This window comes from Marinoscillum sp. HNIBRBA16962, assembly GCF_057801515.1.
Genome location: NZ_CM173603.1, coordinates 1,350,344 through 1,465,686, shown reverse-complemented (window position 1 = coordinate 1,465,686; position 115,343 = coordinate 1,350,344). Strand labels below are relative to the sequence as shown.

At 44.0% G+C, this 115,343-nt stretch carries 106 protein-coding genes (2 of these 106 running past the window's edge); 52 read left to right on the top strand and 54 right to left on the bottom strand.

The window, feature by feature from the left end; all coding sequences use genetic code 11:
- The 17 genes from argC to AC3E9V_RS06125 all read right to left on the bottom strand — a co-directional run.
- Positions 1 to 543: the 5' portion of an N-acetyl-gamma-glutamyl-phosphate reductase gene (gene argC, locus AC3E9V_RS06205; protein WP_488752325.1), read on the bottom strand. The gene continues 429 nt to the left of window position 1, outside the view; 543 of the gene's 972 nt are visible here — the first part of the coding sequence; it begins with the start codon at positions 541 to 543; its stop codon lies off the left edge, out of view.
- A complete protein-coding gene (gene argG, locus AC3E9V_RS06200; RefSeq protein WP_488752324.1) occupies positions 536 to 1,729 on the bottom strand; it encodes an argininosuccinate synthase in 1,194 nt (397 codons plus the stop codon). The genes argC and argG overlap by 8 nt, the downstream gene beginning before the upstream one ends.
- Entirely contained in the window at positions 1,726 to 2,340 is a 615-nt protein-coding gene (locus tag AC3E9V_RS06195) for a GNAT family N-acetyltransferase (RefSeq protein WP_488752323.1), read from the bottom strand. The genes argG and AC3E9V_RS06195 overlap by 4 nt, the downstream gene beginning before the upstream one ends.
- Before the next feature lie 268 nt (positions 2,341 to 2,608).
- Positions 2,609 to 3,205 (bottom strand): DUF502 domain-containing protein, encoded by a 597-nt coding sequence (locus AC3E9V_RS06190; RefSeq protein ID WP_488752322.1) that lies wholly within the window; start codon positions 3,203 to 3,205, stop codon positions 2,609 to 2,611.
- A 150-nt stretch (positions 3,206 to 3,355) separates the two neighbouring features.
- Entirely contained in the window at positions 3,356 to 3,967 is a 612-nt protein-coding gene (nqrE, locus tag AC3E9V_RS06185; protein ID WP_488752321.1) for an NADH:ubiquinone reductase (Na(+)-transporting) subunit E, read from the bottom strand.
- 19 nt (positions 3,968 to 3,986) lie between these two features.
- Entirely contained in the window at positions 3,987 to 4,670 is a 684-nt protein-coding gene (locus AC3E9V_RS06180) for an NADH:ubiquinone reductase (Na(+)-transporting) subunit D (protein ID WP_488752320.1), read from the bottom strand.
- Between the two features lie 16 nt (positions 4,671 to 4,686).
- On the bottom strand, positions 4,687 to 5,451 hold the full coding sequence (gene nqrC / locus AC3E9V_RS06175; protein ID WP_488752319.1) for an NADH:ubiquinone reductase (Na(+)-transporting) subunit C: 765 nt from the start codon (positions 5,449 to 5,451) through the stop codon (positions 4,687 to 4,689).
- Positions 5,438 to 6,628: an NADH:ubiquinone reductase (Na(+)-transporting) subunit B gene (locus AC3E9V_RS06170; RefSeq protein WP_488752318.1), complete on the bottom strand. Its 1,191-nt coding sequence runs from the start codon at positions 6,626 to 6,628 to the stop codon at positions 5,438 to 5,440. Before AC3E9V_RS06170 ends, nqrC begins: the two co-directional genes overlap by 14 nt.
- Before the next feature lie 7 nt (positions 6,629 to 6,635).
- On the bottom strand, positions 6,636 to 8,000 hold the full coding sequence (locus AC3E9V_RS06165) for a Na(+)-translocating NADH-quinone reductase subunit A (RefSeq protein WP_488752317.1): 1,365 nt from the start codon (positions 7,998 to 8,000) through the stop codon (positions 6,636 to 6,638).
- A gap of 110 nt (positions 8,001 to 8,110) precedes the next feature.
- Positions 8,111 to 9,007, bottom strand: a complete 897-nt coding sequence (locus AC3E9V_RS06160) for a 4-hydroxy-3-methylbut-2-enyl diphosphate reductase (RefSeq protein ID WP_488752316.1) — start codon at positions 9,005 to 9,007, stop codon at positions 8,111 to 8,113.
- Entirely contained in the window at positions 8,997 to 9,662 is a 666-nt protein-coding gene (gene cmk, locus AC3E9V_RS06155; protein ID WP_488752315.1) for a (d)CMP kinase, read from the bottom strand. The genes AC3E9V_RS06160 and cmk overlap by 11 nt, the downstream gene beginning before the upstream one ends.
- Before the next feature lie 132 nt (positions 9,663 to 9,794).
- Positions 9,795 to 10,667, bottom strand: a complete 873-nt coding sequence (gene fabD, locus AC3E9V_RS06150) for an ACP S-malonyltransferase (RefSeq protein WP_488752314.1) — start codon at positions 10,665 to 10,667, stop codon at positions 9,795 to 9,797.
- Between the two features lie 46 nt (positions 10,668 to 10,713).
- Positions 10,714 to 11,136, bottom strand: a complete 423-nt coding sequence (locus tag AC3E9V_RS06145) for a thiol-disulfide oxidoreductase DCC family protein (RefSeq protein WP_488752313.1) — start codon at positions 11,134 to 11,136, stop codon at positions 10,714 to 10,716.
- Positions 11,115 to 13,946, bottom strand: a complete 2,832-nt coding sequence (locus tag AC3E9V_RS06140) for a T9SS type B sorting domain-containing protein (RefSeq protein WP_488752312.1) — start codon at positions 13,944 to 13,946, stop codon at positions 11,115 to 11,117. The genes AC3E9V_RS06145 and AC3E9V_RS06140 overlap by 22 nt, the downstream gene beginning before the upstream one ends.
- 29 nt (positions 13,947 to 13,975) lie before the next feature.
- Positions 13,976 to 16,822 carry a T9SS type B sorting domain-containing protein gene (locus AC3E9V_RS06135; RefSeq protein WP_488752311.1) on the bottom strand — a complete coding sequence of 949 codons (2,847 nt, stop codon included), beginning with the start codon at positions 16,820 to 16,822 and terminating at the stop codon, positions 13,976 to 13,978.
- A 3-nt stretch (positions 16,823 to 16,825) separates the two neighbouring features.
- Positions 16,826 to 17,470: a T9SS type A sorting domain-containing protein gene (locus tag AC3E9V_RS06130; protein ID WP_488752310.1), complete on the bottom strand. Its 645-nt coding sequence runs from the start codon at positions 17,468 to 17,470 to the stop codon at positions 16,826 to 16,828.
- On the bottom strand, positions 17,463 to 18,194 hold the full coding sequence (locus tag AC3E9V_RS06125) for a hypothetical protein (RefSeq protein ID WP_488752309.1): 732 nt from the start codon (positions 18,192 to 18,194) through the stop codon (positions 17,463 to 17,465). The genes AC3E9V_RS06130 and AC3E9V_RS06125 overlap by 8 nt, the downstream gene beginning before the upstream one ends.
- 206 nt (positions 18,195 to 18,400) lie before the next feature.
- Here AC3E9V_RS06125 and AC3E9V_RS06120 point away from each other — a divergent pair, with 206 nt between their 5' ends.
- The 4 genes from AC3E9V_RS06120 (at position 18,401) to AC3E9V_RS06105 (ending at position 24,678) form a co-directional block, all read left to right on the top strand.
- Positions 18,401 to 19,075 (top strand): succinate dehydrogenase cytochrome b subunit, encoded by a 675-nt coding sequence (locus AC3E9V_RS06120; RefSeq protein WP_488752308.1) that lies wholly within the window; start codon positions 18,401 to 18,403, stop codon positions 19,073 to 19,075.
- Positions 19,076 to 19,094: 19 nt separating this feature from the next.
- Positions 19,095 to 21,029 carry a fumarate reductase/succinate dehydrogenase flavoprotein subunit gene (locus tag AC3E9V_RS06115; protein ID WP_488752307.1) on the top strand — a complete coding sequence of 645 codons (1,935 nt, stop codon included), beginning with the start codon at positions 19,095 to 19,097 and terminating at the stop codon, positions 21,027 to 21,029.
- Between the two features lie 38 nt (positions 21,030 to 21,067).
- Positions 21,068 to 21,805 carry a succinate dehydrogenase/fumarate reductase iron-sulfur subunit gene (locus AC3E9V_RS06110; protein WP_488752306.1) on the top strand — a complete coding sequence of 246 codons (738 nt, stop codon included), beginning with the start codon at positions 21,068 to 21,070 and terminating at the stop codon, positions 21,803 to 21,805.
- Positions 21,806 to 21,966: 161 nt separating this feature from the next.
- Positions 21,967 to 24,678: a hypothetical protein gene (locus AC3E9V_RS06105; RefSeq protein ID WP_488752305.1), complete on the top strand. Its 2,712-nt coding sequence runs from the start codon at positions 21,967 to 21,969 to the stop codon at positions 24,676 to 24,678.
- Between the two features lie 23 nt (positions 24,679 to 24,701).
- Here AC3E9V_RS06105 and AC3E9V_RS06100 read toward each other — a convergent pair whose 3' ends face one another.
- Positions 24,702 to 26,108 (bottom strand): MATE family efflux transporter, encoded by a 1,407-nt coding sequence (locus tag AC3E9V_RS06100; RefSeq protein WP_488752304.1) that lies wholly within the window; start codon positions 26,106 to 26,108, stop codon positions 24,702 to 24,704.
- 225 nt (positions 26,109 to 26,333) lie between these two features.
- Here AC3E9V_RS06100 and AC3E9V_RS06095 point away from each other — a divergent pair, with 225 nt between their 5' ends.
- Both AC3E9V_RS06095 and AC3E9V_RS06090 read left to right on the top strand, forming a co-directional pair.
- Complete coding sequence (locus AC3E9V_RS06095; protein WP_488752303.1) at positions 26,334 to 26,741, top strand: hypothetical protein; 408 nt, start codon at positions 26,334 to 26,336, stop codon at positions 26,739 to 26,741.
- Between the two features lie 248 nt (positions 26,742 to 26,989).
- Positions 26,990 to 27,991: a hypothetical protein gene (locus AC3E9V_RS06090; protein ID WP_488752302.1), complete on the top strand. Its 1,002-nt coding sequence runs from the start codon at positions 26,990 to 26,992 to the stop codon at positions 27,989 to 27,991.
- Here the strand turns inward: AC3E9V_RS06090 and AC3E9V_RS06085 are convergent.
- Entirely contained in the window at positions 27,988 to 30,033 is a 2,046-nt protein-coding gene (locus AC3E9V_RS06085; protein WP_488752301.1) for a M3 family metallopeptidase, read from the bottom strand. The genes AC3E9V_RS06090 and AC3E9V_RS06085 overlap by 4 nt on opposite strands.
- 77 nt (positions 30,034 to 30,110) lie before the next feature.
- Here AC3E9V_RS06085 and AC3E9V_RS06080 point away from each other — a divergent pair, with 77 nt between their 5' ends.
- Together AC3E9V_RS06080 and AC3E9V_RS06075 are read left to right on the top strand one after the other, a co-directional pair.
- On the top strand, positions 30,111 to 31,712 hold the full coding sequence (locus AC3E9V_RS06080; RefSeq protein ID WP_488752300.1) for a mechanosensitive ion channel family protein: 1,602 nt from the start codon (positions 30,111 to 30,113) through the stop codon (positions 31,710 to 31,712).
- Positions 31,713 to 31,718: 6 nt separating this feature from the next.
- Positions 31,719 to 32,741, top strand: coding sequence for a quinone oxidoreductase family protein (locus AC3E9V_RS06075; protein ID WP_488752299.1), 1,023 nt, complete (start codon positions 31,719 to 31,721; stop codon positions 32,739 to 32,741).
- A 68-nt stretch (positions 32,742 to 32,809) separates the two neighbouring features.
- Here the strand turns inward: AC3E9V_RS06075 and AC3E9V_RS06070 are convergent, their stop codons facing one another.
- Entirely contained in the window at positions 32,810 to 33,262 is a 453-nt protein-coding gene (locus AC3E9V_RS06070; protein WP_488752298.1) for a hypothetical protein, read from the bottom strand.
- Positions 33,263 to 33,713: 451 nt separating this feature from the next.
- Here AC3E9V_RS06070 and AC3E9V_RS06065 point away from each other — a divergent pair, with 451 nt between their 5' ends.
- Together AC3E9V_RS06065 and AC3E9V_RS06060 are read left to right on the top strand one after the other, a co-directional pair.
- On the top strand, positions 33,714 to 34,076 hold the full coding sequence (locus AC3E9V_RS06065) for a BlaI/MecI/CopY family transcriptional regulator (RefSeq protein ID WP_488752297.1): 363 nt from the start codon (positions 33,714 to 33,716) through the stop codon (positions 34,074 to 34,076).
- Positions 34,073 to 35,896 carry a TonB family protein gene (locus AC3E9V_RS06060; RefSeq protein WP_488752296.1) on the top strand — a complete coding sequence of 608 codons (1,824 nt, stop codon included), beginning with the start codon at positions 34,073 to 34,075 and terminating at the stop codon, positions 35,894 to 35,896. Before AC3E9V_RS06065 ends, AC3E9V_RS06060 begins: the two co-directional genes overlap by 4 nt.
- A gap of 67 nt (positions 35,897 to 35,963) precedes the next feature.
- Here the strand turns inward: AC3E9V_RS06060 and AC3E9V_RS06055 are convergent, their stop codons facing one another.
- Entirely contained in the window at positions 35,964 to 36,344 is a 381-nt protein-coding gene (locus AC3E9V_RS06055; protein ID WP_488752295.1) for a MotA/TolQ/ExbB proton channel family protein, read from the bottom strand.
- 155 nt (positions 36,345 to 36,499) lie between these two features.
- Between AC3E9V_RS06055 and AC3E9V_RS06050 the strand changes: the two genes are divergently transcribed.
- Positions 36,500 to 37,276, top strand: coding sequence for a LytR/AlgR family response regulator transcription factor (locus AC3E9V_RS06050; RefSeq protein ID WP_488752294.1), 777 nt, complete (start codon positions 36,500 to 36,502; stop codon positions 37,274 to 37,276).
- Here AC3E9V_RS06050 and AC3E9V_RS06045 read toward each other — a convergent pair.
- A complete protein-coding gene (locus AC3E9V_RS06045) occupies positions 37,263 to 40,055 on the bottom strand; it encodes an ATP-binding protein (protein ID WP_488752293.1) in 2,793 nt (930 codons plus the stop codon). The two genes, AC3E9V_RS06050 and AC3E9V_RS06045, sit on opposite strands and share 14 nt — an antisense overlap.
- A gap of 153 nt (positions 40,056 to 40,208) precedes the next feature.
- On the opposite strand from AC3E9V_RS06045, the gene AC3E9V_RS06040 reads away from it, so the two are divergent.
- The 6 genes from AC3E9V_RS06040 to AC3E9V_RS06015 all read left to right on the top strand — a co-directional run bounded on the left by AC3E9V_RS06040 (position 40,209) and on the right by AC3E9V_RS06015 (position 43,643).
- A complete protein-coding gene (locus AC3E9V_RS06040; RefSeq protein WP_488752292.1) occupies positions 40,209 to 40,571 on the top strand; it encodes a DUF4260 domain-containing protein in 363 nt (120 codons plus the stop codon).
- Between the two features lie 359 nt (positions 40,572 to 40,930).
- Positions 40,931 to 41,323: a DUF3859 domain-containing protein gene (locus tag AC3E9V_RS06035; protein WP_488752291.1), complete on the top strand. Its 393-nt coding sequence runs from the start codon at positions 40,931 to 40,933 to the stop codon at positions 41,321 to 41,323.
- A 116-nt stretch (positions 41,324 to 41,439) separates the two neighbouring features.
- Entirely contained in the window at positions 41,440 to 41,874 is a 435-nt protein-coding gene (locus AC3E9V_RS06030) for an OsmC family protein (RefSeq protein WP_488752290.1), read from the top strand.
- A 107-nt stretch (positions 41,875 to 41,981) separates the two neighbouring features.
- Complete coding sequence (locus AC3E9V_RS06025; protein ID WP_488752289.1) at positions 41,982 to 42,566, top strand: Crp/Fnr family transcriptional regulator; 585 nt, start codon at positions 41,982 to 41,984, stop codon at positions 42,564 to 42,566.
- Between the two features lie 269 nt (positions 42,567 to 42,835).
- Positions 42,836 to 43,189 carry a SnoaL-like domain-containing protein gene (locus AC3E9V_RS06020; RefSeq protein ID WP_488752288.1) on the top strand — a complete coding sequence of 118 codons (354 nt, stop codon included), beginning with the start codon at positions 42,836 to 42,838 and terminating at the stop codon, positions 43,187 to 43,189.
- The gene (locus AC3E9V_RS06015) at positions 43,182 to 43,643 is read left to right on the top strand and encodes a DoxX family protein (protein ID WP_488752287.1); all 462 of its coding nucleotides are present in this window, start codon (positions 43,182 to 43,184) and stop codon (positions 43,641 to 43,643) included. Before AC3E9V_RS06020 ends, AC3E9V_RS06015 begins: the two co-directional genes overlap by 8 nt.
- Before the next feature lie 199 nt (positions 43,644 to 43,842).
- Here the strand turns inward: AC3E9V_RS06015 and AC3E9V_RS06010 are convergent, their stop codons facing one another.
- Positions 43,843 to 44,469 carry a hypothetical protein gene (locus AC3E9V_RS06010; RefSeq protein WP_488752286.1) on the bottom strand — a complete coding sequence of 209 codons (627 nt, stop codon included), beginning with the start codon at positions 44,467 to 44,469 and terminating at the stop codon, positions 43,843 to 43,845.
- A 182-nt stretch (positions 44,470 to 44,651) separates the two neighbouring features.
- Between AC3E9V_RS06010 and AC3E9V_RS06005 the strand changes: the two genes are divergently transcribed.
- The 10 genes from AC3E9V_RS06005 (at position 44,652) to AC3E9V_RS05960 (ending at position 54,774) form a co-directional block, all read left to right on the top strand.
- The gene (locus AC3E9V_RS06005) at positions 44,652 to 46,478 is read left to right on the top strand and encodes a family 43 glycosylhydrolase (RefSeq protein WP_488752285.1); all 1,827 of its coding nucleotides are present in this window, start codon (positions 44,652 to 44,654) and stop codon (positions 46,476 to 46,478) included.
- A gap of 141 nt (positions 46,479 to 46,619) precedes the next feature.
- A complete protein-coding gene (locus tag AC3E9V_RS06000) occupies positions 46,620 to 46,877 on the top strand; it encodes a hypothetical protein (protein ID WP_488752284.1) in 258 nt (85 codons plus the stop codon).
- 211 nt (positions 46,878 to 47,088) lie between these two features.
- A complete protein-coding gene (locus tag AC3E9V_RS05995) occupies positions 47,089 to 47,457 on the top strand; it encodes a hypothetical protein (protein WP_488752283.1) in 369 nt (122 codons plus the stop codon).
- A gap of 426 nt (positions 47,458 to 47,883) precedes the next feature.
- Positions 47,884 to 49,020, top strand: a complete 1,137-nt coding sequence (locus AC3E9V_RS05990) for a hypothetical protein (protein ID WP_488752282.1) — start codon at positions 47,884 to 47,886, stop codon at positions 49,018 to 49,020.
- A 159-nt stretch (positions 49,021 to 49,179) separates the two neighbouring features.
- Positions 49,180 to 50,526, top strand: coding sequence for a Gfo/Idh/MocA family protein (locus tag AC3E9V_RS05985; protein WP_488752281.1), 1,347 nt, complete (start codon positions 49,180 to 49,182; stop codon positions 50,524 to 50,526).
- A gap of 15 nt (positions 50,527 to 50,541) precedes the next feature.
- Positions 50,542 to 51,291 carry a 3-keto-disaccharide hydrolase gene (locus tag AC3E9V_RS05980; RefSeq protein ID WP_488752280.1) on the top strand — a complete coding sequence of 250 codons (750 nt, stop codon included), beginning with the start codon at positions 50,542 to 50,544 and terminating at the stop codon, positions 51,289 to 51,291.
- Positions 51,292 to 51,312: 21 nt separating this feature from the next.
- Positions 51,313 to 51,702 carry a DUF1801 domain-containing protein gene (locus AC3E9V_RS05975; RefSeq protein WP_488752279.1) on the top strand — a complete coding sequence of 130 codons (390 nt, stop codon included), beginning with the start codon at positions 51,313 to 51,315 and terminating at the stop codon, positions 51,700 to 51,702.
- A gap of 22 nt (positions 51,703 to 51,724) precedes the next feature.
- Positions 51,725 to 52,054, top strand: coding sequence for a hypothetical protein (locus AC3E9V_RS05970; protein ID WP_488752278.1), 330 nt, complete (start codon positions 51,725 to 51,727; stop codon positions 52,052 to 52,054).
- Positions 52,055 to 52,257: 203 nt separating this feature from the next.
- Positions 52,258 to 53,895: an IPT/TIG domain-containing protein gene (locus AC3E9V_RS05965; RefSeq protein ID WP_488752277.1), complete on the top strand. Its 1,638-nt coding sequence runs from the start codon at positions 52,258 to 52,260 to the stop codon at positions 53,893 to 53,895.
- Between the two features lie 90 nt (positions 53,896 to 53,985).
- Positions 53,986 to 54,774, top strand: coding sequence for an EF-hand domain-containing protein (locus AC3E9V_RS05960; RefSeq protein ID WP_488752276.1), 789 nt, complete (start codon positions 53,986 to 53,988; stop codon positions 54,772 to 54,774).
- A 28-nt stretch (positions 54,775 to 54,802) separates the two neighbouring features.
- On the opposite strand, the gene AC3E9V_RS05955 is transcribed toward AC3E9V_RS05960, so the two are convergent.
- Positions 54,803 to 55,525, bottom strand: coding sequence for a hypothetical protein (locus tag AC3E9V_RS05955; protein ID WP_488752275.1), 723 nt, complete (start codon positions 55,523 to 55,525; stop codon positions 54,803 to 54,805).
- A gap of 37 nt (positions 55,526 to 55,562) precedes the next feature.
- Positions 55,563 to 56,639: a family 20 glycosylhydrolase gene (locus tag AC3E9V_RS05950; RefSeq protein ID WP_488752274.1), complete on the bottom strand. Its 1,077-nt coding sequence runs from the start codon at positions 56,637 to 56,639 to the stop codon at positions 55,563 to 55,565.
- A gap of 635 nt (positions 56,640 to 57,274) precedes the next feature.
- On the opposite strand from AC3E9V_RS05950, the gene AC3E9V_RS05945 reads away from it, so the two are divergent.
- Positions 57,275 to 58,003, top strand: a complete 729-nt coding sequence (locus AC3E9V_RS05945; RefSeq protein ID WP_488752273.1) for an ankyrin repeat domain-containing protein — start codon at positions 57,275 to 57,277, stop codon at positions 58,001 to 58,003.
- Between the two features lie 2 nt (positions 58,004 to 58,005).
- On the opposite strand, the gene AC3E9V_RS05940 is transcribed toward AC3E9V_RS05945, so the two are convergent.
- The 6 genes from AC3E9V_RS05940 to AC3E9V_RS05915 all read right to left on the bottom strand — a co-directional run bounded on the left by AC3E9V_RS05940 (position 58,006) and on the right by AC3E9V_RS05915 (position 64,122).
- Positions 58,006 to 58,851, bottom strand: coding sequence for a prephenate dehydrogenase (locus AC3E9V_RS05940; protein ID WP_488752272.1), 846 nt, complete (start codon positions 58,849 to 58,851; stop codon positions 58,006 to 58,008).
- Between the two features lie 52 nt (positions 58,852 to 58,903).
- A complete protein-coding gene (locus AC3E9V_RS05935) occupies positions 58,904 to 60,049 on the bottom strand; it encodes a pyridoxal phosphate-dependent aminotransferase (protein WP_488752271.1) in 1,146 nt (381 codons plus the stop codon).
- Positions 60,050 to 60,145: 96 nt separating this feature from the next.
- Complete coding sequence (locus tag AC3E9V_RS05930; RefSeq protein ID WP_488752270.1) at positions 60,146 to 62,803, bottom strand: ABC transporter permease; 2,658 nt, start codon at positions 62,801 to 62,803, stop codon at positions 60,146 to 60,148.
- On the bottom strand, positions 62,800 to 63,135 hold the full coding sequence (locus AC3E9V_RS05925) for a PadR family transcriptional regulator (protein ID WP_488752269.1): 336 nt from the start codon (positions 63,133 to 63,135) through the stop codon (positions 62,800 to 62,802). Before AC3E9V_RS05925 ends, AC3E9V_RS05930 begins: the two co-directional genes overlap by 4 nt.
- 526 nt (positions 63,136 to 63,661) lie before the next feature.
- Complete coding sequence (locus AC3E9V_RS05920) at positions 63,662 to 63,814, bottom strand: hypothetical protein (protein ID WP_488752268.1); 153 nt, start codon at positions 63,812 to 63,814, stop codon at positions 63,662 to 63,664.
- Positions 63,811 to 64,122 (bottom strand): nucleotidyltransferase domain-containing protein, encoded by a 312-nt coding sequence (locus tag AC3E9V_RS05915; protein ID WP_488752267.1) that lies wholly within the window; start codon positions 64,120 to 64,122, stop codon positions 63,811 to 63,813. Before AC3E9V_RS05915 ends, AC3E9V_RS05920 begins: the two co-directional genes overlap by 4 nt.
- A 193-nt stretch (positions 64,123 to 64,315) precedes the next feature.
- On the opposite strand from AC3E9V_RS05915, the gene AC3E9V_RS05910 reads away from it, so the two are divergent.
- The 4 genes from AC3E9V_RS05910 (at position 64,316) to AC3E9V_RS05895 (ending at position 68,913) form a co-directional block, all read left to right on the top strand.
- The gene (locus AC3E9V_RS05910) at positions 64,316 to 65,734 is read left to right on the top strand and encodes an SLC13 family permease (RefSeq protein ID WP_488752266.1); all 1,419 of its coding nucleotides are present in this window, start codon (positions 64,316 to 64,318) and stop codon (positions 65,732 to 65,734) included.
- A gap of 83 nt (positions 65,735 to 65,817) precedes the next feature.
- Positions 65,818 to 67,167, top strand: a complete 1,350-nt coding sequence (locus AC3E9V_RS05905; protein WP_488752265.1) for an ATP-binding protein — start codon at positions 65,818 to 65,820, stop codon at positions 67,165 to 67,167.
- Positions 67,168 to 67,169: 2 nt separating this feature from the next.
- Positions 67,170 to 67,652 carry a response regulator gene (locus AC3E9V_RS05900; protein WP_488752264.1) on the top strand — a complete coding sequence of 161 codons (483 nt, stop codon included), beginning with the start codon at positions 67,170 to 67,172 and terminating at the stop codon, positions 67,650 to 67,652.
- A gap of 28 nt (positions 67,653 to 67,680) precedes the next feature.
- Positions 67,681 to 68,913 carry a porin gene (locus tag AC3E9V_RS05895; protein WP_488752263.1) on the top strand — a complete coding sequence of 411 codons (1,233 nt, stop codon included), beginning with the start codon at positions 67,681 to 67,683 and terminating at the stop codon, positions 68,911 to 68,913.
- A gap of 58 nt (positions 68,914 to 68,971) precedes the next feature.
- Here AC3E9V_RS05895 and AC3E9V_RS05890 read toward each other — a convergent pair whose 3' ends face one another.
- Positions 68,972 to 69,946, bottom strand: coding sequence for a DUF4382 domain-containing protein (locus AC3E9V_RS05890; protein WP_488752262.1), 975 nt, complete (start codon positions 69,944 to 69,946; stop codon positions 68,972 to 68,974).
- Between the two features lie 190 nt (positions 69,947 to 70,136).
- Complete coding sequence (locus AC3E9V_RS05885; protein WP_488752261.1) at positions 70,137 to 70,358, bottom strand: hypothetical protein; 222 nt, start codon at positions 70,356 to 70,358, stop codon at positions 70,137 to 70,139.
- A 336-nt stretch (positions 70,359 to 70,694) separates the two neighbouring features.
- On the opposite strand from AC3E9V_RS05885, the gene AC3E9V_RS05880 reads away from it, so the two are divergent.
- The gene (locus AC3E9V_RS05880) at positions 70,695 to 71,582 is read left to right on the top strand and encodes an ABC transporter ATP-binding protein (protein WP_488752260.1); all 888 of its coding nucleotides are present in this window, start codon (positions 70,695 to 70,697) and stop codon (positions 71,580 to 71,582) included.
- A gap of 14 nt (positions 71,583 to 71,596) precedes the next feature.
- Positions 71,597 to 75,217, top strand: coding sequence for a M1 family aminopeptidase (locus AC3E9V_RS05875; protein ID WP_488752259.1), 3,621 nt, complete (start codon positions 71,597 to 71,599; stop codon positions 75,215 to 75,217).
- Between the two features lie 42 nt (positions 75,218 to 75,259).
- Here AC3E9V_RS05875 and AC3E9V_RS05870 read toward each other — a convergent pair whose 3' ends face one another.
- The 6 genes from AC3E9V_RS05870 to AC3E9V_RS05845 form a co-directional block, all read right to left on the bottom strand.
- Positions 75,260 to 76,231 (bottom strand): HipA domain-containing protein, encoded by a 972-nt coding sequence (locus AC3E9V_RS05870; protein WP_488752258.1) that lies wholly within the window; start codon positions 76,229 to 76,231, stop codon positions 75,260 to 75,262.
- Position 76,232: 1 nt separating this feature from the next.
- A complete protein-coding gene (locus AC3E9V_RS05865) occupies positions 76,233 to 76,553 on the bottom strand; it encodes a HipA N-terminal domain-containing protein (RefSeq protein ID WP_488752257.1) in 321 nt (106 codons plus the stop codon).
- Entirely contained in the window at positions 76,540 to 76,758 is a 219-nt protein-coding gene (locus tag AC3E9V_RS05860) for a helix-turn-helix transcriptional regulator (protein ID WP_488752256.1), read from the bottom strand. Before AC3E9V_RS05860 ends, AC3E9V_RS05865 begins: the two co-directional genes overlap by 14 nt.
- A gap of 153 nt (positions 76,759 to 76,911) precedes the next feature.
- Positions 76,912 to 78,144, bottom strand: coding sequence for a type II toxin-antitoxin system HipA family toxin (locus tag AC3E9V_RS05855; protein WP_488752255.1), 1,233 nt, complete (start codon positions 78,142 to 78,144; stop codon positions 76,912 to 76,914).
- On the bottom strand, positions 78,141 to 78,422 hold the full coding sequence (locus AC3E9V_RS05850) for a helix-turn-helix domain-containing protein (RefSeq protein ID WP_488752254.1): 282 nt from the start codon (positions 78,420 to 78,422) through the stop codon (positions 78,141 to 78,143). Before AC3E9V_RS05850 ends, AC3E9V_RS05855 begins: the two co-directional genes overlap by 4 nt.
- 441 nt (positions 78,423 to 78,863) lie before the next feature.
- On the bottom strand, positions 78,864 to 79,571 hold the full coding sequence (locus tag AC3E9V_RS05845) for a DUF547 domain-containing protein (protein WP_488752253.1): 708 nt from the start codon (positions 79,569 to 79,571) through the stop codon (positions 78,864 to 78,866).
- Between the two features lie 148 nt (positions 79,572 to 79,719).
- On the opposite strand from AC3E9V_RS05845, the gene AC3E9V_RS05840 reads away from it, so the two are divergent.
- From AC3E9V_RS05840 to AC3E9V_RS05825, 4 genes are all read left to right on the top strand, one after another.
- Positions 79,720 to 81,054 carry an NAD(P)/FAD-dependent oxidoreductase gene (locus AC3E9V_RS05840; protein ID WP_488752252.1) on the top strand — a complete coding sequence of 445 codons (1,335 nt, stop codon included), beginning with the start codon at positions 79,720 to 79,722 and terminating at the stop codon, positions 81,052 to 81,054.
- A gap of 1 nt (position 81,055) precedes the next feature.
- The gene (locus AC3E9V_RS05835; protein WP_488752251.1) at positions 81,056 to 82,870 is read left to right on the top strand and encodes a 4Fe-4S binding protein; all 1,815 of its coding nucleotides are present in this window, start codon (positions 81,056 to 81,058) and stop codon (positions 82,868 to 82,870) included.
- A 2-nt stretch (positions 82,871 to 82,872) separates the two neighbouring features.
- The gene (locus tag AC3E9V_RS05830; protein ID WP_488752250.1) at positions 82,873 to 83,364 is read left to right on the top strand and encodes a tetratricopeptide repeat protein; all 492 of its coding nucleotides are present in this window, start codon (positions 82,873 to 82,875) and stop codon (positions 83,362 to 83,364) included.
- 77 nt (positions 83,365 to 83,441) lie between these two features.
- Complete coding sequence (locus tag AC3E9V_RS05825) at positions 83,442 to 83,831, top strand: tellurite resistance TerB family protein (protein WP_488752249.1); 390 nt, start codon at positions 83,442 to 83,444, stop codon at positions 83,829 to 83,831.
- 162 nt (positions 83,832 to 83,993) lie between these two features.
- Here AC3E9V_RS05825 and mltB read toward each other — a convergent pair whose 3' ends face one another.
- Positions 83,994 to 84,965, bottom strand: a complete 972-nt coding sequence (gene mltB, locus AC3E9V_RS05820) for a lytic murein transglycosylase B (protein ID WP_488752248.1) — start codon at positions 84,963 to 84,965, stop codon at positions 83,994 to 83,996.
- A 307-nt stretch (positions 84,966 to 85,272) separates the two neighbouring features.
- Between mltB and AC3E9V_RS05815 the strand changes: the two genes are divergently transcribed.
- Positions 85,273 to 86,013 (top strand): VOC family protein, encoded by a 741-nt coding sequence (locus tag AC3E9V_RS05815; protein WP_488752247.1) that lies wholly within the window; start codon positions 85,273 to 85,275, stop codon positions 86,011 to 86,013.
- Here the strand turns inward: AC3E9V_RS05815 and AC3E9V_RS05810 are convergent.
- From AC3E9V_RS05810 to AC3E9V_RS05795, 4 genes are all read right to left on the bottom strand, one after another.
- Positions 86,010 to 87,518, bottom strand: coding sequence for an FMN-binding glutamate synthase family protein (locus tag AC3E9V_RS05810; RefSeq protein WP_488752246.1), 1,509 nt, complete (start codon positions 87,516 to 87,518; stop codon positions 86,010 to 86,012). The genes AC3E9V_RS05815 and AC3E9V_RS05810 overlap by 4 nt on opposite strands.
- 126 nt (positions 87,519 to 87,644) lie before the next feature.
- Positions 87,645 to 87,992 (bottom strand): arsenate reductase family protein, encoded by a 348-nt coding sequence (locus tag AC3E9V_RS05805; RefSeq protein WP_488752245.1) that lies wholly within the window; start codon positions 87,990 to 87,992, stop codon positions 87,645 to 87,647.
- A 101-nt stretch (positions 87,993 to 88,093) separates the two neighbouring features.
- Entirely contained in the window at positions 88,094 to 89,200 is a 1,107-nt protein-coding gene (locus AC3E9V_RS05800) for a PQQ-dependent sugar dehydrogenase (RefSeq protein WP_488752244.1), read from the bottom strand.
- A 75-nt stretch (positions 89,201 to 89,275) separates the two neighbouring features.
- A complete protein-coding gene (locus AC3E9V_RS05795; protein WP_488752243.1) occupies positions 89,276 to 90,991 on the bottom strand; it encodes a Na/Pi cotransporter family protein in 1,716 nt (571 codons plus the stop codon).
- Between the two features lie 179 nt (positions 90,992 to 91,170).
- Between AC3E9V_RS05795 and AC3E9V_RS05790 the strand changes: the two genes are divergently transcribed.
- From AC3E9V_RS05790 to AC3E9V_RS05760, 7 genes are all read left to right on the top strand, one after another.
- Positions 91,171 to 92,328: a porin gene (locus AC3E9V_RS05790; protein WP_488752242.1), complete on the top strand. Its 1,158-nt coding sequence runs from the start codon at positions 91,171 to 91,173 to the stop codon at positions 92,326 to 92,328.
- Positions 92,329 to 92,496: 168 nt separating this feature from the next.
- The gene (locus tag AC3E9V_RS05785) at positions 92,497 to 93,189 is read left to right on the top strand and encodes a glycosyltransferase family 2 protein (RefSeq protein WP_488752241.1); all 693 of its coding nucleotides are present in this window, start codon (positions 92,497 to 92,499) and stop codon (positions 93,187 to 93,189) included.
- Complete coding sequence (locus AC3E9V_RS05780; protein ID WP_488752240.1) at positions 93,186 to 94,655, top strand: cellulose synthase family protein; 1,470 nt, start codon at positions 93,186 to 93,188, stop codon at positions 94,653 to 94,655. The genes AC3E9V_RS05785 and AC3E9V_RS05780 overlap by 4 nt, the downstream gene beginning before the upstream one ends.
- On the top strand, positions 94,636 to 95,997 hold the full coding sequence (locus tag AC3E9V_RS05775) for an MptA/MptB family glycosyltransferase (RefSeq protein WP_488752239.1): 1,362 nt from the start codon (positions 94,636 to 94,638) through the stop codon (positions 95,995 to 95,997). Before AC3E9V_RS05780 ends, AC3E9V_RS05775 begins: the two co-directional genes overlap by 20 nt.
- Positions 95,998 to 96,031: 34 nt before the next feature.
- Positions 96,032 to 96,538, top strand: coding sequence for a rhodanese-like domain-containing protein (locus AC3E9V_RS05770; RefSeq protein WP_488752238.1), 507 nt, complete (start codon positions 96,032 to 96,034; stop codon positions 96,536 to 96,538).
- Positions 96,531 to 97,166 (top strand): TIGR04282 family arsenosugar biosynthesis glycosyltransferase, encoded by a 636-nt coding sequence (locus AC3E9V_RS05765; protein ID WP_488752237.1) that lies wholly within the window; start codon positions 96,531 to 96,533, stop codon positions 97,164 to 97,166. The genes AC3E9V_RS05770 and AC3E9V_RS05765 overlap by 8 nt, the downstream gene beginning before the upstream one ends.
- On the top strand, positions 97,153 to 98,025 hold the full coding sequence (locus tag AC3E9V_RS05760) for a hypothetical protein (protein ID WP_488752236.1): 873 nt from the start codon (positions 97,153 to 97,155) through the stop codon (positions 98,023 to 98,025). Before AC3E9V_RS05765 ends, AC3E9V_RS05760 begins: the two co-directional genes overlap by 14 nt.
- 2 nt (positions 98,026 to 98,027) lie before the next feature.
- On the opposite strand, the gene AC3E9V_RS05755 is transcribed toward AC3E9V_RS05760, so the two are convergent.
- The 3 genes from AC3E9V_RS05755 to AC3E9V_RS05745 all read right to left on the bottom strand — a co-directional run bounded on the left by AC3E9V_RS05755 (position 98,028) and on the right by AC3E9V_RS05745 (position 100,777).
- On the bottom strand, positions 98,028 to 98,738 hold the full coding sequence (locus AC3E9V_RS05755; protein ID WP_488752235.1) for a porin family protein: 711 nt from the start codon (positions 98,736 to 98,738) through the stop codon (positions 98,028 to 98,030).
- Between the two features lie 94 nt (positions 98,739 to 98,832).
- Positions 98,833 to 99,648 carry a hypothetical protein gene (locus tag AC3E9V_RS05750; protein ID WP_488752234.1) on the bottom strand — a complete coding sequence of 272 codons (816 nt, stop codon included), beginning with the start codon at positions 99,646 to 99,648 and terminating at the stop codon, positions 98,833 to 98,835.
- 448 nt (positions 99,649 to 100,096) lie between these two features.
- Positions 100,097 to 100,777, bottom strand: coding sequence for a Crp/Fnr family transcriptional regulator (locus tag AC3E9V_RS05745; protein ID WP_488752233.1), 681 nt, complete (start codon positions 100,775 to 100,777; stop codon positions 100,097 to 100,099).
- Between the two features lie 120 nt (positions 100,778 to 100,897).
- Here AC3E9V_RS05745 and AC3E9V_RS05740 point away from each other — a divergent pair, with 120 nt between their 5' ends.
- Genes AC3E9V_RS05740 through AC3E9V_RS05730 form a run of 3 tightly spaced genes read left to right on the top strand, consistent with a single transcriptional unit; the run spans position 100,898 to position 102,586 of the window.
- A complete protein-coding gene (locus AC3E9V_RS05740; RefSeq protein WP_488752232.1) occupies positions 100,898 to 101,434 on the top strand; it encodes a CopD family protein in 537 nt (178 codons plus the stop codon).
- Positions 101,431 to 102,126: an SCO family protein gene (locus AC3E9V_RS05735; protein WP_488752231.1), complete on the top strand. Its 696-nt coding sequence runs from the start codon at positions 101,431 to 101,433 to the stop codon at positions 102,124 to 102,126. The genes AC3E9V_RS05740 and AC3E9V_RS05735 overlap by 4 nt, the downstream gene beginning before the upstream one ends.
- Positions 102,110 to 102,586: a c-type cytochrome gene (locus tag AC3E9V_RS05730; protein WP_488752230.1), complete on the top strand. Its 477-nt coding sequence runs from the start codon at positions 102,110 to 102,112 to the stop codon at positions 102,584 to 102,586. The genes AC3E9V_RS05735 and AC3E9V_RS05730 overlap by 17 nt, the downstream gene beginning before the upstream one ends.
- A 173-nt stretch (positions 102,587 to 102,759) precedes the next feature.
- Here the strand turns inward: AC3E9V_RS05730 and AC3E9V_RS05725 are convergent, their stop codons facing one another.
- The 5 genes from AC3E9V_RS05725 to AC3E9V_RS05705 all read right to left on the bottom strand — a co-directional run bounded on the left by AC3E9V_RS05725 (position 102,760) and on the right by AC3E9V_RS05705 (position 106,867).
- The gene (locus AC3E9V_RS05725; RefSeq protein ID WP_488752229.1) at positions 102,760 to 103,803 is read right to left on the bottom strand and encodes a hypothetical protein; all 1,044 of its coding nucleotides are present in this window, start codon (positions 103,801 to 103,803) and stop codon (positions 102,760 to 102,762) included.
- 4 nt (positions 103,804 to 103,807) lie between these two features.
- On the bottom strand, positions 103,808 to 104,242 hold the full coding sequence (locus AC3E9V_RS05720) for a hypothetical protein (protein WP_488752228.1): 435 nt from the start codon (positions 104,240 to 104,242) through the stop codon (positions 103,808 to 103,810).
- A gap of 4 nt (positions 104,243 to 104,246) precedes the next feature.
- Positions 104,247 to 105,488: an ABC transporter permease gene (locus AC3E9V_RS05715; protein WP_488752227.1), complete on the bottom strand. Its 1,242-nt coding sequence runs from the start codon at positions 105,486 to 105,488 to the stop codon at positions 104,247 to 104,249.
- Entirely contained in the window at positions 105,485 to 106,111 is a 627-nt protein-coding gene (locus tag AC3E9V_RS05710; RefSeq protein WP_488752226.1) for an ABC transporter ATP-binding protein, read from the bottom strand. The genes AC3E9V_RS05715 and AC3E9V_RS05710 overlap by 4 nt, the downstream gene beginning before the upstream one ends.
- Before the next feature lie 225 nt (positions 106,112 to 106,336).
- Positions 106,337 to 106,867 (bottom strand): DinB family protein, encoded by a 531-nt coding sequence (locus tag AC3E9V_RS05705; protein ID WP_488752225.1) that lies wholly within the window; start codon positions 106,865 to 106,867, stop codon positions 106,337 to 106,339.
- A gap of 247 nt (positions 106,868 to 107,114) precedes the next feature.
- On the opposite strand from AC3E9V_RS05705, the gene AC3E9V_RS05700 reads away from it, so the two are divergent.
- From AC3E9V_RS05700 to AC3E9V_RS05690, 3 genes are read left to right on the top strand one after another with little or no spacing between them, the layout of a single operon-like run.
- Positions 107,115 to 108,389: a cation:proton antiporter gene (locus tag AC3E9V_RS05700; RefSeq protein ID WP_488752224.1), complete on the top strand. Its 1,275-nt coding sequence runs from the start codon at positions 107,115 to 107,117 to the stop codon at positions 108,387 to 108,389.
- Between the two features lie 43 nt (positions 108,390 to 108,432).
- Positions 108,433 to 109,500 carry a glutaminyl-peptide cyclotransferase gene (locus tag AC3E9V_RS05695; protein WP_488752223.1) on the top strand — a complete coding sequence of 356 codons (1,068 nt, stop codon included), beginning with the start codon at positions 108,433 to 108,435 and terminating at the stop codon, positions 109,498 to 109,500.
- Between the two features lie 23 nt (positions 109,501 to 109,523).
- Complete coding sequence (locus AC3E9V_RS05690) at positions 109,524 to 109,820, top strand: SCP2 sterol-binding domain-containing protein (protein ID WP_488752222.1); 297 nt, start codon at positions 109,524 to 109,526, stop codon at positions 109,818 to 109,820.
- A gap of 30 nt (positions 109,821 to 109,850) precedes the next feature.
- Here AC3E9V_RS05690 and porU2 read toward each other — a convergent pair whose 3' ends face one another.
- Positions 109,851 to 114,884, bottom strand: a complete 5,034-nt coding sequence (gene porU2, locus AC3E9V_RS05685) for a putative type IX secretion system sortase PorU2 (protein ID WP_488752221.1) — start codon at positions 114,882 to 114,884, stop codon at positions 109,851 to 109,853.
- Positions 114,871 to 115,343: the final stretch of a putative type IX sorting system protein PorV2 gene (locus AC3E9V_RS05680; protein WP_488752220.1), read on the bottom strand. The gene runs 622 nt beyond the window's last position; the window shows 473 of its 1,095 coding nt (coding positions 623–1,095); the start codon falls outside the window, past its right edge — the gene reads right to left on this strand; it ends in the stop codon at positions 114,871 to 114,873. The genes porU2 and AC3E9V_RS05680 overlap by 14 nt, the downstream gene beginning before the upstream one ends.

Sequence of the window (115,343 nt, the reverse complement as noted above, 5' to 3'; positions counted from 1 at the left end):
ATTTCTCCATGAAAAATGAGAAGTAGCAGAAAGAGATTGCCCTGCTCCGGTAGATCCTGTGATACCTGTAGTGTGAACCTCCGACAGGATCATTCCATGAGCTGCTGCAGGAAGTAGTCCCAGCTGAATGCATGTAGCAAAACAGCCCGGATTAGCTATTCTTTGAGCTTTCAGGATTTCAGAACGATTGATTTCAGGCAATCCGTACACAAAATCATTCCCGGTAGCTTTCAGCCTGAAATCATGACTAAGGTCCACAATTTTCAGATGATCAGGGAGACTGACTTCCTGTAGGAATGTTTTAGATTCTCCATGACCTTTACACATAAACAACACATCCAGTCGCTCAAGGTCGAGGTGAGCCTCAAAAATCAGATCCGTTTCGCCTACCAGATCCGTATGAATAGCAGTAACTGGTTTCCCCGCCTGACTGCCACTTTGTGCACAGGTAATTTCTACCTCCGGGTGATTGACCAATATCCGTATTAACTCCCCCGCAGTATAGCCCGCGGCTCCATAGATCCCCGCTTTTATTTTAGTCATCCTGATGTACTTTGTGATAAATCATATTTTGATTTCCAAAGATCTTCGCAAATCCTTTCACATCTTCACCTGACCAGGTATTATTCATCTCTCCGTACTTCCCAAAACTGGACTGCATAAGGTCATGCGCAGACTCGATACCTATTACATAAAACCGATAGGGAGCCAGGTGAATTTTCACCTCCCCGGTCACATACTGCTGTGTACTCTCAAAAAACTGTTCAATATCTCTCATCACCGGATCCAGATAATGACCTTCATGGAGAAGGTTGCCATAAGTCAGGGCCAGCTGATCCTTGATGAGCAGTTGGTTTTTGGTAAGTACGTGTTTCTCCAACGCATGGTGTCCTTTAATCAGAATAAGAGGTGCAGCAGCTTCAAAACCTACTCGCCCTTTAATACCGATGATCGTATCTCCCACATGAATATCCCTGCCTATCGCATACTTTCGAGCTTCATTATTTAATGCTTCGATAACCGATACAGCGCTCATTTTCTTTCCTTCAAAACCTGCAGGTTCTCCCTTTTCGAAGGTGATCGTCACCGATTTCTCAGCCTGTTCCTTTAGTTGACTTGGGAAAGCCTCTTCATTCAGGTACTGATTGGACGTAAGCGTTTCTTTGCCGCCCACAGAGGTGCCCCAAAGTCCCTGGTTGACAGAGTAGAGCGCCTTTTCCCAATTTCCCTCCACTCCATGATCTACTAAAAACCGGATTTCTTCTTCACGAGAGAGCTTGTGGTCCCGGATAGGCGTGATGATTTCAACTTCCGGACAAATGATATTGAAAATCATGTCAAAACGTACCTGATCATTACCTGCTCCGGTGCTACCATGAGCAATAGCTGCAGCTCCTGTTTTCAAAGCTTGTTTGGCAATGGCAGTGGCCTGAAATACCCGCTCCGCACTCACTGACAAGGGATAAGTATTGTTCTTCAGCACATTGCCTGCTATCAGATACTTTATCGATTTCCGGTAAAATTCCTCCGTTGCATCGATGTTCAAATGACTGGAAGCTCCCAGTGAATTTGACTTATTCTCAATCTCATTTAATTCATCAGTAGTAAAACCTCCGGTGTTTACGGTTACCGTATGTACATCATATCCCTTTTCTTTCAGGTAGATCGCACAATAAGTGGTATCCAGACCCCCACTGAAGGCCAGCACTACTTTCTTTTTTTCGCTCATTTTGTTTTTACTTTTTGCTTCCAAAACATAATTTTCTCCTGAACTTTTTCGCTCTTGTTCTTCCATTTGCGCTTCTTCTCCTCAGGGTCATACAGCATACCCGTACAAAGGCACATCTGGTGATTTTTACTTTTTAAAATATCGTAGTTTACACAGCTGCTACAGCCTTTCCAGAAGGACTCATCATCAGTAAGCTCAGAAAAAGCTACCGGCCGGTAACCCAGGTCTGAGTTGATTTTCATCACAGCCATGCTGGTAGTGAGCCCGAATAGCTTAGCCTTTGGATAACGCTCTCTGGATAGCTTAAACGCTCTTGCCTTAATCGCCTGCGCTAACCCATTATTGCGATAGTCAGGGTGAACAATCAAGCCGGAGTTTGCTACGTACTTTTCGTGACCCCAGGTCTCGATATAGCAGAAACCCGCCAGATTTCCTTTTCTTGTCAGTGCAATTATGGCTTTGCGGTCCCTCATTTTCGTTGCTATGTACTCGGGAGATCGCCTTGCAATCCCGGTACCCCGCTTTTCAGCGCTATCAGCCATTAATTCGCATATAGCCTCTGCAAAGTGTTCATGTGATGTATCAGCAACGGATACAATGAATTTGTCCATTTTTAATGAAGAAATAAATTGAAAGAATAACGAAAAAAAAGCTTGAGAGTTGGGGTACGGCGTAAGCTTCTACACTAGTACCCTGGAAATACATATCAGGCTTAGCGCCTGGGGAATCTGGGCCTTAGGAAAGGAATTGCTGATATGTTTGTTGTCTTACTCAACTTTATTGTTTGAAATTCAATACAAAATTAAACATCATTATTATCGAATACCAAAGATAAAATGATTTATTTTTCACAAAACCTCAGAATAATCATCTGAATCACTAGGCGTGAGGATTATTCAAGGTATCAGGTTTGTCTTCTTTTGTCTTCATATATCCGGAAACACCACCTGACACGATGTATTTCATGATTTCGGTATTACGTCCGGCTAGTGGAATCAGTTTTGACTTATCGACGATAAATACATTCCCGGAAAAATTGTACGAATGAGGGAGGTAAACAGTCACCTTTCCGGGTAAACCAATCTCTTCCAGGTCTTTATGAGTAATAAATCCAGGCTTAAAAAGAACTCCATGACTATCAAAAGGAACGAGGACCGGCGCATCAAACTTCTTTTTGTCTCCCACAAAAGCCGTTACCAGATCGTTTATTGAAGTGTAAATAAAATTGACCAGAGGTACTTTTTTGAGCATACTGCCTACCACATCAAAAAAAGGTCTTGCTATGATGGTATTGGCCAGGTAGCCGACCAGTGATGTGACAAGGAAAACGGTCAATAACCCAGCTCCGGGTATTTTGATCGGAATGAGGTTATCCGCCCATTGAACCATAATAACTATGATGTAAATCGTTAAACCCACCGGGGCAACGAGCAGAAGACCCCGCAAAAAATACTTAAATAATGCCTGTACGTTCATATGAGCAAATTAACAAAACCTTTTACGAATTATAGAAAACGGAGTTTTGGATTTGTTAAACTCGATAAGGATTTGAGGGATTCATATACTACAAAAAAGACTTTACATTACTGCAAAGCCCCTTAATACTCTTTAAGTGAAATTAATCTATTATATAGAAATACCTATAAAAGATTTGAATGCTATTCCCATCAGACCGGTAATGAGCATTGTAATGCCAAGACCTTTTAGTCCGTCAGGAACTGCTGAATACTTAAGTTTTTCTCTTATTGCTGCGAGAGCTATGATAGCTAAAAACCAACCAAGTCCTGAGCCAAAACCATAAGCTGTAGCCTGGGCTATTGAATAATCCCTTTGTACCATAAACAATGACCCTCCAAGAATAGAGCAGTTTACAGCGATCAGTGGAAGGAAAATTCCCAATGAACCGTAAAGTGCAGGGGAAAATTTCTCAATGATCATCTCTACCAGCTGCACCATAGAAGCAATTACCGCAATGAACATGATAAACTGCAGGAAGGTGAGATCTATGGTTGCAAATTCCTTACCCATCCAGGCAAGCGCTCCTTCTTTAAGTACATATTCCTGCAGCAGCCAGTTGATCGGTACAGTGATCGTCAAAACGAAAATCACAGCCAGTCCCAATCCAAAGGCTGTGGATACCTTCTTTGATACTGCAAGAAACGAACACATGCCCAGAAAGTAGGCAAAGATCATGTTATCAATAAAGGTTGCTTTTATTACTATATTAAATAGGTCCATTTCTTTCTCGGTTTAACTTTTAGTTTTCTACGTATCCTGTTTTGTGTCGCTGAATCCATATCAGAATTCCCAAAACCATAAAGGCTCCGATAGAATCCACCATCAATCCATTCGTTGGGAAGTTTTCCCAGCCTAATGCTGCAAAAACTTTAAAATCAAATACAGACCCGGATCCAAAAATTTCTCTGAAAAAAGCTACAACTAAAATGATCCAGGCGTAACCAAAACCACTTCCCAGACCGTCCAAAATTGAATCATACGGTTTGTTAGCCATAGCGAAAGCCTCCAGTCGGCCCATTACGATACAGTTTGTAATGATCAGTCCCACAAATGCTCCCAAAACCTTATACATATCAAAGTAGTAAGCTTTCAAAACCTCACTTACCAGGGTTACCAGGGTAGCAATGACTGCCAACTGTACAATAATCCGCACACGACCCGGTATAAGGTTTCGCATTACGGAAATGATAAGATTGGAGAAGACAATTACAAAAACCACCGCGATGGACATAACCAATGTGGGTTCCATCTTGATGGTAATCGCCAGAGCTGAACATATCCCGAGTACCTGTACGGTAATTGGGTTATCTTCATTCAAAGGATCTTTTACTATTCTTTTTCGTCTCTTCGAAAGGAGTCCCTCAGAAGCCTGTTTTACATCTTCTTTAACTTCCGGTGATTCTACTGTCGTTTCAGTGCTCATAAGTTCCTTCTATTTATTAATTGAGCGCTAGCTTATTATCTGCGTCTGATTTAATTTTTGAAATATATGCCTGGTAGCATTCAAGGTATTGCTCTATCATACTGTTTACACCTTTAGCGGTCATTGTGGCTCCGGACATTCCATCTACTTCATGGTCCGAAAGACCAGAGTTTCCTTCACCTTTAACCATCGTTACAGAAACAAGCTCTCCCTGCTCATTGTATATTTCTTTGCCTACATAGCGATCCTGAATGACACTGGTCGTAATTCTCGCGCCAAGTCCGGGAGTTTCCTGCTTATGGTCAAATGCCACTCCTCTTACTGTATTCAGGTCTTTATCAATAGCCATATATCCTGAGATCCAATCCCATAGTCCACTTCCAAACATAGGAAAGATAAATGCCTCCACCTGATCAGGGTCATCGTCACTCATAAATTTGAAGACAGGGTACAATCGCTCCTCCCTTGGCAACCGATAATTTTTTTGGATGTTGACTTTTTCAGCCACTACCGGATTCCCTTTCTGATCCGTTTCTACGGGGTCCCCATTGATATCCACTACTACAGACTCTACTTTTTTGTCATATAGTGCAAGTATTTCATTTGGATCTTTTATGGTAGAAATATCCATTACCGCCCCAAGGATCTTTTTCTTGGTGTCCAGTTCAATCTGCTTTTGCTGTGCAGGTTTCAAGCCTACAGAAGCAAGTGAGAGCATGCCACCCAGCACTACCGTGAGAGCAATTGAAAATAATATGATGTAAGTGTTAGACCGTTGCACGTTTTAATCTTCTTTTTTTGTTAGCATCTACTACATAGTAATCAATAAGCGGGGCAAAAACGTTCATAAACAGAATTGCCAGCATGATTCCTTCCGGATAAGCAGGGTTAACTACTCGTATCAAAACGGTTAGTATTCCAATCAGGAAACCATAGATCCATTTACCTGTTTCCGTCTGAGCTGCTGAAACCGGATCTGTAGCCATAAACACAGCACCGAATGCCAGACCGCCAGCTACCAGATGAAAGTGGGATGGCATTTCCATGAAGCTATTATCACCGGCAAGGTTAAAAACAAGTCCCATTCCATACGCTCCGGCAAAAACACTAAAAATTATTTTCCAGCTTCCTACTCCTGTCGCGATCAAAATAGCTGCTCCTATCAGGCACATCAAAGTAGACGTTTCCCCGATACTTCCTGGAATAACGCCGATAAACATATTCCAGAAGGTGAACATACCGTCATACCAGTGACCTGCCATATCTGTCATCATATCTGTTCCGTTAGCAACTGCTGTAGCCCCATACGCTAAAACCGTAGCTCCACTGAACCCATCTACAGGTTGCTTATCACCAAAATAGGTCCATACATCTCCCGATATTTGCGAAGGGTATGCAAAGTACAGAAACGCTCTGGCCGTAAGTGCTACATTGAGGATATTCATTCCCGTTCCGCCAAAGGCTTCCTTACCAATTACCACAGCGAAGACCGTAGCAATAGCTACCTGCCAAAGTGGTATAGTGGCAGGCACCACCAGGGCTATCAACATCCCTGTCACCAAATATCCTTCACTGATAGGGTGGTTACGAATAACACAAAAAATAAACTCAGTTAACAGACCTACTGCATAAGACACAATTAAGATCGGAACTACTTTCAATGCCCCGATCCAGAACGTATCCAACAGCGTAGCTTCTACACCTGTAGCAATAAAATGCTGATGGCCTACATTCCACATTCCGAAAATCAAACATGGGACCATGGCAATCACTACAGTGATCATTACGCGCTTCAGGTCTACTGCATCCTTGATCTGCGTTCCTGTTTTACTAGTGGTAAGATCAGGTGCAAATGCAATGGTTCGGTGACCTTCGTATAAGGTGTAAAACTTCTCCCATTTTCCTCCCTTTTCGAAGTTGGGCTTAAGCTTATCAAACAGATTTTGTAACGGCTTCATTAACTCTCTAGCTTTCTTGTATTAACTCTAATCCTTCTCTCAATATCTTTTGAAGGTCATTCTTTGATGGATCTATAAATTCACAAATGGCCACATCTTCTTCGATCAATTCGAAAATACCCAGCGCTTCCATTTCATCATAATCGTTGGATAAGATCGCCTTAAACAGGTATGTAGGCAAAATGTCCATCGGAAGTACCTTTTCGAATGCTCCTGTAACCACGAAAGCTCTCTGCTCTCCATGAGTATTGGTATCCACCTTAAATTCTTTGGACCCATTCAGGAATGAAAGCAAGCCAATCGCTTTGTGGAAACTTAATTTTTTTGTCGTTGGTTTCAGCCAGCCCAAAAATTCCTCATAATCTCCCTCAGGGATGACAGTTACCTGGTTATGATAGTACCCCAGGTATCCTCCTTTTCCTACGTTTTCACCCACCAGTACATTTCCGGAGATATAACGGATGTTTCCTTCAGACACTCCACCTTCTACCAGTTTCCCAACCATAGCGCCTGAGTGAGCCTTAACATAAGAAGGATTTGTAACCTCCGAACCCGTGATGGCAACTATCCTGGATGCATCGTATTTACCTTCCAGAAACAATTGTCCTATCTGAGCAACACCGTACGGCGAAAGGGTCCAGACAAGGTCCCCCTTATTGACCGGATCGATATGATGGATCTGTACACCTACATTTCCTGCAGGATGTTTTCCTGAAATTTTATTTAGCTCTACTCCTTTGGCCTGAGAAAAAATCTGATCTACTTCTGCCTTACCATCTATATTGAGGTGAACAGCACCTGAAGTAAGTTTTTTTAATATGTCAATACCTGCCTGAAAAAATTGCGCCTTATCCTGCAATGTAAATGCCAGGTCCGGAGCTAAAGGATTGGAATCAAAGGCCGATATGAATATAGCTTTTGGCGTGTCTTCATGGTTAGCTACCAATCCAAATGGTCGCTGGATGACTTGCGGCCATACTCCACCATCGAGCATCTGCTCCACTATAGCTTCTCTACTTAATCCCGCAATATCTGAAACCGAATGACTCTTAAATTTCTCGTAGCTTATTTCTTTATCAGCGAGGACTTTTATTTCAAGCAGCTTACGCTTTTCTCCTCTTTTTATTTCTACTACTTCCCCGCTTACAGGAGAGCAGTACTTCACCTTGTCTGAGAGTTTATCATATAGCATCGGAGTACCGGCCTTCACAGTATCCCCTTCTTTCACCAACAATTTTGGCCGCTTCATGCCTATAAAATCGGTTGGTTTTAATGCGTAAGTTTCTGAGGTGATTGTTCTTGAGACTTTTTTCTCCGGCTTACCAACAAGATTGATATCAAAGCCTCTCTTTAGCTTAATCGTTTTCGACATTTTGTATAGTTGCGACTACTTGAAAATCGGGACAAAAATACAAAAAAATTGTTCAAATGAAATGTTTAAGAGAATCAATAAAAAAGTGTTTTCACCCCATTTTCCGGGTGTTACACTGATGCCGACACTTCTTCCTGTGCAGTCAGGTAATCGGCTACTTTTTCCATCAACCAACGGGGAGTAGAAGTAGCGCCACAAATGCCTACACTATCTCCCTGATGGAACCACTGCATATCAATCTCCGATTCGTTTTCCACAAAGTAACTTCGGGGATTTTGACTTAAGCATACATTATATAACGCCCGGCCATTTGAGCTCTTCTTACCAGCAACAAAAACAATGACATCATTACGATTTGAAAACTCGATCATCTTGGGTTCACGATTGGATACCTGCCGACAAATACTGTCATTAGCGGAAAAATCCTCAACATTCACCGTTCCTTTGGCCTCTCTGATCCGCTTTTCGATGAGCTCTTTCATTTTATAAAAGCCAGCAGTGCTCTTCGTAGTCTGGCTAAAAAGGGTCACAGGCCTGGTGAAATCTATCTGATCCAGATCCTTTTCCTGTGTAATTATAATAGCATCATCATTGGTCTGGCCTGTAAGCCCTATTACCTCAGCATGACCAGGTTTGCCATAGATCACTACCTGCCCTTTCACTTCACTTGCTTTATCATATGCATGTTTGACCCGGTTTTGTAATTTCAGGACTACCGGACAGGAGGCATCGATGAGTTCAATATTGTTTTTGAGAGCAACCTCATAGGTCTCAGGGGGCTCTCCATGGGCACGTATCAGTACTTTGCAATCATGGACCTGATTGAGCTCTTCGCGATCAATAGTCCTTAACCCCTTTTTGTAGAGCCGCTCTACTTCCATAGCATTATGGACTATATCTCCGAGGCAATAGAGTTCCTTACTTTCCTTCAGTTCATCTTCAGCCATTTGTATGGCAAACTCAACTCCAAAACAATAGCCTGAATTTTGGTCTATTTCAATTTTCATAAATCTTTTGCTTTGCTAACTCTACAATGTGCTGAACTTGTTCCTGAAACGTCATGTCAGAGGTATCCACCTCTACTGCACCTTCCGCTTTTTTTAATGGCGACTCTTTTCTCGTTGAGTCAATTTTATCTCTCTCTAGTAAATTACTCTCTATTGTATTAAGTTCCTCAAAAACACCTTTTTCCTGAAGCTCAAGCTGCCGTCTGCGTGCCCGCACTTTTGCATTAGCTGTCATGAAGACCTTAAGCTCAGCTTTTGGAAAAACTACCGTGCCAATATCCCGCCCATCCATAACGATGGCTTTCTTATTTCCCATCCGCTGTTGCTGGCTTACCATCTCACTTCTTACAGGAGAAATAGCACTAACTATACTTACATGCTCATTTACTTTCATGGATCTGATCTGGTTGGTCACATCCCGGTTATTAAGTAGTACCTTTTCTCCTCTAAAAGTAATCTGCAGATCCCTCAATGCTTTATTTATCGAGTCGGGGTCCTGCATATTTACGCCATTCTCCAAAAAATAAAGGGTGGTTGCCCGATACATAGCTCCACTGTCAATGTACGTATAACCCAGCACTTTTGCAACTTCACGAGCCGTGGAACTTTTCCCCGTTCCGGAATACCCATCCAGAGCTATGATGATCTTTCTCATTAGCAATCCTTGACCGGACAAGGCATTGGTTTACCTTTTTGCTGCTGACGAGATTTGGAGGGGCCTTTTTTGCACCCTCCAAATACCAACAATATCATCACTAAAATACTTATTACCTTAATCTTCATTTCTTTACAAACTACTTACATCAACAGACGGCTCTATTTTCTTTACCAAACCCTGAAGCACTTTACCCGGTCCGCACTCTACAAATGTAGTAGCTCCTGCTGTCACCATAGCCTGTACACTTTGTGTCCAACGTACAGGAGCTGTAAGTTGAGCTACCAGGTTTTCCTTAATTTCCGCTACATCTACATGCCCTTTTGCATCCACATTCTGATAAATGGGGCATTTTGGATCCGCAAACTGAGTCTGCTCGATCGCAGCAGCCAGTTCTTCCCTGGCAGGCTCCATAAAAGGCGAATGAAATGCTCCACCAACTGGCAGAATAAGCGCCCTTTTTGCTCCTGCTTCCTTCAGCTTCTCACAAGCTATTTCAACTCCTTTTACCGATCCTGAAATAACCAATTGCCCCGGACAGTTATAATTTGCAGCAACTACCACCTCATCTATTGTGGCACAAATTTCTTCTACTTTTTCATCTGGCAAGGCCAACACTGCTGCCATGGTGGACTCCTGCTGTTCGCATGCCTTTTGCATGGCCATAGCCCGTTTGGAGACCAGGCTCAATCCATCTTCAAACTTCAGGGCACCATTAGCTACTAAAGCGGAAAACTCCCCCAACGAATGGCCTGCGACCATGTCCGGGTTGAAATTATCCGAAACAATAGCAGTAACAACACTGTGCAAGAAAATTGCCGGTTGAGTGACTTTTGTCTGCTTCAGCTCTTCAGCCGTACCGCTAAACATGGTGTCTGAAAGCTTAAAGCCTAATATGTCATCGGCTTGCTGGAATAACTCTTTTGCTTTTGGGTTAGTTTCATATAGATCTTTCCCCATTCCGGGAAACTGCGACCCCTGACCGGGGAATACAAATGCCTGCATATTTTTTGGTTTGAATTTTTTAGGTGGGTAAAATTAGAAAACATCTCTAAGAATCCAGAAATCTTTCCCGAAGATCAGGTGTAGGCAACCTGCAGCTGTCTCGCTTCCCAAACCAGCGATACCGGTTTTTTGCTATCCACCCGTAAATTTTGTTTCTAAAAACTCCCGGAATAACCTTGAAAGCGTAAAGCAATGACCAGCCACCACCAAGCTCCCTGGCAATCTCCAACACCGCGTCACTCTTTCGGAGGATTTTCTGACCCTTCAGGTAGACAATGCCCTCAAGCTGGCCTGGATCAACCTCTGTTTTATCAAACATTCGCTCTGCATATTCAGACTGTAATGAAGCAAAAGTGAACTGCTTTTTTTTGTCGTGATCTATTAAAAAGTTTACAGAGCTATTACATAGGTTACACACCCCATCGAAGAAAATCGTCTTTTGAGTATCTACTTGAGTACCTGAACCCATCCTTTCAACGTTTCGCGTTCATCCTTTGGGTTTAGCCGGTTAAACTCCACATCGGCTGTATAATAATAAACCCCTGCCGGAAGCTCATCTCCCACTTTGTTCGTGCCATCCCAGTTTATGAAGATGCCGTTCGGGTTCTCAAACGAATCATACCTGTACACCTCATTGCCCGACCGGTCAAATACCGTGAAAACAACCGAACGCACAAATCGCGGACACAGAGAATTATCAAACCCCTGAATATTCAGCCCATTATTATGCCTCGGACCAAATACATCGTTCTTCCCATCATTATTCGGTGTAAATACATTCGGAAGTATATATACCGGACAGTTGTCATTACAGATCGTTTCGGTAAATGCACTCTCATTCCCTGACCGGTCTACTGCCGTAACCTGGTAGCAGCCTTTCAGGGAGGTAAGGTTGGCATGGGTATACTCCGTATCAAACGAGGTGTCGATCACCTCAAAGCTTCCTTCTTCTCCTGTGGCTGAATAGTAGATATTGTAAAACACTATGTCGTCATCACAGTCAGCATCCTCACTCACCCCCCAGCTCAGTGTATTTGAATAGATGTTCGTGCCACACGACAGGTTGGCCACTATCTCTTCACAGCTCAGGTTATTGACCAGCACCAGCTCCGGGGGCCTGCACGGCGCTATCGTATCATTGGGCTGAGCGCAGCTGATCTGTGACCTGTTGATAAGGGGTTCGGTTATCAGCTCATTGTCATAGCTCCCGTAGGTGGTCACATAATAACAGTACTCCACCTCTTCATCCAGCGGGGTTTCATTATGATCTCCGTTATCCAGGTAAATGAACCCATTCCCGTTTACATTCACTGAATCAATCAAAACAAGCTGGGAGGGGTCACCTTCCAGTACCTGATCCCTCCATATATAATGGTACGGATAGTCCTGATCTCTTAGTGACCAGGGTACGTTCGCTGACCAGTTCACTTCTATGGCTTTCAGTAAAGGGGTCAGCTCCAGGCGAACAGAGGATGCTGTCGCTGATGAATCAATCAGTATCCCTCCACTGTCATAAAAGCGCACAAAGTAATTGTAGTCAAGGTTGGCTGTGTTCAGTCCGGTATCGGTATATACCGTATCCGAAATCCCACCTTCAACCAGTTCGTACTCATCACTCGGACCTTCGCCTTCTCCACGGAAAAGATCATAGGTATATGCCGGTGGCGCTGCTACCGGGTCCACCTGGTAAGGAGGTACCCACCGCACCAATATCTCTCCGTTGGTCTCACTGGTAGTCTCTACATCCACGTTTGTGATGGCAGGTGCATCCAGGATCAGGCTATCGCAGGCTTCTTCTGATACATAGCTGAGGGCATCTCCACTGAGCGCTGAAAATTTCGCCACCAGCCGGTAGCAGTAGTTAGCTCCCGGGGCCAGCCCCTGCCCATCATTATTATCCAGGTAAGAGGTCTGTTCTATGGGGATCTGATCGATGAGCTCATAACCCGTATTGGCAGGCATGCCTATCGTACAGTCATCCAGCATGACCTCATAGCTCCCTACCCTCCGCCATACCTGCATGCTGTCTGCATTCGGACAGCTATACCCATCCCAGCTTAGCTGCATGGACCGTCCCGGCTCCACGGTAGTGGTCAGTCCTGTAGGAGCCGGTCCCACTACGGTGATCTCAAAGGTCTCAAAATTGACCAGGCTCGGGCCAGTCTCAGGATCATCTGTGACTTTAAACTGTACCTCATATGGCCTCAGTCTAATATGGCCACACACCGTATTCCACTCAAAGTCCAAAAAGGCAGGCTGGTCCTGGAAGGTTGCCGGATCAGGTGAATAGGTCGCCGGTGAGGATATCTCAAAGGGTCCGCCAAAGGCTTCCAGCTTTACCGGGTGACCATCAGGATCGGTGCCCTGAATGACCTCTTCTACCCGTGTGCCTGCTTCCACACATATATCATCCGGAACCTCCAGCTCCGGTCGCTCATTATCCGTTTCTTCCACGATGATCTGCATGTCCCGGGTCACATAGCTGATCAAAAACCACTCCCCCTCACGCTCGCGCCATTCCTCTACGATAAAGGCCACATTGTATTCCCGCACACCTCCCTGGATAGCATCTCCGGGAGCATTCCAGACCAGATCACCCGTCAGGGCATTCAGGGTAAGCTTTGGAGGAGTCTGCTCCTCGGAACCCTGGTTATAATTGATATCTACGTAAAACTCCTCGGCATTCAATGGACGGTAATTGTTTACAACCATATTACGCCCCTGCTTGGGGGTAACAAACTTATAAGCAAGGCTGTCACCGTCTGCATCCGTAGCGCCGGGGTTATGGATAAACAATGCCCCTATTGCAGCAAAATCAATCGGGGGCACAGTCAGCACCGGGTAATCATTCTCTCCCAGAAACGGATCAATCTCAAAGTAGGTCTCCACATAAAAGGTAGTGTTGACCGAGTTATCCATGTTGAGAATGTCCGCATTGCGATTTTTCTCCTCATAGCTCACGATGTAAGGACCAGGGCCTTCATATGAGTGGGTAACAATAAAGTCGACCCTTTCCACCTGATCGTTTATTGGGGTCTTTACAATCTGATAATCAGGGCCGATATATAATTCTTCTCCATCACCAAACCTGAAGATCCCGTCTCCAAATTCAATAGACGATCCCCTGTCTCTTATTCCGGTGAAAGTAAATACATAAGCTAAAGGATCCGCTGGGTCCGCTTTGATGGTAATCTCTCCTGCCCGGATATGGGTGGCTTTCAGATCTACAGAGGAGACCAGAAGTAGCAGCAAAGAAATGATTCCTACCCTTTTGAGCATAAGAAGACTATTAGCAGGGCTCGGATTAACTATTTTAATATCTGAACCCATCCTTTCAACGTTTCGCGTTCATCCTTTGGGTTTAGCCGGTTAAACTCCACATCGGCTGTATAATAATAAACCCCTGCCGGAAGCTCATCTCCCACTTTGTTCGTGCCATCCCAGTTTATGAAGATGCCGTTCGGGTTCTCAAACGAATCATACCTGTACACCTCATTGCCCGACCGGTCAAATACCGTGAAAACAACCGAACGCACAAATCGCGGACACAGAGAATTATCAAACCCCTGAATATTCAGCCCATTATTATGCCTCGGACCAAATACATCGTTCTTCCCATCATTATTCGGTGTAAATACATTCGGAAGTATATATACCGGACAGTTGTCATTACAGATCGTTTCGGTAAATGCACTCTCATTCCCTGACCGGTCTACTGCCGTAACCTGGTAGCAGCCTTTCAGGGAGGTAAGGTTGGCATGGGTATACTCCGTATCAAACGAGGTGTCGATCACCTCAAAGCTTCCTTCTTCTCCTGTGGCTGAATAGTAGATATTGTAAAACACTATGTCGTCATCACAGTCAGCATCCTCACTCACCCCCCAGCTCAGTGTATTTGAATAGATGTTCGTGCCACACGACAGGTTGGCCACTATCTCTTCACAGCTCAGGTTATTGACCAGCACCAGCTCCGGGGGCCTGCACGGCGCTATCGTATCATTGGGCTGAGCGCAGCTGATCTGTGACCTGTTGATAAGGGGTTCGGTTATCAGCTCATTGTCATAGCTCCCGTAGGTGGTCACATAATAACAGTACTCCACCTCTTCATCCAGCGGGGTTTCATTATGATCTCCGTTATCCAGGTAAATGAACCCATTCCCGTTTACATTCACTGAATCAATCAAAACAAGCTGGGAGGGGTCACCTTCCAGTACCTGATCCCTCCATATATAATGGTACGGATAGTCCTGATCTCTTAGTGACCAGGGTACGTTCGCTGACCAGTTCACTTCTATGGCTTTCAGTAAAGGGGTCAGCTCCAGGCGAACAGAGGATGCTGTCGCTGATGAATCAATCAGTATCCCTCCACTGTCATAAAAGCGCACAAAGTAATTGTAGTCAAGGTTGGCTGTGTTCAGTCCGGTATCGGTATATACCGTATCCGAAATCCCACCTTCAACCAGTTCGTACTCATCACTCGGACCTTCGCCTTCTCCACGGAAAAGATCATAGGTATATGCCGGTGGCGCTGCTACCGGGTCCACCTGGTAAGGAGGTACCCACCGCACCAATATCTCTCCGTTGGTCTCACTGGTAGTCTCTACATCCACGTTTGTGATGGCAGGTGCATCCAGGATCAGGCTATCGCAGGCTTCTTCTGATACATAGCTGAGGGCATCTCCACTGAGCGCTGAAAATTTCGCCACCAGCCGGTAGCAGTAGTTAGCTCCCGGGGCCAGCCCCTGCCCATCATTATTATCCAGGTAAGAGGTCTGTTCTATGGGGATCTGATCGATGAGCTCATAACCCGTATTGGCAGGCATGCCTATCGTACAGTCATCCAGCATGACCTCATAGCTCCCTACCCTCCGCCATACCTGCATGCTGTCTGCATTCGGACAGCTATACCCATCCCAGCTTAGCTGCATGGACCGTCCCGGCTCCACGGTAGTGGTCAGTCCTGTAGGAGCCGGTCCCACTACGGTGATCTCAAAGGTCTCAAAATTGACCAGGCTCGGGCCAGTCTCAGGATCATCTGTGACTTTAAACTGTACCTCATATGGCCTCAGTCTAATATGGCCACACACCGTATTCCACTCAAAGTCCAAAAAGGCAGGCTGGTCCTGGAAGGTTGCCGGATCAGGTGAATAGGTCGCCGGTGAGGATATCTCAAAGGGTCCGCCAAAGGCTTCCAGCTTTACCGGGTGACCATCAGGATCGGTGCCCTGAATGACCTCTTCTACCCGTGTGCCTGCTTCCACACATATATCATCCGGAACCTCCAGCTCCGGTCGCTCATTATCCGTTTCTTCCACGATGATCTGCATGTCCCGGGTCACATAGCTGATCAAAAACCACTCCCCCTCACGCTCGCGCCATTCCTCTACGATAAAGGCCACATTGTATTCCCGCACACCTCCCTGGATAGCATCTCCGGGAGCATTCCAGACCAGATCACCCGTCAGGGCATTCAGGGTAAGCTTTGGAGGAGTCTGCTCCTCGGAACCCTGGTTATAATTGATATCTACGTAAAACTCCTCGGCATTCAATGGACGGTAATTGTTTACAACCATATTACGCCCCTGCTTGGGGGTAACAAACTTATAAGCAAGGCTGTCACCGTCTGCATCCGTAGCGCCGGGGTTATGGATAAACAATGCCCCTATTGCAGCAAAATCAATCGGGGGCACAGTCAGCACCGGGTAATCATTCTCTCCCAGAAACGGATCAATCTCAAAGTAGGTCTCCACATAAAAGGTAGTGTTGACCGAGTTATCCATGTTGAGAATGTCCGCATTGCGATATTCTTCTTTATAGCTCACTATATAAGGACCAGGAGCCTGATAGGAATGAGATACGACAAATTGTACCTTTTCTACTTCATCAGAGACAGGAGTCCTCTGAATCTCAAAATCCCGTTCTATAGAATTTCCATCTCCAAACTCAAACACTCCTCCACCAAACTCAATACTGGAACCTCTATCCCGATATCCGGTAAATACAAATGCGTATAGAAGAGGATCATTTGGATCTGCTTTAATGGTAATTTCACCGGCTCGTATATGGGTTGCCTCAGCCTGACCAATTATGATCAAAGCAAAGACCACTAAAAGGATGGTCGCCTTAGTTGCAATTTTATTTTTGGTCGTAATCATTTATCACTTAACAATTAACAAGCGGTGGACTCCCAGGAAACGTCCTCTCTCATCAAAAAATTGAGTGAGATAGGCTCCGTTTTTCAATAGAACAGACTGCCCTAAAGATACGGAATCATTTTGGAGTTCCCCTTCCAAAATTATCTCACCTCCAACAGTAACTATTTTAAAGGAATAAAGATTCTTTTCGGTATGTATTTTGAAATTCCCATTATTAGGATTTGGATAAATGGTGACGTCATTCCTGAAAAGGTTAATACCTCCTGTAACTAACTGGATCGCTTCTGTATACTCATTACAATCCGTAGTGTAAAAGACATTGAAGCTTTGATTAACATCAAAAAAAGGGTCATTCCTTCTTTCAAATCGAAGGTATCCTAAATTATAGGGCTTTCCTGATTCCGAATTGGCTTCAAACTCAATTATGGTGTCACCGGCGATCCAAAGGCTATCTAACTCATTAAGGGAATTACCTTCTGATGTCTTCAAAAATGGAGCTTCCACTCTCATCAAAACACCGGGGTTATCAACTAACTCCAGATTATAGGGCTCCTCGTTTTCACAAAGATTCTGCGGGACTTTCACAACGGGTTTGAGTACTTTTATTTCTTCTACAATGAACTGGAAATCCATTGTCATTCTACTCATTCAGAAACCAGTCAGACCCTACCTTTTTCATTTCCGTGACTTTCAGAGCTAAGGTATATTCTCTTACACCCCCTTGAATAGCATCACCAGGAGCATCCCAGATAAGATTTCCGGAAAATGGATCTACTTCAAAAACAGGAGGGCCGTCACTGGCTTGATTTCCACTCTTGTAGTCAGTGTAAAACTCCTCACTGTTAAATTCACGATAATTATTCACAATCAAATGACGACCCTGCATTGGAGTAGTAATCCTGAAGGTAATTAAATCATTATCCGGATCTACCACATTAGGTGCCCAGGTGAATTTCTCGCCAACCAAGGCCACAAAATCATCAAATACACTAACCCTGGGAAACTGATTGCTTATAAAAGGATCAATGGTAAAGGTCGTTTCAACATAGAAATTGGTATTAACTGAATTTTCCATATTTAAAACATCCGCATTTCGATATTCTTCCGCATAGCTGACCGTATATTGTCCTGGACCTGGATACGTATGGGTTACTGTAAACACAACCCTCTCCACCTCATCATTCAGTGGAATACGGGTTATTTCAAAATCTCTTTCTATAAACTCGCCATCCCCGAACTCAAACACTCCACCACCAATCTCAATGCTTGATCCACGATCCCTCAATCCAATAAATTCGAAAGTGACAGTTTTATCAACTACCTCAACAATTTGAACAAACCCTCCTCGAATATGAGTTGCCTGGCTGCTCACAGAAATCAAAATCAGAATGCTAAAAAAGAATTTTGCAAGATTAGAATACACAGGTCATACAATTGATCATATTGCAAATGAAGCAAAAATCTTACCTAACACAACGGCTCTGCTTATTTAGAAAGATTCAAAATAAGTTTTAGGATTGTTTGATCAACAATCGAGAAGTACCTTTGGCGGCAAACTATTGAAATACTGAGAAATATATGAACTGGTTTATCCGAACACTGTCCAGCACGATTGGCAGAAAGATCTTAATGGCCCTGACCGGGTTATTCCTTATCTTATTTTTAGTAATACACTTAATTGGAAACCTTCAACTCATCACTGATTCTTCAGGCAAAACTTTCAACCTTTATGCTGAATTTATGGGCAGCAATCCATTGATTCAGACCATTTCCATTGGAAACTTCTTCTTTATTCTTCTCCATGTGGCTGTCTCAATTATTCTGACCAGAACAAACAAAAAAGCCCGCGGAGTAGGATACTCAAAAGTGGGTAAAAGCAGTACCTGGAGTTCACGAAACATGGGCATTCTCGGAACGATCATTTTCATCTTCCTTGTGGTTCATTTAAAAGGTTTCTGGTTTGAAAGTAAGTTTGGAGATATGCCTGAAGCAACTTATGATGGAAAGACTGTGGGGGATCTCCATGCTGTAGTAAGTGCAGCATACACACAATGGTGGTATGTTGCATTCTACGTGGTTTGTATGGGCATTCTTGCTTTCCATTTATTTCATGGTTTCCAGAGCGCTTTTCAAACACTTGGGTTAAACAACAAGAAATATACACCAGCAATCAAGGCCATCGGGGTGGCTTACTCCATTATTATCCCAGCTTTGTTTGCGCTGATTCCTCTTTGGATGTTCTTTATGGGATAGTTTATCGAAAAGACTGATTATGAAATTAGAATCAAAAATACCAGAAGGTCCTGTAGCTGAAAAATGGACCCGACACAAATTCGGAATGAAGCTGGTCAACCCGGCTAATAAAAGAAAGTATGACGTAATTGTAGTGGGTACCGGACTTGCCGGTGCTTCTGCAGCTGCCTCTCTTGCCGAACTCGGCTATAATGTGAAGTCTTTTTGTTTTCAGGACAGTCCGAGAAGGGCACACAGTATAGCCGCTCAGGGAGGAATAAATGCTGCCAAGAACTATCAAAATGACGGGGATAGCGTTTACAGGCTCTTTTATGATACTGTGAAAGGTGGGGACTATCGTTCCCGTGAAGGAAATGTATACCGCCTGGCTGAGGTCAGTGTAAATATTATCGACCAGTGTGTAGCTCAGGGGGTGCCATTTGCGCGGGAATACGGAGGCCAGCTGGCAAACCGCTCGTTTGGAGGGGCACAGGTTTCCAGGACTTTTTATGCAAAAGGCCAAACCGGGCAACAATTACTTCTTGGTGCATACAGCGCCTTAAGCAGGCAGGTTGCAAATGGGAAAGTCCAGCTCTTTCCGCGTACTGAAATGCTGGATGTGGTCATGGTAGATGGAAAAGCACGAGGGATTGTGACCCGAAACCTGATTACCGGAAAGATAGAGTCACATTCAGCTCATGCCGTACTGCTATGCACCGGAGGTTACGGAAATGTATTCTACTTATCTACCAATGCCATGGGATCTAATGCAACAGCAGCATGGCGAGTACATAAGAAAGGCGCTCTTTTTGCAAATCCCTGCTACACGCAAATCCACCCTACGTGCATTCCCGTTTCCGGTGAGCACCAGTCAAAACTGACCCTGATGTCAGAGTCTTTGAGAAACGATGGAAGGGTATGGGTACCTAAGAAGAAAGAAGATGCTGAGAAAATCCAGAAAGGTGAGCTGAAAGCCATGGATATTGCTGAAGAAGACAGGGACTATTACCTGGAACGCAGGTACCCGTCTTTTGGCAATCTCGTACCCCGGGATGTAGCATCCCGAAACGCAAAATATGTGTGTGACGAGGGGCGTGGTGTCGGGCCTACAGGATTGGCAGTATACCTGGATTTTAAAGACGCTATAAAAAGAGATGGTATAGAGACCATCGAATCAAAGTACGGAAACCTGTTTGATATCTACGAAAAAATCACTGGTGAGAATCCGTACGAAGTGCCAATGAAGATCTACCCTGCAGTGCACTATACCATGGGCGGCCTCTGGGTAGATTACAACCTGAGCACTAACATTCCAGGGCTCTATGCGCTTGGGGAAGCTAACTTCTCAGACCATGGAGCTAACCGTCTCGGAGCAAGCGCATTGATGCAGGGTCTTGCTGATGGATATTTTGTTATCCCTTACACTTTGGGTGATTACCTGGCTACTATGCCTTATGACAAAATACCTACAGATCATGAAGCTTTCCGGGAAGCTGAGAATGGTGTAAATGAGAGTATTAAAAAGCTTCTGAGCATTAAAGGAAGCAAGCCGGTGGATTATTTCCACAAGAAGCTGGGCAAGATTATGTGGGATTACTGTGGTATGTCACGAAATGCAGATGGACTTAAAAAAGCCAAAAAGCTGGTTCAGGAGGTAAGAGAGGAATTTTGGAACGACCTGAAAGTGACCGGTGGCGATGATGAGCTCAATCAAAGCCTGGAAAAAGCCAGCAGAGTGGCTGATTTCATGGAGCTTGGAGAATTAATGATCGATGACGCGCTTCATAGAAACGAATCATGCGGAGGACACTTTCGCGAAGAGTACCAGACGGAAGAAGGTGAAGCTAAACGTGACGATGAGAACTTTTCGTATGTCGCTGCCTGGGAATATAAAGGAGAAAATAAACCGGAAGCTTTACATAAAGAGGATCTTGCCTTCGAAAACGTGAAACTAACGCAGAGAAGCTATAAGTAATAAAAACCCTTAAGACACAAGACTTAAGAAATAAGATTATGAAATTGACATTAAAAATATGGCGGCAAAAAAACGCCAACACAAAAGGAGAGTTTAAAGCATACGAACTGGATAATGTATCCCAGGATAGCTCTTTTCTTGAAATGCTGGACCAGCTCAACGTAGAGCTGGAGGAGAAGGGAGAAGAACCTGTGCACTTTGATCACGATTGCCGGGAAGGTATCTGTGGGATGTGTAGCCTGTATATCAATGGCAAGCCCCACGGACCTAAACAAACTACTACCTGTCAGCTTCATATGCGAAGCTTTAAAGATGGGGATACCATTACCATTGAGCCATGGAGAGCCCAGGCATTTCCTATAGTCAAAGACCTGGTAACTGACCGGACTTCATTTGATCGCATCATACAGGCCGGTGGATATATCTCTGTCAATACCGGAGGAGCTCCGGACGCAAACGAAATCCCGATATCAAAAGAAGTAGCTAATGAAGCAATGGATGCGGCTACCTGTATTGGTTGCGGGGCTTGCGTGGCAGCTTGTAAGAATGCATCGGCTATGCTGTTTGTATCTGCTAAAGTGGCTCACCTTGGCAAATTGCCTCAGGGAAAAGTAGAAGCTAAAGACCGGGTAGCCAAAATGGTGGCTCAGATGGATGAGGAAGGTTTCGGAGCATGTACAAATACCGGAGCATGTTCTGCTGAATGCCCTAAAGAAATAAGCCTGACTAATATAGCAATGCTCAACAGGGAATATATTTCTTCCAGCTTTAGCTAATCACGGAGGAAGACAGAATAAAACCTTACATTACCTCCTGGTTTCTCAGGAGGTTTTTTTGTTGATTTCATTTAAGCACTGCTTCTTATTATCTTGCAGCAAGCTTGGACTCTCCCGATTACTTAAGAGTCTTTTTTTCATTGCATCTGATAACTTTGGGGTTGAAGCGTTTTCTAATATTTCTGGCGGTTATTCTACTTGTGGGGACAGGCTACTTTACCTATGACAAATGGGTAAAGGATGCAAACCTCACTGTGTGGTCATTTGTGCCAGGAAATGCCGTCATGGTGTACGAAACTGAAGCTCCGCTACAAACCCTCCGGCAAATCCAGGAGACAACCATTTGGGAAAACCTGTCGCTGATCGATAAGGTGGGTAGTATTCCTAAAAACGTACACATTTTGGATACTTTAGCCGGTAAGGGAAATTTCGAAACCCTCTTTGAAAAAAACACAGCACTGATCTCTATGAATGTGACCTCCAGTACCGCATTCGACTTCCTGTTTATTGTCGAGATCAAAAGCTTATCCCAGCAAACTTACATCAGCAAAGCACTGGCATATTTCAGAGATCTCGGCTATAAAAAAAGGACAAGAGAATACCTCGACTTTACCATTACGGAAGTATCCAACCCAAAAGAAAACACGAGCTTTACATACATCTATTACAAAAACTATTTCATAGGAAGTTTTACCGCATTTCTTGTAGAGGATGCCATCCGGACAATAGCAGATAATGAAAATCCGGGTTTTAATAAGAAAAACCCAGAACTTCAGCAACTGGCAAAGCTGGAAAAAGATCAGGGCAATGTGTACCTCAACCTCAATAGGCTTGGTTCTTTCTTTGACATTTTCACCAAAACTCCTTACAATATCAATCTGGCCAAGTCCGCATTTCTGGACCTGAAAGTAGACAATGAGGTGATTACAATGAATGGTTTTTCCTATGCAGATGAGCCGAGTCATTTCTTAACAAACTTCCAAAATAGCGGTGGCGGAACGTTTGATATGGCGGAGATCATTCCCAACGAAACCTCCTGGATGTATCACCTAACCGCGGCTGACCCGGTAGCACTGGGCAAGTCTTTTAATGCCTACTTTCAGATTACCTCTCCCGAAGTACTTGATAAGCAAAAGGAGCTACTCCGGGAAATAGACTTTGATGTGAACTACACCTACTCACTCCTGGATCAGGAAATCGCCGTTATTACCCTTGAGTCAGCAGTCACAGGACAGCAAAACCAGCTGCTTATTTTGGAGATCAATGATATCGGCGAAGCGCTAAGTTATTTTAACTCTGTGGGTGAACGAATTGCAACCAAAGAGCAGGACACGGTTTACACTGAAGTATTCGGTGATTATCAAATACGAAAATTACCCGCTCCTGAATTTCCGTATGCCATGCTGGGTGAAATAGCCAAAGGTTTTCAGGAGATCTACTACCTGCAGTTCAGAAACTACCTGGTATTTAGCAACCACCTTCAGCAGCTTAAAAATTTCACGATCAGTATTGAAAATGAAAACACATGGAGTAAGTCCCTGCGGATCAACAGGTTCCTGGAACAGACCAATAAAGAAGCCAATTTCAGTGTTTTTGTTAATACCCCCAGAGCATGGAACCAATTCAACAGCATATTGACGGGCTCCTGGGAAATCCACTTTGATAATCACAGGTTTACTTACAAAAACCTGGAGTTTCTGGCCTTTCAGTTTAGTACGGTGGACGAAAAATTTTATACAAATGTGACCGTTTATCAGCCAGACCTGCCTCAAACGAACATTCCCGAGCGAATTAATACACAAAAGTCACTTACGATCCCTAATGCCATCACTACAAAACCCTGGCTCGTAACTAACCACAACAACCGTGAGAAAGAGGTATTTATTCAGGACTCTCTCAATAATATCTATCTTGTCTCTAATGGTTTTGAAGTACTCTGGAGCAAGCGGCTCGAAGAAAAAATCAACAGTGACATCTATCAGCTTGACTATTACAAAAACGGCAAACTGCAGATGGTCTTCACCACTCCATCCGCAGTGCATATCATTGACAGGACCGGAGAGTACATCCCTGAGTTTCCCAGAGGGCTGCCTGAAGGCAAAATCTCACACTTCTCATTGATCGACTATAATAATACCAGGGATTACCGGTTTGGCCTGGCAGATCGAAATGGCAATGTATACCTAACAGATAAAAATGTGCGTCCTCTTGGTGAGTGGGACCCAATGACTTTTGAATCCCCGCCGGTTCAGGCACCAACTCACGTTCGGATCAATGGAAAAGACGTCATTATGGTCCTATTGGAAAACGGAGACCTTAACCTCCTGAGCCGCAGTGGAAATCACTATCCTGGTTTTCCTAAAAAGATTGATAAAGCCATCAGGGAAAAAGCTTTTATCAAAAATGAGAACACTTTTGATCATTCAACCATAACAGTAATCACCACAGATGGGGAACTTATCGAAATGAACTTTGAGGGTACACTGATAAGACGCGAACAGCTCTACAAGCCGGCCACTACTACCCGTTTTATCCTCATGAAAGACGTAACCGGAGACACGTATCTGGTACTACGCCATACGGAAAATAAATATGAGATCCTGGACCCTGAAGGTAATGTCCTTTTCCAAAAAGACTACCTGACAACCAATCAACTTTTCCATCAGTACTACCAGCTTGGCGGTGGGACTGAGTTTATCATCTTCGTAGATCCGGGAGGAACTTATCTCTATACTTATGACCGGCAGGGCAACCTGGTAACCGGACGTCCGCTTACATCCAGCCAGCCGGTATCTATTATGATATACGATAATAAGTTCCAGGTTTACAAGGCTGTAGACCAAAACCTGGAACTCATATCAATAGATTTTTAACCCGGACAACCCGGAAGTATTACTTAGACTGCTATGGTTTTCCATTTTCCTCTTCTGAAAAGGAAAATAGAGATCACTGCCTGCAAAGAATGGCACACCGCTATTGTAAAAAACACCCCGTTTGCCTGCCAGTCCAACATAACCGACAACCAGTAGGCAAGCGGTATCTGAATAAGCCAAAAGACCACAAAGTTTACAGCCAGAGGTGTGCGGGTATCTCCGGCTCCATTAAAAGCCTGGCTGATAACCATACCATAAGCAAAAAACACATAACCCAGGCATACAATACGCAATGCCGACACGGCAATTTCAACGACCGCATCTTCTGTAGAAAACAGTTGGATTATAGGTTGTGCAGCTACAAAAAATATCACTGAAACCACTCCCAGGAAGATCATATTATACAGGGCTGTTCTCCACACAGAGATCTCCGCTCTATCGGGTGATTTAGCCCCAAGGTTCTGTCCTACAAGGGTGGCTGCAGCATTTGACATGCCCCAGGATGGTAAGATCGTAAACACGATAACCCTGAAAGCGATGGTATATCCTGCCAAAGCTTCAGCGCCAAATAGTGACATTACCCTAACCAAAAAGATCCAGCTGGCAGACTCAATAAGAAACTGGCCCATTCCTCCTAGTGAGATCCGAATCAACTCAAAAATGGTTTTGAGCCTGAATACCACGTTTTTGGCTCCCATTACGATCAGTGAGCGACCATTCACCAGATAAAATACCTGGTAAAGTACGCCCGTTGACCGGCCTATGGTAGTTGCTATGGCAGCACCCTGGACGCCCATTTCAGGTATTGGGCCCCAACCAAAAATCAAAATAGGATCCAGAATGATGTTCAGTCCATTAGCTATCCACAGGGATCGCATCGCAATGGAAGCATCACCTGCTCCGCGAAAGATCCCGTTAATCAGGAAAAGTAAAATAATGCTGATATTTCCCGCAAACATTACTTTAGTGTAGCCCGCACCCTCAGCAATAAGGTCTGGATCCGCTCCCATAAGACGAAGCACCTCCTCAGCACCGAAAAATCCGGCTACCCCAAGTAACGCAGACAAAATAGTGGCTAAAAGGATAGACTGAAAACCAGCGTCGGCTGCCCTTTTAAACTTCTTTTCACCCACTCGCCGCGACACGATGGCTGTAGTAGCCATACTCAAGCCGATGGCTATGGAGTAGATGATCATCAGTATAGACTCTGTAAGCCCTACTGTAGCTACCGCATTTACACTGACCTGTGAAACAAAAAATACGTCAGCCACAGCAAAAAGCGACTCCATGATCATTTCACCGATCATAGGAATTGACAACAGAAAAATCGCCCGGTCAATATTGCCCTTGGTGAACTCTTTCTCTGACCCTTTTAATGCCAGAATAAAAAACTTATATATACGTTGAATGTATTTGAAAGCTTGTAACATGATAGAAAATGAAAAATGTGGGAAATAAAAAAGGTGAATATAGCCGTGCCTGCTAGTGGTTTCTTAGCAGATCGAATTGGGGACTATATCGGCTACAAGCTTCATGATGGAGCAAAATAAATGTTTTTTTATGAATTAGCCAGCAAGGTTATTTAAATATTTTAAGACCAACCAACCAAAAATGTCCCTGAGGAGTCTTTTATGAAAGGTTTAAAAACTAAAAAAATGAAGATAATAGTAAAACTCATCTATTTCGCCCTGCTGTTCATGTTGTTTTCCTGTGGAAAGGATTCCATAAAACCGGAAGAAGAGTTTACCCTGAAACCTGGAGAAACAAAGAGCTTTGGGACACACTCGATAACTTTTACTAAACTGAAGTCTGACTCCAGGTGCCCGGAAATGGCCACTTGTATCCGGGCAGGACAGGCTCAGGTTTCTGTTCGGCTTGCACACGGTGACAGCCTTGCCCATTTTGACCTGGTTTCCGGAGAAGTAATGAAAGGTCAGCAAACCACAGTAAACTGGTATGATTACACTGTAGAACTACTTGACGTAAACCCTTATCCGAAAGTCAATGAAACCTACCAGGAAGACGATTACTCACTTCAACTTATCTTCTACCCGGCCAACTAAAGCCCTACAGAAAACCCGCAACTCGAAAATCTGTCAACCATTAACACCGATTATGCTATTGTATATCCGGGTTAATGGGTTTTAGTTGTATTTAAGAAAGATTCCGGAAAACCATTCAGTCCGACACGTGTTCTTGAAATTTTACAATAAAAGTATTCAATAGCATTCCAAGTTGCATTATATTCATAAATAATTTATAATTTCACCCAATATTCTTATTTTGCTTAGAATCACGGCCGAAAAAATTTATGATTAAGGACTATGGCATTTTGCTAGAGAACCTTCTCGGTAGAAGGTATGATGAGGCGCTCCGGGAGTCTATTGTTTCTGATGCTTTTGAGGAATATGAATACGCAGATAGTGTAAGGTATGCCTTGGAATCTATGGAAGAAATAGAACCTTCCTACGCTTATAAGACATTTCATTTAGCAAAAAGGATCCAGGACAAGATTGCAAAAGAATTTGAGAAAAGAGGGCTTCATGTAGATTTTCGGTATCAGGGACCTATTCAGACGGAAACACACGTGGTATTATATGGAGGTGTGGAGCTGATAGTCCTCACCAATCCCGGTCCCAATCAAAAGCCATGGAAAGTGGTTTACCAGACCGCCCAGGAGCTGATGGACGTCCTTACTAAAGAGGGTGGCTATAAAGAAGTAAACTACAGCAGTAAACACAAGATAAGATTAACCACTCTAAAGCCTACCTGCGAGGTAAGTATACTACCGGCAGTCTGGCTGGATAATGCTAAATTCAGGGCAAGCAAAAGAGAGATCGACCGTGGGATCTGCGAATACAACCTGGGGCAAAAAACCCGGCGAAGATACCTCCCCTTCCTGAACATTGCCCGGATCAATGCGCGGGACAGTAAATGCAACGGTGGTCTGAAACGTATGGCCAGACTACTTCGGACTTTGCAACGGGATGCTCATGAAACCATCGATCTGAACAACTACGAGATCTGTGCAATGCTGTATGGCGTACCGGAAAAGCAGCTGCAGTTTAACAGTAAGAAATCACTTAGTTTACTGGGTGTGGTTTCAGCCCAACTCAACAGAATTGTCACTGACAAAAAGTACCGGGAAGAGCTTATCTCCCCCAGTGAGAAAGAGCTTGTATTTGGTAAAAAAGGATTCAAGGCGCATGAAGTAGAAAAGCTCAAAACCGAGCTGGACGACCTCACCGCAGACCTACTGGAAGACCTTAAGCAGGAAGATCAGAACCTGTACAGTGAGATTGAGTATTACTAAACCAACCCGGCCCTTTTCAACAGCGCCTCTGGCTCAGGCTCCTTACCCCTGAATTTTTTGTAAAGCTTCATAGGGTGCTCCGTACCTCCTCTGCTAAGGATATTTTCTTTAAAGGACCTGGCCGTCTCCGGGTCAAATACGCCACGCTCCTGAAATACTGAGAAGGCATCCGCATCCAGTACCTCCGCCCACTTATAACTATAATAACCTGCTGCATAGCCTCCGCCAAATATATGACCGAACTGAACGCTCATATTGGTATCCGGCACGGTGGGAAAAAGCTCAGTCGGGGCAAAGGCCTCCTGCTCCACTGCTTTCACATCTTCTACAGTGCCGGCTTTTTCCAGCGGCATGTGGTGCCAGTTCATATCGAGCAGCCCAAAGCTAAGCTGTCGCAAAGTCGCATAAGCCTCATGAAAAATAGCGCTCTCTTTTAGTCTTTCCACATATTCTGCCGGTATCAGCTCACCCGTTTGGTAGTGTTTTGCAAACAGGTCCAGGCACTCCTTTTCATAGCACCAGTTTTCCAGGATCTGGGAGGGCAGCTCTACAAAATCCCAGTAAACATGAGTGCCTGACAGGCTGCCATACTTTGTATCTGCCAGCATACCATGAAGGGCATGTCCAAACTCATGGAAAAGCGTTTTTACTTCATCAAACTTCAAAAGGGACGGACTATCTTCAGATGAGGGCGTGAAATTACATACTATACTAACATGCGGAATGATCTTTTTTCCATTCACTTTCTTCTGATCCCGGTAAGAGGTCATCCATGCGCCTCCCCTTTTCCCATCCCGTGGAAAAAAATCAGCAAAGAAGACAGCGCTGACTTCCCCCTTATCCTTGTCAATCACCTCATAAGTCTCCACATCCGGATGATAGACCGGGATATCCGTCCTCCTTTTGAAAGAAACCCCATAAAGTCTTTCAGCTGTTTTGAAAACTCCGTCTATCACATTTTCTAACTTAAAGTAGGGCTTAGTCAGCTCATCATCAAGGTCATATTTCTGCTTGCGGAGTTTTTCCGAATAGTAGGCCCAGTCCCATCGCTGCAACTCATGGTCTACTCCCAGGGATTGCATAAACTCCTTAAGCTCCTCCACCTCTTCTTTAGCTTTGGGCAAAGCTTTCTCCAGAAGGTCATTCAGGAAGCCTGTAACCTTATCCGGACTCTCCGCCATACGCTCCTCCAGCACATAAGCCGCATAGGTAGGGTAACCTAATAGCTGAGCCTTTTCGGCGCGCAGTTTCACCAGTTGCTTGATGATTTCCTGGTTATCGTATTTGTCTCCCTTCAGCGCTTTGCCCATGTAGGCTTTATACAAGGTCTCCCGTAAGGCACGATTATCAGCATGCTCCATGAAGGGCACATAGCTTGGAGCCTGAAGTGTAAATACCCATTTCCCCTCTTTACCTTTTTGCTTTGCAGTAGCAGCAGCCCTGCTAATTACATCCTTTGGGAGGCCTTTCAGGTCCTTTTTATCCTCGATCACCAGCTGGTATGCATTGGTTTCAGCCAGCACATTCTCACCAAACTGCAGAGATAACTTTGAGAGCTCCATTGTCACCTCCTTGTACCGCTCCTTTTTTTCTCCCTGCAGATCTGCACCACTTCGCACAAATCCCTTATACGTTTTTTCAAGAAGCATTTTCTGCTCATGATCAAGCTGAAAAACAGCTCTCTTTTCATAAACTGACTTGATCCGCTTCCAAAGCTGCTGGTTTTGCTTGATCTCATTATCAAAGGCAGAAAGCACAGGCGAGGCATCTCTGGCTACTTCCTGGAGAGGCTCACTTGTTTCTGCAGAGTTCAGGTTAAACAACACGTTAGCCACCCGGTCCAGCAGTTCTCCGCAGCGCTCCAGCTCTTCTATGGTATTTTCAAAAGTAGGCTCATCCGGGTTTTCTGCGACTTGCTTGATCTCTTTCCTCGCTTCCTCTATGCCTTTCTCCAAAGCAGGCATATAATGGGATACTTCTATTTGATCAAATGGCGGTACCCCGTAAGGAGTATCATACTGTTGCAGAAATGGGTTATTCATATAGCTATCAAAAATTTAAAGGACCAAAGTTAAGTTGAATAAAACTTACCTTTGCCCCCAAATAATACTTTAATACGATGAAGCGACCGGTTTTTGTTCTTCTTTGTTCCTTATCTTTTTCGGCGCTATGCCAGGACTCTCTGTATGTGGACCTGTCCAGCCCGTACGGCACTGTTAAAACACACCTCTATTACCTGCAGGAAGAGCAGTATCAACCTGCCCTGGCCGCAATCCCTTTTAAACGTGAAGGCGTGTCACAGACGGCTGCAGAAAGCTATGCGATCAAGCTCAAGCAGATCCTGGATGGAGAAGGTACCTATATAGACATGGAGCTGATCCCTAAGAAGCCGGATTATTTTGACTCACTAAAAAAGCAACACGAGTACCTGCTCACCGAAAAGCATCCACAGATCTACCTGGATCGTGTAGGTGGAAAATGGTACTACTCCCGACGGACCATAGCCGCCATAGAAGACCTACATGCAGAAGTTTACCGGTTCGGTACCGACAAGCTGCTGGACCTGCTCCCAAAAATGGGCACTCAAAAGATCATGGGGCTCCATCTCTACCAGTACATAGGTATCCTCATCCTGGCGCTCCTCAGTGTGATCATTCACAAACTGCTCACCTTCCTTTTTGAGAGGTTTATTTTGAAAATGCTGCTCAAAGCAGGCTATGAAAACCTGGCTGACAATTTTCTGGTCCCTGTGGCCAAACCCATCAGCATTTTTGTGATCCTCCTGCTGCTGGTCATTTTCTTACCCACGATACAGCTTCCCCCTGATATGTCGCAGTATATCATCATGGGGTTAAAAGCCTTGCTTCCACTCTTTGGTACCATCGTCTTTTACCGTATAGTAGACATCCTGGCAAAGTACCTGCAGCGCCTGGCCATAAAGACTGAAAGCACCCTGGATGACCAGCTGGTACCCTTACTCCGCAAAACTTTAAAGACTTTTGTGGTAGCGATAGGCTCATTGTTTGTCTTACAAAGCCTGCATATCCCGATCATTCCTTTACTGACCGGACTGTCCATTGGGGGTTTAGCCTTTGCCCTGGCTGCCCAGGATACCATCAAAAACTTCTTCGGATCACTCATGATCTTCATTGACAAACCTTTTCAGATCGGTGACTGGATCACATCCGGTGAAATAGATGGTTCGGTGGAAGAAGTGGGTTTTCGGTCTTCCCGGATCCGCTCCTTCAGAAACTCCCTCATGTACGTCCCCAACAGCCAGCTTGCTGACAGCACCATAGATAACCACGGCATGCGGAAATACCGAAGGTTCTATACACAGATAGCCGTAACTTATGACACGCCTCCGGAGGTTATCGAAGCCTTTGTGCAGGGCCTCAGAAAGATCGTGGAAAAGCACCCGGATACCCGGAAAGACTATTACAATATATACTTCAATGACATGGCGAGCTTTTCGCTCAATATCATGTTTTACATCTTTTTTGAAGTGCCCGACTGGTCAGCAGAGCTTAAAGCACGACATGAGATCCTCCTGGAGATCATTAAGCTGTCCAGGCAGCTGGGAGTAAATTTCGCATTCCCTACTCAAACGCTGCACATGGAAAACTTCCCGGGTCAGCCTTCATTATCTCCGACTTATGCAGATAAGAGCGAACTGGAAAAACAATTGGACCAATATTTTAGCCAACCTTCAAAGAACTAACTATATATGAAAGCCTACACACTGGTCAAAAACGGAAAACCGGAAACCGCATTTGAGCTACGAGAAACCCCCACCCCAAAACCAGGCCCGGGAGAAGTGCTTGTAGCCTCGGAAGGTTTTGGGCTCAACTTCGCTGATGTCATGGCCCGCCTGGGCATCTACCAGGACTGTCCGCCGTTACCTACAGTGATCGGTTATGAAAACGTAGGTCGTATCAAAGAGACAGGTGATGGTGTAACCGGTCTGAAAGTAGGTGATCGTGTGCTGGCATTTACACGATTTGGCGGATATGCTGATCATATTGTTTCTCCGGCTATAGGAGTTGCAAAGATTTCGGAAGGTCTCAGCCTCGGAGAAGCCACGGCCCTGGCTACGCAATATGTGACTGCCTACTTTGCAGCGGAGAAAACCGTCACTCTTCTCAAAGGAGATCATGTATTGATCCACGCTGCAGCTGGAGGGGTAGGAACCGCCCTCATCCAATTCCTGAAAGCAAAAGGCTGCATCATCTTTGGGACCGCCGGGTCCACGGCAAAAATGGAATACCTGAAAAAGCAGGGAGTTGATTATCCGATCAACTACCGGGAAGTTGACTATCAGCAGGAAATTGAAAGGCTGGGTTTTGGAAAAAAATTAGACGCCACTTTTAACCCTATAGGTGGAAACTATGTGAAGAAGGATTTTAAGCTGCTCAATGCAGGCGGACGACTGGTACTGTACGGAGCCTCTAAACTGACAGAGGCCCGTGGCAATATTTTTAAAATGCTGGGATTGGTGTTTGGTTTTGGCTGGTGGAGCCCTATCCGTTTTGTATCAAAATCCCAATCCCTCATTGGTATCAATATGCTGAGAATTGCTGACCACAAGCCTGAAGCCTTTCAGCAATGCTTGCGGGAAGTAATAGCGCTAGCTGAAAAGGGCAAGATCAAGCCCGTGGTAGGAAAAGAATTTCCTGCTGAACAGCTGGCAGAAGCACATAGCTTCCTTGAATCGAGAAAATCTACTGGGAAGTTAGCCGTGAGGTGGTAAAAACAAAAAGGTGATGCAAAAATGCATCACCTTAAGGCGGCGAGGAAAAACCCATTTAACATCTTGATTCAATGCCCTTTTGAAAGCCTGAACATTTTGATAGCTAATAGATCGGCTTCCGAGGCATCAGAAAATATTTCCTCCACAGCCATAAAAGAACCGTGCCCTTTTTCATTTTCATACCCCATAAGGATATAGTCCTCTTCTATCCCGTCAATCAAAATTTTGAATTCATACACCGTCACAATCTCCTTGCCAGCGCCGAACTTCCTAATGAAGAAATCCGCCTTATCACCTGAAATCATTTTCGCCGAAGCTTCCCATAGCTCGGAGTGACCACCATACGCTTTCACGGAAAGGTCGCCATGATACTTATCCACTTCATTGTGGTGGTGTTTTACTTTCAATACATCAAACTCAAAGATCCTGGGCTCGCTATGGTATTTGCCGGAAAAAAACTGCGCTGAAGCAGATCCGGTAATGAACACTACTCCTATAGCGAGCAGTAAAATATTTTTCATGTTTATTGTTTTAGGCGCAAAACAAAGATTAACAAACACTGGAATAAGTCAATTTTCTATTCGATAAACACTATTTTATCAGGCATAAGTAACATTTTTTGAAGGTTAATTCTCTCAGGAAGATGTCTGTTATGAACTAAAACCCTGAAAATGAGCAAAAACGAGTAGAGGACAGTTTTGCATTCCTGAATGTTCCCAACAATTTTCACACAAAAACAGACTTGCTTATAAACATTCCCCCACACCCTTTTTCTTCCCGAAGCTTGGGGAGGGGAATATTGGTGTTTTTGTTTGAAAACTTCTTATAACGCCGGGGTCATTTTTTTTTGCAAACTGTCGTCCACCCGCAAAACTCCACCCTTAAAACTAAAAAATTAGTTGATAAATTTTGATGCTACCAACTAAAGAATTAGTTTTGAACTAATCATTTAGTTATAACCGGTAATCAGCGATGAAAGAATTAACCAAAGCAGAAGAAGAAATCATGCAAGTACTCTGGGAGCTGGAGAGCGCTTTTGTAAAAGAAGTCATTGAAAAGCTACCTGAACCCAAACCTGCATATAATACGGTATCCACCATCGTTCGGATCCTTGAACAAAAGGGATTCGTAGGACATGAAGCTCACGGAAAGTCACATAAGTACCATCCGTTGATCTCGAAGGAAAACTATACCAGGTCTTTTATGAAAGGTTTTGTAAAGAAATATTTCAGTGGTTCCTACAGGCAGATGGTTTCCTTTTTTACCAAAGAGGATAATCTGAGCCTTAATGAACTGGAACAGTTGTTAAACGAACTAAAAAAGAACAAGTCATGATCCGCTACCTGATAGAATTCGTCATTATCCATTCACTACTGATATTGGGCTACTGGATGTTTCTGAAGAATGAGACTCAGTATGCAAAAATGCGGACATACCTTATTGGTAGTACCCTCCTTGCATTGATCATACCCCTGCTCACCTTACCATCCATTCAGTCTTTTCTTTTCCCTCCGGAAAAAGAAGCAGGTTTTGCGCTCCAGCTCAACCCGGTAAGTTACATTCCCATCAGTGAGCCTTCAGAATCCGAATCAGGACCCAGTGCTTTAGTATGGCTTTACATCCTCATCAGCTGCTGGTTTTTATATAAAATAATGCTGGGCCTCATCTATCTGGTAAAACTTCGGTTTAGCAGTGAGCGAAGAACCATCTATGGTATTGACATTCGGAGGGTCCCAAGCCTGAAAGGCAGCTTTTCATTTTTTGAATGGATCTTCGTCAGCAATCGCATCGAAGAAGAACAGGAGTCCTTTCTACCTATCCTAAAACACGAGTATGCCCACGTGAGACTCGGCCACAGTTATGATCTGCTGTTTTTCCAGATTTTCCGCGTGATTTTCTGGTGGCTGCCATCGGCGTGGTATATCAATAAAGAAATTAAAAAAATCCATGAGTACCAGGCTGATGCCTATGCGCTAAAGTCGTATAGCCTCGACCAATACTCATCGATACTGATCAGTTCTACTTTGAAATCAAATGGACTGAGCCTGGCCAGCTCCTTCCATGATGGTTTAATCTTAAAACGAATAAAAGCAATGAAACAAACTGTAAAAAAGATCAATCCCTGGAAGCTAGGTGCATTAGGGATACTTTGTACGCTTCTGGTTATCACATTTGCGTGCAATGAAGAGCTGGATGCTGAAATCAAAAAGATGGGGGAATCCGGCAATGCAATCTCCTTTGACCAGCTTCCTGCGGATATGCAAGAGAACCTGGCCGAGATTAAAGGAGACCTTTCATTTATGAAGGTGGAAGTAGGTGAGAATGACAAGCTATCCGATTCGGAAGAATTGAAATCCCTTGACCCGAAGCTCATCCACTCAATCAACGTAGACAAAATTGCCCGGACGATCTACATCGCATTAAAAAAAGATGGAGCAAACTTTGATTATGTAGCTAACCAGTCAAAAATGGAGGGTGAGGTATTTACCATAGTGGAAGAACAGCCGGAGTACCCCGGTGGCATTGAGAAGTTTTACCAATACGTTGGTGAAGAGATCAAATACCCTCAATCAGCACGAGAAGCAGGCATTTCGGGCAGAGTGTATGTTCAATTTATCGTGAATAAAGACGGCAGCCTCTCAGACATTAAACCCGTAAAAGGCATTGGCGGAGGCTGTGACGATGAAGCGGTCAGAGTAATCGCAAACTCCCCTCAATGGAATCCCGGGAAACAGCGGGGAAAAGCCGTAAAAGTCAGAATGGTGATGCCTGTTGTCTTCGCGCTAAATGGTAAAGCTCCAGCCTCCTCCACCATGTCAACAAATGGAGAGACAATGGATGAAACTGTAGTGGTAGGATATGTCGATAATGATGATGTAATTGAAATTTCCGGAAATGAAACCGGCGGAACAGCCAATTTCGTAAAGCATGAGAAGTTTACTGTAGAAGCCATGTACGAGGACGGTGCATGGACAGGAACTGTCATAGATACGGAAACAAGAAAACCACTTCCCGGTGCTAATATCGTAGTGGCAGGAACCAGTAAAGGGACGGTTTCTGACCTGAAGGGAAACTATAAAATTGAAGCTTCAGAAGATGCTGAGCTGGTGGTAAGCTTTGTAGGCTATGAATCTGTCCGGGTTAGAAACAAGTGAGTAATAATCGATAATTTTATTCAGGAATTGCCATTAATCGGCAATTCCTGAAACTAACCAACTACACCTATGTGTCGGCCTTTTTCATCACTCCACTCAGTACCAGCCAGATCGCCAGTGCTAATGCATATACAATCAGCCCATAAAGAGTGGTGATCGAAGAAACCTTAAGTCCGCCCGCAAGCATGGCCGGAGAAACGCTCCCCACCTGCTCAATGGCTTTAAAAGCTGAAAACAAACCGATCATCTGTCCAAGTACTCCACAGACTGCGGCGAAAAGCCCCGCGGATTTGATAAGTTTCAGCTGGTCTTTAACATAATCTGCCGCATGCTCTTCGGAACCAAATACCAGCATGGACCCCCTCACGGCGGTAACTAAAACCAGTATCAATCCTATTGTCACGACACTCATAAACAATGGGCCACCCATTACAAATAAATCAAACATAATTCTCCATATTTAGTGAAACAATCATGGGTCCAAAGCTATGGGGACACCCGGTCGTGACGCAAGGCAATATACCTTCGCAAACCTGTATTTCATCGACAAAAGCTTTCTCTTTCATCAAAAATGCCGAATTTCGGACTAAACCAGTCGATCAAATGCGCACAGGAAGGCATATTCTTTTTTGGGTGATAGTCACCGCTTTTCTTACGTTTACGTTTGGACAGCCAGACCGGGATTACGTCAAATCTTTTCTTTTTGTCACATTCCTATTGCCAGCTGCAATGGGTACATCCTACTTCTTTAATTACTACCTCGTCCCAAAGTATCTGCTGACCAAAAGGTACTTCAAATTTGGCCTGTACCTGACGTATACCCTGATCTTCTCCCTGTACCTGGAAATGATTGCGCTGCTATTGGCTCTCATCCTCCTCGCCAACTATAAATACCAGAACCTGAACCCATACACCACCAACCTGATGGTTCTGACCATCACCCTCTACCTGATTGTTTTCATCAATGGATTCATACTCCTGATCAAGCGTTATCAAAAAAATGAAAAACAGATCACCAGCCTACGTGAGGAGCAAAAGAAAGAGCAGCAGGAGCAGATCATCATACGTGCTGACCGAAAAAATCACCCGCTTTTATTGCAAGACATTCTTTACCTGGAAAGCCTTGCTGATTATGTGAAAGTCCACACATCCGATAACTCGATCATTACCAAAGAAAAAATCAGCAGCTTTGCTGACCTGCTTCCCAAATCCTTCATCAGGGTCCACAGGTCATTCATCGTTAATAAGCTCCATGTAGAGTCTTTTAACATGGAAACAGTGCAGGTAGGCAACGAACGTATACCCATAAGCAGGACCTACAAAAAAGAAGCATTGAAGGTATTGAAAGAAGGAGAAGTACTTCCTGCTAAGACTTCATGAGAGATGTGGGCTTGCGGCCAAAGCGCTTCTCAAACACAGTGGAAAAGTAAGCCGGTTGCTGAAAACCTACAGCCGATGAAAGCTGAGTTACATTATGAAAAATTTTCTGATGGATCATTTCCATGGCTTTGGTCAGCTTGATCTCCTGTATAAACTGGTGTGGAGTCAGTCCGGTATGTTTTTTAAGGAACCGGTAGATCTGGCGTTCACTCATAGCAGCACAATCTGCCAGCCTCCAGACATTGAAGTTGCTATCGTCCAGATTTACGAGAACTTCCTCTCTAAGCTTATTCACAATTTTAGTGTCTGATGAAATAACCACCTCTTCCTCTTCAGCTTCCTCGCCCATTCGGTTGAGATAGTTGCGATAAAGGTTTCGCACACGTACTACCAGCTCCTCAGGATCAAACGGCTTATGCAGGTAGTCATCTATACCTATTTGAAAAGAGTCTTTCCGAATGCCCGGGTCGTTTAAGGCTGATAAATGAACAAATGGCAGGTTCTTCCACCGTTCACTGGACTTTACTACTTTCAAAAATGAGGTGCCGTCCATCTCGGGCATCATCACATCAGAAAGGATAATATTTACGTCCTGTGTCTCCAGCTGCTCCAGTCCTTCTATACCATTCTTAGCTTCATGTATGGTAAAATCCTCACCTAACAGTGACCTGACAAACTTTCGCATGTCCTGATTGTCTTCCACCATGAGAAGTGTTGGTTTTTCAGCTAGCTGGTCAGCCAAAGGAGTTAGCTTCTTATCTGGGCCTGAGTTGGCACTTTTCATCCTGGTGACAGGCGATGCAGCAATCAATTCTGCTGGTAATTTTACTTTAAATGTACTCCCCTTCCCTTCCAGACTTTCTACTTCAATCCGCCCATCATGCATCTCCACGATCTCTTTGGACAGCGCCAGACCAATCCCCGTCCCTCCTTTTGCACCTCCATCTGTGTTTTCACTTTGAAAAAACCGGTCAAAAATAAACGGCAAGTCTTCCTTTCTAATACCGCTACCCGTATCTGAAAAAGCTATTTCCACTTCATCCCGAACACACATGTATACCTTGATCAGACCTCCTCTTGGCGTATGCTTAAGGGCATTTGAAATGAGGTTGATAAACAGCTTCGAGAGCTTATCAGCATCAACATTCATATAAAGCTGCTGCGACACCTCATTGCTCAGCAAAACCCCCAGGTTCTCAGCTGTAGGCTCAAACGATCCCACTGCCTGTGCTATCAACTCACGAACATTGGTTACACGCTTTTTCAAAGGCATCTGCCCCTCCTCCATTTTCGAGAGATCCAGTATTTCATTGACGATAGTAACCAGGCGATCCGTATTGCGATTGACTATGTCCAGGTCCTGCTTTACATCATCAGCAAGGTCTTTTCTATTTCTGATCCGTTTTATCGGTCCCTTGATTAAAGTCAGCGGTGTCCTCAGCTCATGAGCCACATTGACAAACCACCTGCTCTTGGTATCATGGAGCGCTCTGATCTGCTGATTGTGTGCCTCTACTTCTACATTTCTGGCTCTGAGCATCTTATTTCTTTTTCTACGTAACGTATAAGCTCGATAGAGCAGAAACGTAATGAGCAGCATAGATATTAAAATAACGATAAGGCCCACCTGATAAAATGACTTCTGACTCAGGTTGTATTCTGCTTCAGCCAGTAAGAGATTCTTCTCAGCAAGTTCCCGTTCGTTACGTTCACTCTGATACTTAGACTTGATCGACTCGATCAAACGGGTATTCTGTAAGTTGTAAAGGGAGTCATTTCCTGCAGTAAGCTCTTTGAAATAATCATATGCCTGCTGATAGCGTCCGGTCTTATAGTACACTTCCTGCAAAACCTCCAGGGCATTGTAGTAAAGCTGAGCGCTGTTGATCTGCTCTGCTATCTTTTTGGTACGATTCATATAGCTCTCAGCTGAATCAAGTTCTCCCAGGTCCAAATGGAAAAATCCAAAGCTCTGTAAAGCGAATCCTTCCAGCCGAACATCTGCATGATCCAACGCGACCTTCAGACATGCCAGCAGATTTTTTCGCGCCTCCTCATATAGCTCCACATCCTGGTACACAATGCCCAGGCCCTGGTAGATATTGAAGAGCGAATTATGACTGCCTGAGGCCTGAGCAATGGGCAGAGCCTGCTCATACACCTTTATGGATTTTTCATAGTCTCCCTCTTCACAATATACACCGGCTATGTTACCATATACCCTGGAAAGCAACACATCGTCATCCAGAGCCCTGGCCATCTCCACACATTGCTCATAATACTCCAGAGCGATTTTATGATCCCCCAGATAATCGTAATTATTTCCCAGCATGCGCAAGGTGACCAACATATTGGATGAGTCCTGCATCTTTTCGAATCGCCTGTACAGCCCATCCAGCAGTTTGATTGCTCCTGCCCGATCATCCTCATCCATCATCAATCGGGCAATCATCAGGTGGTTAGCCATAATGAGAAGCGTATCCTGATTTTGGCTGGCATACCGATTGGATCGTTTTATGTATGTCCGGGCTTCTTCGAAGTAATTATTATCAAAAAAATTTTTTGCAAATGCATTGTACGCTCTGGATGCTGAATCAATTTGGATTTTACCTTCCAGGATACCATCTTCAAGCTGGCGAATCTCACGAAAAATTTTGGCAGTGTCCGATTGTTGATACAGTTGTAAACTAAAAGACACAGTCTTAAATGGCACAATAAGGACTACTAAGCTGAAGAGGCTAAGTATCAGCTCACCCCAAAATTTCTTTGGCAGGTTCATATTTAACATTAGGCAGTGGTGAATCTGAAATATATGACTTGATGAAACAAAAGGCAACAATGTACCTACATTTATTCGTCAAAACCTGCTTTAAAACAGATTATCTTTAAAAATGGCAGAACTGTTTTCCCTCACCTTTCATAACTTCCGGTCATGAAAAACTTACTAAAAATTGAAGAAGCCGGTATGTGGGCTTTGTCCATAGTTCTCTTTTCTCAAACCGACTTTGCCTGGTGGTGGTACCTGGTATTGCTCCTTGCTCCGGATATCGGCATGGTCGGGTACCTGTTTGGGAATAAGGCCGGTGCAATCCTCTACAATATTTTTCATCACAAAGGAATAGCTGTCGTTATTTATGCAGCAGGTATCTATTCAGGCTCGGCCTGGACTGAACTGGCCGGCATCATCCTTTTCGGACATGCAAGCATGGATCGTGTCTTTGGGTACGGGCTCAAATATGCTGACAGTTTTTTGCACACGCACCTGGGCTGGATCAGGCCGGAGACTGGAAAGTAACAAGTTGTAACTTCTCCTCCCAATCCTATCAGGTCACAAATCTTTCACTGTCCGGTCGTCCATTTTGCAGCTTATGACGGAGTACCGTGGTGCTTACGCAAGGACACAATAAGTGTAACGATCGCTCCAATGATAACAAGAACTGCAAATGCCGGCATTAACAAAAATGCCATGGGCGTAACCACGACCATCAGAAAGATGAAAAGCAACGACTCCCCATTAAAGTGTTTCATCACCTCAACCATTTGATTATGGTATATAAGTTAAATTATAACCTACCATATTCCTATGATCTCAATCAGTCGAAAAGCCAACATTTATACGAATGAAAGGTCATATTTCATACTTTTGCGAGGCAAATGAAAAAGAAGAATAATCGTCCCGTTGAGATAGAGATCCTTAACTACGGTTTATACAGCGAGTGGGATCGTGAAAGCAGTGCTCTGCCTCATTTTGAAGAGCTTACCACCGAAGTAGAGGCCAGGATCGGCGTGGAGTTTGGGATGATCGTGGAAATCCGAAAGGCTAAAGGCAGATACCTTGATTTTTTAATTGAACATCCACCGTTCACAGATTCTGAGGGAAATGTGGAGCCCCCTTTCCATGGAACCTTTCGGGTTAAACACAACCCCTTTCATTTTTTCCTGGGTGACACGGTGTGGGAACCTGTGAGCGACAAAAAAGGCGACTGGCACCTCTCACTCTTACTGGATGATAATGTGCTTATCAAAAAAACCATTCGGCTTACATAACCTAAAGAAGTTTAGCAAAAGCAAACAACTGTCCCCCCTTATAATGTTATGATACTTAGCTGATCACAGGTATTAGCAGTATTTTTACTAATAGAAACCTAAAACCCTAATATTATATGAAACGTAAAGCCGAAGCCTCATGGAAAGGCGGAAAATCAGGAAAAGGAATACTCACTACGCCAAGCACGGTCTTAAATAAGACTCCATACACGCTGAAAGAGCGATTTAAAGATGAAGATGGTAAGGCAGGAACCAATCCGGAAGAGCTGATCGGTGCTGCTCATGCCGGGTGTTTCAGCATGGCGCTAAGTGTAGAGCTGGAGAAAGCCGGATATACTGCTGAGAGCCTGGACACTACAGCCACTGTATCCATCGATCCGGTGGATGGAGGTTTTGAGATCACCGGGATCAAGCTGGACCTCACCGGAAAAGTCCCGGGCATTACCGAGGATAAGTTTAAGGAGATTGCCAATGCAGCAAAAGTTGGTTGCCCGGTATCCAAAGCTTTGAAAGCAGTTCCGGTAGAACTGGATATTACTTTTAAATCCTAAAAACCTGATCACCTCGAAAAGTTGACTTTCGGGGTGATTTATTACTTTTTCAACCCAACCCCTTCAAAAAACGTAGTTTTAGTCATCAGTATCATTTTTTCAACACTTTGAAAGGGCAACCACTACTTACATATATCAGTCAATACGTATCGCTCACTACAGAAGAAGAGCAATTACTGCTGGAAAATATTTCGCACCGCAAATACCTCAAAGGCCAGTATGTAGTCCAGCAAGGAGACGTATGCCGATATGAAAGCTTTGTGGCAAGCGGATGTCTGAAGACTTTTTACCTTGACCAGGAGGGCCAGGAACATATCGTTATGTTTGCTGTAGAAAACTGGTGGACCGCAGACCTGGGGAGCTTTCTTTCGCAAACTCCCGCTGACTATAACGTGCAGTGCCTGGAAGATACGGAAGTCATCCAGTTTACCTACGATAAGCTGAACGAACTCTATCTCAGGATCCCTAAACTTGAGCGATTTTTTCGGATTATTATTCAGAAAGCCTATGTCGCTTCTGAAAAAAGGATCATCCGCAACTTTAGCCTTCCGGCCAAAGAAAGGTACCTGCAGTTTCGGGCACAGTATCCACAGATAGAGCAACGGGTACCTCAATATATGATCGCTTCTTACCTGGGTATCACCAAAGAGTTTCTGAGCAAGATCAGGAGCCAGCTGATTATGGAGCAATAGGCGGTAAGAAGTAAGCAGCAGGTAGTGACAGTGGGTAGTGGCAGTGGCAGTAGGTAGTGGCAGTGGCAGTGGTAGTAGGTAGTGGCAGTGGCAGTAGACAGTAGACAGTAGGCAGTGGCAATAGGCAATCTGTCAAAAAGACAACGGCTAATGATCAATAGCCAACAACAGTAAGTTAATCTGGTTTAACCTCCTTTATTAATCTGGTTTGTCGCATAGCTTCTTAGCCTCGCAGAACTTTGCCTAAACGAATTTAAAAGAGACACGTTATGGCAAGTTTATTAGAAAGGATCAGCGACCTGAATGACCTGGTACTTCAGGGAAAAGCCATGGAGGCTTTTGAGAAGTATTATCATGAGGATGTGATCATGCAGGAAAACGACAACCCTCCGACCGTAGGTAAGGCAGCCAACCGGGAAAGAGAGGAAGCGTTTTTCTCAAAGATCACTGAGTTTCGCGGAGCTAAAGCTCTGAAAGTAACCGTAGGCGAAGGAGTATCCATGGTAGAATGGCAGTATGACTATACTCATAGCGAATGGGGTGTTCGCAATTACACACAGATATCTGTGCAGGAATGGAAAGATGGTTTGATCGTCAACGAGAAATTTTACTACAATGCTTAATCGAAAAGAGATGAAAGAGAGGCTATTTCAGACAGACAACTCAGTCACAGCCCTCATCCTGAGGGTCATGTTGGGTGTAGTGGTATTTCCGCATGGAGCGCAAAAGCTTTTCGGATGGTTTGGCGGATATGGATTTACAGGTACGATGAATTATTTCACAGACACAGTAGGTCTTCTGGGAGTTACCGGTTTCCTGGTCATTGTGCTGGAATCTATCGGCGCAGTTGCGCTTATCGCAGGCTTTGGGACACGAGTTTTAGCTATTGCTTATACGGTACTTGCTGTGGGAATAGCCATGACCTCCCACATGCAGCATGGATTTTTTATGAACTGGTATGGCAACCAGGCTGGCGAAGGCTTTGAGTATTTTCTGCTATGGATCGCTATGTCACTGTCCCTGTTTGTTTTGGGTGGTGGCCGGTTTTCCATTGACCGGAAACTGATCAAAGCTTAAACCGGTACGGTGAAACGGTTAATTAGGTTAGATGGGGGGGGCGTGTGAGGAATCACGCGTCCTTTTTTTAAAATACTCAAAAACTACCAGATGTCCACTTTATCATAGAATGCTCTCAAAATCACCATGAATGTAGAAGACTTCAAAAAGTCAAATTACCGGAATAGGATGATGACCTGAAAGCTTATGGCACAAAAAACTAATTCCCGACAACAAGGTGGTCCATCTCCAGGATAAGGTGATCTATTTTAGCCAGGATAACCTCCGGAGGCAAGCTTTCAGACTGGATAAGCGAATCAATCTCCGCATATACATGTCTTTCATATTCCTGATGGGATAAACTACCATATTCCGCTGCATTCTTCAGGTGCAGACAGGCATATTTCAGAGCCACCCGGGCCAGGTCCGAATTATTGCTTTCAGCATAGCGTTCAGACACCCTCAGTTCTGCCACCGCTAAGGCATTCAGGGTATACTCAAACGCCTCATTCATATCATCAGTGATCAATGAATCGCTCAATATTTCATGATAAATTTTAGTCAGCCTTGTGATGGCACCTTCTACCTGTTGCTGACTTTCTGTGTCAAAGTCTACTTCTACGTTGCGAATACTATTAATGGCATTTTCCAGGTGATATAAGCTTCGGTTGACCATCCTTTCTTTCAAATAATGCCGCACATTCCCCAGGTATATTTCGGGTTCTTCGGCAGCCTCGTTGAGTGCCGGATGATGCGACTTATAGGTAACCCCTAAATGAGACATGACGTACATCCCACCGATAAGCACTGTAAGGGTCAGCAAGTATTCAAAAAGGCGATTTTTCATTTTCTATTGATCTTGATACTTTTAAGTTACGCTTTCTAAAACCAAGAACTAACCTGTAACATGGTGATTTTTGTCAGGTAAGGTAGCCGCAAAGACTGTAGAAATTCTGGAAAGTATGGAAATAAGTGGTTCCAAACACAATTTATTACCTTCACATAGAAATCAGCTAAACAATATGCCCCATGAAACGGATCTGGTTTTTTATACTCGCAATCCTCCTCATTTCCTGTACAACTTCTGATCAACCGGCAACAGAAGAACCCACCGCCAAAAAGGAAAAGAATTTCGAAACCTACTGCAACCCGATCGACATTGACTACTCCTACATGTCGCACTACCGGGCGAGAAATGACGTTTCTTATCGATCAGGAGCAGATCCGGCTATTGTCAATTACAATGGGCAGTATTACCTGTTCGTCACCCGATCACACGGCTACTGGATTTCTGACGATATGAGCAACTGGGAGTTTATCCGCCCTCAGAGCTGGTACTTCAATGGCTGTAATGCCCCGGCTGCAGCGGTTTACAAAGACAGGGTCATTGTCCTCGGCGATCCTTCCGGACGGGGAGCGGTTATCGAAACGGATAACCCTAAACTCGGCGACTGGAAAACGAACTTTGCTGTGATTAATGTACCACGAGGTGTGCAGGACCCATGCCTTTTTGTGGATGACGATGGCAAAGTATACCTGTACGAAGAGTCTTCCAACAAATGGCCTATCCATGGAGTAGAGCTGGATGCGGACAACTATTTTGTACCTGTAGGAGAGCAAACCGAACTGTTTAACCTCGATCCGGATAAGCACGGCTGGGAACGTTTTGGCCAGGACCACCGCTCGGACATCAAGCCTTTTATTGAAGGACCGTGGATGGTAAAACACAACGATACCTACTACCTGGAGTATGGAGCTCCCGGCACTCAGTGGAATGTATATGCCGATGGCGTGTACACCAGCGACAACCCACTTGGACCATTCGAATATGCACCGTATAACCCCATCTCTTATAAGCCCGGTGGTTTTCTCAAAGGTTCGGGACATGGCAGCACTGTTCGGGACAACAATGGCAACTACTGGCACTACGCCACCATGGCCATCTCTGTCAATTATAAGTTTGAGCGGCGGATCGGGATGTACCCGGCAGGCTTTGAGACGGATGGTCAGATGTACGTGAATACCGCTTATGGCGATTACCCACACTACCTGCCGGACACGAAAGTAGACAACCATAAAAACCGCTTCACCGGATGGATGCTCCTCTCCTATCAAAAGCCCGTGAAGACCAACTCCGCACTGGTGGAAGAAGATGTCAACGTGGTGGACGAAAGTGAAGGCGGCTACATGCAGGAGCAGATAAAAGGATTTGAGATCGAAAAGATCAACGATGAGGAGATCCGTTCCTACTGGGTATCTTCAGCAAACAATGATAGCATTTACGTAGAAGTGGACCTGGAAAAACCGATGGACGTAAAGGCAATCCAGATCAATTTTCAGGACTTCCGTAGCAAGATCTTTGGGCGGCCGGACACCCTCAGACAGCAATTTGTGATCAGTGGTTCTCCGGATGGTGAAACCTGGGAAGTGATTGCCGATTACTCTAAAAATCAACAAGACATGCCCCATGGATACATTGAGCTTCAGGAATCGGTAGAGGCACGTTATATACGTTATGATCATGTGTACTGCACTAATAACTACCTGGCAATATCCGAGTTACGGGTGTTTGGGAAAGGGAAAGAGGCTCCTCCCGTCACTCCGGCCAGCTTCCAGGTCACCCGCCAGGATGACCGCCGAAATGCGGACCTCACATGGGAGCCGGTCCCCGATGCTACGGGCTATGTGATCTACTGGGGTATTGCAGAAGATAAGCTGAACCTATCGGCGCTGATGTACGACGAACCTGACTATGAGCTAAGAGCTCTAAACACCGATGCAGGCTATTACTACCAGGTAGAAGCTTTTAATGAAAACGGCATCTCCGAGCGGAGTGAGGTCCTGTATACCGAGTAAGGTTTTCTTTGACTCGTATAGTGGATTCTGTTATTTTTGGTGCGCAAGGCATTTTTAGCAAGCATTGATGGTCGTTATTTCGCTTGTATGCGGAATGTTCATTATGTAATGGTTGTCCGGATGCCCTCAGTGATACGAAACATGTTTGGAGTAAAACTCACATATTATCAAAAAAAGGATTGGAAACGATTCGTCAATACGATTGATGACAGAGAAAGCATGCATGACACCTGGCATGATTGGCATAGAGCTTATAAAAAAACCAGACTAGGTTTGATTGAGCAAGGATTTAAGGTTGTTGATGTTGTAGTGGATTTGGATGAGTTAGAAGAATATTGCAAACTTCGCAGTATAAAAAATGACGGGAGGGCACGCTCTCGGTTTGTACAAGCTAAATAGAATATGGGATTTGAAAGAATATCCATTGATAAATACATTAAACTTCACCTGAAAAGTAATCCTACATCTTTGTAGATCAAAAAGATGCGAAAAAAGCACTGGAGGTATTGGAATCCGGATAAGGGTACATTGGCCTTGCCAGGAACCACCAGTAACACTTGAATCTGACCTGTAAATCCGTTACTTTTAGAATAACAAATCGAAAAAAGTCATGATAAAGAAAATTCTGATCGGATTTAGTGCCCTGATGTTCCTTGCAGTGATACTTATTTGCAGGCCTGTCCCAAGAGTTACAGAAGATAAAGCGCTGGCAGAAAAAGGGACCGTTTCAGCTATTCATGAAGCGGGAGAAAAGGATGTAGTCTTTCATTTAGCAAACACCAATCATGTGTTTTACATAAACAGAGGGCTGGAGAGTGGCCTTGAATTAGATGAATTAAGGGAGAAACTAATCGGCAAAGAAGTCACATTCAAATACCCTAAATACTGGACTCCTTTAGATTGGAATGGTCAAACCAAACATGTATCTAAAGTGGAAATAAACGGAGAAGTGATCTTTAATGAGTTGAAAAAGTCATAGCCGCTGACAGTAAAGCAAGCCAACCGCTAACTTCAAAGCTTGCAGATCACTATTACAAAAGCTAGCGAGCTTCGTTATACTGCTGTAGGTCAGGGCAACACTACTAACCTAAAGCGGTGTTTAGAAAAATCCCTTGGTGTTTTTCTCCAGCAACCTAAAGGTTGTATTCCAGCTTGTCTTCACGAATTTCAAGAGACCCCTTCCCCATTTTTCAGAACATTACTTGCAAAAAAATCAATGGAGCTTAAGTAGATTGGTGAGGAAAATGTTAAGTGGAAAAGCTTGACTTTATTCTGTTAATAACTTACGTTTTTTTTCTTAAACTACTCCCAACCGAAGAAACGGTGAAAAAAAAGATGCGACTCCTAAGTATGATCCTGTAAGGCATATTTGCAACTATAAAGCATGAATCTGATAAATAACCGAATGAGATTGCCCAAATTTTTATTCTTTCTAATCATACTCCACCTGATTGCTTTTCAGACTCATGCCCAATCTGACTTTAGAGACGCTTTTATTATCACAAACAGTAATGACACAGTCCAAGGCCTAATAAACTATCGAGGCAATAGTTCCAATGCCAAACGGTGTGTATTTAAAAAAGACAGCACCAGTAGTAGTAGGGTATTTGCACCTACAGACATTAATGGGTATAGGTTTATCAATGGAAAATATTACATATCTAAGACCATAAAATCTGAAAACTCAGAGGAAATGTTATTTCTGGAGTACCTTGTAAATGGCGAGATAGATATTTATTACTACCGTGATCAAGATGGAGAATACTATTTTGTAGATACTGGCAATGGAAAGCTAAATGAGCTAAAAATTGAGGAAGAGGTTATCTACAGAAATAATAAACGATACGTAGAAAAGTTAAAAAAATACATTGGGGTCTTGAAATACGCCTTCCAGGCCAGTCCTACCGCCTTTCGGAAAGCGGAAAATGTCAAGCTCAACCATAAATCACTCATAAAAATCACAGAAGACTACCATCAGGAAGTCTGTCCGGATAAGGAATGTATCATTTATCAAAAGGCATTACCCTCCCGAATTAATCGGCTTGGATTCCTGACCGGTGTAACTGTATTGACTTCATTTGAGATTAACGGCACATCCGATGAGTACCAATATCTTAACAATTATCAATCGGAAACCTCTATCTATCCAAGTCTCGGATTATTCTACAAGATGAATCTTCCGTTCGTCAATGAAAGGTTATACCTGCAATATGAACTTAGCTATAAACGAATCAGGAGCAAAGCAACCAGCAACTACACAGAAGCCTATCTTGGGGTTAGATATGATCACCATTACAGCATCACTCGACAGACCATTAACAATTCAGCTTACTTACGATATGAAGGACCAACCGGAAAGCTTCGTCCAACGTTTCATATCGGAGCTTTTTTAAACTATTCTATCCATAACGATTACCAGGAGCGACTAGAGGCCACCTTTGTCTCCGGCAACCCCTATTTCACTGAAGAATCAACTGATAATCCATTCTCTAAAATAGATTATGGTCCAGGTATAGGTTTCGGACTATCTGCTTTTGTATAACCATTCTCAGTCCAAAGCCATTACTCCCCCTGCTGTTGTTTTCACCAAAAGGGCTCCCCCACGAGCCCGGAAACATGGGATGCATATCGCCTGTGAAATCTTGAATTTTTTTCTTAGATTAAAAGTCAAACCAACATTTTCAAGCCCAACCTATACCTCATGAAAAAAGATAACAGAAGAATTTTCATAAAAAAGCTGGGTCTGACCGGAGCAGCTGCCATCACCGGTACCGGGCTACTGGGGGGTGACCCAAAAGCATTTACCTATCTCCGCCGCACTGAAAATTCTGTAAACGGAGATGTCATTAACTATGGTCTCATTGGTGCCGGTGGCATGGGTATGGAGAATATTCGCACGTTACTTCAGCATGACGATGTGCAGGTAACGGCCGTATGTGATCTCTACCAGGGCCGTCTACAGGCTGCTAAAGAATTTCTGGACACGGATGTATTCACCACGAATGACCATAAGGAAGTCCTCAAAAGGAAAGATATTGATGCCGTGATCATTGCCACACCAGATCATTGGCACCTGCAGATAGCTATTGATGCTCTCAATGCCGGCAAACACGTTTATTGTGAAAAACCTATGGTCCATTCCGTGCAGCAGGGGCATGAACTCATCTCCGCCTGGAAAAAATCCGGGAAGCTCTTTATGGTCGGAAGCCAGGGCTTGTCGTCACTTGGCAATGAAAAAGCCCGTGAACTTCTGGCAGAAGGGGCTATAGGAGACATCAACTATGCAGAAGGCTTCTGGGCCCGCCATTCGCCTATTGGTGCCTGGCAGTACCGGATCCCTGAGGATGCCAGCGAAAAGACTGTGGCCTGGGACCGGTTCATTGCTAATACAACCAAACGTCCCTTCGATCCGCTTCGTTTTTTCCGGTGGAGAAATTACCTGGATTACGGCACAGGCATGTCAGGTGACCTGTTTGTACACCTGTTCTCAAGTCTGCATTTCATTACGAACTCAATCGGTCCAAAGATGGTCAGCGCCATGGGTGGATTACGCTATTGGAAAGACGGACGGGAAGTGCCGGATGTCCTGCTGGGCATGTTTCAATATCCGGAATCGGAGGCACATCCGGGCTTTAACCTTTCCCTCCGCTGCAACTTTGTGGACGGGACCAGCGGCACCACTTACCTTCGCATTGTAGGCAGTAAAGGCTCCATGGATGTGACATGGAATGATGTGACCCTGAAGCGAAACGAATGGTCTACGGATGATCCCTTTGCAAAGGCCAAGCAGGCCGAAAGCGGTGAAGCGCTCACTGACCGTAAGCAGATCTTGCCTCCCCGGGAAATGGTGTATCGTGTGGAGGAAGGTTACAAAGGAGCCCACTATGACCACCATGGCAATCTCCTCAACGCCATCCGAAACGGTGGTCAGGTAGTCGAAGACCCTGTATTTGGCTTTAGAGCTGCGGCACCAGCCCTGCTTTGTAATGAAAGCTACTTTAAAAACCGCTTCATCTCCTGGGACCCTGTAAAAATGAAAATTGTCTAATAACTTCCATATCTCATGACGACTAAACTTGGAAAATTAATCGGAATCTGTGTGATCCTGGCCGGATGCAATAGTCAGGGGAATAAATCCACAGAAAACTCAACTGCAACAGCCATGGAAGACTCAACTGCAGTCACAGAGCAGTGGATCTACCTGTTTGACGGTGAAAGCCTGGATGGATGGCGAGCTTTTAATGGTGACAGTCTTCCGGATAACTGGGTGATCGAAGACGGTACTTTGAAATCCCTCGGTCAGGGTGGTGACCTTGGAGGAGATATTGTATACGGGGACCGGGAGTTTGGCGAGTTTGAACTGACGCTCGAATGGAAGATCAGCGAAGGAGGTAACAGTGGGGTCTTCTACCATGTGCAGGAAGGCAAACAATATGCGGCTCCCTACGAAAATGCTCCCGAATACCAGGTGATTGATGATATCGGATTCCCCGAAAAGCTGGAAGAGTGGCAGCAGGTGGGAGCGGACTATGGCATGTACTCACCGGACCCTGAAAGGAAGAAAGGCCTGGTAAAAAAAGCCGGAGAATGGAATACCACCAGAATCAAATTTACAGCAGACAATACCGAATATTGGCTAAATGGTGAAAAGCTTTTGGAGTTTGATCCCTGGTCAGAAGACTGGAACGAACACAAGAAAAACGGCAAATGGAAAGACTACCCCGACTATGGCCAGGCTAAAACCGGTCTGATCGGCCTGCAGGACCATGGCAGCTTCATCTGGTTCAGGAAGATCAGGATAAGGGAGTTATAATACACGTTCATTAAGCTCCGGATGAATAAAGATATTAAAGCATATAACGATTCTCAGTCCACAGGGGACAAAGCCATTTGCAATGTATTGGTTCAGGAAATCAGCAAAAACCTACCTGAGGCAGAAAATAAGATCTGGCACCGACATCCTGTCTGGTTTCTGGATGGAAACCCAATCGTTGGTTACAGCAAGTTAAAAGATTGCATTCGGTTGCTGTTTTGGAGTGGTCAGTCTTTTGATGAGTCCGGTTTACAGCCTGAAGGCAAGTTTAAAGCAGCCGAGGTTCGTTTTACCAACGCAGATCAGGTCAACACCTCTGACCTAAAGCAGTGGTTAGAAAAAGCCCGTGAGATTCAATGGGATTATAAAAACATCGTAAAACGTAAGGGAAGGTTGGAAAGACTAAGGTGATGAAAGCTGGTAACTTGCATTTATGACCCTTCTGCGATGCTGTCCGGAGCCAGTGTTTTTTGGAGTCACACCTATAGAAGCCATAACTCTGATAGGCATAAGTGTTATGCTTGTGATCGTATATTTTATCCTGAGAAGAAAAAGAAAGCCCCACGAGGAAAAGCCCCCATCTATACCCGTTCATCAAAAGGACATGCTCATGCAGGACAAACCTACAGGTCCGGATAGAATGTATAAAGAAACAGGCCTTCCATTCACCAATTTCAAAATCCCGGAAATCATCCAATGGGCTGTTTTTATAATGGGACTCCTTATCATTTTAATGATATTACTAATAGTGTTAAATTCTTGATTTTTCCGGCTTTCGCAAACCCTATAAATCCCAAACTCCTCTCACAGGGCACAAGTACGGATTAACCTGATAAATCACATGTCTCTGCACTAAAACCTAACGAGATCATTGCATACAAGCGATTTATTTATTTTTTTTAAATAAATCTTAGCAAAATACCATGACGATCTAATTCAATTCTTTCAACCATAAATTCCAAAACAGTGAAAAAAGTCATTTCAACCAGCTTTTTCAGCATTGTGCTGACTACCCTATTACTCTTTTCCATCTCATGTGGTGATTCTGATAACAATTCGCCGCTGGGCCCTGTACCTGAGATCACACGATTTGAACCTGCAACGGGCCAGGTAGGGACACAGATACAAATCATAGGGCATAACCTCGGAAGTGCAAATACATCAGAGGTCTTTTTTACCGGTTCTAACAGCACGCAGGTTTCAGCATCTGTTAATGGAACCGGGCATTCCAGTGAAGAGGAATGGCTCTGGGTAAACGTCCCGGAGGGGGCCACAACAGGTCCGGTAACAGTCATCAACAATGATGTCCCCGGCAAAAGCAGCTCTTCCTTTGAAGTACTGATCCCTGAAGAAAGCCTTAGCGCTCACCCTGGAGCCGGTGCATTAGGAACTTCGATCATCCTGACAGGTATTGATTTTACCGGAGACAAAAGCGACTATTCGGTCACTTTTAAAACCCAAAGCGGCCGATTTACAGGCCATGTAGCAAGAGTGGAACCGGAAGGCGGTTTTGCGTTAGTATACCCTCCTAATTCTTCGGTCACGGGTAAAATCCATCTTGAACATGATGGCAAGCTATATGCTACCATTGAGGATTATGAAATCCTGGAATGCAATGTAACAACCTTTGCCGGTGGTGCAGATGGTCACATGGACGGCACTGGCACCGACGCTAAATTTAACAGTCCTTCCGGGATGGTAGCAGCAGGAAGCATGATCTATATTGCGGACACCAACAACGAAATGATTCGTGCTATGGATACAGAAACCGGTGAAGTAACTACCCTGACGGGAGAGGGCTACGGCTATGTAGATGGGACATTGGCTGAAGCCAAATTTAACTCCCCTTATGACATTACCATGGGTACGGACGGGCATTTGTATGTGGCTGATGGATGGAATCACTGCATCCGACAGATCAACTTATCTACCAACATGGTAACCACAGTAGCCGGAACGGGGACTACCGGACAACAGGACGGCATTGGTACTGATGCCATCCTCAGAATACCTTACGGGATCACTACAGGATCAGATGGGATGATCTATTTCACTGAGGGAAGTGATTCACATCGGGTCAAGCGATTCAACCCTGAAACGCAGGAAGTCACTACCATAGCAGGCACAGGAAATGCAGGATATAACGACGGGGCAGGTGCATCCGCTGAATTCGGTCATCCTACCGACCTGGTAGAGGTCGATGGAGTTCTTTACATCACAGACAGTGGAAATGGACTGATACGAACACTCAACCTTACGGATTTTACTGTCGGCACATTGGTCGGTGGCGGTTCATATGACTATTCCTCTGCAGATGGTGTTGGGGCCTATTGCTCATTCAATGACCCCTCAGGGATCGATTTTGATGGAGAAAGTCTGATTGTGGCTGATGTCAACCTCGTCCGTCGGATTGATATTGCCACTGGCGCTGTGACAAGGGTAGCCGGGTTCAACACCATCTCGTTTGAACCCGTAAACGGGAGCTGTTCAGATGCCGAATTTGAGAACTTGATAGGGATCACAGTAACAAGTGCCGGTGATATTTTCGTTGGCGAGATAACAGGATTTTCTGTGGAGAAAAGTCTTATCAGAAGAATTCAATAAATCTTCATGCTGCCTGTGGGTGCCAGGGGTACCTACAGGCAGTTTTAATTACTTGAAAAAAGCAGATACCAATCTCTATCAGAGTAGCATATGAAAAAACTAACCAAGCTGATCCCATTTATTGTATCTCTTAGTTTTTTGACCGCTTGCACAGGCAACAGGTTGGAGGAAAAAGGATTCTCAGTGAGTACTCCTCCTACGGACGCTGAAAAGGAAACGATTGACGGTATAGCCAGCGACTCGCTGACCCTGGAAACAAAACCGAGCAATGTTCTCTTAACAGGTTTGCAACAGTATCGGCTTACAACTATTTATAAGGTAAACTACGACAAAAGGGATAAGACACCCTTCATCGGCTCCAATCAATACCACACCAACTATTCACATCTGGGCACAACCAATGGAAATCAATGGCACTACAACTTCATGCCCGGTCTGGAAGCCGTCTATGGGTATAATATGGTCAATATAAGCCATTACGATATAGGTAGACAACAAAGAAAAACCTTCTTTAAAGAACCAGTCCTGATAAAGACCCTCTACTATCCCTCTTACTCTCGGGATACACTCAACTACCAGCCTGTCAACCGTAACTATTTTATGGTTTCGGTCTATGACCAGGATACCAATGGTGACGGATTTATCAATGTCAAAGACCTGAGGAGATTTTATCATTTTGACATTCAGGCTGAAAATTCCAGGCCACTGGTCCCTAAAAATTATTCTGTGATCAAATCCGAATATGACCCTGCGAATGACTTTATGTATGTTTTTGCTCAGCTGGATGAAAATAATGATGGTAAAAAGGACCCCGAAGAAGCCACTCACATCTTTTGGGTTGATCTGAAAAATCCTGAAAATACAGGCAGACAGTATTGATACACAGCAACTGTTTTGCCCTAAAAAATCAATCAGAAAAGCGCATGGCCTCTGCCAGTTCCTCATCAGTCATATAGTACTTATCCATAAAACCCTTTCCCTGCTCATAGAATGCAACGCATGAGGAATCTCTCCTTACGAAGTATGCATACTGATAGATCTGACTGCCAAGTCCGTGATACACCGGCATGAGGTCAGTCGTTCGCTCATGGATAGCTCTGTATTCACTATCAGAGGCGTACTTTAGCCCCCATTTGGCTATTTGCAGAAGGTTTAGGTCGTGATAATAAACCACATGCCCCAGCTCATGTGCCAGGATACCTACCTGAGCATCAAAGGGTAACGATCGGAGCAAAATGGGCTCGAAATAGGTTTCCTCCGCGTCATTGAGGTAGATCACATACTGACGGTTTTTTCGGGGGCCAAAAAATGTCCACACGTTAAAATTGGATTCCATAGGAGCCCCTCCGGGGACGAGCTTCATATCAACCTTTACATCCTTTAGCTGCGGATAAGCGGAATAAGCAATGGCAGCCGCCACCTCAAAACCTTCCGGCAACCCCTTATTTTCACCAATAATGGCTTTCAGACTATCCAGGTCATAATCCCTGCCAGCCAGGGTATCTGAAAATTGATGGACCTTTACCTTGGGGGATTTTTGCTCCGGAGGAACATTTTGCAGAAGTACTAAACCGGCCAAAAGCCCGGTGCCAAGAATGAAACCTAGCAGAACCTTCATAATTCGTTTCATGTCATAGCAAGATAGCATAAAACTAAATTTTTGATAGCTACTTATCAGATGTCCCCCAATCAATCATAGCCTCAAAACTAGCCACCTGAGCGTTTGCCCCCTCATTATCGGACTCACCATAATAAGCATCCAGAAAAGTACCGGCAGGGCTCCACACCGTCTGCATAGTACCCATAAGCCTGGATTTCATAGGTTGAGGGCTATTCTCCCTCATCAGATCCATCAACTCCATATGAGCAGTGGCAACTTCCGGTTTATTCCAAAAACAAGAAATTACCTGGAATCCTTTTGCCGCAAAGTAAGCCGGAGTTGGTGCGGCATTTTCATAGTGCCAATCACAGATCACCACATCTTTGGGAATGCGGTCAATTGCCGCATAGGTGCTGTTTTCACTAGCTTCCCACATACCCAGGCCGGTGGTCTTCCCATCAATTAAGCGGTCTCCCCAGATCCAGAGTTCCTGGCCATTCCGAGAAAGGTGGTCCCGAATTCTCCTTACTTCATCCGCAAACAGTTTTGCTCTACTTTTACCCGCACAACGCGGACATTTTTCATTTGCCAAATAAAAAACCTCATCCATGCCAGCATGAAAAGCTTTGGCCTCAAAAACACCCATAAGCTCATCCACCAGAGCAAACACTACCTGATGCACCTCCGGATGGAGTGGGCAGTAGCTTTTACAGTAAAGGCTATCGGGGTTTGGCCATTTGTATTCTTCCGGAAGCTGAATGTGGGGAGTTTCGTCAAATTCAGGATATTCTTCCAGCAGCCTTGAAGCTTTTGATGCCCAGGATTGATGGCCCAGAAGGTTGATCTGTGGGATGAGTCGGATGCCTTCTTCCTTAGCTGTTTTCACCAGGAGCCTAACATCCTTTTTAGAAAGCGGGTTCTCATCGCGGAGATTCGGGTAACTGGTATAGCTGTAGTTATAATCCACTCGCAGAACCAATGTATTGATGTTGTTTGGCCCCAGCTCTTCCTTCATGAATTTTACAAACTCATCTACACGGTCGGGCTTTGGAGCTGCAATGCTAAAACCCCTGACAACTGTAGAATCTTGTGCTGCAGACACTAAACCAGCACATAACAGGATGATAGTTAATTTCAGTTTCATCCACTAAAAATAGCCCCGAAGATGCGCTCCGCCTAAAAAAATAGCTGTATGGAGCCCGCGGATCGCTTAATGGAATACCTTTCCTCCAAAGAGGCCTTTATTGTGTTAAGATCTGAGAAGGGGCTGAGTTTTCCATTACCTTTATCTTTAAGAGTATCTAATGGAATATAAAACCAAAAAATGACACATTTACTAGTCATGAAATGAGCATGACCAGAGCAATAGGCAATAGGCAAAAAGACAAGAGATTCTAGACAAAAGATAATAGGCAGTACGCAATACAATCCCGAAGGGATGAAAGAATTATAGCTCTTGACATAAATGCAAAACAACCCCGTAGGGGTGATATAAAAGGAAATTTCGGGATGGTCCAGAAAGGCCTCAATACCACTGTGTATCGCAGGCAACAAGACAATTCATGGAAAATATGGAGATCTATGTGGACAGACCTATACGATGATACAAAATAATATCGACCTTACTAGTCCTGCTTTGTTAGTCCTTTGTCAACAATACCGTCGCTAAATAGCATTTGAATGACAAAAAAGCCTTTATAATCGGCTTGGCGATAGTGTTAACTTTTTAATTCGTAAATTTCTTAATCCGACTTACGACTTAGCCAAACCGTGCCCCCCATGGAAATACAAAAACTACTACAGCTCATCAGCGGAGGAAGAACAGATTTCATTTTTCAATTTATGAAACATCAAAACTGGAAAGAGCTTTTACATGAAGGACCTGTAAAACCATTGCAATGGCTGGTGTATTATAATGACACCACCGGGTTACGAGCTGTTATTGAAAATGGTGGAAGCCTTGACAGCATCAACATTAATGATGAATTAGGTAATGCCGCATTTTTCGGACACTGGAAGGTATGTGACTTCCTGATCAATCAGGGAGCTGATGTGAATTATCACGTTGACAAAACACAGGAAACACCACTGCACAATGCATTGGCAAAAGCCGGCAGGCCTTACTACCTGTATACTGTAAGGCTATTGGTGGAGAAAGGTGCGGATGTGAATGCCAAAACCATCCCCGGTATAGAAACCGGTGCTTTTATGCGTGACGTTCGTACTAAGGGTGAAACACCCCTTCACAGAGCCGCCGCTTACGCCGATGAGGAAACCATCCGTTTTTTAATTGATCATGGCGCTAAAAAAGAGATCAAAGATGCTCATGGAGATACACCACTAAGCTGGGCAAGTATGCATTTACGGCCTGGCAAAATACTGGCTCTCCTTAGCTATGGAAAACACAAAATTGGAGAAGCGCACAAGGTCAAAAACATCAGTGACCATGGACATGGCTGGGGCAATGGAATGGACTGGAACCTGATAGGTGATTACCTGCCTGAGTGATACTATTTGATCACTTTTTTGATCTTTCTCCCCTCCTCCAAAAACCTGGTCATCCCATCCCTATCATCTGCATCCAGAAGCCTTTTAAAAGCCTCTATCTGGTCAGAAAATTTCTCCACGGCCTCCTTTACCTTTTTCTTATTTTCAAAGAAGATGGGCACCCACATTTCCGGGGAGCTTTTAGCTAAACGAACCGTAGATTCAAAACCGGACCCGGCCAGCTCTAAAACAACGTCCCCGTCTTTCTCTTTCTCAAGGACTGCGTTGCTCAGCGCAAAGGAGGTCACATGGCTCAGGTGAGAAATGTAAGCCAGGTGAGTATCATGATCTTTGGAAATCATCTGTTCCAGATGCATGCCCAGCTCTTTACACACTTCCTGAAAGACATGAAGGAGTTCAGGGCTTGTTTGCTCCTCATCGCAAATGATCATCAGCTTATTTTCGAATAAAGTAGAAAATGCTGCCTCAGGTCCGGAGTACTCCGTACCGGCAATCGGATGGGCGGCTATGAACTGAGCGCGATTTGGATGATCCCTTACTATGTCACATATCTTCTCCTTGGTAGACCCAAAATCTATCACAGCCTGGTCTGGCCTAAGCTGGTCTAAAATGCCGGGAAGCATTTTGAAGATCGCGTCAACAGGGATAGATAAAATGATCCAGTCGGCCCATGCCACGCCTTCTTCCATGGTATTAAATTTCCGATCAATAATGCCAAGGTCCCGGGATCTATCCAGGTTAGTGGGGTTTCGGCTATATCCGCCAGCCTCTTCCAGCAAGCCTTTTTCTTTCATAGCCAGTGAAAATGAGCCACCAATTAAGCCCGTTCCGACAAATAAAATTTTCATAGCGTAAGTTTACCTAAAAGGGTATAGGTACGGAAAAAAACCTGTTATTTCTTTAACTACTTACTCGCTGATACACCTCCTCGAGCAGATCTTCGGAAGCACAGAGAGAAACCCGGATAAAAGATTTTCCGGCATCACCAAAAATAAATCCCGGGGTAATGAAAATATCCTTTTCCTGAAGCAGATTATCCGAAAAAGCCTCACCATGCTCATTTGGCGTTTTAGCCCAGACAAACATCCCTGCCTGGTCTTTGTGGTAAGTGCACCCCAGTGCATCGAGGATCCGATACACGATCTCTCTCCGTCGATGGTAAACTTCATTTAGTCGTACATACCAGTTATCATCCAGGCCCAACGCCTCAGCAGCTGCAAGCTGAATGGGTTTAAACATGCCTGAGTCCATATTGCTTTTGATCTGCAACACCGGATCTATCAGCTCCTTTTTTCCGAGCATCCATCCTACCCGCCAGCCGGCCATGTTAAAGGTTTTACTCAGGGAATTCAGCTCAATAGCCACATTCTCTGCCCCGGCAACCGAGAAAATACTTAACGGTTTTTCATTCAATAGAAAGCTGTAGGGATTGTCATGGCACAAAAGCAGGTTCTTTCGTCTGGCAAAATCCACAAACCGTTCAAAAAGCGCTTTAGAAACTTTAGACCCTGTAGGCATGTGGGGGTAGTTCAGCCACATCAGCCTGGTATTGGCAACATTGACCTTTTCTAAAAAGTCCCAGTCCGGCTCCCAGTTGTTCTCTTCCAAAAGCGGGTAATAGACGGGTTCTGCCTCCACCATTTTAGTAACCGACGTATAGGTTGGGTATCCCAAAGCAGGTACCAGCACGTGATCACCGGGATTGAGATAGGCCAGAGAGATATGGGTGATCCCTTCTTTGGAACCCATCAGTGGCAAAATACTCTGTTCATCCAGGTGAACTCCATATCGCTTTTGGTAGAACTCACCTATGGCATTTACCAGTTGTGGGAGGCCCTGGTAAGGTTGGTAACCATGATTCTCCTTACCCTTCGCTGCTGCACTTAATGCTTCCACAACGGAAGGATCCGGAACCTGGTCAGGGCTACCAATGCCCAGGTTAATAATCGGTTTTCCATCAGCCTGAAGCTGACGAATTTGCTTCAGCTTGGCCGAAAAATAGTATTCTTTTACCTGAGAAAGTCGATTGGCAGTGCGTATGCTCATGATCTTTGATTAATCCTGCTAATAGAATTAATCTCCGGGTTTTTTCCCAGTATGAAGGGATAAAGTTTAGCCAACCGCAAGCCGGGAAGCCTTTAATTATTCATCCCTCAGCATATCCGCAGGATTGGTTCGTGCAGCTTTAGAGGTCTGCCAGCCAATGGTCAAAAAGCCAATACCAAAAATCAGGATCACGCCGGAAAAAAGCTCTACAAATCCTATACTGGCCTTGTAAGCCACATCCGCCAGGATCATGTTCTCAAACAACAGATAGGTAACCGGGACGGCAATGGCTGAAGCTATTATGAGCATTACCACAAATCCTTTCGAAAGAATATAGATCAGGTTTTGTTCCGTTGCTCCGAGCACTTTTCTTATACTGATTTCCTTAAGACGCGTTTCCGTGGTAAAGACTGCCATACCCAAAAGCCCCATCGTAGCAATGGATATGGCCAGGAATGCAAGAAACCCGATCACTTTAAAGTAGGCCTTAAACTCAGAATACGCTTTTTCGATCTGATCATCGTAAAATTCAGCCTGAAAAGGATGAACAGGATCTATTTCCTTCCAGATAGCTTCCAGCTCCCCTATAAATTCCACCATATTGGGAGAAACCACCTGGAGGTTCAGGATATTTTGATGGTCCTTATCCATCTGCAAAAAAGCAAATGGCTCCAGCTCATTGGATATCTTCAGATGATGAAAATCCCTTACAACTCCTACAATTTCCAGCTTTTGCTTGCCATTATCTATGGTCAAAAACTCCCCGATTGCTTCTGAGGGCTCCATAAAGGCAAATCGTGTTAGCAGCTTTTCATTGATAATGATGAAGCCTGGCTTCTCCTCCCCTTTGATATCCCGAGGAAAAGGACCACCTGCTAAAAATTCAAATTCATGCAGGTCGAAGTACTTTTTATCTACATAATTGATATGGATATTGGCACTATCCAGCGGGTCTTTGTACTTGGCCTCCTCACCCCACACCTCTCCCGTACTTGGGATCATCGCAGACCGTGAGATATCCTGTACCTCCGGAAGCGTTGCATATTCCGCAGCTAAAATATCCGCGTCATTCCCTTTGAGTTTGATATTGAGGATGTTTTCCGTTTTAAACCCAAGATCAAAGTTCAGGGCGTACTTATACTGACGATAAGAAATGGTAGCTGCAATGATAAACCCGATCGACAAAGTAAACTGAAACACGATCAGGATCTTCTTCAAGCTTACTCCACCGAAAAGCCTAACTTTGGTAACATCTTTAAGCACTGAGATAGCCTTCAGCCTGGAGAGCAGCCAGGAAGGTAAAAATCCGGCGATAAGCCCTATCAGTACCGCAAAAGCCAGATAATACAGGAGATGGTCCCATTGAAATGCCATGGACACTGACTCCCCGGAATCCAAAAGCAGACTGATAAATTCTGGTTTGATGATAACAAACAAACCATAAGCCAGAATCATGGCAATAACAGAAATGATCACAGCTTCAAAAATAAATTGAGTAAACACCTGGGACCGGGCTGCACCTACCACTTTTCGGATGCCCACCTCCTTGGCTCGCCTCAGAGACCGCGCTACAGACAGGTTCGTATAATTAAAACATGCGGAAAGAATAACAATGAAGGTCAACCCGGCGAATATGTAAATAATCTCCCATTCCATAGAAGGACCGATCTGGTTAGATAAATCTCTGCCAGGCATGATGTCATTAATACTCTCCAGCTCATAGTTGATAGTAAAGCGGTCATACTTTGCACCTTCTTCCAGTGCGATCTGATCCAGGTGAGATTGCACCAGCTCAGGTCCTTGCCCTTCAGGAAGCAGCATATACACATAGTTCATCCATACACTGCTGTACTGATTAAAAAAAGTTGTTTCTTCCTCCAGGCCATTTGCATGCTTTTCCAATGTTTTGAAAGAGCCTAACACCTCAAACTGAATATGGGAATTATCGGGCGGATCCTTTACCACGCCGGTGATTTGCCCGTTGGTAAAGTTATAATAATCCTGTCCGAGAACCTCTACTGACTTCCCAATGGGATTTTCGTCTTTGAAAAGCTTTTTGGCTAAAGACTCTGTAATCACCAATGAATTAGGGGCGCTCAGTACTGTTTGTGGGTTTCCTGCGAGTAGTTCAAAAGAAAACACATCAAAAAAATGCTCTGAGGCCCACAAACCACGGGCACTAATAATGTTTTCACCATATTGGATATCCGGATTCATGTTCCTCCGCATCAGGACCAGCTTATCGATACCCGTGTAGTCCTGTTCCAGCTTCTTCCCGATGAAAATGGATGTGGATGCCAGATCAAATGGTTCTTCGCTTGTAACACCTTTGTAGTTGGTAAGTATTCTGTAAATACGATCTCTCTTCGCATGAAACGTATCATAGCTAAGCATCTCACTGATGTAGGTGATCATGAGGATACCCACAGACATGGATATGGCCAGGCCGATCACATTGATAGATGAAAAGAGTTTGTTCCTGGCAATACTTCTGACGGAGGTCTTGAAGTAGTTTCCAAACATGGTTAAAAAAGTCATGCGTCCTAATAGTTTTGGTTTTCGAATGGTATAAAGCCGGCAGAATTTGATGACGTCAGCGAAGAAGATCCAATTCGCTTTGGATCTCCCTTTCTTCAGGTTTCGATCATAATATTCATGGAGATCGCCCTGAAGGTCTTCCAGAAGTTCAGGCCTGCAATACCACTCAATGATCCGGTCCATCCACCGGGGCGGTGATTTTTGAGACCTGTTCATGAGACACCTTTAAATACAATATCCGGGATGGTACTCCACAATTGGTCCCGTTGCTCTTTCGCACGCAACAAGGCGACTTTTCCTGCATGTGAAATCTGAAAAAAACGCTTCCTTCTACCCCCGCGCTCCCGGGTTGGCTTACCCAGCTCGGAAGTGATGTAGCCCTTGTCTTCAAGTCTTTTGAGCACAGCATGTACCACCCCAAGCTTCGTGGACCGGCCAGTCACCTTTTCGATCTCATCTACAATATTTACACTATAGGCTTCGTCCATCAGCGAGGCGATTGTGAGCAGTACTACTTCTTCAAACTCACCAATATTTGTTCCCTTCATGAATGGTAAAAATTATTACTTCACTAAATGTATGAAAAATAATACGAAGCTCAAATAAGAAAGGTTTTATTTTTTCATGTTTTGTATGAAAAACACATTGCTAAGCTTCCCGCCGATTCCAAACCTTCGGAACGCTGATCCCGCGGAAATTATTTGTATTGAAAAGGAATTTGATTTTTCTGACTTGATCCGACAAATCCTCCGGAAGTTTTAGGAGTGATTCAAAAAATACCCCGTCGAGGAAGACGGGGTACTATAGTTACAAAATTGAAAATCAACGTTAACCTAATTCATTATGACTTAACAACTTTGTAATACCTATAAGACTACTTAAAACAACTTTACCCTAATCGGGCAAAGCCTTTTGATTTAACCAACCTTGTATTTAGTTACGTAAAACTAAGAAGCCAGTTACTTGAATTGTACAATTCCGTGATTTTTTCTTGTGGACGGTAGGATTTCCTTTTTAAATGATAATATTGGGGTTTAAAGATTGCTCAGACCAACCGGAGCCCCCGCCAAAAAATCAATCATTTACTGCATAAAAGGCAGCATAGTACAGGCGATTCAGAGAAGAGTTCCAAAAATTATTATCCGCAAGTACTTTGGCAGCTTCATACGTTTGGTATGCAGACTCCATTCGATAGACCACATAATCTATCCGTTCCTTTTCTGTCATAATGCAACTCCTTCTCTGGTTACGTTCTCATAAAATGGTGTGATTTTTTGTTTCGAGTTCCATTCCTCAAGAGAAAAAACAAAAACTGAAAAAGATTCTCCTGTTTCAAGGTCATAGAGGTGATCCCTGAATTTATCCTCAATATCCAGGTCTACCTTATAGTCCACCAGGATTAAGATATCCCAATCAGAATCCGGTCTTTCATCTCCTCTTGCCCGCGATCCGTATAAGATGAGTTGAGCTTTAGGATCAATATCTGTAGCTCTTTTCCGAATAAGTTCTGCTATTTCTTTTGTCCTGCCTTTCATTACGATCTAAACTATATATAAAAGTACCACTCCGTAGATAAACGAGCAAAAAACTACACCCTATCATTTACAATACCTGTGCTCGATATTCAAAGTTTTACCAGATGACATATATCATCTCCACGGTTCTTATTTGACATAATAAGTACTATTACACACCTCTAACTTGCATCTGTCAATTCACTCAAGAACTATGTGGTCCAAGTACTTAAAACTCTTCATTTCAGTAGCAATTCCGCTTGTCATTCTGCTTTTACCAACTTCTGCTATTGGTATAGAAGGACTTACTATTGTCGAGCAACGGGTTATTGCGATTTTCTTCCTGGCAGCGTTGTTCTGGATCCTGGAGCCTATTCCGATCTATGCTACCTCCCTGCTGATCATTTTTCTGGAGCTGATCATGATCTCAACTAAAGGGTTAAAATTTTTGGTCAGCTCTGAGGATACTTCAGGTTTAGGACCTTTGATTGATTACAGAGAGATCCTTTACACCTTCGCCTCACCTATCATCATTCTTTTTCTGGGAGGGTTCTTCCTGGCGATGGCAGCCACCAAATACCGGTTGGATCAAAACCTGGCCAAGGTACTGCTCAAGCCTTTTGGTGAAAAACCCAAATGGGTCCTGATGGGCGTAATGATCATTACTGCTGTATTTTCCATGTTTATGAGTAATACTGCTACCACAGCCATGATGTTATCGATCTTAGCGCCCGTCCTGGCGGTATTCCTTCCCGGAGACCGGGGAAGGATGGCCTTTGTTTTGGCTATCCCCTTTGCAGCAAATGTAGGAGGCATCGGTACCCCCATCGGCACACCTCCTAACGCTGTAGCACTAAAATACCTGACCGGCAGTGATTACATCTCCTTTGGGCAGTGGATGAGTATGGCTCTACCATATGTCATTGTATTGCTCATTATCACCTGGTTGTTGCTGGTAGCCATTTACCCTATTAAAACTGAAAAGATTAAACTTTCCATTCAGGGAAGCTGGTTGAGAAACCGAAAAGCATACATCGTTTATGGCACATTTGCACTGACCATCCTACTTTGGTTAACAGACTTTGTTCATGGCATGAACTCATATGTAGTAGCCATGGTACCAGTTGCTGTATTTTCCGCTTTTGACATCATCAATAAAAATGACCTGAAAAACATCAGCTGGGATGTGCTTTGGCTCGTTTCAGGAGGTATAGCGTTGGGACTGGCGCTTGAATCATCCGGTTTAGCCCAGAGAATAGTCAGCATCATCCCATTTAATACATTCTCCCCGCTGGTCATCATCCTTTTGGTAACAGTAGTGGCTATGCTTATGGCCAATTTCATGTCCAATACTGCTACCGCTAACCTATTGCTACCGCTGGTTGCGGCGATGGGTGTTTCGCTTTCCAGCCTGGATTCTTTTGGTGGTAATCAAATGATCATCATAGCCGTGACCATCTCCTGCTCCATGGGAATGGCTCTGCCTATCAGCACGCCTCCAAATGCGTTGGCTTTCGCTACCGGAGCTATTGAGTCCCGGGACATGGCTAAACCTGGTGTTGTGATTGCACTGATCGGCTTAGTGCTTAACTATGCTTTGATGTATCTTTTAAACCTGGTTGGATTTTTCTAATCGGCATGGCCGAAGCAACTTTAGGATACCAATCAGCATGATTGAAGTTTGTACCAAATGTCAAATTTTGAGTCTTTAAACAAATGAAAGAGCGAGTCAGTTTTCGATGGGTTAAAGAGCGGTTTTTCTCCGATGAGCGCAAAATGAAAAAGCTGAAAAAAGGAGAAATTCTGCTAGAGCATGGCCAGAAAAACCAAAGACTCTACCTGGTCATTAAAGGGAAACTGCTGGGCTACCTGGTGGATTCCGGCCTGGAGTCCTATCCCATTTTTGAAGCTACACCTGATAAATTCATAGGCGTATACAGCTACTTCTCGGATGATAACCTGGTCTACTCACGGGTAATAGCCGACGAGGATTCCCTAGTTTGCTATTATGACAAGGCACTACAGGATCACTCCCTGGAAGAGTGGACCAAGCTGGGTCCTTTTTTGATCTCCGTGGTAGTAAATGAACTCTACTCACGCCAACACTTTGCCAGGAAAATGGCCCTGGAAAAATACAATGACGTACAGCGACTACTCAAAGCCGAGAAAATGGCTACTCTCGGACAGATGGCAGCCGGTTTGGCTCATGAGTTAAACAACTCAATTGGGGTGATCGATGGCGGTATGGACCATATCAAAACGTTTTTTACCTCCTGGACTGAGCGTAGAAATGGGGCCAATTTTATTGAGTTTTTCAATCTGGGTTATGAAAAAGGGCAGCAACTTTCCAGCGAAGAAGCCCGCCAAAAACGAAAAGATTATGAGAAAATCAAGGGGCTAAATAATACGCAGATCAAGCGGCTGGCCAAAACGGGGATTGACCCAAAACTCATTGAAAAACACCTCAAAAAAGACCCGGCCCTTGTTGAGGATATCTTCCGGTGCTGGGAGGCCGGGTGCACCATTCACGACATGCGAATTGCTGCGAAGCATTCTGCACATGTGGTCAGATCTGTCAGGCAGCTAGGGGTAACCGAACATTCCTGGTCCGAAAACATCAGCGTGAATGATTCCATCAAAGAAGCATTGGTTATCCTGAAAAACCTCACGAAAAGGGTAAAAACAAGCTTTTATTTTGATGACAGCCAGCCACTGACATCAGGATGTCCGGGTCAGCTCATCCAGGTTTGGATCAATATCATCAAAAACGGGATAGAAAGTATGGTATCAGCAAATACCCCCGAAGCCGAACTACGGGTCACTTCGGATCATACATCAAAATACATTCGGGTAAGCGTCGCTGATAATGGACCCGGAATCCCTCAGGACATAATGGATAAGATCTTTCAGCCAAGCTTTACCACCAAAGTGGGTGGTTTATCTTTTGGGCTGGGCTTAGGTCTGTCGATTGCTCAACGTATCATCACCGAACATGACGGACAGATCGATGTAACCAGCAAGCCCGGAGAAACAACATTTACCGTCAAAATACCAATAATCAATTAATCATGGATAAGCTATATATCATATGCGTAGATGATCAGCGAGAGGTGTTAAGTACCCTTTCAGAAGATCTCCAGCTCTTTGAATCTTCCCTCATGATCGAGGAGTGTGAATCCGTAAAAGAGGCCTGGGAAGTCATAGAGTCAATAGATAAAGAAGGTGATCATCTGGCGCTGGTCATTACCGACCAGGTCATGCCAGAAAACACCGGGGTGGATCTCCTTAAAAAGCTGAGTGAGGACCCACGATTTGAAAACACCAGAAAGGTACTTCTGACAGGACTTGCCACTCATCAGGATACCATAGCGGCCATCAATCAGGCCCAGCTGGATCACTACATCGAAAAACCCTGGAAAAAAGAAGATCTCCACCAGACCATCAGGGTTTTGCTTACTAATTATTTGCTCGACCTGGGAATTGATTATCAGGAATACATGCCTGTGCTGGATCAGAAAACCCTTTTCAAACGACTCAGGAAAACCACTTAGGCGATCAGTACATAAAATGAAAATAATTATGCGCTTAAAGTACTTTTTACCTTCCCTTATCTTCGGCTTTTTATGGGTTCAGGATGCGCAATCCCAATCGGAAAAACCTTATGAGATCTATGGCGGTCTCCAGACCTGGATGCGATACTCGGAACTTAATCCCGGCTCTACAGTAGGGCCAGATGAGTATAATGAAACCTTTGACATCAGCGTAAGAAGGTATCGGATCGGTATCAAAGGTCAGCCATACGAACGTATAAGCTATACCTTGCAAATAGGAAATAATAACCTCAGCCGGTATCAAAAAGATCAACCTCCGAAAGTACTGGACGCTTATGTCAGTTATCATTTCTCCGAAAAACTGATCCTCACGGGAGGAAAACATGCCTGGACCGGCCTGTCCCGCTACGCTACTCCCTCCACCTTTAGTGCTATGGGGGCGGATATTAACTATTCGGCCACACCTATGCTCAACGCTCACGACGACTTTTTCCGACGGTTGGCCATAGCCTTGAGAGGGAGCCTGCAAAAACTGGATTACCGATTGGTGCTTTCCAAACCATTTGTTTATACCTCCCAGCCGCTTTCCGAACAGGCTAAACTGACCGATAACACTACAGCCTTAAATTTTAGCGGATACTTTAAGTATCAGTTTTTTGAAAAAGAATCCCTTAGTTCTGCCTGGAGTACAGCAACCTATTTAGGCGAAAAAGATATTCTTAATATTGGGTTTGGCTGGACCCACCAGAATGCTGCCACACAATCATTATCAAACGGAGATACGGTTGATCATCCTATGCGCTCATTTGCAGCTGATCTCTTTTATGAAAAACCCAATGGAGAAAATGTCTGGACTGCTTATCTGGCTTATCTGAACCACGACCTGGGACCTGAATTTATCCGGTATATTGGCGCCAACAATCCGGCAAGTGGTGAAATAAACCGACTGACACTCAATGGCCGCGGTAATAGCTTTCCGGAAGCCGGCACAGGACAGATATTTTTAGTTCAGATCGGCTTTTTAAGAAAATTCGAAAATCATGGAATTCAACCCAATTTTTTGATAGAAGCCGCAGAGTTTGAAGCATTGGAAGACCGGATGATCCTGTACGAAGGTGGAATTAACTACCTTCTGGATGGGCATAACTCCAAGCTATCCCTGACTTATCAGAACCGGCCGGTTTTTGTGGATGATGGTGAGGGCGCATTTGAGGATGACCGAAAGGCCATGGTAGTACTTCAGTATCAGATTCGGTTTTAAAAAAGAAAGGCCCGCTCTCAACGAGGCGGACCTTTCACGATAAGCTAAATCGAAAATTTTATTGCATACCTATTATTACGCTGATGTTTGTGCTTGACTCAGCACTTACGCCTATCCCACTGAGTATGGCGCTTAAAGCCGCATCTACACTGAGTCTGGCATCAACAGAAGACTGAAAATAAAAAGGGTCTTCTTCAGGAGCATCTTTGGATTTCTCATAGTTACAAACCACGATATCATATTCAGATGCCTCCATGAAAGCCAGGGTAAAAGTCCCATCTTCAGCTACTATAGCACTATTGATAGAGCTTTCAAACCTGCCTTCAGGCCCGTCACCATCATTGTCAGTTTCTTCTGAACTACTGAAAGTCCCCTTCTGATAGGCGAAGACAACAAGCTTGCCTTCCACATTACGACTTTCCATATCTGTCTTCAACTCCTCATAATTTTCAACAGTACCTTCAATAGTCCCTGTGGAACCTGCCGCCACGAGACGAGCAGTAGACCTCAGCATAAACTCCCCTTCTGTAGAAGTCTCCTTAAAAGCCTTCCTCAGGTCGATATCTGCTACCAGGTCAGTCTGAGCATTTTCTTCAATCTCAAAATCCCCAACTACCTGGTATTCAGTTTCTCCTTCTATATCAAGATCGGCTTCCGTACCATCTTCATATGTGATATATCCGGGTGCACTTTCATCCAGTATCAGAGAAATAGAGGAGTATGAACCTGCGTTCAGGTCTATCGACCCAATATCAAACACCTCTCCGTTTTGATAGGCCATTATATTAAACTCCTGTGTTGCATCGAACATCACAGAAGCATCGTTTGCATCATCTGTGCCATCGGCGGCTATTCCTTTTACCGTAAGATATACTCCGGTAACATTTTCAGCTGCAATAGCTGCATCAGTTGCTGAAACATTGGCGGTACCTTGTTGATCAGGACCGTTCACATCGTCATCAGAATTACATGATGAAATGATGAATGCTAACACACTTACCAGGGCTAGTAAATTTAATCTTGTCCTTTTCATAATTTGATAATTTTTAGTTTGACCAGAGATGTTTCAAGTACGGTGCCAATAAATCATAAAAATGACAAGCATTTGATACTCAGCTAATTAAAAATAGTATTTTTTAAATTTAAAATATGATTTTACTCATATTGAGAATACGATTCTTATTTTGAGAAGCTGTTATAGAAAAGTGAAAACCCGAAATCTATCAAGGATGTAACCACGATTTTCTGTAGAACTTTCGTAGAAGTATTATTCCTACTAAAAAAGCAAACAGCGGAACTGTATAGTACCCCAGGAGATAACCCACATTGTATAAAATGGACCTGCTACTATCTAAAACAGGAAATTGTAGGCTATAGGTTTTATCGAAAGATCGGTAGATCAGAAAAAACCCGGCAAAAACGAAAATGTTGTTTAATGCTTTCATCAGATCAGTTTAGCGTATCGTAAATCCCATCAAGGATTCCTCCTGGATTTACAATTAGCATTACAACTAAAATAACCAGAAAAGCCGCTGCGATGATTTTCAGCAAAAGAGAAAATTTTTTAGACATGTGATAAAGGCGTTGTTTGTGGAAACTTAAGAAGTTCTTTCAATTAATTCAAATTGCATGTGATATTGTTACTTTTCTCATTCCAAACCGTCTTCCAACCAGATATGTAAAACCTCTTTTCAAATCCAAAAATTATTTCTAAATCACAAAATGTAAGTTTTTGGTCATTTACATCAACTAATCACCCAACAGAATCTCAAATTTCACTTATGAACCTAACGATTGAAAACCTTTCCAAGACCTACCCGAATGGGGTACAGGCACTCAAAGATGTTTCATTAGACATTCCTGTCGGTATGTTCGGATTGCTGGGACCTAATGGTGCTGGTAAATCTTCACTTATGCGAACAATTGCTACGTTACAGGAACCGGACAGTGGCAAGATTACTCTGGGGGATATTGACGTACTCCGGCAAAAAGAAGAAGTAAGGAAAGTGCTGGGCTACCTGCCCCAGGAATTTGGCGTATATCCTAAAGTTTCAGCAGAGGATCTACTCGACCATATCGCCGTTTTAAAAGGTATCACCAAGAGCAAAGAGCGAAAACAGCTCGTGAAAGCCCTGCTTCATAAAACCAACCTCTGGCAACACCGCAAAAAGAGTTTAGGAGGCTACTCCGGAGGGATGAAGCAACGCTTTGGGATAGCCCAGGCGCTCATTTCCGACCCAAAACTGATCATAGTGGATGAGCCAACCGCCGGACTGGACCCTGCCGAGAGAAACCGGTTCTTAAACCTGTTAAGCGAAATAGGTGAAAATACGGTTGTAATCCTTTCTACTCACATCGTGGATGATGTGAAAGAGCTCTGTACCAAAATGGCCATTATCAATCAGGGTGAGCTTTTGCTGACAGGAAATCCACTTGAGACAATCAAAGAGATCGAAGGAAAGATCTGGAGCAAAACCATCGAAAAGGAAGAACTTGAGCAATACAAAGAGCAGTATAATGTGATCTCTGAGCGGCTTATAGCTGGCAAACCGGAAATTCACGTATTTAGCGACCAGAAACCGGACGGATTCCACCCCGAACCAGCCGACCTGGAAGATGTCTACTTCTCTAAAATCAATGAAACCAAAACGGCTGAAGTAGCCGCCTAAACCAAAGAATCGCTATGCTAGAGTTTATAAAATTTGAATTAAACTATCGTTTCAGCCGACCAGTTACCTACATCTATTTTATACTGATCCTGGTGATCTCTTTCCTGGCTACCTCCACTGATATTGTCCGCGCAGGAGGAAGTGGCGGCAAAGTCATGGAAAATGCCCCGGTGGTCCTGACGGCTCTTATGCTGGCCATCATGTGGCTGGACCTGTTTATCACTTCAGCAGTGATGGGAGTACCTGTGCTCAGAGATTTTGAGCACAAAACCAGCTCCATGATCTTCACCACGCCCACCAGCAAACTGAGCTACCTGGGTGGAAAATATATTGGCTCCTTTTTTACCATCCTGTTTATTTCCTCCGGGATCATACTGGGCTGTATGCTTGGTCAGGCACTGCAGTGGCCATGGCAGGATAATGCAGACCGGCTCATGGAATTCAACTTCATGCATTACTGGAACCCATTTCTGGTTTTCATCCTGCCCAACCTTTTCATCTTTAGCTCCATCTTTTTTATGGGTGGTACACTGGGCAAGCGTATGGTTGTGGTCTATGCTCAGGCAATCGTTCTTTTTATGGGCTACCTGGTAGCCAGCTCCTTTTTATCCGAGCTTGACAATCGCTTTGTGGCTTCCCTGATGGACCCCTTTGGTTTCGGAGCTTTGGAAGTAACTACCCAATACTGGACTGTGGCCGAACAAAATTCCCTGCTGATGCCCTTTTCCGGGATTATTCTTTATAACCGGCTGATCTGGATGGGGGTAGGTGTACTTTGCCTGCTTTTTGTTTATTTCAAGTTTAGCTTCTCGCAGGCAGGTAAAGCCAGTAAAAAAACCCGGAAAAAAGCAATCAAAAGTATCCGGGAAATTGCACAGGAGAAAATTGCAGTACCTGTAGTCAATCAGTTCTTTGGTCTTTCTGCTCAGATCACACAGATCCGTAGCCTCTCATGGTTCTACTTCAAATGGATCATCAAGCAGGTTCCATTCCTGTTTATTGCTTTAGCGGGGGTTATCTTCATTTTCATCATTGCTTTTGTATCCGGTACCGGCAGCTATGACATAGAAGTCTACATGACCAGCAGCCGGGCAGTATCCATGATCGGTGCATTTAACCTGTTTTTCATCATTATCACTGTTTTCTATACCGGTGAGGTAGTCTGGAAGGAGCGGGATGTCAAGATGAACCTGATTTATGACGCGCTCCCCTATCCAAACTTTGTAAGCCTGGCCAGTAAATTTATTGGAATGGTGCTCATGAGTGTTTTCATCTTGCTTGTGCTCATGGTTTGTGGAATATTCATTCAGATCCTCAAAGGATATCCGGTCATCGAATGGCACATCTATTTTACTGAGCTATTTATGGATACCCTTTCCGTAATGGTCTTGTATGTTATTCTCGGGCTGTTTATCCAGGCCATTGTCAATCATAAATTTGTTGGCTTTGGGCTGATGTTCCTGTTTTATATTTCCCTGGGAGTCATAAATGAATTGGGTGTGGAACATTCCATGTTCTATTTCGCCAGAGCATCCCTTGGGCAGTATTCCGAAATGAATCAGTACGGACACTTCGTGCCCCCATTCTCCTGGTTTAATGTGTATTGGTTTGGGCTTGCTGCTGTTATGTATGGTATAGCTATTCTATTCACCATTCGCGGACTGGATTCAGGCTTTTTGGTTCGTTTGAAGCTTGGCAGAATGCGTCTCAACCCTCAGGCCCTATTTACGATCATCGGTGCTTTGCTGGTCTTTGCAGGAAGTGGAGCTTTTATTTATTACAATACCAACGTGCTGAATGAATACCAAAACTCAGACGAAACGAACAAACAGCGTGCAGCATACGAGCGGACGCTGAAGCAATATGAATTCATTCCTCAGCCAAAGATCATTGATACGTATGTTGAGGTGGACCTATATCCCGGAGACAGGGATTTTAAGGCCGGTGGATATTACATCCTTAAAAATAAGAGCCAGGACACCATTTCAGACATTCATATTCAAAAGTCTGTGGATCCGCAAATTGAAACATCGTTAGAGTTTGGAAAGGTCTTTTCAGAAAAAGAAGCCTTTGATGATTTCAATTATGTGATCTACACCCTTGATGAACCATTAACTCCTGGTGATTCCATCAAAATGAGTTTTGACGTGTCCTTCAAAACCGTGGGATTCAGGGAAAGTGACTCCAATACAGATGTGATCTACAATGGCACGTTTTTTAACAACACACAGTACTTCCCCGGTATTGGCTACAGCGAAGGTTTTGAGTTAAGTAGTGATGATGATCGTAAGGAGCAGGACCTGGAAGTAGAAGAGCGCATGCTGGACCGGAATGACCCACGAGGTATTGCTCAAAGCCTATTCGGTGACGATGCGGACAAGATCAGCTTTGAGGTAGTCATCAGCACTGATAGCAGCCAGATTGCTATTGCTCCGGGTTATCTGCAGGATAAGTGGTTGGAAGGTGACCGGGTATACTACCATTACAAGATGGATACTCCCATGGTCAACTTTTACTCCATTGTGTCTGCTGATTATGAAGTGATTCAGGATACCTGGACACCTCCTGTGGATACGCTACCTGAGGTGAATCTGGAGATATACTATCACAAAGGCCACAACTACAACACTGATCGGATGATGAAGGGGATGAAGGAAGCTTTGACCTACTATACCAAAAACTTCAGCCCTTACCAGTTCAGGCAGTTGAGAATTATGGAGTTTCCACGGTATCGCTCATTCGCACAGTCCTTTGCCAATACCGTTCCTTTCTCTGAAGGCATTGGGTTTATTCAAAACATCAAAACCAATAATGTGGATCTGCCATTTTATGTCACAGCTCATGAAGTGGCACACCAGTGGTGGGGACACCAGGTCACTGAAGCGGGTGTAAAGGGTAATGCCATGCTTTCCGAAACACTTTCACAATATTCGGCATTGATGGTGATGAAGAGAAACTTCCCTCCTGAGATTATCAAGGAATTTTTGAAATACGAGCTAAACTCTTACCTCTTTGGAAGGACGTTTGAACAGAAGAAAGAAATGCCTCTAGAGCTGGTAGAAAGCCAGGGATATATCCATTACCGTAAAGGATCTCTGGTAATGTACGCCCTGCAGGATTACATTGGTGAGGATAGCGTAAATGCCGCTCTGAAGCGATTTGTAAGAGACTGGGGCTTTAGAGAGGCCCCTTATCCAACCTCAGCTGACCTGATCAGGTATTATCGTGAGGTTACTCCTGACAGTCTTCAATACATCATCACGGATATGTTTGAAACGATCACTTTGTTTGAAAACAAAACCACAGAAGCTGATTATGAACAGTTGAGTGAGGATCAGTACAAAGTGAACCTTACGGTAAATAGTATTAAATATCGTGCTGACAGCTTGGGTAATGAGGAAGCTATAGCCCTGAAAGACTGGATTGATATCGGGGTATTTACAGAAGGAAGTGATGGAAAAGACAGCCTGATCTACCTGCAAAAACATAAGATCACTGAGGAAGAAACTCAGTTGGAGATCATGGTAGAAACAAAACCAACTAAAGCTGGCATAGACCCGATCAACAAGCTGATCGACCGAAATCCTAAAGATAATGTGAAGGAGCTGGAAGAGAAAGATGAAGAATCGGTTTGATAGAAAATCGGATCGGATGGTCGCTGACCATTCGATCCGATCTTATGTGTAGAGCTGGTTAAACTTCTGATCTACCATTTCTAAATAAGTTTCTTTTAAATCCCCGGGAAGAAAGCTCGATTCGATCTTTTCAGGCCATTTTTTCCTGACTTTCAAGAATCTGGTAAAAATATTGGAAATTGTTTTGGGGTCTATTCGGGCTCTGCTCATAGCCATTTCAAAATCGGCTCTTGAAAGCTTCTTTTTCTTTCCATTTAAAGTCAATGCCAGCTCCTCATCATCTCCTTCTACCACAAGCCCGGAGGCTACCAGGTCATAAGCCGGGCACAAGTTGTAATGGAGTGCCTTATCTTTCAATAACGAGAAATTCTTCAAATGCATATCGTTATTGCTTGTTAAAAAACTGAACAAAACCTGTTCATAGAAATTGATCACATCCAGCCCGGGATTGGCAGAATACCTCAAAATGGCTTTGGCAATTTGCTCATAAGACCCCTGATACTTATGCTCTGTCAGTCGCTCTGTCAGCTGGCACATATCCTCCATATGAAACTTCCTTTTACGTACGCGATCCACTCTCCTGGTTATATAAGCCAGCTGGCCAGACTTCAGGTAAATCAGCGCATGATCTACTGTTTTGATCCGGGAGATCTGAGCTAAGTGCATTGTCAAGTCCTCTAACTCCGGAAGATTCTTATAATGCTGAGTTTGTGGTTTGAGGATAAATTCACCCCACAACCCTACTAAGGTGAATCTTTGAGGGGCATCCTTTCTTTCTGCTTTATCCAGGTTTAGTAACAGCTTAGGCTGAACTCCAGTTACGGTTTTATGGCTTTTAACAATCCTTTCTGCCAGCGAAAGCAAATCTGCTTGCGAATATGGAAGCTCCGGAGGTATTGGTTTACCAAAAAACTTTTTACTGCATCCCGGATGATACCCTGATTTTCCGGCCGGACTATTAAAATCAGCTTCATTGAGCTCTTTATAACAATACAGACACTTATTTACGGCCATCTCATTCATTGATTGGATGGATAGAAACTGCCCCTATACAGTCCAGGCAGGTGGCTAGCAATAAGCTCATCCGATCACGAGTGTTGATCTTCCAGTTGCGTTCAGCAATGTCCAGGAGCCATCCTTCCGGAATCAAACCGTCAAAAAAAGGGAACATTACTGTACTCCGATAAACCTCATCACTAAGCGGTAAGGTTAAACTCACCGGTTCACAAACAGACATTCTAAGGTATTCAGGCCGATAGCTGAACTCATAGCCATCAACACTTTCTATCAATGTCCCAGCCCATTGATCATGCATGTAAACTTTAGCCTTTTTCATTGATTAGCTCATTTCGATCCAAAGCTATCGGTCCCAGTTCGTACCCAAATAATCGCAATACCTGATTGACTTTATTCATCTGTAGTGTGGGCTTATCCCGCTCTAACTCACGAACAAATCGCAGCCCTACACCAGCTTTAAATGATAGCTCTTCCTGGGTCAACCCAAGCCATTTCCGTTTTTCTTTAACAAATTGACCTAGCATATTCTAATTATACCTCTTCGGGTACAAAAATAATAAATTCCAGTAAAAATATACCTTTTCGGGTATAAAAACATGGCAATTGAGGTAAAATAGTCCTGAACGGGTATAACAAACCTTTCGAGATAGTAAAAAGTACCCGTTCGGGTATAAATTCTAATTGATTTTAGCCAGTTCCTTTTGAATGATCTGTTGTGACTGTCTGCTTACTCCAGCTTCACCAGCAAAGTATTTCCATCCGGAAATCACATCGCGTACCTCTTCAATTACCTTTCCGGCATCTTTTACCTGAAATTTCTCTGCAAGCTTCCTGAGGTCTGCTTCTCCCGGGTTTCTACCCTCTCCCATAACCATTGATGCGTGCTCTCTTCCCGGACCGTATGAAAACGTGAGATCATAAGCCGGAGCAAATGACCAGATACCTTCTTTATCCATCAGAAAGGAAAAATTTTTGCTGTGGTCATCCCTGTTATGAGCAAGGACATTGAAGACAGCTAAACGATACACTTTGGCCACTTCGTTCATATTTCTGGTAAGACTTAAAGTACATCTCAGGATACTTTCATAGTCTACGCTTGGTACCCGGTGATCGGCATGTAGCAAACCGGCCAATGTATGCATATGAACCCTCTCCGCACCATTGCGATCAAAACGCTTCACTCCAAAATAAGATTGACCATTTTGCTCAGTAAAAAGTCTTGTCTTTGGAATTTCGAGACCGGCTTCACTAGCCATCAGCGAATAGGCGTACTCAATAGCTCCGACATCTTTCATATCCGTTGAAGAGGGGAATTTTATCATCCATGCATCATATTTTTTGGGAAGATTACCCAGCCCGTGGATCAGATTTTCGGAGACGGGATCAAACCCAACCAGAATTTTGGGCCGGGCCCCGGCAGAGCTTCCTCCCAGTTGCAGTAGCTCGCTTAAAATCTTTGTAGGCTGCCCTTCAAGGACTTTATGTACTTCTTTCGAAATAGTGGTCAGGTCAATTCCTTTCTCTTCTTTGTCCTGATCGGAGTAATCAGGAAAATACATAAGCGCTCCCATAGCATGTTGGCCAACATGAGCCAGACGATCCAGCGGAGTAAGGCCCTGGTAGGCTACCCCCCTGGCTTGTACTGCTCTGTCCAGGAGCAACCGCCCCCAGCCATCCGGTAACGAATCATTGAAAACTCCGAAAAGACCTTCGAACACGCGATCTTCACAGGCTGTGACACCTTCTTTCAAAGGCAATTTGAAAGGCGATATTTCCAGACCTCTGTCCAAAAAGTCGGCATCATATTCAAATAATATCCGGCCCTGATGTAGCGCCAGCCTGCCAACGACAACATTTTCCCCACCCAGTCGAATAGATACATTTAGCAAATCCACAGGGTCCAGTCTCATGATTTCCCTGATTTTGAAGGTTTGAAAATATCATCCAAAGATTTGGGAAGGTCCTTGCTTTTAAACAGGTTTTCAAAATCATCTAAGCTATCCAGGACCAATCCCAGTTTCAGCAAAGATTCCAGGGAGATCTTGCCTGTGCGCTCAAACCGTTTCACACTTCCCAGTGATACGCCGGAACGTGTAGCCATTTCCTCCTGAGACAGTTTTCTTTGTTTTCTTCGCTTCCTTGCCCGCTGAGCAATCTCCTCCTGGACTTCTGTAGGTAATTTCAACATTAAAATAGATAATATATTAACCAAATATAGTAATATTTAGTCAAAATAGATAACATATTAACCATTATTATTAAATTTTCCGAAAGATTCCTTGTGATATGGAAAAGGGATCAAGCGAAAAACCTGGGGATTGCATTTTGGAAGTTAGGTTATGGTTCCCGCTGACTACGCTGATTTCCGCAGAATTTTTTTATTGGAAAGGGGACTCTACGCCGATTTGTGTCATCTCTCCCTTACATAGAGGAATACCTGTGGTAAAAGGGTTCTCCAGGAGTCCTTTGGAACTTCGGAGCGGGAGGTCTCTGGCTGCTATGATCTGGCATCCCATTTCCCAAGATCCTGGAAAAGGCGAAGCCCCGCTGATCCGGCGGGGCTTCTTTGATGGGATTTTTCAAACCTAACCTAACCTATTTATCAGTAACCCATCAAATTACTTCCAAATTACTTCTGATCATTGAGTGACCAGTCATATTCATAGTGATTGTAAGATCGCTTTTCATCTATTTTTTCAGCCCGGTATATATTTATATACGAAAGAACCGAACCATTTGATTTCTTAAAGTCATTTTTATACCACTCGAAAATCTGTGATATTTCTACCTTTTTATTATTAACCCGAATAAACCAATCTAAGTTCAAAACGGCTCGCGTTCTGTCACTTAACTGCCTTTCCAGCTCTTCAGGCTTATAACTAAAATTGGCAAGAGGCGGACAGCCTTTTGCTGCACAAACCAGCACAAAGTGCAACCTTGGGTCCGGAAATCGCTTATACAACACTTCCTTTTCTAACCGATCCAGAGTCATCTCCTCCCCCATCACTTTGTGAGAAATTTCATTAAAAAATCCCTCTACTTTGAGCGGACCATAAATAGGATAACGATCTACCACCTGCTTGATCACCAAAATATTGTAGGAGTTGATGTAAAACGCCTTAAGGTATTCGGGTGTCACTCGCCTGTTAGAAAGGTCCAGATTTGCAATTTCACTGACCAGGTCATTCAACGCACGTGGTTCCTTTTTGATCAAAGCGTAATCCACCAATCCATCAACTACATACCTGGAAAAAAACAGATCGGCTTTCTCAAAAATTGTTTGAGCACTTAACCCTGCGCTTATCAGAAAGAATATCAAAAATGTTAAACTTCTCATGCTATTATATCTTATCTTTTCTTCTACGAGTTAGTCTTTATTGGGTTCACTTAAGTGTCAATGCCTTGACATTGGTCCCTTTATCAAGACAACTTCAATAATCAGACCAGAATTAAGCACGTATTTTAGAGTGGTTTAAATAAATAGTATGAAGCACATCGTCATTTTAGGAAACGGGGTAGCCGGGATCACAGCAGCGAGGCATATCAGGAAGCTAAGTGACTATAAAATCACCGTAATTTCCGGAGAAACCGATCACTTTTTTTCCAGAACAGCTTTGATGTACATCTACATGGGCCACATGAAATATGAGCATACAAAGCCATATGAGGATAGTTTTTGGACGAAAAACAGGATTGACCTGATTAGAGCCTGGGTAAAAAGCATTGATTTTGATGGGAAAAAGCTAGGCCTGGATTCGGGAGAAACGGTGACATATGACAAGCTGATCTTGGCCACCGGCAGCAACTCAAACAAATTTGGCTGGCCAGGGCAGGACCTGGATGGTGTGCAGGGTCTGATCAGTTACCAGGACCTGGAACTCATGGAAAAAAACACCAAAAACATCGAGCGGGCAGTGATCATTGGTGGCGGATTGATCGGTGTAGAAATGGCCGAAATGTTACACTCCCGACATATCCCTGTTACCTACCTGATCCGGGAGGACCATTTCTGGGACAACATGCTCCCAAAAGAAGAAGCCAGTCTGATTGATAATCATCTACTCGAACATGGAATAGACCTAAGACAAAATACCGAGATATCTGAAATTCTGGATGATGGATCAGGAAGAGTAAAAGGAGTAAAGACCAAAGAAGGAGAAGTGATTGATTGTCAGTTCGTCGGACTTACTGTAGGCGTTCACCCTAACACCTCGCTGGTAAAAGATACTAAACTGGAAACAGACAAGGGAATCCTGGTGGATGAGTATTTAAAAACCAATATTCCCGATGTTTATGCTATAGGTGATTGTGCACAGATCAGAAATCCGCTGCCCCACCGCAGAGCCATTGAAGCAGTATGGTATGTAGGGCGGATGATGGGAGAAACGGTGGCCAGAACGATTACCGGAAGCCCAACAGCATACAAACCTGGTGTCTGGTTTAACTCCGCTAAATTCTTCGATATTGAATATCAAAACTACGGAGTGGTGCCCCCGGAGTGTCCGGAAGACTGCAGGGCATTTTATTGGGAGTGCGAGGATTGCAAAAAATGCTTAAAAATCATCTATGAAGCAACCAGTAAGTCCGTCAGGGGAGTAAATATATTTGGGATCCGTAATCGCCATGAAGTCTGGGATCGATGGATCAAAGAGGGTAAATCACTTTCTTATGTGATCGGACATTTACCTGAAGCCAATTTTGATCCGGAGTTTTTTACTCACTGGGAGGGCGAGATACAGGAAAAATACAATCACGAGCACCCGGAAAATGTAGTTGGTGTCAGGAAAAAATCTTTTTTAGAGAAATTAATAAGCAGCTAGCATGAGGATCATCCAACTTTCAGGATTAGGAATATTTATCATTGGTTTCGGTATTTTTTTGATCAGTTTTTTTCTTCCTTCCTATAAGCTTACTGAGGAAATTGTCAAACAGCAAATACCGGATGAAAAGAGGGAGCTTTTCAAAACTTCCGCACAAAAGATCATCGGTAATAACTACTCAGTAAATTTTAAATTAATAAGTGATCTGAATGATGTATTTAATAAGATCAATCAGGCACAAGTTGAAAAATATGGCTTCAGTGAAGAAGACATTGCCTCCATTATACAGCAAAATGAAGGACAAGAAACTTTTTCGTTAGCCAGTGTAGAGAAAGCATTTTCAAAACCATCCGAGGCGAATGATTTCAAAACCCAGGCCTTTAAAGACTATGGCAGCTGGATGGATGGAAGGAGTTATGACTCAGAAGAAACGCTGAAAAGCAACCTGCAAAATGTTACCGACAATATTGAGAAGTATGGCATTATCAGCAAATTTGGTTTTGACCGGTATCAGGTCAAAGATTTGAAATATTCTCTGACCATAGCTGGCAGCAATGGCCCGATCACTGAAAGCCCCGGCCTGTTTCTCTTTCTGACATATCTCCTGAGCATTGCGGGAGCGCTAATGTATCTCCTTCCAAAATACAAACTGGGAGGACCTCCAGGGATCAAAAACAATGGCATCTACCACAGTGCCATGAAAAACCGGGGATGGCTGGGCATACTTGTAGGAACATTTTTGATTGCCTTCTACATCATCCTTTATTTTTATCCGGAATACATGACTGCCTGGATCAGCATGGTAGACCCGATCAGCCAGTGGCTGAAGGGAAGTGATGCGGGAAGATTTTTCCTTTATGGGTTCATTTACACGCTCTGCATCCTGGTGATGGGTGTGAGAATGCTGATCAAATACCGGCACAGCAGGTACCAGGTTGTACGGACCTTTAGTGTTATGTTTTTCCAGACGGCCTTCGCTTTTCTGATCCCTGAAATTCTACTGAGGCTTAACCAACCTTATTTTGATTTTAAAAATATCTGGCCGCTGGATTATGACTTTTTCTTTGGAAGTGAACTTAACACCCTGATCTCCAGTGGTGGTCTCGGCATTTTTATGCTGGGCTGGGGTATTGGTCTGATCATATTGGGCGTCCCCATTTTTGTCTATTTCTTTGGTAAAAGATGGTACTGCAGCTGGGTTTGCGGCTGTGGCGGGCTGGCTGAAACTTTGGGTGATCCTTACCGGCAGCTATCGGATAAATCCTTAAAGTCCTGGAAAATTGAGCGGTGGATGATCCATGGAGTCCTCGTTTTTGCGGTGATTATGACTGCAGGGGTACTCTACACTTACTGGACAGACAATAGTCAGTTTCTCGGATTCATTGATACTTATCAAATGCGGTCTGTATATGGCGCCTGGATCGGCGCAGGCTTTGCCGGAGTAGTAGGAACCGGATTTTACCCATTTATGGGAAACAGGGTTTGGTGCCGGTTTGGCTGTCCACTCGCTGCTTATCTGGGGTTTGTACAGCGATTCAAATCGCGATTCAGAATTACCACAAATGGCGGACAGTGTATCTCCTGCGGCAACTGCTCCACCTATTGCGAGATGGGAATAGACGTTCGTTGGTATGCCCAGCGTGGCCAGAACATTATTCGTTCTTCTTGTGTGGGCTGCGGGGTTTGTTCTTCAGTTTGTCCGCGTGGTGTCCTGAACCTTGAAAACCGGGATGAGGATGGCCGATTTAATCAACCCATTCTGCTGGGAAACGATAGCGTGAAGGTCAATAATGACGAATGGAAAATAGGAAAATAATTATGAAAAAGTACTTACCCATTTTTCTGTTTTTCGGATTTTATTGGGTCCATTCCCAGCAGGTAGAGGCCATCATTGAGCAGGGTTACAATAAATACCTGGATGAGGATTATAAAGGAGCCATACTCGATTTTAATAAGGCGCTTTCGTACGATGAAGAGAACTCAGAGGCTTACTATCTGATGGGCGTTTGCCAGTCAGCCATGGGTGAAAAGGTGGCCGCTATGGAAAGTCTTAATAAAGCAACCAGGCTGAAGCCAGACTATGCCGAAGCATATTATGAAAAAGGCTACATCTACCTTATAGATCAAAATGCGGAGAAAGCTATTGAAGAATTTGATAAAACGATTAAGTACAAACCTGGATTCCCAGAAGCTTATGTAAGCCGAGGTACGGCAAAATGTATGCTGAATGATAAAGAGGGAGCTGAAAAGGATTGGGAAAAGGCCAAGGAACTGGGTGTAAATTATGGGGAGTATATGGTTTGTGAGTAGGTCTTGTTTTCATGACCTGAAGCAAGATCTTTATCATCAATGATTGAGATATCCTGATTTTTTCTTAAAATAGAGATATGTTAGACTTTCAGAAAAAGAAACAGATCAGCATTCTTGTGCAAATTGCCCAGGTAGATGAAGAATTTGCTGAGTCTGAAAAGGCGGTTATTGAAAAAATTGCCTCGAAATATGGCGCCAGTCCAGCTGAAATGCAAGAAATCTTCGATTCCCCGTCCATTAGTGAGGGCCTTGCTCCGATGAATGTTATAGATAAAACAGATTTCATGATGGATTGTATACTTGTCATACTTGCTGACAATGTCATTACCAACTCCGAAGAATATTTTGCTCGTCAGATGGCTGAAAAACTGGGCTTCAGCCAGGAGGTTGTACCGTACCTGATCAAAAACAAAGATGTATCCCGAGAAAAAATGAGGGAGTTAATGCTCCCATATCTGGTTAATTAAACTTTATACGGTAGACCTTGAAATATCAATCCCCTGCACCTTTAAGGGGATAACTAATCCGCTAAAAATGTGCGGTGTTTTCAGCAATGAATAGTAACAGTAACCCCTTTAACGCTAAGAACAGCCTGGGCTAACCTGGCCAGGACGTTAGGGAGAGAGTAGCTACGGTTGTATCCTCTGCTTTTTGATCTCCTCCCCCAGCTGATACACAGCCATGGCATAAAGGGCGCTGTGATTATACCGGGTGATGACGTAGAAATTATTGAAGCCGAACCAATACTCCACATCATTTTCATTTTCCAACTTAACTAAAGCTGCCTGCATCCCGGGGGAAATGTTGCCCGAAGGAACGTACCCTTTATCACTGAAGTATCTTAGAGAATTAGAAGGGCGAACCCCTGTTTTTACTTCTTCAGGGCTAATCAATGACTTGACTGGTATTGCAACAGGTTCTCCTGATCTCCAGCGGTGTACTTTCAGGTAGTTTGCCGCACTGGCGATGGCATCATCCGGCTGCATCAGATCCCTGTTATCACTTCCGTCAAAACTTTTTGCGTAAGCTAAATAGCTACTGGGCATAAACTGACAATAGCCTATGGCTCCTGCATAAGACCCCTTGATGGAATAGATATCCAGATTTTCCTCCTCCGCCAGCTCCAGAAATTTTTCCAGCTCAGACTTGAAGAAAGAGGACCGCTTAGGATACCCAAATGCAAGGGTATAAAGTGCATCCAGCACCCTGTAAGACCCTATCCGCTGACCAAAATAGGTTTCCACTCCCAGAATGCCAAGGATAATTTCTACCGGCACGCCGGACTCAGAGCTTACCTCATCGAGTATGGATTCATGGGTTTCCCAAAACGCTACCCCTGCAGCGATGCGCTCAGGCTGTATGAAAATATTTCTATACCTCTCCCAGGTCATAGTGCCTTCTGCAGGCCGTTCCATTTTCTTTATGGTCGTTTCTTCATACTTCGCATTGTTGAGGATCACGGTGATTTCTTCCAGTGATATGTCATGCGTTTCTGAAAACTGGCGGGCAAACTCCGCCACTTTGGAATGATCCACCTGGGCGACCATCAAAAAGGGTAAGCTCCACACAATAGCAATAAATACGCTCCGAAAATATATCATTATCTCTCGTTTCTTCAACCTTACTCAAATATCCTGCCTTCTTTAAAAAATAAAGCAATTCACTACGTGAAAGTAGATAAATAAGCACTTTATTGACAGGAAATCATTAACTTAAAATAATGACAATAGTAAAATGAATATCTACTATGGGTGTGGTACAGGGGGGGCATTTTGCCTGACAAACTTAAAAGCTTATGTAGAATATGGTATCCTGCTCCATCACTCCGACCCGGATTTTGATGGACAAACATGACGGTTTTGAGTTTGTGAACGTTTAAATTACAAGAGGATTGATTTTATGCCTGAGATGAAAAAACAACTATGCATTGCCCTACTATCGGTTATTATCTTTTCTTGTGGGGAAAAATCAGGCTTCGAAATAAAAAAAGTGACCATAATCACCAATGATGCCAGGCAGTTAGCCGATTGGTATGAAAAGAACCTGGACTTTGAACCCTCCCTGGAAAATGACTTACTCTATCACAAAAACCTTACAATCCTTCTCGAGGAGAATAAATCTGCTATGCACCGTGATTCTGTCAAAAAAGCTTACAATATTGACCGGGTTCCGGGATTTTTCAAGATTGGCTTTTTGACAAACCAGTTTGACAACCTCGTGGAGCATCTGGAAGATAATAATGTAAACTTTACCGGTGGTGTAGTGATGGACAAAGTAAGTGAACGCAGAATGGTGGTTATCAAAGACCCGGAAGGAAACCGTATACAGCTATTTGAAGATGACGGCAATCACAAACTCAAACCATATCTCCTCTCGCTGATAGTAGATCATGTGGGTGAGCAGGAAAAATGGTACCAGGTGAACTTCCCATTTTCTAAGACCCATAACATGGATTTAATCGATCAGGGGATTTATATACGAGTTCTGGAGGGTGAAGATTTTCTGATCGAGCTTATTCAGACGCCTGATCGTCCCGTTAAAGCCGATCTTGATGCTAAAAATATCACAGGTTTTTATCACATTTTAGTAGATGGAGCTAAAGCTGCATTTGAACAGGATCATGAAGGCAATTTACTGGTCAGCCCTTAGTCCACCCGGTTAAGTACGGAATCAGGAAAATACTTATTTGTCAAGGCCACCATCTCGTCTCCCTTCACAAACATATCTATAGTGATCTGATCTGTGTGTGAAAGGCCACATGCACCCAATAGTTCCAGCACTGCGTGAATGGTATTCCGGTGAAAATTATAAACCCGTTCTGACTTATCCGATACCACCAGACCTTTGGTTAACATCTTATTGGTTGTGGCCACTCCGGTCGGACACTTATTGGTGTTGCAACGCAGGGCCTGAATACACCCCAGGCTAAACATAAATGCACGTGCCGAATTGCAAATATCTGCCCCTAAGGCTCTCATCCTCAAAATAGAAAATGCCGATAGTACCTTACCACTGGCAATGACCTTCACCTCTTTCCTCAATCCATACTTTTCAAGTGTCCTGTGAACAAAAATCAAGGCTGGCTCCAGGGGTAAACCCACTGCATCAGAAAACTCCAAAGGCGCCGCCCCCGTTCCGCCTTCTGCCCCATCTACAGTTATAAAATCAGGCCAGATATTAATCTCCTTCATTGCTTTCACCAGGTGAATAAACTCCTCAGTCCTGCCTACACAGAGTTTGAAACCCACAGGTTTGCCATTGGACAGGTCCCTGAGCTGTTTAATAAACCGAAGCAATCCAATAGAGTCCCTGATCCCCCTGTGACCGGGAGGTGATATGATGGTTGTATAGGGCTCCACTCCCCTTATCCGGGCTATCTCCTCATTGTTCTTAATGGCTGGCAAAACACCCCCATGTCCGGGCTTGGCTCCCTGAGAAACCTTGAGCTCTATCATCTTCACCTGAGGCCATCCGGATTTCCTGGTAAATTCATCCGGATCAAACGAACCGTCAGGCTTACGACAACCAAAGTACCCGGTACCTATTTGCCAAACCAGGTCGCCTCCACCATCCAGGTGGTAATCTGAAATGCCTCCCTCACCCGTATTGTGATAAAAATTCCCTTTTTTAGCTCCCCTGTTCAAAGCCATAATGGCATTTTTGCTAAGCGCCCCATAACTCATCGCCGAAACGTTCAGCACTGATGCACTATATGACTGATTACAAAGACTCCCTCCGATCTCTACCCTGGGAAAATCCTTTACAGGAGGTGTCGCATAGATCGAGTGACGCAAAGCCTCGTAGTGATCATTGTTTAAATCCAGCTGCGTGCCGAAAGGGTGCGTATCATTTACATCTTTTGCACGACGGTATACCAACGCTCTCTGGTTGCGACTAAAGGGCTTTCCATCTGTGCTCCGCTCTATAAAGTATTGCTGGATCTCAGGAGCAATCATCTCAAAGAAATACCGGAAATAGCCTAACAATGGGAAATTTCTAAGGATAGTGTGATTCTGCTGAAGCCGATTGTATAAGCCAATAAGAATCAACAGGCCAACAACCACAAAGGACCAAAGCCAATCGGAATTAAACCAACTCAGAACACCTAAAGCCACTAAGACAATGGGTGTGATTAAATAAAAGGTGTATCTCATATCTGAAGGATATGTTTTGAACCCAAGGTAAAATAATAAACCCTGCCAGTAAAGCTAATAATTCGGAAACTTAGGATGAAGTCATGACAACTGCTTTTGGAGTTGTTGAGCAATCACAGGAATGGCTCATAAGGCTGCTTTAATGGCTTCCACATTTTTCTTGCTATTCCCGATAAAGATCTTTCCATCGATCAGGAAAACCGGGCGCTTCAGAAAGGTGTATTCCTCTAAAATGTAGGCCTTATAATCCTCCTCGTTAAGCTTCTTCTCTTTCAGACCGAGGGATTTGTACTTGCGGGCCACCCGGGAAAAAAGCGCTTCATAAGATCCGGCCAGCTCTTTCATCTCCTCAAGCTGTTTTGGGGTGATCTTTTCGGTTTTGATATCCTGGTATTCAAACTCATCACCGATACCAAGCTCTTTAATAATGCGCTTACAGGTATCACAAGTCGATAGATGATAAACTTTCTTCATTTCTATTTCATGCCATTAAGTTAAGCAGATTTCTATAAGTCCTCTCCCTTAATCCCTCTCCGAAGAGGGACAGGTGGAGCTTAACTTAATGGCATTAATTTCTAATTCATTACCAGCCTTAAGACTCCTTTACTCTCCACACCCAGATAAATGTATCCGTCAGGCCCCTGACGAATTGACCGCACCCGTCCTATTCCTTCCAGGTATTTTTCCTGATTTACGATTTTGTTACCTTCCACATCGCACCGGTGCAGGTACTGAAATTTTAATGACCCTACTAAAAGGTCACCTTTCAGAGGCCCGTACTTGTCGCTCGTTACGAAAGCCATCCCACTCGGTGCTATGGATGGCACCCAGTAAAGAACAGGTTGCTCCATACCCTCCTTCCTGGTAATATCAGTAAACTTAGTGCCATCATAATTGATGCCGTAAGAAATAACCGGCCACCCATAATTCTTCTTTGCTTCTACAATATTGATCTCATCTCCTCCTCTGGGACCGTGCTCATGAGTCCATACCTCACCGGTATAGGGATTCACAGCCATCCCCTGGGGATTCCGGTGTCCATAAGAATAGATGGTTTGCATGGCAATAGGATTCCCAACAAATGGATTGTCCTGCGGCACACTTCCATCATCATTCATCCTGTGAATCTTACCACAATGATTATTCAAACTCTGAGGGTTTTCGTCTCTGTTACCACGATCTCCTACGGAAACGTACATATAGCCTTCTTTATCAAAAATAATCCTCGAACCATAGTGATGTCTGGTCCGTGAAGCAGGCTCAGCTTGAAATACCTCGGCAGATTCCACAAAATTGTTTCCGTCCAGTTTGCCTCTGACCACAGCTGTGGTAGCCAGCTTTCCATCATTCGCCACCCTTTTGGAATAAGCAAGATAGATCCATCCGCTCTCAGAATAGTCAGGATGTACCTTCACATCAAGGAGTCCTCCCTGGCCTTCAGCCACTACCCCCGGAGTACCGGAAACGGTGTGAAGCGTTGCGCCATCCCACCGAAAAAGTGTTCCCGACCGGTCAGTGACAAGCATATCACCATTTGGCAACCAATCGATGCCCCATGGCACGTTCACTCCGGCAACCACCGTTTCAGTAGCGAGTGAAACCTTGCCTGAGTTTATCGGATTTTCTTCCTGCGCACAGGCAAAAAAGGAAACGGTCAACAGAACAACTGTGAAATTTTTCATTAAGCCAGGTTTTGTTTTTTAGAAATAAACGACATTCCCATTTCAATGTTCTCACATCTGCTATTTACCGGGTCATTAAGCTTCCTCCTGAACTTTTAGCTCCCTTTCACGCTCACCTGTAATGGCTTCTGTTACATTGATTATGTGGTCACCAACTTTCTCACACAAGTGGAAGATGTCTTTGTAAAGCGCCCCGATTTTCGGGTTGTAATTTTTCTTTTCCATCTGCTTCAGGTGGCCTTTTAACAACTTATTTCTCTTTGCATCTATCTCTTTCTCTTTGGCAACCGCAGGAGCTAACTCCACATCATCATAAGAAGCGTTTAGATTGTTAACCATAATGGCCAGACCCTCATCAATGATCGTAAGCATCTCTTCCAGGTTTTTGAGTTGTTCATCCGAGAAATTCAGATTCTCCCTGATCTTATTGTCCATATCCTTAGACATCTGGAAGAAAATGTCTCCAACACGCTCCAGGTCATTGATCACGCTGAGCAAACTCGCCACCCGGGTAGAAGATTTGGAGCTCAGCCGTCCTTCACTGGCTACTTTTAGCAGGTAATCGGACACTGCCTCTTCGATGCTATCTGTGAGCTCTTCTTTTTTTCTGATCTTGGCAAGTAATTTCTTTTGCTTTTTCTTCTTTTTAGCAAATAACAGGTCCCTGAAAAGGGAAGACATCTTCATGGTAAGCTCCCCAAACCGTGCGGTTTCTTTCTGTGCTTCTTCCAATGAAAGCTCAGCCGTACTCATCAGGCCAGACCCTATGTATTCCAGACGGTACTCTTCGTCCCCTTTTGACTTCACTATACGGGTGACCACTTTCGCAATAAACCCAACAAACCCAATCAGGAAAATGGTATTCAATACATTAAAAGCGGTATGAAAAACAGAAAGAGCTACGGGAATGGACTCAGGCCTGTTAAATGGTGAATTCCCTGAAGTGGACACCAGATAAGTATCAATGAGGGACAGAAATGGACTGAATACGATTAAAATCCATATCACCCCGAAGACATTGAAGATGAAATGAGCAAAAGCTGCCCGTTTGGCATGCACATTACCCACCAGGGCAGCCAGATTTGCAGTAATGGTGGTCCCAATGTTTTCTCCAAGAACCATAGCCGCAGCTAAATCAAAAGGTATCCATCCGTTATTAGCCATAACCAGTGTTAGCGCCATAGAAGCGCTGGAAGACTGCAGGATCACGGTGAGCAGCGTACCAATCAGCACAAAAATGACGACAGAGAAAAAACCCAGGTCTGTATAGTGGGACAAGAAAGAAAGGATCTCCGGATTGGCTCTGAGATCGGGCACCTGGTCTTTCAGATACTCCAGTCCGAGGAAAAGCAACGCAAAACCAATAAGCACTTCTCCCCAGGACTTTAAACTATCCCGGTTAAAAAACAGCAACGGGGTCCCGATAGCAATAATCGGCAGGGCGTAATAAGCAATTTTCACTTTGAAACCTACTATCGAAATAAGCCACGCAGTAATGGTGGTGCCAATATTGGCTCCCATAATCACCCCGATAGACTCTACGAGGCTCAGGAGACCCGCATTTACAAAACTTACTACGAGTACGGTGGTGGCTGATGAAGACTGGACCAGGCTGGTAATGATAAAGCCGGTCAAAACACCCTTTGCCCGGTTTGAAGTCATCGCTCTCAGGATTTCGCGCATTTTAGATCCGGCCACCTTTTGAATGCCTTCACTCATGATCTTCATCCCGAAAATAAAAAAGCCGAGCGCTCCCAGCAGGCTCAAAAGGTCAGAAAAACCGTACTCCATGATCGTAATTTTGTGATTTATATTTTTCGCAAATTAAAGAATTAAGAAGTTAAGCCCTTATTACTTTAATGTTATCTCTATATGAAGTATGCCCTAATGTTACCATATAATTATCTTTGAGTGAAGGGGATGTTATAGATTCGCACCGATTTTTTGTGAAAAGAGCGAAATTATTTATCATGTCAAGACATTTAGGAGTACTTTCAATTCTTCTTTTTTCAATAACCACTCATGCCCAAATAAAAATACCCACCACTTTTGGGAAAGGGCTGCCTTTCCTGGCAGAGGATTCTTCCTTTTTTGTCAAAATGCGTTTCAGGTTTCAGACACTATACGATGGAGACCTGAACCTGGAAACCAACGAATGGTCTGACCAACTGATCACCAGAAGAGCACGACTGAAGTTTGACGGCTATGTATGGGACCCCAAAGTGGTCTATAAAGTTGAGTTGAGCCTCTCAAACCGGGATACACGCGGGGGTCAAACAGAGCAAAATGGGATTACACCTAACATCATCCTGGATGCAGCCATTAAATGGAAAGTGAGACCAAACTTTTCCATCTGGTTTGGCCAGACCAAACTACCTGGTAATCGTGAGCGGGTCATTTCATCACAAAGTCTGCAGTTTGTGGATCGCTCCCTTATCAACTCCCGGTTTAACCTGGACCGGGATTTAGGCATACAGCTCCACCATAAGCAGTCATTGGGTAAAATGGTTTTAAAAGAAGCTTTTGCTATCTCCATGGGTGAGGGGAGAAATATTATCATTGGAAACCACCCGGGATACAACTACACAGGAAGAATAGAATTACTCCCTTTTGGTACGTTTACTAATAAAGGGGATTACTTTGGCTCTGACCTGATGCGTGAAGAAAAACCTAAGCTCTCAATAGGTTTTACAGGCAACTTCAATGACAATGCAGTAAGAAGCCGGGGGCAGCTTGGTCAATACGTAACGGATGTGGATGAGAATCTCCTCGAAGATGACATGACCTCCCTTATAGCGGATTTCATGTACAAGCATAGTGGATTTTCCGCTTCAGGCGAGTTTGCCAAAAGATGGGTGGAAAACACTTCATACCCCTTTACTACCGGTACCGGATACGTCATCCAGGCTGGTTATCTCCTCAAAAGTAACTTTGAATTTGCCGGTCGTCTAGCCTCTGCCAGGGCAGACACAGAAACCTCTACCCTCAGGGATGCAGACCAATATACCCTGGGTTTTTCTAAATACATACACGGTCATAACCTTAAAATGCAAACTGATATCACTTACATGGATTTGTCAGGTCCTGACAACCTCCAATACCGTTTTCAGGTAGAAGTGGCCTTCTAGTGATAATTGCTAAAATGCGGTACACTAAAATGCTTATAAACAGTTGGATTACAGCCTGTTGTGTTTGATGAATATTTGTGCCATTAGGCACTAGCCAGAGAAATGTCTCTTCGGGGACATCTGATTCATCCTTACTTCGGTTAACTTTACTGCACAAAAACAAGGAGCTTGGAGCGACCGGACATCAGGGTAATAATACCAGCATTTAACGAACAAAATGCTGTAGGATTGGTAGTAAGGGAAATTCCGAAAGAATGGGTTAAAGAAATTATCGTTGTTGATAATGGATCTCATGACAACACATTTGAACAGGCCCTGAAAAATGGAGCTACTGCACTCCGTGAAGAGCGAAAAGGATATGGGCAGGCCTGTTTAAAAGGTATGGAATACCTGGCCTCAGGCAACGATCAGCCCGACATTGTGGTATTTCTGGATGGCGACCATTCCGATTACCCGGAACAGCTGCCAAATCTGGTGAATCCCATTATAGATGGAAAAGCAGATCTGGTCATCGGATCACGCGCTCTGGGAAATAAAGAAAAAGGATCTATGACCATACAGCAGGTTTTTGGAAACTGGCTGGCAACTACGCTGATGAGATGGTTTTACAACACAAGGTATACAGACCTGGGGCCATTCAGGGCTATACGCTACAGCAGCCTGGTAGCCATAGGGATGGAAGATACCAATTATGGCTGGACAGTAGAGATGCAACTGAAGGCCGCAAAAATGGGACTGAAAACGATGGATATACCCGTAAACTATAGGCAGAGAATAGGTGTTTCCAAAGTATCAGGCACCGTAAAAGGGACTATAATGGCCGGATATAAAATCTTATTTACCATCTTTAAGTATTTATGATGCAATGGTTCGTTATAATCGGTTATGGAGTAGCCCTGTCGGTTGTCTGTATTTTCAGCATAGAGCAGCTTTACCTTGCATGGCTTTACCGAAAAGAAAGCAGAAAAAACAGAACCCAATACCCCCCTCTCATACAACACCCAAAAGTAACTGTCCAACTCCCTGTCTATAATGAAAAATATGTAGTCGAAAGGCTAATAGAATGTATCTGTCAGCTGGATTACCCAAAAGATCAGCTTGAAATACAGGTATTGGACGATTCCTCAGACGAAACCTGTTCGTTGGTACGAAATAAGGTAACATTCTGGAAGTCAACAGGGATCAATATCCATCATGTTGTCAGACCAGACCGCACAGGTTTTAAAGCAGGGGCTTTGGCTCATGGCTTGGCATTAGCATCCGGTGAGTTCATCGCCATCTTTGACTCTGACTTTATGCCGCATCCTGATTTTTTAAAAAAGACCTTAGCAGCTTTTGATAAGCAAACCGGAATGGTTCAGACCCGCTGGGATCACCTAAACCAGGACTATAGCTTCCTTACCCAGATCCAGGCATTCGGGCTCAATGCCCATTTTACTGTAGAGCAAAGTGGAAGGTATACATCCGGAAAACTCATGAACTTTAATGGTACAGCCGGGGTATGGAGAAAAGCATGCATTGTGGATGCCGGAGGATGGCAGCACGATACCTTGACAGAAGACTTGGACCTTAGCTACAGAGCCCAGCTAAAGGGGTGGAAATTCAAATACCTTGAGGATGTTTTAGCTCCCGCGGAACTGCCCGTTCTCGTCCCGGCCATTAAGTCACAGCAATATCGATGGAACAAAGGCGCTGCAGAAACAGCCAGAAAAAATATTGGTACGATCCTTCGGTCCGGACTGAGTGTGCACCAAAAGGTTCATTCGCTCTTTCACCTGCTTAACAGCTCGGTATTTATGTTTCTGCTCATCGGTGCTATTCTGTCCATACCGATGCTTTATGTAAAGGATAGCCGTCCGGACCTGAGCCTGTTTTTTAACCTGGCCAGCATATTTATTGTAGGTTTTTTTGCGATGATGATTTTTTACTGGATCTCGTCTAAAGCAGCTAACCCTGCGGTATCCTTCAAATACTACATAATTCATTTCCCGTTATTTCTGACACTGTCAATGGGAATGGCACTTCACAACACGATTGCTGTGGTAGAGGGGTACCTGGGCATCAAAACTCCATTCATACGTACTCCAAAGTTTAACATCCGGAATAAAAAGGATACCTGGAAAGAAAATATCTATCTAAGAAGGGTTTTCTCTCCCATCACCCTGTTTGAAGGCCTTCTGGCCTCCTATTTCCTATTTGGGATCGGGTATGGTATCTCCCTGGGAGACTACGGCCTCCTGCTTTTTCATCTGATGCTGGCATTTGGTTTTGGTACAGTCTTTTTCCTCTCCGTGACTCCACTCGGATATGCTAAAGCCAAACAGTAAAGGCATCTACACATCTGCTTTTGTTTTGGCCTGTGGTATATCCACAATAGGATTGTTTACCACCCGTGATCAAACCGGAGTATTATTTCTGGCTTACTTTTCCTCATTTTTCACCTATTTCTGGCTTTCGCAGTTTGACCTGTCTTTTAAATCAGCATTGGGTTTGGGGCTTTTTATACGACTCCTGCTGTTTTTCGGTATGCCCACACTCTCTGATGACATATTTCGGTTTATCTGGGATGGCAACTTACTGGCAAACGGCATCAGTCCATTCGAGCAGCTCCCGGGTTATTATCTAAGTACTGACTCCCAAATATCCGGACTGGATATGAACCTGTATGAAGCCCTGAATTCTCCGGAATATTTTAGCATTTACCCTCCTGTAAACCAGGCCTTGTTTTGGTTAAGTGTAAAACTGGGAGGGAGCAGTTGGCTGTTTAGTGCAAATATTATCAGGACCTTCCTGGTATTGGCTGATGTGGGAAGCCTTCTTCTGCTTCGCAGGTTGCTTGGTCAGCATGGACAAAGAGAATCACTGGCCAACTGGTTTTGGCTCAATCCGCTGGTCATACTGGAGTTTACGGGAAATGTACACTTCGAAGGAGTAGTTATCTTCTTTCTGCTTGGTGGCATTTACCTGATTAAAACGAAGAGGTGGAGCTACTCGGGGCCAGCATTTGGACTGGCCATTGCCACAAAACTGGTACCGCTGGTATTGCTTCCCGCCATCTTCTTTAAAAACTGGTTTAAAAAAGGGTTTATTATCAGCCTGATAGCGGTGTTTGTTGCGATACTGTCGTTTATTCCTCTATTTGATCTAAAGCTGATAGAAGGCATTTCCGCCAGTATGGGTCTGTATTTTAAAAAATTTGAATTCAATGCCAGCCTGTATTTCATACTTCGCGAAATCGGCTTTTGGGTAAAAGGGTACAACACCATCGGCACTCTGGGACCGTATATGGGTCTTTTGAGCTTCCTTTCAGTGATCACCTTATCTATTTTTGGAAATCGAAAAGACTGGTCACTGGAGAAGACACTCCTTTTTTGCCTGTCTGCCTACCTCATGTTGTCAACCACCGTGCACCCGTGGTACATCTTACCATTGATCCCTCTGGGACTATTAGCCGGATATTACTACCCGGTATGCTGGTCCTTTTTGATCTTTGTTACTTACTTTGGCTATGATGCCGAAGGATTCAAACTATCTCCTTACTGGATCGTTTTAGAGTACTTATTGTTGATTGGTTTTTTCGTTATTGAAAACATTCGAAAAGCTCATGAAATGAGCATGATGCTCAACCCAAAACATCGAGAAACATCCACCGGACATGGTCAAAACTAGGTGGCAAACCGCTGATTTCATTAATTTTAAATATATGAAAAGCTTTTGTAGTTTGATTATATATGTATTTAGTCTGGCCTGGTTTCCGGCTTGCAGTCAAAAATCCTTTGATGAGAAGATGGCGAGCCTTTATCAAAATACAGTCCCGCTTATTCAACCTGAGGAACTTAAAAATCAAGCGGCGAAAAATCAGCAAGTCTACCTGCTGGATACCCGGGCCCCAAAAGAATACCTGATAAGTCATCTACCTGGCGCTCGCCTGGTCAACTATGATGAATTTGACATATCAATGGTAAGTGACATTCCCAGGGACGCTTCTGTGATTGTTTACTGCTCTGTGGGATACCGAAGTGAACGAATCGGCGAAAAGCTGCAGGAGTCCGGATTTAAGCAGGTAAGGAACCTCTACGGCGGAATTTTTAACTGGAAAAATAAAGGATACGAAATAATGAACAGCCAAAACCAACCTACCGATAGTGTCCACACTTATAACAGGAACTGGTCTCAATGGCTGTATAACGGAATCAAAGTTTATGAGTGACAAGAAAAAAAACCTACTGATCATTTTTGTGAAAAACCTCATTCCGGGGACCGTAAAGACCAGACTGGCAAATGATATTGGTATAGATGGCGCGTTGGATGTTTATCAGTACCTGGTGGAAAACACCTACGAGGTGACCAAAGAGCTGGAATACACCAAAGCCGTTTTTTATTCCGAATATGTAGAGATTGAGGATATCTGGGACACTGAAGATTATTATTTGCTGCTTCAGAAAGGCCCGGAGCTGGGTGACCGGATGCAAAACGCTTTCAAGCATGCTTTTGATAAGAACTTTGAAAAAGCAGTAATCATCGGGTCGGATTGCTTCGAATTGAAACCCGAACATATTGAAGAAGCATTTGATCAGTTGGATAAACATGATGTGGTCATTGGCCCCGCTACCGACGGAGGGTATTACCTCATCGGGATGAACAAGCTGTACCCTCAGCTCTTTCACGACAAAAAGTACAGCCATGACAATGTACTGAGAGATGTATTGACTGAGATTGGTCAGATGGATGCCAACTTTCATCTGCTGCCCGAACTCAACGACATTGATACCTTTCAGGACCTTAAAGATTCGGATATAGATTTCACTTTTGTCAGCCCTGAAGATGAAGACAGTTAACCCAATTTTACTTACTGCCCTGGCAGTGTTTATGACTTATTGCAACAACCAGGGGATTGAAAAAAATCCGGCAGACCAGTATCTGAACAAGGAATGGGCGATGGATGAGCTGTGGAACGATGGACAGGCCGAGGTAGCTACCTATGCGGCTGAGCGAGTGGTTTACGGAAAGCCCCGAAGCTTTGATTATACCTATGTACTGGTCAAAGAAACTTTCAATAACGAATACAAAGTAAAAACAGATGACTATGAGCGGGATGACCTGTATGACGTCATGAAGGTCAATAAGTTTTGCCGCATACCTACACTGGCTTACCCGTACCACTACCTCACCTCAGTCTTTACCAAAAGAGATGATCCCGGAACATTGCACAAGCTGACCAATACCTCCCAGGAATGGTGTGGTAACACGGCCAAGTCTTTTCTGGAGAAAGGCAATAAATACCTCTTTGAGTACATCAGCTACTGGGATGGCCAGGGTAACGGATCGTCCAAAATAGCCAGAGGCCCATGGTTTGAGGATCAGCTAAGTTATACTTTAAGAACACTTAAGTTTGTTGACGGACTTTCATTTGAGGTGGACATGTATCCTATGCAGATAAGTAGCGTTGCGAAAGTACCGGAACCTGAGCAGGCAACCATTACGGTATCAACAGCTGATACCAGCCAGGTGAATCACTACAGCCGACAAGTGGCTGAACAGCTGTGGAGAGTTGAGGTTAGCCGTAAAAAGGCAGGAGATCTTTCATTTTGGTTCAGTGGCACTTATCCAAATTACCTGCTAAAAATGGAAGCTGCAGATGGGAGAAAGCTGGATCTGATCAATGTAACCAGGGATGCTTACTGGGCTCACGAATAGCCTTAATGATCCAGATGAACCAGGTAGATGACATTTAATGAGATCACGCTGTTGGTTGTCTGAAAGTCACCAGGCTCAAACTCGGGATCGTTTTTACTTGCGGGAGTCAGATTCATCATTCCCCGGAAGTAAGATACGCTAAAGACAAAGTCACTGATCTCATAGCCTACTCCTATATTTGCGCCGATATCCAGGGCATTAAATGCTGTCTCATTTGCTGAGAGTTCACTTTCATCTGCCTCAAAGAAAACGGGTATATTATAACCTTCTCCTTTATCTGTCTGTCCGCCGTAGCTTAGATCATACTTATTCACACCGGAAAATCCCAATGCTCCGTAGGGCCCTGCAAATACGAAAAAATTATCTACCACATTGTATGTAAGATTTAGCGGTAGCACAAAATAATTGAAATTGGACCGGTCATACCCACTGTAATCAGATCCATAGCTTTTCTTCACATCTACACTAAACCCGCGATTAGAAAAGAACAGACCGGTATGCAGACCAAGGTTGGAATCGCCAAAAGGAATCTCTGAGAAAAACCCAAGATTATATCCCGGTTTAAACTGAGTACTTAATTCCAGGGCCTGATTTTTGAAATCTTGCTGAACATTAGAAAAATTGAGTCCGGCAAGGACACCAGCTCTCATCTGTCCAAATGATTGTCCGTAAGCCCAAAAAATAATAAGAGCGAAAAAAGTAATCCTTTGCATCGAAGGCGGTTGTTTACCGGTAAAGCTAAAGAATTGTAACTTTTTCGCTCTTATTTATAAAATTTTTTAACCCTTATTCGAGCAAAATGGCCATTTACTCACAAGCTACATCATCAAGATTCTCATCCCAGCAGTGCCACAGTGTATCCTGAAACCAGGCTTCGGATTTTACCCGTCCTACTTTTGTTTCTTCATTGAAATAGATCGCCAGATCATAATCTGAATCACTTTCAGAGGTTATGGATACATTGTAATAATGTGTGAATCCAGTCTCTTCGGTCTCGCCATACAGGATAGTACTCCCTTGTTTATCTGATTCAGTATCTATGAGGATATAAGTGGAATTAACAGCCTCTCCGGATTCACGCTCCCAGGATATCTGAAGTATTTCCCGAGGATGGTCCGGGCTCTTATACAGTACCCAGTCACCTCCGGACTCATCCGTTCGGGACTCCCCGGAAAACCACAGAAAGTCCTCGAAATCATTCCCGGAAAGGTACATTTCCCAGCGTACCTTTTCACCATCATTTATACGTTCTGCATACAGTTCTGCCGTGATGGTTTGACCAGCCACATTGACCGAATATTCAGATTTCCACTTACCCTCGTCGGACAAATAGTTAAAGCTATGATTGAAAGCTTCGTAAAAGGATGCCACAGGAATTGCAAGATCTACCGTCAAAATGGATTGCCATATGACCACATTCAGAGCCGCAAAGCCATAATTATTTTTAGTCTGATCTACCCGACCGTTCTCATTTTGAGGAAAGTTTCCAAAATCGGCAATAAAGGATGCTTTTGGTGGAAGATCAGGCGCCTCCTGTCCGGGCTCATCATCTGATGAACAACTGGTTAAAATGGCCGAAATGGCGATTATAAAACCTAATAAGAGAATTATTGATTTCTTCATGACTTTCACTTATTTTAAAATCTGATCGATTTAGAATATTCACCACTTAAGAACCCAAAAGTCATGCCGTGGTTGGAATTTGCCCTCGTCAAAAAGATAAATTATTCATACCTCAGTGAATCTACAGGATTAGCTGTGGCAGATCTCCAGACTTTATTTGCCCAATTCGGTGTCCCACGAAATGCTATGTTGACCCAAATTATGCTTTAATGCATAATTTGGGTGATAAAACAGGCCGTGAAGACATGGTTCTGGGGCGATTCATTGTGGGGTATGGGTTTGATACAAATATTCCCCCTTTTCTTCTCAAAGGGGGCTGATGGGGGTTATATAAAATTCATCAAACCCATACCCCTTTTGCTGCTTAATTATAATTTGACAAAGTAGAATTAACTAATAGCTTATTCACTATTAACTCCTGAATTGAACAATTCAGGGTTTTGGGAATTCAGGCCAGCTTTTCCATATCCCGGATCAGGATCCTCCTCCGGTCAAAATTGATGATGTTTTGCTCGCGCAGTTCATTCATAACTGTGGTCACTGTCTGACGGGAAGTGCCTGTAAGACTGGCTATGTCCTTATGAGTCAAGTGGTTTTTGATCATCATCTCAAAGCCAACCTTCTGGCCTTTCTCCTGCGCCATTTCCTTCAGGAAGTCTACGATACGGGTACGAGCATCTTTGAACACCAGAGATTCTATTCGGCGCTCCATTTTTCGCATTCTGAAGCCCAGTATCTTAAAGATCTTCAGACTAAGCTCCTGATTATCTTTCATCAGATCTTTCAGCCCATCAATGGTCATAGGACACACTCTGGTACCATCATCCATAGCCTGAGCAAAGTCTGACCGGCGACTCTCTCCTGTCAAAGCCAATTCGCCAAATAGCTCTCCCTGAGACAGAATGGCCTTTACTATTTCCTTACCATCTTCCAGATAGGTGCCGATTTTCACCCGGCCACTGGCTATCATGTAGACATTTAAGGAAGGCTCATCCGGAAAGTAGATGTAATCATCCTTTTTAAAAACATTAGGGCTGTGTCGTTCTTCCAGGGAAGGGGTCTTGCTGGGGCACAGGATCTCAAAAAGATCTACATCTTCAAAGTACCAAAGTTTCGATTTTTCGCTCATCTCCTTTATTAAGTGACGCTAAATTATGGATTCCTTGAATAGTCCACAATTCATCTGCATTTTTGTGACAAAAATTTGAACTCTTTGTTATAAACACCATTTCGATGTAAAAATTCCCACATGGACTACCTTAATATCAAAGCTTTACACATCATCTTTATCATTACCTGGTTTGCAGGGCTCTTTTACATCGTACGGTTATTTATTTATCATACGGAGGCGCTCCGGAAAGATGAGCCTGAGAAAAGCATACTTGATGCTCAGCTCAAACTCATGACCAAACGGCTTTGGGTGATCATTACCTGGCCCTCAGCAGTTATTACCCTGATTTTGGGTATTTGGTTGCTCATAAAGCAACCCCAATGGTTACAAATGCCTTTTATGCACATCAAACTAACTTTTGTGGCGCTACTTTATGGCTACCATTTTTCCTGCCACTACCTTTACAGGCAGTTGCAGCAAGGCAAAGCGAGGTACACTTCCACACAGCTGAGGATCTGGAATGAAGTTGCTACTTTAATTTTAGTAGCCATAGTCTTCCTCATTGTTCTGAAAAATCAGATCAGCTGGATATGGGGTACTATCGGAATTTTTGCCTTTGCTATACTGTTAATGCTGGCTATCAGGACCTATAAAAAAATAAGGGAAAAATTATGAATAAATTTGATCATACCTGGCTGGCCTGCGCGGCCCGGTGTTCTCTCCCGATAGCTATCGGGATTGGGTTGAGTATCATGCTCATTTCATGTGGGGAAGTAAAGACCTCTTACGAGCTACCTATCCTCGGACAATCAGAAATCAAGGAAACGACAATTGACGGGAAAACGGTCTATGACACGGTGTATCATACCATCCCGGATTTTGCCTTTGTAGATCAGGATTCTACCATTGTAACCAATGAAACCTTTGCCGGTCAGGTTTATGTAGCTGATTTTTTCTTTACTACATGTCCCACCATCTGTCCTGTAATGAAGCAGCAGATGCTTAGGGTCTATGACTCTTACAAAAACCATCCGGAGGTAGGTATCCTGTCTCATACGATAGATCCGAAACATGATACGGTTGCAGTCCTGAAAGATTTTGCTGAGAAACTGGGTGTGAAGTCTGACAAATGGCATTTTGTGACCGGTGATAAGGATGAGATCTATGAAATCGCCGAAAAGAGCTACATGGTGGCTGCTAATGAAGACAAAAATGCCCCGGGAGGATTTATTCATAGTGGCGCTTTTTTGCTGGTAGATAAAAAAGGCAGAATTCGCGGAGTTTATGACGGCACTGTGCCGGAGCAGGTAGATATTTTGATCAGTGATATCCAAAAACTAATCGGAGGAAATGAAGCATCTCAGTAGGAAACCTCAAAAGCTATCACTCCTCATTTTGGGGCTGGTAATCTTCAGCTGTGGCGGAAGTAAAAAAAAGGCTGATAGTGAAGGCAATGAAGATCCGGACAGGAAAACCGAGATCAGGCTTAAGCAGTACATGGTACAGGGCAAGAAACTCTACCAGACCTATTGTATGAACTGTCACCAGTCAAATGGTGAAGGATTGGCTCAGCTATACCCACCCCTAGCAAAATCAGATTACCTGCTGGCTGACCTTCCCAGAGCAGTCTGCATGATCAAAAACGGAGGGATGGAAGAGATTACCGTCAATGGCAACAAATACAATCAAATGATGCCTGGAAACCCAACACTTACTCCCCTGGAAATTGCCGAAATATTGACCTATATCACCAATGAATGGGGCAATGAAAAGGGGCTTTCTTCCGTCAAGGAAGTGGAAAAATGGCTGAATCAATGTAAAAATTGACTTTCAATCACTGAGCTTTCCTTCCTCCTCAAGCCGGAGAGGCTCCCACTTTTTCTAATCCAATTTATTCCATATTTATATCCTGCTGGATTTACTTTTCTTAACTCTTTTGTTGTCTTTGTTTCTTCTCCTTTTGCACTAGCATACAACATTCCAAGTTGCTCTAAATCACCCTATTGCTTTTTTAGTTCTTTAAACTTGCCATCTGAATCATAATGACTGAGGTTCCCATTCTGTTCGACCAAATAATACTCTCCGTGATCATTCTGATAATTGTACCTTGTCAGTCCTTGATAGGTTGCTTTAGTTAGTTCCTGAACAATCTCAGTTGCATCTACGTATTTTGTCTGTGCATAAACGGATTTCATCAGTAACTTTCCGTTCTCTTTGACTAAGTATTTCATATTTGGTGCAATGGCATCATTATCTATCCAAGTTGCTAAAATTTCGCCTGTTACCTTCTGGTTTTTCATTTCATCCGTAGCAGCTTTAGACGCACCGATTATTTCAAGTTCAAGGGTTGGCTTAAAATGGGAAATAGCCCAAGCGCCACTTCCCGTATTCATTTCAGGTAAGAAATAAAAAATCCAAAGTTTAGAGTACTTCCTATTCTCAGCCTTTATCTCATAGGCAATTTTCTTCAAAATGTCTTTACTAACTTCTTTATTGAGACGGACGTTAATAGTTATTTTAGAAAATGCATCGTCCGGTTCCTTGTTAATAATGCTATAACTTATATCAGAAGGCAGTTCATTTTTAGAAGCTGTCTCACTGTTAGTTCCGGAGTTAGGTGAAGAGCTACTTTTGAAGTTTGGTTTTTTTAGTTTCATTTTCCCCTCTTCAAGCGAACTGAGCATATCCTTCTTCACTCTAGACATACTTTTTTTCTGATCCTCCAGGTATGCTTTTACCTCCTCTTCTGATCCGCTGAAATTAGGATCGTAGTTACGCATCCAATCCATCATGGATTCATTTGCCAGTTCGATGGTTTGAGCCAGGTCCCGGTATTCACTGGCAGCCACCGAATCAGCCGCTTCTGCTGAATCGGCTAATGTCAAAAGTTTCTTCTGAGTCTTGTGCAGCTCTCCCATTTTTGGCATCACCTCATCATGAAGGGCCATTACTTCTTCTTTCAGAGAAGCTATAGTGTCTTTCCTGGTATTGCTACAGGAAGCAAACAGAAATAACATCAGGCTAAAAATCAACAGGGATCTCATAAGACTATTCGGTTTTTAGTTTTGCATCTTTAAGAATGTACATCAGCTGATCCACATCCGAATCATTCAAGGCTAAGGTACCACTGATCGTCACCTTTTTGGCTGTGTATTTTACAGATTCATTTAAATAAATTTCAGCAACGGACTCAGGGCCGGCTCCTCCACAAAAGAAACAGGATGCCACCGGTACAGAGGAAATGATCAGGTGGTCCGGCTCAAACATTCCCTCAAAGGGTATAATATAACCAGCCAGCTCAATCTCCTTTCCTTCGAGCTTTCTTATTTCCGGTCCAAATTTGGGGACATATATTTCTCCATATTCGTCGCGGGACTTTTCGTATTCCAGCTTGCCTAGTACTTTCCAGTTTTCTGATGAGCCCCCCTGCGAAAAGCAGTGAAATGAAATAACTAAACTTATGATTACTACAATTCCTTTCATCTATTTATCCTTTTGCGAGTGTTCTTGAGATATCAGTCTTATACGCCATAATAGACGGAACTACGGAAGCGAAAGTTCCTATTAACAGGCATCCTGCCAAAACCATCCATTCCCGCGGAACAAAATAAAATGATTCCGCGCTAAATCCCTCCATGTAGTTGCCAAGCACAGCCAGTAAAGCATGTGCAATAACCAGACCGGAAATCGCCCCGATCATGGTGATAAATAACCCTTCAAGCAATACATGAAAAAATATCTGACCTTTAGTCGCTCCCATAGACCGCATGATCGCTATATCATACTTACGGTCCTTCAGGGAGTTGAGCAATGCGACAAACACACTAATGGCAGAAATAACAATAATCACAATACCCAAAATATTGACCACCTTCACCCCGACACCTATAATGTTAAATAGCCGGGCTGTTTCATAGGCAGGAGAAGCTGCCTGCAAATTAGACTGACTGTTTATAGCTCTGGGTAACATAACTGCGCCCATTGGAGACCTGTAGCTGATAAGTAACGCCGTGATCTGCTTATGCTCCAGCTCCTCCTTTCCCACTTCAATTCCCAACTGTGGCAGTGCAACCAGCGAATCCGGTTCATCATGATGGCCTTCAGCCTCCTCTTCATGGTCATGCACTTCCCATATACTCCGCAAGGGAGTAAGGATAAGCTTATCCATGACTGTGCCGGACGGCTCTAAAATGCCCGTCACCTCAAAGTGAAGTCCACCGTGCTCTTCTCCCTCTTCCGATAAACCATGCTGGCTCTCAAAAGTATCTCCGAGCTTCAGGCCCAACTTTTCAGCTACCTGAGCACCAATAACCGCTTCCATGGATTGCTCAAACCAGCCTCCATCAGCCAGTGAAACTTCATACAGATCGCCATAAGCCCTGGTGGTACCAACTATCCGAAAGCCCCGATAACTATCTCCCAGGGAAAGAGGAATAGAACTGGCTATGTAACGATTTTTACTTAAAGACGCTGCTTCTTTTAAATCGATATTACCCGTGGGAAAATCAATGTGGAAGATATTAGCCAGAATCAGCTGCAACGGACTCCCTTTAGCGCCCACCACCAGATCGATACCCTGCGCATTCTTTTCTACTTCCTTTTTCAGTCTTCCGGAAGCTAAAAGGATCAATACTACGACGGTCACCCCAAATGTAAGCAGCAACCAACTCAGGAAACTGCTCAGCGGACGGGAAATAATACTCTTGAAACTTAGAAAAGGGATATTCATAGCGTCAGCTGGTTTTTAAATTCAGATTTTACACGCTGATCATGGGTAGCTATTACCAATGTAGCATTACAACTTTCCGCCTGATTCTTTAAAAGCCGGATCACGGCAGAGCAACTTTTGTCATCCAGGCTTGATGTGGGTTCATCACCAAATAGGATATCCGGCTCGTTGATCACCGCCCGGGCTATAGCTACCCGCTGAGCCTGCCCCTGACTGATCTCATGTACCTTTCGATGAGCCAGATCTGATATCCCCAAATCTTCTAAGACAGAAGGGATCCGCTTATTCAGATTGGACTTGTTTCCCAAAAAGGTAGCCAGCTTTAGATTTTCTGTCACATTCAGGGATGAGATCAAATGAGGTTTCTGAAAAACAAACCCCATATTCGAACCTCGGAAATGATCCAACTCAGCATTAGACATGTTTTGGATGGGCGTGCCATTGATCTCGATCTCTCCGGTCTCCGGCCTCAAAAGCCCTCCCAGCAAATGCAGCAGAGTCGTTTTACCACCACCGGATTCACCCAGGATCAGCGAGTGAGCCTTTTTTTCTACACTCCAGTCCGGAAAAATTAGTTTGGAATCACCCGTATAGCTGTATGAAAGATTCTTAAATGAAAGCAAAGTATATGATTTTTTTATTTATTTTTTGTAACTTTCTAATACAATGTGTCGTTACACGCATTTACCCACCTGGTCAGATCTTTATGAAAAGCAAGTTTAACTGTTTATTGTTTCAATAAAAACACTACCTGCTATGACCGTATTTTTGTTTCCATTCCTCATCATCCTGTTTATGTATTATAGCTATAGAGCAAGGCTGAAAAAAGTGGGGAATGACATAGAAATTTAACCAATCGCACTAAGTATACGTCGGATTTGATACTCATGATGCTGCATATGGGCATCAAAAAAAACGAGCATTTCTTCCAGTCGAACCCTTCCTGCAAATGGATGTTTATAAATTGCTTTGTTCAGGAATTTATCCGGATACTTTTCGAGAAACTCCTTTAACTCATTCCTGGATACCCTCCATTTTTCAACAATTTCAACAAATTCTATTTCATTAGACGGGTTACTTACAGTCCGAGGTGCATTAAACTTAACCCTTGACCTCAAAATCCATAAGTAAAACCAGAACTTCGGTCTTTCTAAAACGCTGGAGCCAGGGATTTTCTCACCTGCTTTTATTTTCTTCTGACAATACTTTAAAGAACCACTTTCTGACTCCAAAAGGTGAACCAACACCTGAATTACGGACCATTTACCGGTTGACTGAGGTGCCCGGAGTGTTTTGCTATCCAATTTCTTCAGCTTAGCTAAAAGATGGTTTTTGCGGGCTTCTATCTGACAGAAGGCTTTTAAATACAATTGGTCCATTTGGTTTGCAATATAGTCTTGATGCAAGTGATTAACCACTCGTTAAGGATGCGGATATTTTGCATAAAAATCTAAAAAAAAGTATATTCGGGCAGACTTTCGTGCGGAATGTCAATGTAAACCACTCTAATAGCCGTTATCCTTTGTTGGATAGGATTGATCATTATAGTTCAATTCACAATGTAATTACAGAATAGAAGAATATTTTTGCGCTGTGCGCATTAAATAACGAATCGGCACCAAACCTATGCACGTATTTGACATCATCGCCCTCTTTATATTCCTGGCGGCTTTATTCATTTTCGTCAATACCTACTTTCTGAAGCTTCCTTCGTCTATAGGCTTGATGATCATGGCCCTGGGACTTTCACTTGTGATTTTGATTGTTGGATTTATATCCCCGGAACTGCGTATAGAAGCTGTGGAGCTGGAAGAGTATGACTATGCTGAAGTACTATACCATGTAGTGCTGTCCTTTATGCTCTTCTCTGGAGCCCTGCAGATTGACTTCAAAAAGCTCTCGAAGGAGCGAACCCCGGTATTGGTTTTGGCAACCACCGGAGTTCTGATCTCAACCTTCGTCATTGGTTCACTAGTTTACTTTTTGCTGGATTTCCTTCAGATCCACCTTGATTACCTGTATTGCCTGGTTTTTGGCGCTTTGATATCTCCTACTGACCCAATAGCCGTAACGAAAACCATTAAACGTTTCAACCTTGCCAAGGAGCTTGAAATTAAGATTGCCGGAGAATCTTTATTCAATGACGGCATAGCGGTAGTCCTTGCACTGACACTTCTTGATATCGCCCATGCTGGTGAGGACCATGCGCTTTCAGTTATAGAAACGGCATATATCATAGGAGCTGACATAGGTGGCGGGATCTTCATCGGCCTTTTCCTGGGCTACCTGGGCTACAGGCTGCTGAAATACGTGGACAATGATGCTGTGGAGGTAGAGATACTGATAACACTGGCTATTGTGATGGCCGGGTCATTTCTTGCTGATTTTATTCATGTTTCCTCAAAACAGGCTGCAGTAGTTATGGGTCTGGTGATTGGCAATGAGGGACGCGGTGAACATGTAACCAGCGCTGCTGGCGACTATGTGTTTAAGTTTTGGAATCTCATGGAAGAATCATTATCAGCTATGCTTTTTGTACTCATAGGTCTTGAAATGCTGGTCATCCCACGTAGAGCTGATTATTTTGCTGCAGGATTTATGGCCGTAAACATTGTGCTGCTTGGCCGGTGGCTTAGTGTATTCATCCCTATTAAACTCATGTCGGCCAAAAGAGCCTTTCAACCCAATACTATTCCGGTGCTCACCTGGGGGGCACTCAGGGGTGGTCTGCCCATTGCTCTTTCCCTTTCACTTACCGATTTTCATGGGAAGGATATCATTATCACCATGACCTACATCGTGGTGGCATGCTCCGTTCTCTATCAGGGATTAACGGTACCTACCCTTATGCGCATGACCAGCTACGAACGAAGACATTCAGATGACAATAAAACAGAATAGTGTCTCTCCTACTTTTTAGACTTTTCCAGTACTTTTGTGCGTGATGAAAAATGCATTACTAATTAGCCTTGGTCTTGGCATAAGTGCCTTTGTAAGCTGTCATAAGGAATCCGATACCGGCAGTAAAGAAGATTCTGACTCTCCCAGGATCATCAATTACAGTAAACTGAAATCTCCCAAATCGAATACAACCTACACAATAGGGGATCTGGTTCCATTTGAAATTGACTCGGAAAAGCAAATCGATTCGATCATCCTGGAATACCGCGACAGGGAAACAACATTTAGCGAACCGGTATTTGAATGGTCCTCAACAGATGTCCGGACCGGAAATCAGCGGATTAAATTGACGGTATTCATTGACGGAAACAAAGAAACACACTACCCAAGGCTAAAATTTCTTTCGGACATTACTCCGGACGAGTATACCTACAACATCATTAATACCTATCCTCACAATGTGGAGGCCTATACCCAGGGCCTGTTTTTCAAAGGTGATACACTTTATGAAAGTACCGGATCCAGAGGTAAATCGAGGCTGATGAAAATCAATTATACAAACGCCAACATTTATCACTCCATTAACCTTGACAGTAAATACTTCGGTGAGGGCAGCACCTTTTGGAAAAACAACATCTACATGCTCACGTGGACTTCTCAGGTGGGCTTCATCTTTGATACGGACCTCAACCAAACCGGAACATTCAGGTTCCCTTTTGAGGAAGGATGGGGGCTCACAACGATGGGGGATACACTCATTGCGAGTGATGGGACTGAGACCCTTCACTTTTTAAATCCGCATGACCTCTCCGAGTTTGATAAACTGGAAGTTTATGACCATAAAGACAAGGTAGTTGCACTGAACGAGTTGGAGGTCATTGACAAGCTGATCTATGCCAATATCTATCAGGAAGAGCAAATTGTGGTTATAGATCCGGAAACCGGAAAAATCATTCGGAAAATTGATATGGGAGGATTACTGTCCCCGGCTGAAGCAAAAGATGCTGACGTACTGAACGGAATAGCTTATCATCCTTCGAACCAAAAAGTCTATGTAACTGGTAAGCTCTGGCCAAAGCTCTTTGAGGTAACCTTTACGAAGAAACAATAAGTTCAACCTTACAATAAACATAAATGACCCTGCCGGAAGCAACTGAAAAAGTATCTGAAATGGCCGCCAACAATGGAGGCAATGTTAACGCCATCATCAACTTCCAATTTGAAGAAGGCCTGATCCACCTGGACGATACCGTAACTCCTTCTGTGGTTTCCAATGAAGATAAAGCTGCAGCATGTACGCTGAGCATGTCTCTGGATAACTTTGAGAAGCTTTTAAACGGAAGCCTGAATCCTATGATGGCCTTTATGGGAGGAAAGATAAAAGTAGACGGAGACAAAGGTGTGGCAATGAAGCTTGCATCCTTTTTTTAAACCCTGTTTTTCACTTGCCGGTAAAACCGGTTACCGGAGAAGGTAAAGCTTCCCAAATCCATTTTTAAAAGCCCGATCTGCATTGGTATTGCGTAGCTTTACCTGTTCTCCCCCCTGCCTGATAAAAACTTTATACAGGTAGACTCCATTTGCCAGTTGGTCACCGTATTCATCCCGTCCATCCCAGGCATATTGTGTGATGTTGTTGCCTATTTTCAACGGACCAATTTCATCCTGTGTAATCTCACGAACTACCCTGCCTGAAACGGTCATGATCTGGATTTTGATCTCTTCAGGAATCACACTTCCGGTAAGCGTAAAAACAAACCTGGTACTCGTGGAAAAAGGATTGGGATACGGGTAAAAATGAGTCACCGTAGTTTCGTTGATCACTTCAAAGGATACTTCATACGGATACCTGCCGGAGGCATTCCCACTTTCATCCACCCCCTGCACTCTCAAAGCATAAACTCCGTCCTCCAAAGGGCCCGGCTGGTAAGTGATCTCAAAATCCTGTCCCTCAGAAGCTGGAATATAAGACACCTCTGATCCAGCGAAATGTACCTGCTCAAACTCACACCCCTCACAAGGTTTTTTCAACTCAATAGTGAGCCCCGTTGTGTCCTGCTTATATAAAAATTCATTTTCATCCTTAAAGCGAATGAGGATACCGGGGTTTGGAGATACAATATCTCCATTCAGGATATAACTCCCGTCAAAGGTGACATCTAAAACCGGGTTGGTTTCATCAGGTACTACATTAAAAGCGCTGCTTATATTGATAGTGTTGTTGGCAGGGTAGAGCTCAGGCTCTGCTGCAGAGAGCGTAACTACGAGGTTGTTTTGCCCAACCTTACCCCGCGTACCTATCCTGGTTTCAAATGCCGTGGTGTCATTCGGTTCCGGAGCGGCTATTTTAAAAGACTCAGACTCAAAAGTCCCTGACTGGATGTTGCTGACAGTATAGCTGACGGTAACCGAGTCAGTAAAAGGGGCAGCGGAAAGCGAACTATAAAAAAATTGCCTGGCGTATTCTTCGCCCTCCTGCACCTCTCCGCTCTCGATGGATTCAGTAGAAAGCAAGCCTTCCGGTGAGAGATCATAGGTAAGCCCCCACCCTTTTAGCTGGGGTGGAGTTTGATTTACTTCATCAGAAAAACTCATCTCCATCCTCAGGTAAGGATATTGCTGAGCATCGATCTGGGAGATGTCCAGATCTACCATGCGGCTATCCGTAAAGAGCACTTCTTCATCTCCGAATGAATCATAGCCAAGTACGTTAAACTCGTATGAGTCATCTGGTCCGTCTTCAACATGATAGCTGAATCCATCCCATGAGCTGGATGGCCCTACCTTCGGTGAAAGTATTTTTCCGGAGCTAAACTTACCGGTAACCTGACTTACCAACTGAATAGCCTGTTCTTTCAGCGGCACCCCACTTCCATTAGAAATGACCTCTACGGCTGAGCCTTCCGGATCCCCCTTTCTGCCCAGGAAAATCACTGGCTGCCCGTCAGTCAGGCCTGCTATTGTGGAGCTCTGAATGCCTACCGAATTTAATGAAGCGATCAGCTGCGCATCCCAGTTAGAAAAAGCTACTGAATCAAAAGAAAAAAGCAGGATCATGTCCTGGTTATCCATAATGGAGATCAGGCTGTCCAGGTACCTGTTGGAGCCAAGCACCTCTGTTTCGCTGAAATTATTTATAGCCTGCGGGCTTATGCCACAGATCAGATCATTAAACACATCAGGACTGGCACCCAAAAAAGGACTGTATGGCTGAGCATTCTCCGAACCAAAAACGATAGCATTGATCGCATTCTTTTTCTTACATTCCGGATCGAGGGTATTTGTTGTCGCCAAAAAGTTTATTCCATCGATCAAAACGAGGTAATCTGTGTATTCATTAGGATTGCTAACCCCATGGGTATTAATTTCTATAGGGGTAGACGTTTCCTGGAAACTCCATGAGCTATTCCCGGAGTTGTAAGTCACCCCTGACTTAGAAGTCTCTTCCAGCTGAGACCGGCCTATCTGGCCCCACCCGCCAGTCTGACCTGAAATAAGGGTAAAGGAAGATTTAACCCAGGTAGTATCTTCATTGCCTTCAGGGTTACTAAAGCGTGTCCTCCAGTAAATGGTGGTTGAGTCTGCCAATGCCGAAAAGTCCATCCCTCTATTCACCAGCAGATCACTGGTAATACTCTCAGAGATTTTAAATGAACTGCTAAAATCCGCCACCGTATCTACCTCCAGACTGTACTCCCGGTTGCGGTCCAGCGGGTCTGCAGACTGCCACTTAAAGGTCACCATGGGATCATCTACCAAACCAAAATTGATTGGAAAGAGGTTAATTGTATTTCCTTTTGGGATAAACAACTCAAAGCTTCCGTTATTATTCGTCTCATTTAGTTCCCCCTGCTCATTATCCGGGTCGATGGATATCACAAACGTGTTGCTTCCCTCATTTACCTCCTGCAGATCATTCCGGATCACAAACGAGACCGTATCATAACGGAGAACCCTCCTGAATTTCTGAACATAAGTTCTTTGGTTTCCATCTCCCAAAGTCCTTACGACCCTTATAGCCAGTGAATCTTTCACAGATCTGCCGTAATTACGTATTGGAAGGTTAATTTTAAAGGAGTCCATATTGGCAGTTACCCGCTCCTGATCATATCCGGCAGCAAATATTTCCTGAGTCTGAAGCTCATAGTCGGGCTGATCAGCCCCAAAAACCGGCAAGGCAGGATCTCCCTGTAATACAGTCTGGTAAACCTGTGCCCGATCCAGCGCGCTGGTCCCGAAAGCCTCAAAATAGGCGCTCGTGACGTTCATGAATACCTTACCCACAGGGTTGGCAAATTCTCCATCAAGATTAAATGCATGAGTATAAAACAAGTCCGAGAAGCGTTTTAAGGCTGAGGACAGAGCAAAGTCTGAATTAGCAATGAAACCAATTGCTCCGAGATTAGGTGTATGAAGCCAGTCTTCACCCAGCGTCAGACTTGAAGGAGTACCATCGGTTACCCTGAATATTTCCCCGGCATTGCATCCGTTTACTAAAAACATGGGATACTTTGCCTGGTTGCTGTACCCAAAAGTATTGCTGCCTGACGACACCCTACCGATCTCAATATCTGTGAGTTGCCCGGTGGAATGACCAAAAAAAGTGATCAGGCTGACTCCTTCATTTACCTGACTGGCGACATTGATCAGCTGAACCTCATCATTGGTCTCCTTATTGATGTTAAAAGCCTTTCCTCCTAAATAATCCCCTTCAGCTTTTACTTTAAAGGTATTGATATGGTTGGCAAAAGAGGTACGTTCCGCATTCGTTGCTCCCCCGCTTAGCTGCACCAGGTTTTTTCTCCAAAGGGCGTCATAAGACAATGCTTCCATTTCCTTAACCTTATCAAGGTAGGCTTTCACATCCTGAGGAGTGTATGCGTTGAGACGACCTGTAGGCAGCGCCTGGTCCAGGTTTTGTGCAACCGTATTTACAGAAAAAAGCACATCAGAGCCCGGATATCCAAAAGTGGGCACATAATGGATTATGGTGCCAGGGTCTCTCCTGTACGCATTGGCATTGGGAGTTGTTCCCTTCCCGATGATAAACAGGTACTCCGGATTCCCCTCAGCAAGTGCATAGGTGATGAAATTTCGAATTGCCATGGGAGACTGATCGCCGTAATTGAACTGATCATACACTTCACTGATCCAGGCAAGTAACACACCGTGGCTTCCGCCGGCTACACTTTGGCGGTAGTCAAGATACCCGGTCACCGGACTGACACCTCCTACCTGCTGGTCAAGAGCTGGGTGAGAGATCATCAAAAAATCTTTCCCTGACAGATCGAAAGGCTCTATTGTGGCTCTTGAGATATTGCCTGCACTTTTCGGCGTTTTCACCACCATTATCTGCCGGTCTGAAGTAGCGCCAGAATAGACAAATTCTAATCTGTCCGGCTGAGCACTACTCACAATGGAAACCGGAGCAGCAGGATCGGTCACATCAAAAACCCGAGCTCCCGTTGCCACGGTACTGGAAAGTACCGCATACCCTTTTTCTTCCGTCCCTGCCGGAAACTCATAAAAGAAAATATCCTGGCTGGAATCAAAAGCCGGGTCCTGTGGATAGTTTACACGGACATAGGACACTGAAACGCGTTCAGCCTGACCATCTACACCCAGGGCAGTGACCCGAACCACCAGCTCACCTGCAGCCCCTATATCGGACCACTCTACTTCAGAGGTAAATAAATGAGTGAATTGCCGTTCAAAGCTGGCCTGTCCCAGGCTCCTCAAACCGGACTCATTCGGACCAACACTGATTTCTACCAGGTGTTCGAGGTTATTGATCCCAAACAGGAAAACTTCCAGTGTGGGTTTTGTGTCGCTTTGATCAGCGTTAGTGAGAGCAAAATCATAGGTACGAGAACCATTTTTTGAAATATCCGGACCAGCCCAGCCTTCTCCGTAATCATACTCGGCTGTTAAGATCTCATTGGTTGAACCATACCTAAGGCCCGTTTTGTAATGTGAAGTGAAAAGCTGCAAGTCTTTCCGGATATGATAAGGCTCAGGTGTAAGTCCGGAACTGTTCTGGTCTGTAGAAAGCTGCATTCGCCTTCCTGATCCTGAAGAAATTTTCCATGTCAAAAAGTAGGCGGAGGAGTCCGTAAATAAATTATAGTAAGTGTGGGGCTGTGCATCTGACTCTCTATACAGTGGTGTATTGGAGTTACCGTCATTTCGCTCGCCGTAGAATTCCAGGTAATTTAGCCGACCGTCCCTGTTTTCTATTATTTCGTCATCCACCACTCTGATTGCCACTTCCTGCCCCCTTCGGAACAGCTGGTAGCGATCTACCACAATGTTGCCCACAGGCACACCGGCTGCCGCTAGCTCACTTGCGGTGATCCTGTATAAACCATCCTCAGCCACCTTGATCTTATAATACTGTTGATTGTAATCAATCCAATCATTAGCATATTGACTTTTGACCTCAGTCAAAAGCCCACAAAAACCGATAAACCATATGATAACCTTAATCCTCAACATGGAAATCAACTTTTACGGAAAAAATATGCGAGTATAAACCAGCTGCCTGATCACCTATATCTGTGAATGCATAATCAACAGCCAGCTGCTGAATCTTAAATCCCAGCCCCATATTCGGCTGAAAGGTCCAGGATTTCGTGCCATCAAAGTCTTTTATCTTCTGAAACTGTCCCACACCTCCTCGTACAAAGGCCACCTGCTTAAAACCAACCTCTACTCCGGCAGAGGCATCAAAAGACACCAGATCAGTCCTTACTAACGAGTTTCGCTTTCCATCAAATGTGGTCACAAGATCAGCCGTACCCAATAATGAAAACTGATCACCCAGCTCTACATTTCTACTTACCCCAAGAATAAGTCGCGGAAGCGTAATCTCAAGAGAGTTGGTGTAAAGCTCATTCCCGGTCTGAGCATATATATCAGCAAGCTCGTCCTCATTGATAGACCAGGAATTAAAGG

Excerpts from the sequence above, each read along its gene's own strand:
- AC3E9V_RS06005 (WP_488752285.1), top strand. The coding sequence starts at position 44,652 with ATGAAACGGATCTGGTTTTTTATACTCGCAATCCTCCTCATTTCCTGT.
- AC3E9V_RS06160 (WP_488752316.1), bottom strand. The coding sequence starts at position 9,007 with ATGAAAATTGAAATAGACCAAAATTCAGGCTATTGTTTTGGAGTTGAG.
- AC3E9V_RS05955 (WP_488752275.1), bottom strand. The coding sequence starts at position 55,525 with ATGAAACGAATTATGAAGGTTCTGCTAGGTTTCATTCTTGGCACCGGG.
- AC3E9V_RS06075 (WP_488752299.1), top strand. The coding sequence starts at position 31,719 with ATGAAAGCCTACACACTGGTCAAAAACGGAAAACCGGAAACCGCATTT.
- AC3E9V_RS05930 (WP_488752270.1), bottom strand. The coding sequence starts at position 62,803 with ATGAACAGGTCTCAAAAATCACCGCCCCGGTGGATGGACCGGATCATT.
- AC3E9V_RS05810 (WP_488752246.1), bottom strand. The coding sequence starts at position 87,518 with ATGAGATACACCTTTTATTTAATCACACCCATTGTCTTAGTGGCTTTA.
- AC3E9V_RS05855 (WP_488752255.1), bottom strand. The coding sequence starts at position 78,144 with ATGAGACTGGACCCTGTGGATTTGCTAAATGTATCTATTCGACTGGGT.
- AC3E9V_RS06135 (WP_488752311.1), bottom strand. The coding sequence starts at position 16,822 with ATGATTACGACCAAAAATAAAATTGCAACTAAGGCGACCATCCTTTTA.
- AC3E9V_RS05805 (WP_488752245.1), bottom strand. The coding sequence starts at position 87,992 with ATGAAGAAAGTTTATCATCTATCGACTTGTGATACCTGTAAGCGCATT.
- AC3E9V_RS05725 (WP_488752229.1), bottom strand. The coding sequence starts at position 103,803 with ATGAGATCCCTGTTGATTTTTAGCCTGATGTTATTTCTGTTTGCTTCC.
- AC3E9V_RS05975 (WP_488752279.1), top strand. The coding sequence starts at position 51,313 with ATGAATAAAGATATTAAAGCATATAACGATTCTCAGTCCACAGGGGAC.
- AC3E9V_RS05775 (WP_488752239.1), top strand. The coding sequence starts at position 94,636 with ATGCTAAAGCCAAACAGTAAAGGCATCTACACATCTGCTTTTGTTTTG.
- AC3E9V_RS06195 (WP_488752323.1), bottom strand. The coding sequence starts at position 2,340 with ATGGACAAATTCATTGTATCCGTTGCTGATACATCACATGAACACTTT.
- AC3E9V_RS05815 (WP_488752247.1), top strand. The coding sequence starts at position 85,273 with ATGAAAAAACAACTATGCATTGCCCTACTATCGGTTATTATCTTTTCT.
- AC3E9V_RS06045 (WP_488752293.1), bottom strand. The coding sequence starts at position 40,055 with ATGAACCTGCCAAAGAAATTTTGGGGTGAGCTGATACTTAGCCTCTTC.
- AC3E9V_RS06040 (WP_488752292.1), top strand. The coding sequence starts at position 40,209 with ATGAAAAACTTACTAAAAATTGAAGAAGCCGGTATGTGGGCTTTGTCC.
- AC3E9V_RS05770 (WP_488752238.1), top strand. The coding sequence starts at position 96,032 with ATGAAAAGCTTTTGTAGTTTGATTATATATGTATTTAGTCTGGCCTGG.
- AC3E9V_RS06010 (WP_488752286.1), bottom strand. The coding sequence starts at position 44,469 with ATGAAAAATCGCCTTTTTGAATACTTGCTGACCCTTACAGTGCTTATC.
- AC3E9V_RS06110 (WP_488752306.1), top strand. The coding sequence starts at position 21,068 with ATGAAATTGACATTAAAAATATGGCGGCAAAAAAACGCCAACACAAAA.
- AC3E9V_RS05950 (WP_488752274.1), bottom strand. The coding sequence starts at position 56,639 with ATGAAACTGAAATTAACTATCATCCTGTTATGTGCTGGTTTAGTGTCT.
- AC3E9V_RS05925 (WP_488752269.1), bottom strand. The coding sequence starts at position 63,135 with ATGAAGGGAACAAATATTGGTGAGTTTGAAGAAGTAGTACTGCTCACA.
- AC3E9V_RS05800 (WP_488752244.1), bottom strand. The coding sequence starts at position 89,200 with ATGAAAAATTTCACAGTTGTTCTGTTGACCGTTTCCTTTTTTGCCTGT.
- AC3E9V_RS06090 (WP_488752302.1), top strand. The coding sequence starts at position 26,990 with ATGATTAAGGACTATGGCATTTTGCTAGAGAACCTTCTCGGTAGAAGG.
- AC3E9V_RS06020 (WP_488752288.1), top strand. The coding sequence starts at position 42,836 with ATGGCAAGTTTATTAGAAAGGATCAGCGACCTGAATGACCTGGTACTT.
- AC3E9V_RS05890 (WP_488752262.1), bottom strand. The coding sequence starts at position 69,946 with ATGAAAAGGACAAGATTAAATTTACTAGCCCTGGTAAGTGTGTTAGCA.
- AC3E9V_RS05700 (WP_488752224.1), top strand. The coding sequence starts at position 107,115 with ATGCACGTATTTGACATCATCGCCCTCTTTATATTCCTGGCGGCTTTA.
- AC3E9V_RS05730 (WP_488752230.1), top strand. The coding sequence starts at position 102,110 with ATGAAGCATCTCAGTAGGAAACCTCAAAAGCTATCACTCCTCATTTTG.
- AC3E9V_RS05960 (WP_488752276.1), top strand. The coding sequence starts at position 53,986 with ATGAAAAAACTAACCAAGCTGATCCCATTTATTGTATCTCTTAGTTTT.
- AC3E9V_RS05755 (WP_488752235.1), bottom strand. The coding sequence starts at position 98,738 with ATGCAAAGGATTACTTTTTTCGCTCTTATTATTTTTTGGGCTTACGGA.
- cmk (WP_488752315.1), bottom strand. The coding sequence starts at position 9,662 with ATGAGAAAGATCATCATAGCTCTGGATGGGTATTCCGGAACGGGGAAA.
- AC3E9V_RS06130 (WP_488752310.1), bottom strand. The coding sequence starts at position 17,470 with ATGAGTAGAATGACAATGGATTTCCAGTTCATTGTAGAAGAAATAAAA.
- AC3E9V_RS05875 (WP_488752259.1), top strand. The coding sequence starts at position 71,597 with ATGCTAGAGTTTATAAAATTTGAATTAAACTATCGTTTCAGCCGACCA.
- AC3E9V_RS05995 (WP_488752283.1), top strand. The coding sequence starts at position 47,089 with ATGATAAAGAAAATTCTGATCGGATTTAGTGCCCTGATGTTCCTTGCA.
- AC3E9V_RS06170 (WP_488752318.1), bottom strand. The coding sequence starts at position 6,628 with ATGAAGCCGTTACAAAATCTGTTTGATAAGCTTAAGCCCAACTTCGAA.
- AC3E9V_RS06080 (WP_488752300.1), top strand. The coding sequence starts at position 30,111 with ATGAAGCGACCGGTTTTTGTTCTTCTTTGTTCCTTATCTTTTTCGGCG.
- AC3E9V_RS06100 (WP_488752304.1), bottom strand. The coding sequence starts at position 26,108 with ATGTTACAAGCTTTCAAATACATTCAACGTATATATAAGTTTTTTATT.
- AC3E9V_RS05910 (WP_488752266.1), top strand. The coding sequence starts at position 64,316 with ATGTGGTCCAAGTACTTAAAACTCTTCATTTCAGTAGCAATTCCGCTT.
- AC3E9V_RS06165 (WP_488752317.1), bottom strand. The coding sequence starts at position 8,000 with ATGTCGAAAACGATTAAGCTAAAGAGAGGCTTTGATATCAATCTTGTT.
- AC3E9V_RS06035 (WP_488752291.1), top strand. The coding sequence starts at position 40,931 with ATGAAAAAGAAGAATAATCGTCCCGTTGAGATAGAGATCCTTAACTAC.
- AC3E9V_RS05985 (WP_488752281.1), top strand. The coding sequence starts at position 49,180 with ATGAAAAAAGATAACAGAAGAATTTTCATAAAAAAGCTGGGTCTGACC.
- AC3E9V_RS06085 (WP_488752301.1), bottom strand. The coding sequence starts at position 30,033 with ATGAATAACCCATTTCTGCAACAGTATGATACTCCTTACGGGGTACCG.
- argG (WP_488752324.1), bottom strand. The coding sequence starts at position 1,729 with ATGAGCGAAAAAAAGAAAGTAGTGCTGGCCTTCAGTGGGGGTCTGGAT.
- AC3E9V_RS06055 (WP_488752295.1), bottom strand. The coding sequence starts at position 36,344 with ATGTTTGATTTATTTGTAATGGGTGGCCCATTGTTTATGAGTGTCGTG.
- AC3E9V_RS06190 (WP_488752322.1), bottom strand. The coding sequence starts at position 3,205 with ATGAACGTACAGGCATTATTTAAGTATTTTTTGCGGGGTCTTCTGCTC.
- AC3E9V_RS05840 (WP_488752252.1), top strand. The coding sequence starts at position 79,720 with ATGAAGCACATCGTCATTTTAGGAAACGGGGTAGCCGGGATCACAGCA.
- AC3E9V_RS05790 (WP_488752242.1), top strand. The coding sequence starts at position 91,171 with ATGTCAAGACATTTAGGAGTACTTTCAATTCTTCTTTTTTCAATAACC.
- AC3E9V_RS05885 (WP_488752261.1), bottom strand. The coding sequence starts at position 70,358 with ATGAAAGCATTAAACAACATTTTCGTTTTTGCCGGGTTTTTTCTGATC.
- AC3E9V_RS05835 (WP_488752251.1), top strand. The coding sequence starts at position 81,056 with ATGAGGATCATCCAACTTTCAGGATTAGGAATATTTATCATTGGTTTC.
- AC3E9V_RS05765 (WP_488752237.1), top strand. The coding sequence starts at position 96,531 with ATGAGTGACAAGAAAAAAAACCTACTGATCATTTTTGTGAAAAACCTC.
- AC3E9V_RS05970 (WP_488752278.1), top strand. The coding sequence starts at position 51,725 with ATGACCCTTCTGCGATGCTGTCCGGAGCCAGTGTTTTTTGGAGTCACA.
- AC3E9V_RS06120 (WP_488752308.1), top strand. The coding sequence starts at position 18,401 with ATGAACTGGTTTATCCGAACACTGTCCAGCACGATTGGCAGAAAGATC.
- AC3E9V_RS05870 (WP_488752258.1), bottom strand. The coding sequence starts at position 76,231 with ATGGCCGTAAATAAGTGTCTGTATTGTTATAAAGAGCTCAATGAAGCT.
- AC3E9V_RS05900 (WP_488752264.1), top strand. The coding sequence starts at position 67,170 with ATGGATAAGCTATATATCATATGCGTAGATGATCAGCGAGAGGTGTTA.
- nqrE (WP_488752321.1), bottom strand. The coding sequence starts at position 3,967 with ATGGACCTATTTAATATAGTAATAAAAGCAACCTTTATTGATAACATG.
- porU2 (WP_488752221.1), bottom strand. The coding sequence starts at position 114,884 with ATGTTGAGGATTAAGGTTATCATATGGTTTATCGGTTTTTGTGGGCTT.
- AC3E9V_RS06060 (WP_488752296.1), top strand. The coding sequence starts at position 34,073 with ATGATCCGCTACCTGATAGAATTCGTCATTATCCATTCACTACTGATA.
- AC3E9V_RS05935 (WP_488752271.1), bottom strand. The coding sequence starts at position 60,049 with ATGAGCATACGCACTGCCAATCGACTTTCTCAGGTAAAAGAATACTAT.
- AC3E9V_RS05940 (WP_488752272.1), bottom strand. The coding sequence starts at position 58,851 with ATGAAAATTTTATTTGTCGGAACGGGCTTAATTGGTGGCTCATTTTCA.
- AC3E9V_RS05745 (WP_488752233.1), bottom strand. The coding sequence starts at position 100,777 with ATGAGCGAAAAATCGAAACTTTGGTACTTTGAAGATGTAGATCTTTTT.
- AC3E9V_RS05895 (WP_488752263.1), top strand. The coding sequence starts at position 67,681 with ATGCGCTTAAAGTACTTTTTACCTTCCCTTATCTTCGGCTTTTTATGG.
- AC3E9V_RS06030 (WP_488752290.1), top strand. The coding sequence starts at position 41,440 with ATGAAACGTAAAGCCGAAGCCTCATGGAAAGGCGGAAAATCAGGAAAA.
- AC3E9V_RS05865 (WP_488752257.1), bottom strand. The coding sequence starts at position 76,553 with ATGAAAAAGGCTAAAGTTTACATGCATGATCAATGGGCTGGGACATTG.
- AC3E9V_RS05920 (WP_488752268.1), bottom strand. The coding sequence starts at position 63,814 with ATGACAGAAAAGGAACGGATAGATTATGTGGTCTATCGAATGGAGTCT.
- AC3E9V_RS05860 (WP_488752256.1), bottom strand. The coding sequence starts at position 76,758 with ATGCTAGGTCAATTTGTTAAAGAAAAACGGAAATGGCTTGGGTTGACC.
- AC3E9V_RS05695 (WP_488752223.1), top strand. The coding sequence starts at position 108,433 with ATGAAAAATGCATTACTAATTAGCCTTGGTCTTGGCATAAGTGCCTTT.
- AC3E9V_RS05735 (WP_488752231.1), top strand. The coding sequence starts at position 101,431 with ATGAATAAATTTGATCATACCTGGCTGGCCTGCGCGGCCCGGTGTTCT.
- AC3E9V_RS05905 (WP_488752265.1), top strand. The coding sequence starts at position 65,818 with ATGAAAGAGCGAGTCAGTTTTCGATGGGTTAAAGAGCGGTTTTTCTCC.
- AC3E9V_RS05880 (WP_488752260.1), top strand. The coding sequence starts at position 70,695 with ATGAACCTAACGATTGAAAACCTTTCCAAGACCTACCCGAATGGGGTA.
- AC3E9V_RS05945 (WP_488752273.1), top strand. The coding sequence starts at position 57,275 with ATGGAAATACAAAAACTACTACAGCTCATCAGCGGAGGAAGAACAGAT.
- AC3E9V_RS05760 (WP_488752236.1), top strand. The coding sequence starts at position 97,153 with ATGAAGACAGTTAACCCAATTTTACTTACTGCCCTGGCAGTGTTTATG.
- AC3E9V_RS05830 (WP_488752250.1), top strand. The coding sequence starts at position 82,873 with ATGAAAAAGTACTTACCCATTTTTCTGTTTTTCGGATTTTATTGGGTC.
- AC3E9V_RS06000 (WP_488752284.1), top strand. The coding sequence starts at position 46,620 with ATGTTTGGAGTAAAACTCACATATTATCAAAAAAAGGATTGGAAACGA.
- AC3E9V_RS05850 (WP_488752254.1), bottom strand. The coding sequence starts at position 78,422 with ATGTTGAAATTACCTACAGAAGTCCAGGAGGAGATTGCTCAGCGGGCA.
- AC3E9V_RS06180 (WP_488752320.1), bottom strand. The coding sequence starts at position 4,670 with ATGAGCACTGAAACGACAGTAGAATCACCGGAAGTTAAAGAAGATGTA.
- AC3E9V_RS05740 (WP_488752232.1), top strand. The coding sequence starts at position 100,898 with ATGGACTACCTTAATATCAAAGCTTTACACATCATCTTTATCATTACC.
- mltB (WP_488752248.1), bottom strand. The coding sequence starts at position 84,965 with ATGATATATTTTCGGAGCGTATTTATTGCTATTGTGTGGAGCTTACCC.
- AC3E9V_RS05715 (WP_488752227.1), bottom strand. The coding sequence starts at position 105,488 with ATGAATATCCCTTTTCTAAGTTTCAAGAGTATTATTTCCCGTCCGCTG.
- AC3E9V_RS06065 (WP_488752297.1), top strand. The coding sequence starts at position 33,714 with ATGAAAGAATTAACCAAAGCAGAAGAAGAAATCATGCAAGTACTCTGG.
- AC3E9V_RS05990 (WP_488752282.1), top strand. The coding sequence starts at position 47,884 with ATGAGATTGCCCAAATTTTTATTCTTTCTAATCATACTCCACCTGATT.
- AC3E9V_RS05825 (WP_488752249.1), top strand. The coding sequence starts at position 83,442 with ATGTTAGACTTTCAGAAAAAGAAACAGATCAGCATTCTTGTGCAAATT.
- AC3E9V_RS06140 (WP_488752312.1), bottom strand. The coding sequence starts at position 13,946 with ATGCTCAAAAGGGTAGGAATCATTTCTTTGCTGCTACTTCTGGTCTCC.
- fabD (WP_488752314.1), bottom strand. The coding sequence starts at position 10,667 with ATGCAGGCATTTGTATTCCCCGGTCAGGGGTCGCAGTTTCCCGGAATG.
- AC3E9V_RS06145 (WP_488752313.1), bottom strand. The coding sequence starts at position 11,136 with ATGGGTTCAGGTACTCAAGTAGATACTCAAAAGACGATTTTCTTCGAT.
- AC3E9V_RS06070 (WP_488752298.1), bottom strand. The coding sequence starts at position 33,262 with ATGAAAAATATTTTACTGCTCGCTATAGGAGTAGTGTTCATTACCGGA.
- AC3E9V_RS05915 (WP_488752267.1), bottom strand. The coding sequence starts at position 64,122 with ATGAAAGGCAGGACAAAAGAAATAGCAGAACTTATTCGGAAAAGAGCT.
- AC3E9V_RS06095 (WP_488752303.1), top strand. The coding sequence starts at position 26,334 with ATGAAGATAATAGTAAAACTCATCTATTTCGCCCTGCTGTTCATGTTG.
- AC3E9V_RS05795 (WP_488752243.1), bottom strand. The coding sequence starts at position 90,991 with ATGGAGTACGGTTTTTCTGACCTTTTGAGCCTGCTGGGAGCGCTCGGC.
- AC3E9V_RS05845 (WP_488752253.1), bottom strand. The coding sequence starts at position 79,571 with ATGAGAAGTTTAACATTTTTGATATTCTTTCTGATAAGCGCAGGGTTA.
- AC3E9V_RS05980 (WP_488752280.1), top strand. The coding sequence starts at position 50,542 with ATGACGACTAAACTTGGAAAATTAATCGGAATCTGTGTGATCCTGGCC.
- AC3E9V_RS05690 (WP_488752222.1), top strand. The coding sequence starts at position 109,524 with ATGACCCTGCCGGAAGCAACTGAAAAAGTATCTGAAATGGCCGCCAAC.
- AC3E9V_RS05780 (WP_488752240.1), top strand. The coding sequence starts at position 93,186 with ATGATGCAATGGTTCGTTATAATCGGTTATGGAGTAGCCCTGTCGGTT.
- AC3E9V_RS05720 (WP_488752228.1), bottom strand. The coding sequence starts at position 104,242 with ATGAAAGGAATTGTAGTAATCATAAGTTTAGTTATTTCATTTCACTGC.
- AC3E9V_RS05750 (WP_488752234.1), bottom strand. The coding sequence starts at position 99,648 with ATGAAGAAATCAATAATTCTCTTATTAGGTTTTATAATCGCCATTTCG.
- AC3E9V_RS06115 (WP_488752307.1), top strand. The coding sequence starts at position 19,095 with ATGAAATTAGAATCAAAAATACCAGAAGGTCCTGTAGCTGAAAAATGG.
- AC3E9V_RS06050 (WP_488752294.1), top strand. The coding sequence starts at position 36,500 with ATGCGCACAGGAAGGCATATTCTTTTTTGGGTGATAGTCACCGCTTTT.
- AC3E9V_RS05705 (WP_488752225.1), bottom strand. The coding sequence starts at position 106,867 with ATGGACCAATTGTATTTAAAAGCCTTCTGTCAGATAGAAGCCCGCAAA.
- AC3E9V_RS06015 (WP_488752287.1), top strand. The coding sequence starts at position 43,182 with ATGCTTAATCGAAAAGAGATGAAAGAGAGGCTATTTCAGACAGACAAC.